Genomic DNA, 115,343 nt, shown 5'->3' with positions numbered 1-115,343 from the left:
AACTTATCTCTCCGTAGAGGTACTGAGATAAGGATTAACCTGTATTAGAGTCTCTCAAATAATTACAACGCAAGTTGTCTGTAAAGACACCTTCGGGTTGTGAGGTTAAGCGACTAAGCGTACACGGTGGATGCCTAGGCAGTCAGAGGCGATGAAGGGCGTGCTAATCTGCGATAAGCGTCGGTAAGGTGATATGAACCGTTACAACCGACGATACCCGAATGGGGAAACCCAGTGCAATTCGTTGCACTATTGCATGGTGAATACATAGCCATGCAAGGCGAACCGGGGGAACTGAAACATCTAAGTACCCCGAGGAAAAGAAATCAACCGAGATTCCCCCAGTAGCGGCGAGCGAACGGGGAGGAGCCCAGAACCTGAATCAGCGTATGTGTTAGTGGAAGCGTCTGGAAAGTCGCACGGTACAGGGTGATAGTCCCGTACACAAAAATGCATATGGTGTGAGTTCGATGAGTAGGGCGGGACACGTGACATCCTGTCTGAATATGGGGGGACCATCCTCCAAGGCTAAATACTCCTGACTGACCGATAGTGAACCAGTACCGTGAGGGAAAGGCGAAAAGAACCCCGGCGAGGGGAGTGAAATAGAACCTGAAACCGTGTACGTACAAGCAGTGGGAGCACCTTCGTGGTGTGACTGCGTACCTTTTGTATAATGGGTCAGCGACTTATATTTTGTAGCAAGGTTAACCGAATAGGGGAGCCGTAGGGAAACCGAGTCTTAACTGGGCGTCTAGTTGCAAGGTATAGACCCGAAACCCGGTGATCTAGCCATGGGCAGGTTGAAGGTTGGGTAACACTAACTGGAGGACCGAACCGACTAATGTTGAAAAATTAGCGGATGACTTGTGGCTGGGGGTGAAAGGCCAATCAAACCGGGAGATAGCTGGTTCTCCCCGAAAGCTATTTAGGTAGCGCCTCGTGAACTCATCTTCGGGGGTAGAGCACTGTTTCGGCTAGGGGGCCACCCCGGCTTACCAAACCGATGCAAACTCCGAATACCGAAGAATGTTATCACGGGAGACACACGGCGGGTGCTAACGTCCGTCGTGAAGAGGGAAACAACCCAGACCGCCAGCTAAGGTCCCAAAGTCATGGTTAAGTGGGAAACGATGTGGGAAGGCATAGACAGCCAGGATGTTGGCTTAGAAGCAGCCATCATTTAAAGAAAGCGTAATAGCTCACTGGTCGAGTCGGCCTGCGCGGAAGATGTAACGGGGCTAAACCATGCACCGAAGCTGCGGCAGCGACACTTAGGTGTTGTTGGGTAGGGGAGCGTTCTGTAAGCCGTTGAAGGTGACCTGTGAGGGTTGCTGGAGGTATCAGAAGTGCGAATGCTGACATAAGTAACGATAATGCGGGTGAAAAACCCGCACGCCGGAAGACCAAGGGTTCCTGTCCAACGTTAATCGGGGCAGGGTGAGTCGACCCCTAAGGCGAGGCTGAAAAGCGTAGTCGATGGGAAACAGGTTAATATTCCTGTACTTGGTGTTACTGCGAAGGGGGGACGGAGAAGGCTAGGCTAGCCGGGCGACGGTTGTCCCGGTTTAAGCATGTAGGCGGAGCGACTTGGTAAATCCGGTTACTTATCAACGCTGAGGTGTGATGACGAGCCACTACGGTGGTGAAGTAGTTGATGCCAAGCTTCCAGGAAAAGCCTCTAAGCATCAGGTAACATTAAATCGTACCCCAAACCGACACAGGTGGTCAGGTAGAGAATACTCAGGCGCTTGAGAGAACTCGGGTGAAGGAACTAGGCAAAATGGTGCCGTAACTTCGGGAGAAGGCACGCTGGCATTAGGTAAAGAGACTTGCTCTCGGCGCCGAAGCCAGTCGCAGATACCAGCTGGCTGCAACTGTTTAATAAAAACACAGCACTGTGCAAACACGAAAGTGGACGTATACGGTGTGACGCCTGCCCGGTGCTGGAAGGTTAATTGATGGGGTCAGCCGCAAGGCGAAGCTCTTGATCGAAGCCCCAGTAAACGGCGGCCGTAACTATAACGGTCCTAAGGTAGCGAAATTCCTTGTCGGGTAAGTTCCGACCTGCACGAATGGCGTAATGATGGCCAGGCTGTCTCCACCCGAGACTCAGTGAAATTGAACTCGCTGTGAAGATGCAGTGTACCCGCGGCAAGACGGAAAGACCCCGTGAACCTTTACTATAGCTTGACACTGAACATTGAGCCTTGATGTGTAGGATAGGTGGGAGGCAACGAAGTGTGGACGCCAGTCTGCATGGAGCCAACCTTGAAATACCACCCTTTAATGTTTGATGTTCTAACTCGGCCCCGTAATCCGGGGTGAGGACAGTGTCTGGTGGGTAGTTTGACTGGGGCGGTCTCCTCCCAAAGAGTAACGGAGGAGCACGAAGGTTAGCTAATCACGGTCGGACATCGTGAGGTTAGTGCAAAGGCATAAGCTAGCTTGACTGCGAGAGTGACGGCTCGAGCAGGTACGAAAGTAGGTCTTAGTGATCCGGTGGTTCTGAATGGAAGGGCCATCGCTCAACGGATAAAAGGTACTCCGGGGATAACAGGCTGATACCGCCCAAGAGTTCATATCGACGGCGGTGTTTGGCACCTCGATGTCGGCTCATCACATCCTGGGGCTGAAGTAGGTCCCAAGGGTATGGCTGTTCGCCATTTAAAGTGGTACGCGAGCTGGGTTTAGAACGTCGTGAGACAGTTCGGTCCCTATCTGCCGTGGGCGTTGGAAGATTGAGAGGGGCTGCTCCTAGTACGAGAGGACCGGAGTGGACGAATCACTGGTGTTCGGGTTGTCATGCCAATGGCATTGCCCGGTAGCTAAATTCGGAAGAGATAACCGCTGAAAGCATCTAAGCGGGAAACTTGCCTCGAGATGAGTCTTCCCTGGGGCTTTAAGCCCCCTGAAGGAACGTTAAAGACTATGACGTTGATAGGCTGGGTGTGTAAGTGCAGCGATGCATTGAGCTAACCAGTACTAATGATCCGTGAGGCTTAACCTTACAACACCGAAGGTGTTTTGGATTTGAGAGAGTGAGATTGATTTTCAGCGAAGTTCCGAGATTGGATTGGCTGGCTGTGCGGGAAACTGTGTAGCGGGTTAATTAAAACAGAATTTGCCTGGCGGCCATAGCGCGGTGGGACCACCTGAACCCATGCCGAACTCAGAAGTGAAACGCCGTAGCGCCGATGGTAGTGTGGGGTCTCCCCATGCGAGAGTAGGACACTGCCAGGCATCAAACACGAGTTATCAGAATGACATCTGGTAACTGACAAAATCGCTATGAGCGGTTTTGCACAGCGAGGAGCGCTGGTCCTGTAAAGGATAGGTATCAGGAAGATACACGTAAAAGAATCGGTGGAGCGGTAGTTCAGTTGGTTAGAATACCTGCCTGTCACGCAGGGGGTCGCGGGTTCGAGCCCCGTCCGTTCCGCCACTTATTTAAATTATGCCTGCTTATTTTAGCAGGCATAATGTTAAGCGTTATTTAGGGGCGTAGCTCAGTTGGTAGAGCACCGGTCTCCAAAACCGGGTGTCGCGAGTTCGAGTCTCTCCGCCCCTGCCATATAAATAACCCTTCGCGAAAGCGAGGGGTTTTTTTATGTCGAAAATAATCGTTTAGTTCGATTTTTATACATATTATTTGACTCTCTTTAGGTATTATCCCCCGTTTTAGCTAGCATCTATTTGAGCTTCACATCAAAAACCTCCATTTATCCTACCAACTCACAAATTGCCACTACTCTGCTAACCACTCTTATTAGCCATATTCTTTATTAAAGTCCTACTGCCCCCTGTAAAGGTAACGTTCCCAATCTATGCCTATTCAGCTGAATTTATGTACAAAATGATTGTTATTCTATGGTGTGACGCTGCTCATTATTACTTTCACAAAATGTACTAAAACTAATTAACATTTTATCTATCAGGAAGCTCACCTTAAAAAACATCATGTATTTTGAGAACAACATTATCCGCAAATTGGCCGAAATTCAGCGCAATCAATGTTCTGAATGATCATATTAACTGTTCTTTAGAATAGTAATGAGTCAGCAACTCGACGATGGCAAGTGAGGAGATAAATATGTACAGGCGTTTACTGTTAGCAGCTGCTGTGACAGCAGCAATGTGTAGTGCAGTCCAGGCAGCTCCGTTAGTCGTGGGTTTTTCTCAAATAGGTTCCGAGTCCGGTTGGCGCTCTGCGGAGACTAAGGTTTCTAAACAAGAAGCGGAGAAACGCGGAATAACATTAAAAATCGCGGATGCTCAGCAAAAACAAGAAAACCAAATCAAAGCAGTCAGATCATTTATTGCTCAGGGTGTTGATGCCATTTTTATTGCTCCTGTGGTGGCAACTGGTTGGACGCCAGTGTTACAGGAAGCAAAAGAAGCCAAAATCCCCGTATTCCTGCTTGATCGTATGATTGAGGTGAATGACCCCTCTTTATATACAGCGGCAGTAGCTTCGGACAGCGTATATGAAGGTAAGGTCGCAGGTGAATGGCTGTTGAAAGATGTGGCAGGCAAACCCTGCAATGTGGTTGAACTCCAAGGCACAGTTGGTTCTAGTGTAGCCATTAACCGCAAAAAAGGTTTTGCTGATGGAATTGCCTCTGCACCAAACGTGAAAATAATTCGCTCTCAATCAGGAGATTTCACACGTAGTAAAGGCAAAGAGGTTATGGAAAGCTTTATAAAAGCAGAGCAAAACGGCAAAAATATCTGCGCCGTTTATGCACATAACGATGATATGGCAATTGGTGCTATTCAAGCCATTAAAGAAGCGGGTTTGAAACCTGGCTCCGAAATCAAAATTGTTTCTATCGATGGTGTTCCAGATATCTTCAAAGCAATGAGCAGTGGTGAAGCAAATGCCACCGTTGAATTAACACCAAATATGGCCGGCCCAGCTTTTGATGCATTAATTGCATTGAAGAAAGATGGCACCCAACCACCTAAGTTTATACAGACCGAATCACGTTTATTACAGCCCGATACGGCTAAACAGGAATATGAATCCAAGAAGAGTTTGGGTTATTGATTTAAAAGGCGGGATTTGTCCCGCCTGCTTTCGTCACCTGTATTTGGGCAATATCTGAGTCGTTTTTGAACATGGGTACATCTGATGGAAACACTGCTAGAAGTCCGTGGCTTGTCAGTTGAATTTCCTGGTGTTAAGGCATTGGATTCTGTGGATTTCTCTTTGCGGCGCGGTGAAGTTGTGGCTTTACTGGGAGAGAATGGCGCAGGAAAATCGACGTTAATTAAAGCATTAACCGGGGTCTATAAGCGAGCCGCCGGCGAAGTCTATTTAGATAGTGTAGCCATTTGTCCTATTGATACAGCAGATGCCCAAAAAATGGGTATTGGTACAGTTTATCAAGAGGTCAATTTACTCCCCAATATATCTATTGCAGCAAATCTCTTTATTGGCCGTGAACCATTGCGTTGGGGATTAATTGATCATCGCGCGATGAATCAACAAGCAACAATATTACTGAAAGGCTATGGTCTGGAGTTAGATGTTCAGCGGCCTTTGGCTGATTTTTCTATTGCAATACAACAGATTGTCGCTATTGCTCGGGCTGTTGATCTATCCGCTAAGGTATTGATTCTGGATGAGCCGACGGCAAGTTTAGATGCTAAAGAAGTCAGTATGTTATTGGATATTTTGCGGCAACTGCGTGATCAAGGTATTGGTATGGTTTTCGTGACTCACTTCCTCGATCAAGTCTATCGTGTCAGTGACCGTATTACTGTTTTGCGTAATGGCAAGCTCGTTGGTACAAAAAACACGACAGAACTTCCTCGCATTGAATTAGTTCAGATGATGCTAGGCCATAGCTTTGATGAACAATTATTAAAACGTAGCGAACATAATATTGCGGTAAATAACCCATTAGTTGAATTTAAAAACTATAGCCGGCGAGGTGTCGTGGAGAATTTCGATTTATCTGTTTCTCCTGGTGAAATTGTCGGCCTGGCCGGGCTACTTGGCTCGGGTCGCACGGAAACTGCGCAGTTAATTTTCGGAGTCACCACACCTGATACTGGCGAAGCCAAAATTCAGGGCAAGCCGGTTAAGATTAGAACGCCACGTAAAGCGTCGAAATATGGTTTTGGTTATTGCCCGGAAGATCGTAAAACTGACGGCATTGTGGGGGCTGCGACGGTACGAGAAAACATTATTTTGGCTCTACAGGCCCAGCGCGGGTGGTTGAGGCCAATTTCCATACGTGAACAAACTCAAATTACAGAAGATTTTATCCAGCAATTGGGTATCCGTACTCCAGGCCCTGAGCAGCAAATTCAATATCTCTCTGGTGGAAACCAGCAAAAAGTATTATTAGCCCGCTGGTTAGCTACAAAACCTCGCTTTCTGATTTTAGATGAACCGACCCGGGGCATTGATGTGGGGGCGCATGCAGAGATTATCCGTTTAATTGAAAAGTTGTGTGATGAGGGGTTGGCGCTACTCATTATCTCTTCCGAATTAGAGGAATTAGCAGGTTACGCCGATCGCGTCATTGTTTTGCGAGATCGCCGCCATATTGCACAACTCGATCACGATGAGATTTCTGTTCCTGCCATCATGCAGGCGATAGCGGTGCAATAAGGAGTTATTTCATGGGAAACAGGAGCCTATCTATGCCGCAAAGGCCGAGCAAAGTGAAATGGGTCTTGCCGAAAGGTGCCACGCAGTTTGGTGCTCTGATAGTTATTTTATTGATTGATAGTTTGGTTGCTCCACACTTTTTCTCAATTCATATCCAGGATGGACGGCTGTTTGGCAGTGTGATTGATATCTTAAACCGAGGTGCACCCGTTGCATTGTTAGCACTCGGAATGACGTTAGTGATCGCAACCGGAGGCATTGATTTATCTGTTGGAGCGGTGATGGCGATTGCCGGTGCCACTGCAGCCACACTCACTAGTGCTGGTCACCCTTTCTTCACTGTGTTGGCTGCCGCACTCGCAGTCGGGGCGCTGTGTGGATTATGGAATGGATTTTTAGTGGCGGTGTTACAGATTCAGCCGATTGTAGCCACCTTGATGTTAATGGTTGCAGGGCGAGGTATAGCTCAACTGATTACCGAAGGCCAGATTGTCACATTTGATAGCGGCGGGTTGGCGGAGTTAGGCAGCAGCACCTTAATGTATATGCCAATGTCTGTGGTCATTGCATTTAGCATGCTGATTATTGTGTGGTTATTGACGCGTAAAACGGCACTAGGGTTGTTTATTGAGTCTGTTGGTATCAACTTACGTTCGGCACGGAATGCGGGGGTCAGTACTCGTTTGGTGCTGATTTCGGTATATGTCATTTGTGGGATCTGTGCGGCAGTTGCAGGCATTATCGTGACCGCTGATATCCGTGGTGCAGATGCTAATAATGCCGGTTTATGGTTGGAGTTGGATGCTATTCTGGCGGTGGTCATTGGCGGTGCATCCTTGATGGGCGGACGTTTTAACCTTTTGCTCTCTGTGATTGGTGCTTTGATTATTCAGGGTATGAATACTGGGATTTTGCTTTCTGGCTACCAACCGGAATTCAATCTGGTGCTTAAAGCCATTGTGGTATTAGCCGTATTGGTGGTGCAGTCACCGATGATCTCATTGAGCCATATCTTCCGGAGGCGAAAATAATGTTAAAGCGTAATATTCCTTTGCTGATTACTATCGCCGTTTTTATTCTGGGATATGCCTTTTGTCTCAGTCAGTTTCCCAGTTTTTCTTCCACCCGCGTTTGGTGTGACTTACTGACTGATAATGCCTTTTTGGGCATTGTTGCTGTAGGCATGACCTTTGTTATTTTGTCTGGCGGCATTGATTTATCTGTCGGTTCAGTCATTGCGTTTACTGGCGTGCTATTGGCAAAACTAATCGGTACTTATGGTATTCACCCAATGTATGCTTTCGCCATTGTTTTAGTGATGGGGTCGATGTTTGGAGCGTTCATGGGATGGATTATTGATTCCCTGAAACTTCCTGCATTTATCATCACTCTTGCCGGGATGTTTTTTGTCCGAGGCATGAGCTTTATTGTGTCTGAAGAGTCAATTCCCATTGATCACCCGATTTATAGCACGCTGGCAAATTATGCCTGGAAAGTTCCCGGTGGTGGGCGATTTACACTGCTTGCCTTGATTATGCTATTGGTTGTGGCGTTTGGTATTTTACTGGCCCATCGTACACGCTTTGGTCATAACGTTTACGCCATTGGGGGTAACAGTGTTTCAGCGGCCCTGATGGGGGTTCCGGTCAGACAAACGACGATAAAAATATACATGCTATCGAGTACTCTGGCTGCTCTCTCAGGGATTGTATTCTCCCTCTACACCTCCGCAGGTTATGCATTAGCAGCCAGTGGTGTTGAGTTGGATGCCATTGCTGCTGTCGTGATTGGTGGCACACTGCTTACCGGCGGGATTGGTACGGTTTTCGGCACTTTGTTCGGTGTTCTGATTCAAGGCCTGATACAGAGTTACATCACTTTTGATGGCACGCTCAGTTCATGGTGGACCAAGATTGTCATCGGAATTCTATTATTTAGCTTTATTGCCATTCAGAAGGCGATGAGTGCTTTTTATTTGAATCGTCGTGCTCGCCCTCAGTCACCCCCTCTTAATCCCGTATAGCGCTTTGGGCTGCGTTATTCATAGGTGTTTTTAATAACTGTCGAATTAATGTTTGCTGGTCACTGTTTTGCAACCAAACGGCATACAGTGGCCGCACGATAGGCGGGATATCGACATTGACGACCAATTTGGGATATTCCTTTTGCCAATGTTCTGGCAGAAAAGCACAAGCACCGGTGGTATCCAACAGCTGCCGGGTTAAATGGGCTGACGTCGTGGTCAGCACCGGCATCTGCTCGCTATTGAGTAAACGGCTTTCTTGTTGATGGAAGTCCGCCCCCCATTCAAGTTTGATATATGGCGCTTCACTTGCATTTTTATGCTCGGATTCATCGTCAGTTTTTTCCGGTAACTCAAAGGGAACTGAGGAGAACAAACGCAATGAAAAATGCCCTAACAGTAGGCTGGCCAACTCATCCATTTTAGGGGGTTCAGTCGTTATCAATAAATCCAATTGCCGTTCGTGCAACTGTTTCACCAATGATTGGCGCAATGCGATACGTGCTTCAAGGCGTAATGCTTCCCGTTGTTTATAGAGTTGTTGCAACCACGGGGTAAGGTAAGCCTCCCAAAGTGACGCAGTTGCACCAATAGATAATTCAGTGTGTTGCAGCGAGTGTGCCACCTCTTTTTTGGCCAACTGCCAAGTCCCCATCAGTGTTTCGGCATAAGGCAGTAGCCGTTCACCTGCCGGGGTCAGACGAATATTATTGCGATGACGAGTGAATAAATTTGCACCTAATTGATTTTCCAACTGACGGATACGAAAACTCACCGCCGACTGCGTTAAGTACAAAGATTCAGCTGCGCGACCAAAGTGACGAGTTCTACTGACCTCCAAAAAGGTTTTCAGTAATTCGGTATCCACACCCATCTCCAATTTTTTTTGTCGTTAAGATTTAAATGTTTTGTTTTACACGATGTCAAGCCTATCTAATACTCCGCGCCATAAACAGCACGACCATGAGAGAATTAGGAGCGTGTCAGATGGCGGATAGCTTCATCACGACCAATCGTTTTTTTGATAATAAACATTATCCTCGCGGGTTCTCGCGTCACGGCGATTTCACCATTAAAGAGGCGCAATTACTAGAGCGCCACGGTTATGCTTTTAACGAACTTGATCTCGGGAAACGCGAGCCTGTAACGGAAGAAGAACAGCTGTTCGTTGCTGTTTGCCGCGGTGAGCGTGAGCCAGCCAGCGCCGAAGAAAAAGTCTGGTCCAAATATGTGACTCGGACGCGTCGCCCTAAACGTTTCCATACGCTGTCCGGCGGCAAGCCACAGATGGACGCAGTAGAAGATTACACCGATAGCGACGACTAGTACTCTGTTCTTAGAGCTGCAGAGAACTGGAATCAGGGGTTTGCAGCTTCAATGACATTGGATATAAGCATCGTGGTTAAAAAGGGGGGCTTTGGTTCCCTTTTTTACATTAGACTTTTGTGCAACTGCGAAAGCAAGCGATCCATACAACGATAGCTCAGAGCTTCTGAAAGATGATTTTTTTGAATATTATCTTCCTGTGCCAGATCTGCAATGGTCCGTGCCACTTTCAAGATATGGTGCCAGGTTCGCACTGATAGCCCGAGTTTCAGTAGAACTTGTTCGAGAAAAGCCGCATCCTCTGGTGCTAAATAGCAATATTCAGCTATCTCTTGGCTATTAAGCTGCTTGTTTGTCTTCCCCGCCCTATCTAATTGTCTTTTTCGGGCTTGTGATACTCGTTGCCTGACAGTTTTGCTATTTTCTCCCTGATGTTTTTGTGTTCCCAGCATCCCTGCGGGGAGTAATGGCACTTCTATCGATAAGTCAAATCGGTCCAAAAACGGGCCAGACAACTTTGCCAGATAGCGCAAAACTTGCTGTGGTGGTGCGCGGTTATGAATGCCTTGATAATGGCCGCTGGGGCTAGGGTTCATTGCGGCAATCAATTGCACTCTGGCAGGGAAACAGACTTTGGCGGCCGCTCGGGAAATGATAATTTCCCCCGATTCCAATGGTTCACGCAATGAATCCAGTACCCGACGCTCAAACTCCGGCAGTTCGTCCAGAAAAAGAACGCCATTGTGTGCCAGTGATATTTCTCCGGGGCGAGGAATTGAACCTCCGCCAATGAGAGCGGCCATTGATGCACTATGATGTGGTGCGCGAAAAGCCCGGCAGCGCCATTGGGCTGGTAATTCATTACTGTGTGACAAGCCATTAATGGCCGCAGCCTCAAGTGCTTCTTGATCGGTCAATGGTGGTAGTAAGCCAGTTAATCGATTTGCCAGCATGGTTTTCCCCGTACCCGGCGGCCCAAGTAGTAGCAGGTTATGTCGACCGGCCGCGGTTATCTCTAGCGCCCGTTTGGCTTGTGATTGGCCGATGATATCTTGTAAATCGAGGCAGTTGTCACAATCTTGAATTGCTTCAAGAGGTTGACCTCGCGGGAGTGTATTTTCGCCTTGTAAAAAACTGCACACTGCTAACAAGTGATCTGCAACCCTGCTGTTGCCTTGTGCAATTAACCCAATCTCAAGACTGTTCTCTGATGGCAAAATTAACTGTCGCTGAGCCTGACTGCTGGCGAGTGCGGCCGGAATTGCGCCGCTAATGCGCCTTAGCACCCCTGATAAGGCGAGTTCACCCAAGAACTCATAGTGCGTTAATTTATCCGCAGGAATCTGTTCTGACGCAGCCAATATCGCCAAAGCGATAGGGAGATCGTAACGGCCTCCTTCTTTGGGCAAATCGGCCGGAGCCAGACTGACGGTGATCCGTTTGGCTGGAAAGGTGAAACCGCTATTGATTAATGCGCTGCGGACTCTGTCTCGGGCCTCTTTTACTGTGGTTTCTGGTAATCCAACCAAAACCAATCCTGGCAGTCCATTGCTGATATGAACCTCAACTGTGACTGAAGGAGCCTGAATACCTAATGTGGCGCGGGTATAAATCGTTGCCAATGACATAGCGCTTTCCTTCGCCGTAATGCGTTCTTGGTGTTGGGGGTCGCAATAGAGTGCCCGAGGATTTTTTTTAATGCCGAAGAAAAGGATTGATTTGCGAAAGTGCACGCGAGGTTTTCATTGCAACGGAAGTATCAAAATCAAAAATTGCGGCATAGCGCGCAGAAAAAAGACCAAAGCATTGATGTGGGTTTTACTGATTGATAAATAATATATTTATTGTGTTTTGTATTCGCGATCACAAAATAATAATTTAAATAAATATTGTCAGGCAACCAATAACTGTGATAACTCTGTAGGTATTCGTTCGACACTAGACAGATGAACAACCAAATTATGAAAGCGATTTTCCAAGTGATTAACCTAGTCCTAATTAGCGTGGTGGTGATTATTATCCCACCGTGCGGGGCTGCACTTGGACGAAGAAAGGCATAAAAATCAAGCCTTAATCTCAAGAGAACCCCCGCACCGAAAGGTCCGGGGGTTTTTTTATTGGTCGGTTAAAAGACGCGAGGAACATAAAATGCACAACAGAATAAAATCCTGTGCCTCCCGCAAAAGGTCGGGGAAATAACTATGAATGGTGCTCAGTGGGTGGTTCAAGCGTTGCGTGCGCAGGGTGTTGATACGGTATTCGGCTATCCGGGTGGGGCGATTATGCCCGTCTATGATGCTTTGTATGATGGGGGTGTTGAGCATCTGCTCTGCCGCCATGAGCAGGGCGCCGCCATTGCCGCAATTGGTTATGCGCGTGCAACCGGTAAAGTCGGGGTGTGTATCGCCACTTCCGGCCCCGGAGCCACTAATCTGATCACTGGTTTGGCTGATGCTTTGCTTGATTCTGTACCGGTTATCGCCATCACCGGTCAGGTTGGATCCGCGTTAATCGGCACCGATGCTTTCCAAGAGATTGATGTCTTGGGCCTCTCTCTGGCCTGTACTAAACACAGCTTTCTGGTTGAATCATTAGATGCGCTGCCAACCATCATGGCTGAAGCCTTTGCTATCGCCACCAGCGGTCGCCCTGGGCCTGTGTTAATCGATATTCCAAAAGATATTCAGTTGGCTGTCGGGGAACTGACCCCGCATTTGATGCCAGTCGAAGAATACCTGATTGATTCCGCCGCTGAATTACAACAAGCTTTGGACATGCTGGCGACGGCTAAAAAACCGATGCTGTATGTCGGTGGTGGCGTGGGTATGGCGCAGGCCGTTCCTGCTTTACGCAAGTTTATCGACGTGACCGGCATTCCTGCGGTGGCTACCTTGAAAGGTTTGGGCGCGCCGGATACCGGGCACCCGTGCTATTTGGGAATGTTGGGGATGCACGGCACCAAAGCGGCAAACTTTGCGGTGCAGGATTGTGATTTATTGATAGCCGTAGGCGCGCGTTTTGATGATCGCGTCACTGGCAAGCTGAATACATTCGCCGCGAAAGCCAAAGTTATCCATATGGATATCGACCCGGCTGAGCTGGGTAAATTGCGTCAGGTGCATGTTGCGTTGCAAGGAGATTTGAAAGTATTGCTGCCTGCTTTGCAGCAACCACTGAATATTCAGCCGTGGCGTGATGAGGTCATCGCCTTAAAACAACAGCATAGCTGGCGTTATGACCACCCCGGTCAGGCGATTTATGCCCCGTTATTGCTCAAGCAGATTTCTGATCGCAAAGCGCCACAGACAGTGGTCACCACTGACGTGGGGCAGCACCAGATGTGGACGGCGCAGCATATGAACTTTACCCGCCCTGAGAATTTCATCACCTCGAGTGGTTTGGGCACCATGGGTTTTGGCGTACCCGCCGCTGTTGGCGCACAAATGGCTCGTCCAGATGATATGGTTATCTGTGTCTCTGGTGACGGCTCGTTTATGATGAATGTTCAGGAGTTGGGCACGATAAAACGAAAACAGTTGCCGCTGAAAATCGTGCTGTTGGATAACCAGCGATTGGGTATGGTTCGACAGTGGCAGCAACTGTTTTTTGATGGACGTTATAGCGAAACCAATCTTTCTGATAACCCCGATTTCATCACACTGGCCAGTGCTTTCAATATCCCCGGCCAGCGTATCACCCGTAAAGACCAAGTCGACGCCGCTCTGGATGCGCTGTTTAACAGCGAAGGCCCTTATCTGCTCCAGGTTTCCATCGACGAACTCGAAAACGTTTGGCCGTTAGTGCCGCCAGGCGCAGGCAATGAAACCATGCTGGAGAAAGTCTCATGATACAACATCAAATCTCAATCCAAGCCCGCTTCCGCCCTGAGATGTTAGAGCGTGTATTGCGGGTTGTGCGGCACCGCGGCTTTCAGGTTTGTGCTATGAATATGTCACCAATGATTAATGCTGAGAATATTAATATTGAATTGACCGTTGCCAGCGGGCGACCTGTCGATTTACTGTCTTCACAGCTGAGTAAGCTTATGGATGTCGCCTGCGTCGAGATCCTACAACCTAATACATTACAGATACGCGCCTGATGCGCCACAAGGAAAGAAAAGAATGACGAAGAAAGCTGATTTTATTTGGTTTAACGGTGAAATGGTTCCGTGGGCAGAGGCGAAAGTTCATGTGATGTCTCACGCGTTACACTATGGCACGTCAGTCTTCGAAGGTGTCCGTTGCTACAACTCCCATAAAGGGCCGGTTGTTTTCCGTCACCGCGAACATATGCAGCGCCTGCATGACTCAGCCAAAATTTACCGCATGCCAGTTTCTCAGTCTGTTGATGAGCTGATGGAAGCTTGTCGCGCAACGTTGCGCAAAAACAATCTGACCAGCGCCTATATTCGCCCGCTAGTGTTTATCGGTGATGTCGGCATGGGTGTGAACCCGCCAGATGGCTATAAAACTGACGTAATTATTGCCGCTTTCCCGTGGGGTGCTTATCTGGGCGCAGAAGCGCTCGAGCAAGGTATTGATGCGATGGTTTCTTCATGGAACCGTGTAGCACCTAACACTATTCCAACTGCGGCTAAAGCCGGTGGTAATTACCTCTCTTCCTTGCTAGTGGGCAGTGAAGCGCGTCGTCACGGTTATCAGGAAGGGATTGCACTGGATATCCATGGTTTCCTGTCTGAAGGGGCGGGTGAGAACCTATTCGAAGTGAAAGATGGCATCCTGTTTACACCACCGTTTACCTCTTCTGCTTTGCCAGGCATTACCCGTGATGCCATTATCAAACTGGCGAAAGATATGGGGTTAGAAGTGCGTGAGCAAGTGCTGTCGCGTGAATCTCTCTATCTGGCGGATGAAGTCTTTATGTCGGGTACTGCGGCAGAAATCACTCCAGTGCGTAGCGTGGACGGTATTCAGGTGGGTATTGGTAAACGTGGCCCGATCACAGCCAAAATTCAACAAGCGTTCTTTGGCCTGTTCACCGGTGAAACCGAGGATAAATGGGGCTGGTTGGACCCGATCAATCCATAATAAATAAAAACTGACAGACAGGATCGGCAGGTGGTTCGTTCGCCACCTGCAACAGGTTATATCTGCAACAACAAATTGATTTGCAATACAAAAATCTGGAGTGAAGAGACAATGCCTAAGTACCGTTCCCATACCACCACTCATGGCCGCAATATGGCTGGCGCCCGCGCATTGTGGCGCGCAACCGGTATGACCGATGATGACTTCGGCAAACCGATTATTGCAGTAGTTAACTCATTTACCCAGTTTGTACCGGGCCACGTTCATTTGCGCGACTTAGGAAAGCTGGTAGCGGAGCAAATTGAAGCGTCTGGCGGTGTGGCTAAAGAGTTCAACACTATTGCGGTGGATGATGGGATCGCGATGGGCCACGGCGGCATGCTCTATTCACTGCCTTCACGTGAATTGATTGCCGACTCCGTTGAATACATGGTTAACGCCCACTGTGCGGATGCCATGGTATGTATCTCTAACTGCGACAAAATTACCCCGGGGATGCTGATGGCATCTCTGCGCCTGAATATTCCGGTGATCTTTGTTTCCGGTGGCCCGATGGAAGCCGGTAAAACCAAATTATCCGATAAAATTATCAAGCTGGACTTGGTCGATGCCATGATTCAGGGGGCAAACCCGAATGTCAGCGATGCCGACAGCGAGCAGATTGAGCGCTCCGCTTGCCCAACCTGCGGTTCCTGTTCCGGGATGTTTACCGCCAACTCGATGAACTGCCTGAATGAGGCGCTGGGACTGGCGTTGCCGGGTAATGGTTCATTACTGGCAACCCATGCTGATCGTAAGCAGCTTTTCCTGGATGCGGGTAAACACATTGTTGAATTGACTAAGCGCTATTACGAACAAGATGATATCAGCGCCTTGCCGCGTAGCATTGCCAACAAAGCGGCGTTTGAAAATGCCATGACGCTGGATATCGCCATGGGCGGTTCTACCAATACCGTGTTGCATTTGCTGGCTGCAGCGCAGGAAGGGGATATTGATTTCGATATCAGCGATATCGATCGTCTGTCCCGTCAAGTGCCGCATTTGTGCAAAGTGGCACCGAGCACTCAGAAATACCATATGGAAGATGTGCATCGCGCCGGTGGTGTGGTGGGAATTTTGGGTGAGTTGGACCGGGCGGGCTTGCTGAACCGCGAAGTGAAAAACGTATTGGGTCTGAACTTGCCGCAAACGCTGGAAGCCTATGATGTGATGCTAACCAAAGACGAAGGGGTCAAGCAGATGTACTCCGCAGGCCCGGCTGGCATCCGTACCACGAAAGCCTTCTCACAGGATTGCCGCTTCCCTTCATTGGATACCGACCGCCAAGAGGGTTGTATTCGTACTCGCGAACATGCTTACAGCCAAGATGGTGGTTTAGCGGTGTTGTATGGCAATCTTTCAGAGAATGGTTCAATCGTCAAAACCGCAGGTGTGGATAAAGACAGCTTAACCTTCCGTGGCCCAGCCAAAGTCTATGAGAGTCAGGATGATGCTGTTGCCGCTATTTTGGGTGGCAAAGTGGTTGCGGGTGATGTGGTTGTTATCCGTTACGAAGGGCCGAAAGGTGGGCCAGGAATGCAGGAAATGCTGTATCCGACCACTTACCTGAAATCGATGGGATTAGGCAAAAGCTGTGCATTGTTAACCGATGGCCGTTTCTCGGGCGGGACTTCAGGCCTATCCATCGGTCATGCTTCGCCAGAAGCCGCCAGCGGTGGGTTGATTGCTTTGGTGCAAGACGGCGATATCATCGATATTGATATTCCAAACCGCGCCATGAAGCTGGACGTCAGTGATACTGAACTGGCTGCACGCCGTGAAGCAGAATTAGCGCGAGGTGATGCGGCATGGACACCGAAAGCACGCGAACGTCAGGTTTCTTATGCGCTACGTGCTTATGCCTTACTGGCAACCAGTGCTGATAAAGGTGCTGTGCGCGACAAAAGTAAGCTGGGAGGCTAATACTCATGGCGGTATCACAACCCTTATCAACTGCCCCTGATGGGGCAGAATATCTGCGGGCGATATTGCGCGCACCGGTGTATGAGGTGGCGCAAGTCACCCCACTACAAGTGATGGAAAAAATCTCTTCGCGCTTGGGTAACACCATTTTGGTTAAGCGCGAAGACAGGCAACCCGTGCACAGTTTTAAACTACGCGGCGCTTACGCGATGCTGGCTGGCCTGACCGCGGAACAGAAAGCCTGTGGTGTGATAACGGCTTCTGCCGGTAATCATGCGCAAGGGGTAGCGCTTTCGGCCAGCAAGCTCGGTATTAAAGCGCTGATCGTTATGCCGGTCGCAACTGCTGACATCAAAGTGGATGCGGTGCGTGGTTTTGGCGGAGAGGTGCTGTTGTTTGGTGCTAATTTCGATGAAGCCAAAGGCAAAGCGATTGAACTGTCTCAGTTGCAGGGCTACACCTTTGTGCCGCCGTTCGACCATCCGGCAGTAATTGCCGGGCAAGGAACGCTGGCGATGGAGTTACTCCAGCAAGATGCACACCTTGATCGGGTGTTTGTTCCGGTCGGTGGTGGTGGGCTGGTGGCTGGTGTGGCGGTGCTTATCAAACAATTGATGCCGCAGATTAAAGTCATTGGTGTCGAAGCGGAAGATTCAGCCTGCTTGCGCGCTGCATTGGATGCAGGCAAGCCGGTCGATCTGGCTCGTGTCGGGTTGTTCGCCGAAGGTGTCGCGGTTAAGCGCATCGGTGATGAGCCATTTCGCCTGTGTCAGGAATATCTGGACGAAGTGATCACCGTCGACAGTGATGCAATTTGTGCGGCAGTAAAAGATTTGTTTGAAGATGTACGCGCTATTGCTGAGCCATCGGGTGCTTTGGCGCTGGCAGGGCTGAAAAAGTACGTACAGCAACATAATATTCAAGGCGAACGCCTGGCTCATGTGCTTTCAGGTGCTAACGTCAACTTCCATGGTTTGCGTTATGTATCAGAGCGCTGTGAACTTGGCGAGCAGCGCGAAGCCTTGCTGGCGGTGACCATCCCAGAGCAAAAAGGCAGTTTCCTGCGTTTTTGTGAGTTACTGGGGGGGCGCTCCGTCACCGAGTTCAACTACCGATATGCTGACGCAGATAACGCCTGTATTTTCGTCGGGGTGCGACTGACCCGTGGTTATGCTGAGCGGGCTGAAATCCTGGCTGAATTGCAGGGTAAAGGTTATCAGGTGGTGGATTTATCTGATGATGAAATGGCCAAGCTGCATGTGCGTTATATGGTCGGCGGGCGTCCTTCCAAACCACTGCGAGAGCGGCTGTTCAGTTTCGAATTCCCAGAATCACCGGGCGCATTACTGAAGTTTCTGCATACCTTAGGTACCCACTGGAATATCTCTCTGTTCCACTATCGTAGTCATGGAACTGATTTTGGTCGGGTGTTGGCAGGGTTTGAGTTATCGGACTCTGAACCACAATTTGAACAGCATCTAACGGCATTGGGTTACGATTGCCATGATGAAACCAATAACCCGGCGTTTAAGTTCTTCCTGGCAGGTTGATTTTCAGTCAGTAAATACTTAGTCGTACGAATAAAAAATCCAGAGACAATAATCTCTGGTTTTTTTATTCGTATTTTCTGCCTTTTATCTTCTTATCTATCTTTGCTAAATAAGTATTATAAATAAAACTCTATGTTATTACCGCGTAATATAATTATTGCCGTTAGCTTATTAGAGCTAATGCTACTTTTATTAAAGTTTATTTGTCAGTGATTATGGTTATTGAGCTATTTAATCTAACGATAATATAATGGAGTTTTATATGAGTGAATTATTAGCATCGATTAAGTCATCAGTTATACCATCGCTACCTGATTATATGCCTGCCACGTTGTTGAATCGTCGTTCGGAACCATTGCAATATTCAGTAGAGTCTTACGCAAAGAAAGGATTTAGTAAGACGATTGAAACAACGATGAATAGAGATAAAGTCGTTAGAGAAATTGTCACAACAGAACGAGTAGATGCGGTAAATAATAAAATTATCAAGATAAAAACATTTGATTCAGCTACGAATACAATTAATAACGTTATCCAGAAATTTGACTCTGCGAATAATAAGAATATGAGTGTTGTGGTAACTTATGACTATGATCCTATAAACAAAAAAGTAAATTTGACCGGGACAGTTAAAATACTACAGAAATTTGACGCTAAAAATAATGTGATTGAGCGAGTTGAGCAAAAGTTTAATGCTGCTGACGAAATGATTAGTGAGTCTTTTAGTGCAGCTATTTTGAATCACTCCGTGAGTGATATCAATCAACTAGCCGATTCGATAAACAGTTTCCCAGCAAAAGAGATCAATCCTGCTCCTGGAGACACAATTATTAGTAGTCATTTAAATATAGGGCCGAGGAATCTGGTTCCTGTGATGAATTATGCTTCTCGACTGTAAACTACAACAATGCCCAGAACGCTTCAATTAGCGGCTCATTGAGCCGCTTTTTCTGCACGCAAACCCCTAATTCAAATGGCTCGACCAACGAAACATCATCCAACAGAGAAATACGATTGCGCACCGGTTCTGGGCTGTTATCTACCACCACCGATGGAATCAGTGCCACACCACAGCCTAGAGCCACCATAGATACAATAGCTTCATGACCGGAAACTGTGGCATAAATTAATGGGTTAGTGATGCGCTGGCGGCGAAACCACAAATCAATGCGTTTTCGCGACGGGCCATGCTCCGGCAGAATAAACGGAATCGTGGCCCAATCTGGCTGATCAACTGATATCTGCGACCGCACGGCACATGGTAGCGCCGGGGCAATTAACACCAACGGGATCTCACCAATTTGGGTAAAAGCCACACTGGTGGGTAAGACTTCAGGGCGACCGGCAATCCCCAGATCCGCTTCATTTGATTGCACTTTATCTACCGCATCGGCGGCATCACCGGTGGTAAGTTTAATTTCAACCAGTGGGTGGCGTGCACGAAAGCGGTCGAGAATTGGCGGCAAATGGCTGTAGGCTGCGGTAACGGAACAAAATAGCCGTAGCTCACCACTTAGAGATGGCCCGTGCTGGCCTAATGCATGGCGCAATTGTTGATATTGCAGCAATGTTTGCTGAGCGAAGGCTTTCAATTGAGTGCCGGCATCCGTCAGCTGTACTGTGCGATTATCGCGTAAAAACAGCGGTTGGCCGATGGTCTCTTCCAGGCGCTGGATCTGGCGCGACAGGGTGGATGGGCTGACATGCATCGCTTTGGCGGTGCGGCCAAAATGGCGGCTTTCAGCTAAATGCAGAAATAATTTCAGGTCGCGTAAGTCCATCACAGAGTGCCTCTGGGGTGAGAAGATGCAGTGTATTGCTCGAAAAATAGCCCACATTGCAGAATTTGCAATATCACATTGTTAATATATCAATTTCAGCAATGAGTTTCCTGTCATATAGTGAGTTCAAGACAATCCCCGATACAGACAGGGGATGTGAAAAAAACTGTATCAGCACACAAACACCACATTCGTTTGCAGTCGCTAAAAAAATAGCTGCACCCACAAAACAGAACCCGAACGGAGCAATAACATGGCTAACTATTTCAACACATTGAACCTGCGTCAGCAGTTGGCGCAATTAGGTAAGTGTCGCTTTATGGCACGAGATGAATTCGCCGATGAAGCAGGCTACCTGAAAGGTAAACAAGTGGTGATTGTCGGCTGTGGCGCACAAGGCCTGAACCAGGGTTTGAACATGCGCGATTCCGGTCTGAATGTTGCTTACGCCCTGCGTAAAGAAGCGATTGCTGAAAAGCGTGCTTCATGGCGTAAAGCGACCGAAAACGGTTTCAAAGTAGGTACTTACGAAGAACTGATCCCACAGGCTGATTTGGTTGTTAACTTGACGCCAGACAAGCAGCACTCCGCAGTGGTTCAGGCAGTTCAACCACTGATGAAAGATGGTGCCGCTCTGGGTTATTCTCATGGTTTCAACATCGTAGAAGTGGGTGAGCAAGTCCGTAAAGATATCACCGTGGTGATGGTTGCACCGAAATGCCCTGGCACAGAAGTTCGTGAAGAATATAAACGTGGTTTTGGTGTGCCGACATTGATCGCGGTTCACCCAGAAAACGACCCTAAAGGCGAAGGCATGGCGATTGCCAAGGCTTGGGCGGCGGCTACCGGCGGTCACCGTGCTGGTGTGTTGGAATCCTCATTTGTTGCTGAAGTTAAATCAGACCTGATGGGCGAGCAAACTATCCTGTGCGGTATGTTGCAGGCCGGTTCACTGTTGTGCTTCGATAAGCTGGTTTCTGAAGGCACTGACGTCGCTTATGCTGAAAAACTGGTTCAATTTGGTTGGGAAACTATCACCGAAGCATTGAAACAAGGCGGGATTACGCTGATGATGGACCGTTTGTCCAATCCGGCTAAACTGCGTGCTTATGCACTGTCTGAGCAACTGAAAGAGATCATGGCCCCACTGTTCCAGAAACATATGGATGACATTATCTCTGGTGAATTCTCCAGCGGTATGATGGCTGATTGGGCCAATGACGATAAGAAATTGCTGAACTGGCGTGAAGAGACCGGCAAAACTGCATTTGAGAATGCGCCACAGTTTGAAGGTAAAATCTCTGAACAAGAATATTTCGACTACGGCGTGTTGATGATTGCCATGGTGAAAGCCGGTGTTGAGTTGGCATTCGAAACTATGGTTGATTCTGGCATTATTGAAGAATCTGCTTATTACGAATCTCTGCATGAATTGCCACTGATTGCCAACACTATTGCACGTAAACGTTTATATGAAATGAACGTGGTTATCTCTGATACCGCAGAATACGGTAACTATCTGTTCGCTAATGCAGCTGTGCCATTGCTGAAAGGCAAGTTTATGGATTCTCTGCAAGCGGGCGATTTAGGCAAAAGTGTTGCCGGAACTGCGGTAGATAATGCTCAGCTGCGTGATGTCAACGAAGCTATTCGTAATCACCCAATCGAAGCTGTAGGCCATAAGCTGCGTGGCTATATGACCGATATGAAACGTATCGCAGTTGCCGGTTAATAACCGACTGTAGTGTGTTATTTGATATTAAGCCTCCCAGTAACGGGGGGCTTTTTTATTTCAGATTAACTGCATTTAGGTCAGGAGAATATTTCGTAAATTAATACTATCACGGCCCGATAAAACTCTTGTAAGGTGTTAATCGTGGTTAAACACCTCACCAACAATGTCTGCTTTTTGATTTTCTAAATCACAAAATTATTTCGTTGATAATAAATAGGCCTCGCTAATTAGTGAGGCCTTTTTGTTTTATGAAATTACTCTGGCTGATGTTAATTACATCATAAGAAGGATTTTAAATATAAAAAGGAGAAAAGCGATGAGTGATATTCAAACTATTCTGGCCCGATGGGGTGTTTGGGCTAGAGAGCATTCCCATCTTGATTATCCGCATGTTGCCAATGGATTTAAAGGCTTAGTAGCAGGAGATAAGGTAGCAGCATCCTGTTGTGATAATGACGGGTTAGCGCTTGATAATATCATTGGTAATTTACAACGAGCTTCAAGAGAAAAAGAGCTGGAGCTTATTGTGCGCCATTATGTTTATGGTCAGTCAAAGTCTTCAATTGCCCGGTTAAAAAAATATAACGAACGTGAAATTAGGCGTCAATTACAGATGGCTGAGAGTTTTATTGAAGGATGCATAACACAATCTGATATTTCACTGGAAATGTATAAAGAGTGATTGTGATAACAGATAAATATCTGGAGGTATAAGCAGTCAATATATTCGTCGAAAATACGTATTCATTATGGAAATTAAAAACAAATAAGGAAATAAGATATGGGAGAAGGACACAGTAATACCACCGGCCACGGTGCTCGTGGCCCAACGGGTGGGGTTAAAGGAGGGCCGGCAGGGCCAGGTGGACCAGGCTCTAACCGTGGTCAAGGATGGGGGACGTCACAAACGCCCTATGGTGCTATCCATCATTACAGCCCAAGCCAATTCGGCCATAGTAGTCAACGAGGTGGGGGGCGTGGTGGCGATCGTAGTAGTCAGGCAACTCCTGCAAATCTGGCGCAAAACCCGGAACTACAAACCTATATGGCTGTGGGAGGGATGCCAGCCGTTATCACCTTAATTGATGGGCATTGGGGGGTGACTTTAAGCCGTCTTCCAGCAGTGGCTGCGTTTATCGAAGGTCATTTAGCCAGAGTGGGATCGTGGGCCATGCGCACCAGCCCGGTCGGTGTAGCAGTTATGGGCATGATACCGTCAAAAATAGCGTCTGACCCGCTGATAGGGCAGTTCTTCACCACTTCGACACTTCCCGCCAACAGAGTTACGGATATACCGAAAGAAACATTAAAAGTAGTGGCTGATACTGCGGTTAATATTCGGATCAGTGATGTGACGGAAGAGGGAGTACAGAAAGCGGTGCTGATTAAAGCACCGATAGCCATACAACGAGTACCTGTCATTAAGGCCGTTACGACGACAAGGCCAGATGTCTTTACCGCAGCCATTCCGGGTATCACACCGATACATATCAGTGTAGTTGATACGATGCCTATTAATATCCCTGCGCCAACACAGCCAGCAGCAAGGCCCGCAGTGACGCTGATTGAGAATGCGGCTCCCAAAGAATTTAGCCTTCCAGTTGGCCGCCATAGTCGCGATGCCATTATCGTTTTCCCCGACAGCACGGGTATTGAACCGCTGTATCTCTCTGTCATCCGAATAACCAATGCTGATGAGCTGATGCAGGAAGCGCGCAATACCTATGATATAGCGCGGAATGAACTGGAAGTGGCTGAAAGGGCGATGACACAGTCGTTTAGCTCTGCGCTAGATGAATTAAAGCTGAAAAAAACACTGACGGATAAGCAAGTTACAGAAATAGCCGCACATATCATATTACTTGAAAGCCATATTCCTTTATTGAAACAGGAAGAGGCTAATATATGGCAACAATATAACGCTTTTGGAGGGCGTGATAATAAATGGGCATTTAAATACCGCTATGAACGGCGTGACTTAAGGGCACTGGCTCTTGTGAAACAAGAGGAGGTCAATGCGATAAATTATCGGCTCGTAGAGCTAAGAGCCAAATATGAAACACAGTTAGTACTGCAACAATCTGTTAATGCTGAACTTGGAATCGCAGAACAGCAACGTATTGAAAATGAACGGTTGGCCGCAGAGGCAGCACAACTGGCAGTAGAGGTTGCAGAGCGACAGCGTATAGAGAATCTACGACTGGCAGCAGAGGAGGTCGAAAGGCAACGTATTTTGAATGCAAGGTGGGCTGCAGAGTGGGCAGAACGGGAACGCATCAGGAACGAGCGACAGGTAGCAGAGATTGCAGCCTGGCAGCAGCGAGTTACCAACCCACGACTGACGACAGATACCGCAGAACAGTGGCGTATTAAGGACGAGCAATTAACTTTCGAAGAAGCAAAATGGCAATTTTATGAAAGTAAAAGATTAATTGCAGAAGAGGCGAAACTACAGCAGCTTGAAGAGCGGCGAATAACTGCAGAGTTAGAATGGCAATTGGTTAAAACCGAAATATTTTCTGCAGACGGAGACACTAAACAACAAGCTCAGGCGGCATTACATAGCTGGCAGGTATTTATTCGACGCAATACATTCTCTTTACCTGTGCTTCATCGGTGGCAGTTACCGCAACACGGCTTTGTGGCAGGGGGAAAGGTCTCTGTGACTTTAGCACCAGAAGTAGCCTCTGGATTGAACGAGTCATATCAGAAGGCGCAGCAGCAGCTTAACCGCCTCGCTACTCAGTCGGTGGTCGAGCCACTGGCGGTAATTCTTGCCACAGGGTTCTATCAGCGGGAGTCTGGAGAAGATGCTGAACATTCAAAGCAATGGGATAGCCCGCTGGCGTTAGCAGGCAGTGTTAACCTAGCGCGTATTGGATACTCGTCCAGAATCCGTTTGCCGCGACAGGGCGAAATTGATCTGCCTGTGCGGATTTTGATGAGGGATCATGACGGTAGGCTGGATATTTATGTGGTAAAAACCGGCGTTGCCCATGTGCCTGCTAAAGTAAAAATCGGTGCAGCGGAGTTCGATAAATCGAAAGGTGTTTATACCTTCATCACCGACAGCACACCGCCACGAACATTTATTTTTACTCCAGCAGAGCCACCGGGGGCGGAAGTCAGCTCAGTATTATCGCCACCCGACAGTGCTCCGATCAGCCCACAGCATACGGGTGAGATAGAAATTCAGCCTGTGGCCACGCCGACCATTTTGCCGTTGCCGCAGTTGGACGAGGGGGATTTCCACGATTATATCATCTGGTTCCCGGCAGAGTCGGGGCTGGAGCCGGTGTATGTTTATTTTAACAGCCCTTATGGTAAAACTACGGCTAAAGGTAAATATAGCGGTCGTGATTTTAATCCGGATAAAGCTGGCGGTTCTATTCAAAACCTGAACTGGAAGGACATAAAAATTAATCAAGCTGGAGTGGATAAGATAAAACTACACACAAAGCGTTTTGGTGAGTTAGAGGATAATAAGTTGATGATCGATCGGTTGGAGCTAATCTTGACGGGTGAACTCGAGGCCACCGATATTGATAAACGTTTCTATACTCATGAAATCAGAGAGCTAGAACGATATCGTACGCTAGGTGTGTCGGATGGCATTAATGATAATTCTGTTTGGAATGATGCTCATACCGCGACTCTGGAAGACTATAAGGTTAATGAAAAAACGCATCCTTTATATACGCCTGAAGCTGAGGACGCATATATCAAAGCAGAGTTAAAAAATTATTTAGGAGATAAATGATGTCAAGTATGGAAAAAATAATTCAAAATGAAACAGTTGAAGATGTTCTATTAGCGTTCACTCCTAATACAGCATATCAAGGCATTGATCGGATGTATGTAAGATATCGTTTTGATGTGGTAGCTGACCGGGAACTCTTATTTACATATCAGAGGCTAATAAAAGAAGGTAAGCTGGCTGAGGATGAGAAAGGACATACCCTCAAAGGGCCTAACTGGAAAGAGCCGAAATTCGTAACCGATAAAAAATACGATACTGAATAATATTTAACATTACTAATGATTTGTCATAATTAATTCCCAGTGAACAAGGATGTTACTGGGTTTTTTGACGATTGTTTATTCTGATATTAATATAAAAGTATTTTTTGAGGTGCATCATGGGGCTAAAACTGCATTTAGACTGGTTTGATAAAAAACTGAGTTATGTAAGAGCGAAGAATATTCGGCAGATCTTCAATCTGATGGCTCAGTTACTGAACAATTAGGTTTGCAGATTGAAAATAATATTAATAATGGAGGGTTTGATATTGAAGAATATTGGATGTCTATCATTCAGAAGTATTTTTCTCATCGAATTAATACTTCATGATATGACTATCAAACTTCATTTTATTATCGAGATGAGTAGTGATCTCAGGATTAAATAGTTAATTACACTACCAGTAATAACATAAGCCAATATTCTGATGGCTTATATCCATTAGTTAATTAAATATTAACATTCTCTTTATTGCATCATCTGGTTCCCGGCAGAGTCGGGGCTGGAGCCGGTGTATGTTTATTTTAATAAGCCAAGGAAAGGGGGCGCTGGTCGGCGTACCCGTTGGTATGGCGATAAAGGCCAAAAGATCTATGAGTGGGACTCACAGCATGGCGAACTTGAAGGATACCGTACCAGTGATGGCAAACACTTAGGGTCATTCGACCCAAAAACTGGAAAACAACTGAAAGGTCCTGATCCAAAAGGGCGTAATATTAAAGACTATCTATGAGGTAATTTATGGGACTCAAATTACGATTAACTTGGTTTGATAAGACAACTAATGTATTTGTTGGTACGGAATACTCTAAGGATTTTGGGGATGATGACACTATCATCGAGCGATTAGAGCTTCCTTTGGATGATACGATGAACAATGGGGAGTTTGATGTGGCACCGAGCTGGATAACATCTATTCAACCATATTTTAAAAACATCATTGCAATAGATAACTACGATTACTTTATTGCATTTGATTATCGAGATGCATGGTAATCTCAGACTAAAATAGTTTATTGCATTACCAGTAATAACATAAGCTGCCTTTCTGCTGGCTTATATCCCTTTATTAATTAAATATTAATAACCTCGCTATTATCTCATTTGGTTTCCAGATGTGGGTTTTGTCGCGAGGTTTCTAGAGCATCTTGAAATACCTGGGAAATTTAGGCTCAGGAATCAAGATACCCTGAAAAATGGAGAAGTATAAATGGAAAATAAAAATCTATCTGATTATACAGAGCAGGAATTCTTACGTTTTTTGAAAGATATTTATTATGATGCATATCCATCCGAGGCTGAACATGATGAGGCTATTCTTAGATTTGAAGAGTTGACCGAGCATCCAGATGGTTCTGATTTGATTTATTACCCTAATGATGATCGGGAAGATAGCCCTGAGGGTATTTTAGCTGAGATAAAAAGATGGCGAGCCGAAAATGGTAAGCTGGGGTTTAAGAAATAAATTATATCGCGAGTAATCATATAGACCGTCTCTCTGGGCGGTCTATATTGATAAGTTTTTTATTTCAGCTCGCGACTAAAAGGTTTACGGTTACCTAAATCATCAATTAAGACAAAATTGGCCGTTTTACTGTCTGCTGAAGGGATGCGATTGAGGGGAAAGTCGAGTGTGGAAAATGGGGCGACCATATCGGGCAATCCTTCGGCCAATCCCAATGTTAAAGAAGCGAGTGATGCATAATAAGGGGTTGGATTATCAACTTTAACTGCGGCGGTATTACCATTGCGTTCTAAGACAAAAGTTAATGCCTTGCTGACGGTATCCGCCGGTGCGGGCAAACTTTTCGGGCGATAAAAGACTTTGTATTGCATACGCAAAGCCAGTGTAACGGAAGACTCATCATCAACTTTAGGTGTGGCTTTAGGTGGGATTTCGTAAACATTAAGCCAAAATGCAGATTCTCTATCCAACGGTAATTTACTGGCACCAGATAAAATCAAACGCAGGCTGCGTTGAGCTTGTGGTTGTAATCGAAACAATGGTGGCAACACTAATACCGGGGAAATTGCTTTCTCTGGTGTTGCCATTAAATCGCCATCATCCACCCACACCTGCACTGCCACCGGGTAGTCATTGCTATTGACCAGTTGCAGTGACTCTTCCGTGCTACCCTCACTGAAAATAATACGCGTTCTTTCTGCCACGACACTCGCCATCGCCGGAACACTACAGGCGAGGAGAAGTGAGAACAGTAAGCCATTAAAACTACTATTGAAACGCATATTATTGGACACGGATAACAACTTGCGCATGTGCATTTACTGCTCCTGCCGTCACAGTTTGTCCGCTGATTTTGCTTAACTCAGCCCGGAAATTCTCAGTGTAACTATTACCCCCGCTCACCGTACCGGTTATTTCTTGCGCGCCCTGGAATATGCCATACCAGCCACCGTTATTACCGGTTTGAGTCACATTCTTTGAGAGTAGGTACATCGGATTATTATTACGGTAGATACGGATCCCCACACCATTTGCCATTCCGGCTGCACCATAATTATCTGATACCAAATGGCTAATGCCACCGCTACCATTTATTAAGCCCAAAGCCTGTGCTTTAGCGGCGTTTGCCGCTGGCACCAAAAAGCCCATCGCTACTGCACCGGCATTGACGCCGGAGGTAATACCGGTCTGGCACTGGAAATCCACACTGAACTCAGCTGAGCTACTACTGCCACTGTTCAGTTCGGCCACAGAAATTCTGGGTAAAATCACCGTTGGAGTAAAATTAGTGACCGCACAAATGGTGGTACGGCGAAAAGTCACGTAATTGTATAGCCCGATAGAGGCAGGCCAGGTCGAATACCAACCGGGCCAGTTTGATACCGAGTCGGTTCCTTCAATAGGGCCGCTAATGCCAGGGCCTTTAAAGGCGATATAGGCATTGGGCTGAGTATAGGCATAGGCATAAGATGCTGCGTTGTTAGTACCCGCGCGGGCATAATCAATACGAAACAGCTCGGTATATAGATTACTGAAATTCTTGGCTTTGACCAAAATACGGCCAGTGCTGTCAGTATCCAATCCGGTTAAACGGCGTCCTTTCCATAAACGTGAGTAATACTCGCCCGTGGATAGATTTGTAAGCCGAATAACCACATTACGGACATAAGTCGCAAAGCCGGAGGGAACATTGCCAGCAATCGCGCCATCTTCATTTTTGCCACCATAGTCATTATCCCCATTAGTGGCATACATCTCGAAGAGTTGGTCAACATCAGCTGCAGCACAGCGGAATAGCACACGATCAGGGTCATAGCTGGTATTCAGGGCAAAAGTGGTAAAGTCGGATGTTGCTGCGGCTAATAATGTTCCGTCAGGTTGAAAGTTGGCTGCAGTGCTGAGGTCAATAACACCCGGCAAGCCGAGTGAGCCATTATTGTAATCTAGGGAGCCAGACCATGCGCTGGCCGTGCCATCACCGGCACTCAGCTGACTTTGCGCGGTAATTCGCGTACAAGCTGACCATGCTGAGGTGCTAAATAATCCTATTAGTAACATCGTTCCTGCCACAATATAAGGGCGACGGGAATGAACAGACAGTGTTGGCCGTGAGACTTTGCAAGATATTAACTGCTCTGTTGGTCTTAACATTATTTTTCTCATAATGATTAACGGCGGCAACTGCCTGTTAAATGGATAATATCTTGCTCAGTATCTTGGTTAGCAAAATCATAAGGTAATTCACATTGCTCGTTGCTGTTTTCACCCCAGCGTACATAAAGTGAACCCTTATTCTCTTGCACCCGAGCATAGATCTGATTCCCCTGACCTACCATACCGACCAGTTCATCTTTATTGTTATAGACATCTGAACCCAGTGGTAATCCTTCGCCATCAGCGGTTTGGGTTTGAATTAATACCGCATAGCCAGTCAATGTGTCGAATTTCACTCTTACTGCGGCCCCAGCATAAGGAACAACACGTCCCTGATTTTCTTTCAACTCGGTATTACGATTAATGCCTTTAGTATCTAAACCGACGGTATTGTAATTATAAGGTGTTAATGAAGGCACCAGTGCAAAGCCATTCTTATCAATCCTGGCACCTTGTGCATTTCGTACTGTCGCGCCCTGAGCGCCATCGGCTTCAATTAAACCGAAAGTGTCGCCTAAATAAGGCCCAAGAGTGACACCTTTGCTGTGTATTACAGCGGCTCCACGCGCACTAGCCCCATATTGGGTATAGTTATTGCCACGAGAATAGCTGCCATTGACGGTCGCATTAGGGAATTGCTTCTGCACATTCGCGCCCCAACTATTTGAACTCCCGCTAATATTACTGTCGTCATAACCCGCATTGACTGAATAATTTAAAGTATTACGTTCACCGGCTGTGCCGGATAATGATGTTTGATAGTTGTTACCACTTTTCGGATTACGGTTGGCAGACATGGATAGATATTGATTCCTACCCCCCATATTCAGTGGAATAGATACAGTTAAGGACGCGATATTTTCGGTATTACCGTAGCGCGTTGTTGTCATCGTTTCGTCCGTATCATCAATATCCCAACCAAACTGGGTTGAGGTATAAATTGTGCGCTGGCGGCTCAGTGCTACGTTATAGCTAATATCTTTATAACTATTTGAATAGTTTAGCTGTAACTGTGTATCTCTCTGCGTATCGTTATAATAATCACTGGTCGATGCTGAGGCTGAAAGCTGCCCATAGCCAGCCAGAGTTTGGTTTATTGTGGTGGTAAATTGGCTACGCTGTTTATACGTAGATGAATCCCAAGTACCGCCATTCTTTTGCACTGAACGTACACCAAATACATCATTTAAATCACGATACCCTTTGGTTGAATAGCGATATCCAGCCAGTGAGAATGAGGTACCCGTTTCATTAAATGTTTGACTATAGGTTGCCTGCATCCGCCAACCATTTTGAGTTTGATTATCTTCAACTTTGGCATGGGAATAGGTGGTATTAAGGCCAAACGCGCCGACTGATGTACCTATTACCCCTCCCACAAGTAATGCCGCATAGTCTTGCGCTAAACGCATACCACTGTTGGCAGTTAACTGATTGGTAAGACCACGCTCATAGGTAAAATCAGTGAAATAGCTGTCAATATTAGTGAAGTCACGTGATTCCCCAACCACCGCATTATAACGACTCACACCCGGGCGCATTGAATCCGGCACGGCACTGAAGGGCACAGTAAAAGTCGAACGGCTACCATTCGCTTCTATAACTTCAACATTAAGATCACCCTGACTGGTGGTGCTGTATAAATCGTTAATAACAAATGGGCCGGGGGCGACGTTAGTTTCATAAATTTCACGTCCGTTCTGGCTAATAATCACTCGCGCGTTGCTGGTGGCCACACCACGTACTTCAGGTGCAAAACCCCGCATCGACTGTGGCCACATACGTTGGTCTGTTGCCATTTTTACACCGCGAAATGACATGGTGCCGAATAAGGTACTGTCGGTGAAGGTTTCACCCAGCGTTAATTCACTGTCTAATTGTGAAATAGGACGCTGCACATAAGTGCGGATATTATTCCATTGTGTATTGCTGTTATTATTGTTGCTGGAGTAACTCAGGTTTGATTGTTGGCGTAATTGCCATAACCCTAAGTTGAGACCACTTTTTAGGCCAACGAAACCGTAATCAGAAGTGCTGTTTTGCTGAGTTTGTGTATCACTACGATAAAAGTTTGCGCTGTAGTTAACGAAGGCGAGCTTTTCACCTTCTTCCCATTCGCTGCGCTCAATATAACCTCGAGGGCGTTGTTGCAATAATGCTTGGGGAATAGAAAGCTCCAGGCGCAGTTTGGCCTGATCAAAACGAAAAGACGCGCCTTTTACTCGCTCCGCCAACGGTAAACATTTCTCGGTGGTAGAGGGGGGGACCGCCGCAGATTCTGAAGGTATTGACTCTCCCTCCGCGGTATTAGGCTCTTTAGGCGTGGTATTATTTTTATTGGAGAGTTCAATGCCAGCCGCAGTTAAGAATTGGTCACTTAGGCAGGGGAAAACCTCGGGTGAATCGGCATTTTTAATAAATTGAATTGTAGTGCGTTTATATAATTTGTTATTAATCAGGACATCTACAGCGTCAAAATTTCCCGGTGTAACAGAATCCTCTTTATTGAGTTGATTCAAGCCGGAGGCAAACTTTGTGCCTAAAAAGAGTGATTCATCAAATTCCAGATTTTGTGGATCTTCCTGAGCTAAAACAGTATCGATATGTAAAACTAAAGTCATACAAAGTGTTAAAGCTTTCTTACGGCCAGAGAATTTTTTTTTCAGAACGACTTGTGAAAGCCCCATAAATATTCCTTCGCCGGAAAGCTACTACTGAATTTTATAGCTACCGGTATCTTGCCCGCCGAAATCATTAACTAACAGGAAATTAACAATAGCATTTGAAGGTACAGATGAATTTGGGATAACCCACTGAGCTTGAGACATTGGTGGGATCATCTCAGATTTCATTTTGAGTTTTTTACCTCCCCCAACGACTTCACCACTGGCAATGGTGGCATAGAACCCTGTTGGGTTTTTGCCCGTAACAACAACATCTTTACCTTGTTGGCGTACACTAAATGTCAAAGCGTTGGAGACTTGATCAGCTCTGCCAGTAATATTTTCAGGCCGATAAAACACTTTAATCCGGTTACGCATCAACACTAACATTTTATTATTCTTTTCTGCTTTATTAACGGGAGGAACCTGTAAAAAATTAAGGTAGAACACAGATTCTCTATCCGTTGGCAAACCACTACCGGTATATTTTAGCCGTAATGTTTGGCCCGCATTCGCTTCAATACGGAAGAACGGAGGGGTGACAATGAAAGGCGCTTTACCTGTCTCCGGTGTTGATTGGGCATCGCCACTATCTAACCAGACCTGGACAGCATTAGGAAAGTTATCGTTGTTCGTTAATTGGATACTATGCTCTTTTTCACTAGCCGAATATATAATACGGCTGCCGTTCATCACTACGCTGGCATTGGCAAAAGATATCCCCATAAGAATTAATAAAGTAATAAGCAGGAAACGGTAGCTATTTATATTGAGCATGATGGGGATATCCTCTAAAGGAAACTGGTTGAATAGTTAAGCCTCTGTTAATTGAAGTTGTGGGGGGGGGGGGCAATATCTTCACCCAAGTGACTTATTGGTATAAGCCCATTGAGATCTGTTTATCTTGTGCCTGTCCACAACTCCAATTACTTAGAGTATATCCTATCCTACGATACTGATATTACAGGTAGGAAACTGCATATTGTACAGAAGCAATCACAGAACCAGGGCCAGCTTGACCAGTTGCGAAATACTGGACCGCAAAATCATGCTCTGCTGATGTATCGCCAGCTTTCAATACGATACCATCTTGTGCTACGCCACTATTCAGATTGATGCCGGTTGTTGTCACTGCATCTTTCAGTAATTGCAGCTCAACGTTTGTTGCCGTGCCACTATTCTTTAAGTTACCAGAAGTTGTTACCTGGTTACCCACGAAAACAGTTTTGATATCAATATCAGCAGCACCTGTTGCACAACCTGATACACCCAGAGTAAAGGTTGTTTTCCCGGCGGTTTTACCTGAAGCATTTAAATCGCCACTTGATACTGTTGGCAATAATACCATTGGGTTAGCATCAAGGCCGTTGACGGTAACAGAGCAAGTTTGAGCTGTGACTTCGCCTTGGAAGGTAATTGTATTATTGCTTGCTGCCATTGCTACAGTTGTCGATGCTGCGAATAACGCCATAGCTAAAGTAATCTTATTCATTTTAAACTCCAATATAGTAATTAGAAATAGGCGAAATACTCGTTTCATTCAAATTATAATGAGTATTCAACTTATTAAGTATGATGTGGGTTAATGACTATATGTACGAGTTTTATTTGATTGTACTCGCCAGCTATCCACATGTTATTTCATTAAAGTATTTGGGCGGGCATTATTTCAGCTACGTCCATTACTTGATGATGAGATAATATAGAAAGCAGGTTTGGCTGCACATAGGATAAACAAACCAATGTTTGTAGGAAAAATCCCACAAACTCTCTTTTTTAAGTAAAGACAGCATAACTGATTGTATCTTAATGTTTTTTATTTTATATAAAAGTAGATTAATGAGATCTTTCTTGTTGTTTTTATTGAAAAGTTAATTTACGCCCCCTATTGGGGCACATTTTAATAGGAGTTGTTAATATAGTTGATGTGTTATTTGTAAAGTTAAGTAGGTATATTGTATAGATGTAATTGATAACAGGTTGAGTGTTGAAAATATTCATATTGTTCTTTCAATATTAATTATTTTCAAGACGCTTTATATTAATGATAAATAGAAAGGTATAAGAGGATACTTGCGCCGCCGGCAGAGGTGGCGCATGACTAACTTAATTACGGTATAAGACTTTGATAATGTGGTAGCCAATTGAGTTTTTACCGGACCATAAGGTTGCAGTAATTCGCAGCTAAATACGGCTTTATCGAACGCCGGAACCATATCCCCTTTATTGAACTCACCCAGATCACCGCCACTACGTTTTGACGGGCAGTTAGAGAACTTTTTCGCTAACTCTTGGAAATTTGCGCCGTTGTTCAACTGCGCCAGAATATCGTTTGCCTGCTTTTCATCATCAACCAAGATGTGCAGTGCAGAAGCTTTGTTTGCCATAGTAACAATCACCATCAATTTATTGGGTAGGGTTATTTGAACGAAGATTATCTTCAAGTGAGCCCTGAAGCGCGCCAGTGTAACGTATTTTAGTCGTGATGGGGCCACACTGGTCAGCGTTTTACAAATCAAAAGATGCCAGCTGGTTTTTTGTCATCAGCCGCTTTCTGCTACAATCCTGTTCCCCCGTCTACCTACTGAGCTTTCGAGTGTTATGCGATTAAATCCCAGCCAACAACAAGCCGTCGAATTTGTCACCGGACCCTGCCTGGTGTTGGCCGGTGCGGGATCGGGTAAAACCCGAGTCATCACCAATAAGATTGCGCATCTGATTCGCCAATGCGGCTATCAGCCAAAACATATTGCTGCGGTAACCTTTACCAATAAAGCCGCGCGGGAGATGAAAGAACGTGTAGCTCAAACGTTAGGGCGCAAAGAAGCACGGGGTTTGATGATTGCGACGTTCCATACTCTGGGGCTGGAAATCATCAAAAAAGAGTACAAAGCGCTAGGAATGAAATCCAATTTCTCCTTGTTTGATGCGCAAGACCAACTGGGTCTGTTGAAAGACCTGACCCATAAGTGGTTGGAAGACGATAAAACCTTACTGCAACAGTTGATATCCCAGATCTCAAACTGGAAAAATGATCTTCTCGATCCTGCCGCCGCAGCGACGTTGGCTCGATCCGAGCGAGATAAGTTATTCGTCCATTGCTATGGCTTATATGACGCACATTTAAAAGCGTGCAATGTATTGGATTTCGATGATCTCATTTCATTGCCCACCTTATTGCTGCAAAACGATCTGGAAGTGCGCGAACGCTGGCAAAACCGGCTGCGTTACCTATTAGTGGATGAATACCAAGACACCAATACCAGTCAGTACCAAATGGTTAAATTGCTGGTGGGCAGCCGGGCGCGTTTTACTGTGGTGGGCGATGATGATCAATCCATCTATTCATGGCGTGGTGCACGACCACAGAATTTAGTCTTGTTGAATGAAGATTTCCCTCAGTTACAAGTGATCAAGCTGGAGCAAAACTACCGTTCCTCGGGCCGTATTTTGAAAGCGGCCAATATCTTGATTGCCAATAATCCGCATGTTTTTGAAAAAAAGCTCTTTTCTGAGTTGGAGTATGGCGATGAGCTAAAAGTGATTACCGCCAATAATGAAGATCATGAAGCTGAAAGGGTGGTCGGTGAGCTTATCGCCCACCATTTTGTGAAAAAAACGCAATACAGCGACTATGCCATTTTGTATCGCGGTAATCACCAGTCACGTCTATTTGAAAAGCTATTGATGCAAAACCGTATCCCTTATCGTATTTCCGGCGGGGATTCGTTTTTCTCTCGTCCGGAGATCAAAGACTTACTGGCTTATTTGCGAGTATTGACCAATCAGGATGATGACAGCGCATTCTTACGTATCGTGAATACCCCAAAGCGCGAGATAGGTTCTGCGACGATTCAAAAATTGGGTGAATGGGCTAATGTGCGTAATAAAAGTCTGTTTCGTGCCAGTTTTGATTTAGGGCTGGGCGAGCATCTGAAGGGGCGCGGTTTGGAGTCATTACAGCGTTTCACTCATTGGATGGAAGGCATTATTCGCTTAGTGGAACGCGAACCGATAGCCGCAGTGCGGGATTTAATTCACGGCATCGATTATGAAAGCTGGCTATTCGAAACCTCTCCTAGCCCGAAAGCGGCAGAAATGCGGATGAAGAACGTCAATTTATTATTCAGCTGGATGACCGAAATGTTGGAAGGGTCAGAACTGAATGAGCCGATGACACTGACTCAGGTTGTTACACGTTTTACCCTGCGCGATATGATGGAGCGCGGGGAAAGTGATGAAGAGTTGGATCAGGTACAGCTGATGACACTGCATGCTTCAAAGGGGCTGGAATTTCCGTATGTGTTTTTGGTTGGTATGGAAGAAGGTTTATTGCCACACCAAAGCAGTATTGATGAAGACAATGTAGATGAAGAGCGGCGGCTGGCTTATGTGGGCATCACCCGCGCTCAGCGCGAACTGTTTTTCACCTTATGCAAAGAGCGGCGGCAATATGGTGAGCTGATGCGACCCGAACCCAGCCGTTTCCTGATGGAGCTCCCGCAGGATGACTTGAAATGGGAAAATGAGCGCAAAGCCGTTAGCCCGGAAGAACGAATGCAAAAAGGGCAGAGTCACCTTGCCAATATTCGAGCGCAATTAGCGAATGCTAAAAAGCCACAGTGAATACTCAAAACCAATAGTGGGCAGGTGATAACAGAACCTGCCCATCTGTTATTGATTAAGGCGCGACAGGTTTACCATCAACCTTGACGTTTTTCACATCGCTAAAATGCCACGGCGTATCTCCTTGCAATTCAGTGAAAGTGACTTTATTAAATTCACTGTCACGTATGTCACTGATTGCAGTGGGTGTGACATTGTTAAGTTGCACATTGTTAACGTGAACTGAACGGTGCCAGGCGTTGTTCGCTGTATCCCCTTTAATTTCAATAGACGCATTTTTGCCAGTGATATTATCTACAGTCACATTTTTTAATGTGAAATCATAGAATTGGGCCGGGATCTTGGCTGGCGGGTAATCAATGTTGGCATTGCTATCAGCATAATCCAATGTCATCACCATGACTTGCTTCGCCAGATCGCGCATTGCATTATTACGGAAAGTGACATGACGGGCACCACCACCGATGGTGCTGGTACTTTTAGCACGAAGACCGATATCAGTCAGGTACATCACATTATTTTCGGCCAGAATATCTTCAATCCACGCCCCTGTGTGGCTACCAGTGACTATCGCGCCGTGTCCCATCCGGAAATAGTTATTAAATAACCATGCACCTTTCATGGACTCTTGTTCCAGGGCTTTATCTCCTGTTCCTGCCGCGAAGTTGATGCAGTCATCGCCGGTATCAAAGAAGTTATTAAATACCATGACATTCTGACTGTTACCGAACTCGATACCATCGCCGTTATTCGCATCATATGTTTGGTGAATCAATCCGTTGGCAACCACATTGTGGTTTTCCAGATTCATAATGCCGTGGAAGGCAGGGTTACGTACCGTAAACCCCGCCAGATATACGTTTTCTACTCCGCGTAATGTCATTAGGCTGGAGCGACGTTGGCCATAGGCATTTTTCAAATCCATACCATCGGAAACAGCCTTTTCAACCTGATTTTTAGCCAGAATGCCGTCTTCATGCACTTTACTATTCTTACTCGCCACATATTGCGGCAGTGGTCGGCCTAATTCATCAGTAATTTCAGCAGTTTTTGCGCGTAGCCAACCATTGCCATCAATTACCCCGGAGCCGGTAATACGAATATTGCGGAATGTGCCCGGCTTGCTGTTATTAGGATCGATGGCATTGATCAGTGATGCTGGGCGCTCAATAGTGGAGTAAGGATACAAACGGTAGCCCGCGGGGTAATCATCTGGATTTTCTGAACCCAATAACGTAGCGCCGGCCTGTAGATTAAGGGTCATGTCACTTTTCAGCCAAAGTGCACCACTTTTGTAAGTACCCGCAGGGATTTCGACACGGCAGCCGGGCTTACAGCTATCAATTGCTTGCTGTATGGCTTTGGTATTCAATGTTTTACCGTCATCGATGGCCCCAAAATCACGCACATTCACAATCTGCGGCTTGGCACTGGTTTTTGCTGTGATGGGCTTGCTGGCTACAGATAAAGATCCATCGGCGTATTGTGCTTTCACCGTAAATTGATAGCGGGTTTCCGGTTTTAGGCCCATAACCGTAAAGTTTTGCATCACAATTTTATGTTGGAAATTATCTTTATCATTGGCATAGAAATGATCGATATAAGGCTTGGCTGGTGAGAATTTATCATTATTATCGCTGGCCTTACCGAGCAATTTCCCTGCAGAGAAAATCTGATAATCAACTATTTTGCGAGTATCTTCCGGCGCTTTCCATACCAGAACAATACTGCTCTCATCATAGGCGAGAGTGGGAACTTGTAGCTGCTGGGGAGCATCGAGACTACTTGATTTTGCTGCTATTGCCATCGGAGTACCCACCATCAGACTGGCCATGATCACCAGCATGCCTGTAGTTCGTGGGCGTTGAAGCTGTGCTTGCATTGTTATCCCTTTCCAATAAAGAAACAGTGTTTTATAAAAATACATACAATGTTTCTTTTTTAAACTGAGGGTGATCACAATCTGACAGTTTTATAGGTTTTTACACCAAGAATATAAGCGAAGGGAAGGCGACCGAGGCCGCCAACAACAAAGAATTTAGTTAAATTCTTCTAATAGCAGTGGCCACTGAACATAGCTCTGCCAATGACTTTCTTGCTCTAATGCCTCTGCACGGTAAGGATGTTGCTGCAACCAGCCATGAGGCAATAGCACATAAAGTGTTTCACCATTGGCTCGCAGACGGACAGCTGGAAGAGTGTCATCGCGGCGACGGCTGGAGAATATAATGGCCAGACGCAATAAACGGCATAGGTGTTGAGCCATATCTACTGGTAATGCATTCTGTTGATTCAACAGCGAGAGATCGAGAGTATCACTCTGATTTTGCAATAAAGCTGCAAGTAAGAGCTTTTGAGCGGGGGTAAAACCGGGCAGATCCAGATTGCGTATCAGGTAAGCGGCATGTTGCGGAGCACGTTTAAAATCGATGCTTAGGCCAATTTCGTGAATCAAGCAGGCATTTTGCAATAACTCACGACATCGACCATCGAGACGCCACTCTTTTTCTACCTGAAGCAAAAAGTTATCGGCCAATTTACTGACGCGCTTGGCTTGCTCAGTATCCAGCAAGTAACGGCGTTGGATATTTCGCACCGTTCGGCTACGAATATCCTGTTCAACCGGCAAATGAAGCATGCCATAGACCAGCCCTTCACGTAGCGCACCGCCTGCCAACGTCATACTTTCAATCGCCAGTTCCTGAAATATGGCAATCAGGATAGACAGGCCGCTGGGGAAAACCAGTGCTCGTTCCAGTGTTAATCCGGGGATTTCCAGTTCTTCCAACTTGCCGCATTGAATCGCCCGCTGTTTGAGCTGCTGCAATTTTGCCAGCGTGATCAGTTCATCCATGCCCTGAGCGACCATAATTTCTTGCAGCGCCTGAACGGTACCCGAGGCACCGACACAGATTTGCCAGCCATGTTCACGAAAACGTTGTGCGACAGGTTTAAGCATTTCACGTGCGGCTGACTCCGCGCGGTCAAAATTGTCTTTTGCCAGATTGCGGTCACTAAAGTAACGCTCCAGCCAGGTGACACAACCCATTGATAAACTGACCAGAATATTGGCCTGAGCGCCATTGCCAGTCACAAGCTCTGTGCTGCCACCACCAATATCGACGACTAAACGCTGCTCTGGCCCACCGGTAGTATGTGCAACGCCGTGATAAATCAGACGTGCTTCTTCTTCACCACTGATGACCTGAATCGGGCAACCGAGGATTTCGGTCGCAGTTTGCAGGAATTCTTCAGCATTTGAAGCCAGACGCAGGGTTGCTGTTGCCACCACGCGGATCTGATCCAAAGGAATATCCTGCAAACGCTCAGAAAAAAGCTTTAGGCATTGCCAGCCGCGTTCCATCGCTTCTTGCGATAGGTGGTTTTGGGTATCCAGACCCGCAGCCAGGCGGACTTTCCGCTTGATTCGGGCCAGCGTTTGGATACTGCCAGCCACCTCACGTACTACCAACATATGAAAACTGTTGGAGCCAAGATCGATGGCAGCATAAAGTGAGGTGGAACTTAGCATCATTTATCAGCTCGGTCGCTTACGGTTATTCCGTGGTGCACCACTGCGACGTGGGGCAGAGTTACGGCGTGGGCCATTCCCGGTGCGGGTACGGGCCAGACGTTTTGGCGCCGGTAAATCAGTTAATAGCGCATCGCTATTATATTTGCTTACCGGAATGCTATGACCGGTATAGGTCTCGATAGCCGGTAAGTTTAATGCGTATTCTTCACATGCCAGGCTAATGGAATGACCACTTTCGCCAGCACGGCCGGTACGACCAATGCGGTGAACATAGTCTTCACAATCATCAGGTAGGTCATAGTTAAAGACGTGGGTTACCAGTGGAATATGCAAACCACGAGCAGCAACATCAGTTGCAACCAGGATATCCAAATCACCTTTGGTGAAATCTTCTAAAATCCGCAGGCGTTTTTTCTGCGCGACATCACCGGTCAATAGACCGACACGATGACCATCGGCAGCCAGGTGGCCCCAGATTTCTTCACAACGATGTTTGGTATTAGCAAAAATAATGCAGCGATCTGGCCACTCTTCTTCAATCAAAGTCTGAAGCAGACGCATTTTTTCTTCATTTGAAGGGTAGAACAGCTCTTCCTGAATGCGGTGGCCGGTTTTCTGTAACGGTTCCACTTCAACATATTCGGCGTTGTTCATTTGTTCGAAGGCCAATTCACGTACACGGTACGAAAGTGTGGCAGAGAACAGCATGTTTAAACGCTTATCAACGGAAGGCATACGGCGGAACAGCCAGCGGATATCTTTTATAAAGCCTAAATCGTACATCCGATCAGCTTCATCCAACACCACAACCTGAATCGCACCAAGATTAATATAATTTTGTTTTGCGTAATCGATTAAACGGCCAGTAGTCCCGATAAGAATATCTACGCCACTTTCCAGCACTTTAAGCTGTTTGTCGTAGCCGTCACCACCATAAGCCAAACCTAATTTCAGGCCGGTTATCTGGGAAAGTGACTCTGCATCGGAGTGAATTTGCACAGCTAATTCACGCGTTGGTGCCATAATCAATGCGCGCGGTTGATTAGTCTGACGACCCTCTTCTGCGGGGTGAGAAAGCAAATAATGGAAAGTAGACGCTAAGAATGCCAGCGTCTTGCCGGTTCCTGTTTGCGCCTGACCCGCTACATCACGCCCAGATAGGGTGAGTGGCAATGCTAACGCCTGGATCGGCGTACAATACTGAAATCCTTTGTTTTCAAGGGCTTCAATAACTAGCGGGTGCAGGGCGAAGTCGGAAAACTTCTTTTCGGTCAAGTGTGTTTTGCTCATAGTGTGGTAGAATATCAGCTAACTATTGCTTTACGAAAGCGTATCCGGTGAAATAAAGTCATCCTATTGTTGGTTAATGCTACACCAACGAGGTAGACACAATCCTTTGGAGTAGAACATGAGCGATAAAATTATTCACCTGAGTGACGACAGCTTCGACACTGACGTGCTGAAAGCCAGCGGCCTGGTTCTGGTCGATTTCTGGGCTGAATGGTGTGGTCCGTGCAAGATGATTGCTCCGATTTTGGATGAAATTGCTGAAGAGTATGAAGGCAGACTTACTATCACTAAATTGAATATTGATGACAACCAGGGCACGGCACCAAAATACGGTATCCGCGGCATCCCTACGCTATTGTTATTCCGTGATGGTGAAGTCGTGGCAACCAAGGTTGGTGCCTTGTCTAAAGGACAGCTTAAAGAATTCTTGGATGCGAATCTGTAAGCGGCGTTAGCCGTCGATACCCTTTGAAGATGATGGGTTAAGCTGGGTGTTTAGCGGCAGTTGTGATTTCTCACACTGACCGCTAGACGCCTGCAAAGAAGCGTGTTAAGTTTACTCCACTGCATATAGAACATTCCTGTGTATTGAGACCGGGTTTGTAGCATCTAGCTTAATTCTTTAGTACCTAATAAATAGTCTGTAGTATCTAAATAGTTTGAATCTAAAGCTTTACTCTATGTCGAAATAATTTGTGTTGAGAATATGTATGAACTCAATCGGTTTTTGACAGTCTAGTGTTTTACTAAATCAGTCTAAGGCACCTTCAATCTTTATACCGTTGTGTCGCGCAACCTCGCGTAAGTCTTACTTGCGTAGTTTGGCCAAGGCCGGTGATTGAATGTCCCATTAAACAGGCACGGATGACGCTGCCATACCATTCACGACCATAGTTCGAGACATACCCCGAGTTTAAGAACCCACCATTATGAATCTTACCGAATTAAAGAACACGCCGGTTTCTGATCTGATAACACTTGGCGAAAATATGGGGCTGGAAAACCTGGCCCGGATGCGTAAACAAGATATTATTTTCTCTATCCTTAAGCAGCACGCGAAAAGTGGAGAAGATATCTTCGGTGACGGTGTGTTGGAGATATTGCAAGATGGATTTGGTTTCCTCCGTTCTGCAGACAGCTCCTACCTCGCCGGTCCTGACGACATCTACGTATCCCCAAGCCAAATTCGCCGTTTCAACCTCCGCACTGGTGACACCGTTGCCGGTAAGATTCGTCCACCTAAAGAAGGTGAGCGTTACTTTGCCTTGTTGAAAGTTAACGAAGTTAACTATGACAAACCGGAAAATGCTCGTAACAAAATCCTCTTCGAAAACTTAACTCCATTACATGCCAACTCTCGTCTGCGCATGGAACGTGGTAACGGTTCGACTGAAGATTTAACTGCTCGCGTCCTTGATTTGGCATCGCCAATCGGTCGTGGTCAGCGTGGGCTGATTGTTGCTCCGCCAAAAGCGGGTAAAACCATGCTGTTGCAGAATATTGCTACCAGCATTGCCTACAATCACCCTGATTGCGTATTGATGGTACTGCTGATTGACGAGCGCCCAGAAGAAGTGACCGAGATGCAACGTCTGGTTAAAGGTGAAGTTATTGCTTCCACCTTCGACGAGCCAGCATCTCGCCACGTTCAAGTCGCTGAAATGGTTATCGAGAAAGCTAAGCGCCTGGTTGAGCATAAAAAAGACGTTATCATCTTACTGGATTCCATTACCCGTTTGGCCCGCGCATATAACACCGTGGTACCCGCTTCCGGTAAAGTGCTGACTGGTGGTGTGGATGCTAACGCCTTACATCGTCCAAAACGCTTCTTTGGTGCCGCACGTAATGTTGAAGAGGGCGGTAGCCTGACTATCATTGCCACCGCTTTGGTTGATACCGGTTCTAAAATGGATGAAGTTATCTATGAAGAATTTAAAGGTACCGGTAACATGGAACTACATTTGTCGCGCAAAATTGCAGAGAAACGTGTGTTCCCAGCCATTGATTTCAACCGCTCTGGTACGCGTAAAGAAGAGCTGCTGACAACCACCGAAGAGTTGCAGAAAATGTGGATTTTACGTCGTATCCTACATCCAATGGGTGAGATCGATGCAATGGAGTTCCTCATCAGCAAATTGGCAACAGCGAAAACCAACGATCAGTTCTTCGATAACATGAGACGTTCGTAGTTTTAGCATGATCAATCAAAACGCCACGCTCAGTCGTGGCGTTTTTTGCTTTTGGAATATACGATAGTTGGGTTTGTTATCCATTAAGTTGATAGAAATCTCTAACCTTTGTCTTTTTGGGTATATATTCTCATTACCAATAAGAAAATAGCGAAAATAGAGTTGGGAATAACTGACAAGACTGTCATCATATTCAGAAATAACTGAAAGCGTGGGGAAGGTATAGTTTATGCCATGCCACATGCTAAGCTGTTGTATCTTTTTGCAGAGAGCGGTTAAACGTGAACTTACTCACCATGAGTACTGAAATATTTGTTATTTTCCTGTTTTCTCTGGCATTTTTATTTGTTGCTCGCAAGGTTGCCAAGAAAATTGGATTAGTTGATAAGCCTAATTATCGCAAACGGCACCAAGGGTTGATCCCATTAGTGGGCGGAATATCTGTGTTTGCGGGTATTTGTTTTACCTTTCTGATTACCAACCAGCATATTCCCCATTTTCGTTTATACCTCGGCTGCGCTGGTTTATTGGTGTTCGTTGGTGCTTTAGATGATCGTTTCGATATCAGTGTAAAAATTCGAGCCTTTGTACAAGCATTAGTCGGTATTGCTATGATGGCGGTCGCCGGGCTTTATTTACGCAGCTTGGGACATGCTTTTGGCCCGTGGGAAATGATATTAGGGCCGTTCGGCTATGTCGTCACATTATTCGCAGTATGGGCGGCGATAAACGCTTTCAATATGGTAGATGGCATTGATGGCTTACTGGGGGGATTATCTTGTGTCTCTTTCGGTGCCATGGGTATTTTGCTCTACCAAAGTGGACAAATGGCATTAGCACTTTGGTGTTTTGCGATGATCGCCGCCATCTTGCCTTATATCTTGCTAAATCTCGGGTTATTAGGCCGCCGCTATAAAGTCTTTATGGGGGATGCGGGCAGTACGCTAATCGGTTTCACCGCCATTTGGATACTGCTACAAACCACCCAAGGCAATGCTCACCCGATTAATCCCGTTACCGCGTTGTGGATTATTGCCATTCCGTTGATGGATATGATTGCCATCATGTATCGGCGCTTACGTAAAGGGATGAGCCCTTTCTCACCCGACCGCCAGCATATCCATCATTTGATCATGCGTGCCGGTTTTACATCACGGCAAGCTTTTGTCCTGATCACTCTGGCAGCGGCTTTGTTAGCTGCAGTAGGTGTTATCGGCGAGCGACTGACATTCGTACCTGAATGGGTCATGTTGGCACTATTCTTGCTTGCATTTATATTGTATGGCTATTGCATTAAACGAGCATGGCGAGTGGCACGTTTTATCAAGCGTACCAAGCGTAGGATGCGCCGTGCATCGCAAAATAAGCATGAATCTTAACCAGAGGTTTTTAGGCAGTGATGAAACCAGAATCTATGTCGACTGATAAAACAGAGTCTACCCATAATGAGCTTCCTGTGGATAACGAGTTAGATATCCGCAGCCTGTGCCGTACTCTTTGGCGCGGTAAAGTGTGGATTATCGGTATGGCCATTCTTTTTGCTGCCATTGCGCTGGGGGTTTCCTATCTGGTGAAACAACAGTGGAGCGCAACAGCCATTACAGACCGACCAACCGTCAATAATTTGGGTGGCTATTATTCCCAGCAGCAATTCTTACGCAACCTGGATACTCGAATCAATAGCACTGCAAGCAGTGAGCAGCCCGGTATTTCCGACGAAGCTTACGGTGAGTTCATCACTCAGTTAGCTGCTTACGATACCCGTCGTGACTTTTGGCTACAAACCGATTACTACAAACAACGGGTGGAAGGTGATGCTAAGGCAGATGCCGCATTACTGGATGAGCTGGTGAATAATATTGTTTTCACGCCGCGTGATGATAAAAAAATACTGAATGACAGTATCAAATTGACGGCAGAAACAGCCTCTGACTCTAATAAATTACTGCGCAGTTATATTGATTTTGCCAGTCAACGTGCGGCCAGCCATTTGAATGATGAAATTCAAGGTGCATGGGCTGCCAGAACCCAATCTATGAAAGCGCAGGTCAAGCGGCAGGAAGCGGTGGCTAAAGCCGTATTTGACCGTGAAGTTGCAGCAGTGACTCAAGCATTGAAAGTGGCTAGCCAGCAAGGGATTAACCGTACTCAAACGGACACTCCAGCTGAGCAATTGCCTGACTCAAAAATGTTTATGTTGGGTAAGCCGATGCTTGAAGCCCGTTTAGAGACATTGCAGGTTACCGGACCAAGTTTTGATATTGATTACGATCAGAACCGCGCCATGCTGGCCACTTTGAACGTCGGCCCGACACTGGATAAAACATTCCAGACTTACCGCTACTTACGTACGCCAGAAGATCCAGTGACTCGTGATAGCCCACGTCGTGTATTCCTGCTGATTATGTGGGGTGCGATTGGGGCATTGGTGGGTGCTGGCGTGGTGTTGGCTCGTCGCACCAGTCGTACTGAGTAGTAGACTTAAAGTAATGGGCGCATTGTGCGTCCAACTTGCAGGCATTGTCTGCGGTTAACTGACCTTAAAGAGATTCACTGTGAAAGTGTTAACTGTTTTCGGCACTCGGCCTGAAGCCATTAAAATGGCTCCTCTGGTGCATGCCTTGGCTCAGGATGAAGCCTTTGAATCAAGAGTCTGTGTCACTGCCCAACATCGTGAGATGTTGGATCAGGTGCTGCGTTTATTTGAGATTCAACCGGATTATGATTTGAATATCATGAAGCCGGGACAGGGATTAACGGAAATAACCTGTCGTATTTTGGAAGGGCTAAAGCCGGTGCTGGCTGAGTTTAAGCCGGACGTTATTCTAGTACATGGTGATACCACCACGACGTTATCGACCAGTCTTGCTGCATTCTATCATCGCATCCCTGTCGGCCATGTTGAAGCGGGGTTGCGAACTGGGAACCTCTATTCTCCGTGGCCAGAAGAAGCCAACCGTCAACTGACGGGGCATCTGGCCATGTATCACTTTGCACCTACGGAAAACTCGCGACAAAATCTGTTACGTGAAATGGTGCCGGACAATCGCATCTTTGTGACCGGTAATACCGTGATTGATGCGCTGTTTTGGGTGCGGGATCGGGTGATGAATAGTCCCGAGTTACGTGCCAGTCTGGCGGAGCGCTATCCGTTCCTCGATACCAATAAAAAGATGATTCTGGTTACCGGCCATCGTCGTGAGAGTTTTGGTGGCGGTTTTGAGCGGATTTGCAGCGCATTAGCTGAAATTGCACTTAAACATCCTGAGGTGCAAGTGGTTTATCCAGTGCATCTCAACCCGAATGTCAGCGAGCCGGTCAACCGTATTTTGAAAGGGATTGATAATATCATCCTGATCGATCCACAAGATTATCTACCGTTTGTTTATCTCATGAACCATGCTTATCTGATCCTGACGGATTCCGGCGGTATTCAGGAAGAAGCACCTTCATTAGGTAAACCGGTATTAGTCATGCGGGACACCACTGAGCGCCCGGAGGCTGTCGATTCCGGTACGGTTTTGTTGGTTGGCACAAATATTAATAAAATTGTCGATGCAGTGACCCGGTTGCTGGCTGATGAAACTGCCTATCATCAAATGACACGGGCGCATAATCCTTACGGTGACGGGCATGCCTGTCAACGCATCCTTGAAGCTTTAAAGAATCATCAGGTGACGCTATGAGTTTTGAAACTATTTCTGTTATCGGTCTTGGTTATATTGGCCTGCCAACTGCTGCTGCTTTCGCGTCGCGCAAGAAGAAAGTGATTGGTGTGGATGTCAACGCCCATGCGGTTGAAACCATTAATCGCGGTGCTATCCATATCGTGGAGCCGGATTTAGATAAAGTGGTGAAGATTGCTGTCGAAGGCGGTTACCTACAAGCCGTAACCAAACCACTGGCAGCAGATGCGTTTCTTATTGCCGTACCGACACCGTTTAAAGGCGACCATGAGCCGGATATGGTTTATGTCGAATCAGCCGCTAAATCTATCGCTCCGGTGTTGAAAAAAGGTGACTTGGTCATTCTGGAATCCACCTCTCCCGTCGGTGCGACTGAACAAATGGCGCAATGGTTAGCTGAAGCTCGCCCTGATTTAAGCTACCCACAGCATGCCGGTGAAGAGGCTGATATTAACATTGCTTATTGCCCTGAGCGCGTATTGCCAGGCCAGGTGATGGTAGAACTGATTCAAAATGATCGCGTTATTGGCGGAATGACACCGAAGTGTTCTGCACGCGCGAGTGAATTGTACAAAATCTTCCTGGAAGGCGAATGTGTGGTGACTAATTCCCGCACCGCAGAAATGTGCAAGCTGACCGAAAATAGCTTCCGCGACGTTAACATTGCTTTTGCCAACGAACTGTCGCTGATTTGTGATGAGCAGGGAATCAATGTATGGGAGCTGATTCGCCTGGCGAATCGCCATCCACGCGTAAATATCTTGCAGCCAGGCCCAGGTGTCGGTGGCCACTGTATCGCGGTTGACCCTTGGTTTATCGTTTCGCAAAATCCACAACTGGCCCGCCTGATTCACACCGCTCGTTTGGTGAATGATGGTAAACCGCTGTGGGTTGTTGACCGTGTTAAAGCGGCAGTTGCTGATTGTTTGGCAGCTACCGATAAACGTGCTTCTGAAGTGAAAATTGCCTGTTTCGGCTTGGCATTTAAGCCCAATATTGATGACCTGCGTGAAAGCCCAGCAGTTGAAATCGCCCATCTCATCGCACAATGGCATACCGGTGAAACGCTGGTAGTTGAGCCGAATGTTGAGCAATTACCGAAATCGCTGGCGGGTCACGTGACCTTGAAAGACACCGCAACTGCATTGCAGCAAGCGGATGTACTGGTGATGCTGGTAGACCACAGCCAATTCAAGGCAATCAAACCTGAAGATGTGAAGCAATCGTGGATTGTTGACACCAAAGGAGTATGGCGTTGAGACGTATTCTGGTCACCGGTGGGGCCGGTTTTATCGGCTCCGCAGTGGTAAGACATATCATCGATGGCACCTCAGACAGTGTGGTGGTGGTGGATAAACTCACCTATGCCGGCAATTTGGAGTCGTTGGCGGTTGTCGCTCAGAGTGAGCGCTACGCTTTTGAACAGGTTGATATTTGCGATCGTGCTGAGTTGGATCGTGTTTTTGCACAATATCAGCCAGATGTGGTAATGCATCTGGCAGCAGAAAGTCATGTTGACCGATCTATAGATGGCCCCGCTGCTTTTATCGAAACCAACGTTGTGGGCACTTACCAGATGTTGGAGGCCGCGCGCCATTATTGGCAATCGCTGGATGCTGAGAAAAAATTGGCATTTCGCTTCCATCATATCTCCACTGATGAAGTGTATGGCGACCTGCACGGAACCGACGATTTATTCACCGAAACCACGCCTTATGCGCCAAGTAGCCCTTATTCAGCATCCAAGGCCTCCAGCGATCATCTAGTCCGCGCCTGGTTGCGGACCTACGGTTTACCGACCTTGGTGACCAATTGCTCTAATAACTACGGCCCGTATCATTTCCCTGAGAAATTGATCCCGCTGGTTATTTTGAATGCGCTGGCGGGTAAGCCGCTGCCAGTGTATGGCAATGGCGCACAGGTTCGTGATTGGCTGTATGTCGAAGATCACGCTCGGGCCTTGTATCAAGTGGTGACTGAAGGTGTAGTGGGCGAAACTTACAATATTGGCGGCCATAACGAGCGCAAGAATATTGAAGTGGTTGAGACCATCTGCACACTTTTGGATGAACTGGTTCCAGAAAAACCGGCGGGCATTGCTCACTATCGTGACCTGATTACCTATGTCAAAGACCGCCCAGGCCACGATATGCGCTATGCCATCGATGCCAGCAAAATTGAGCGCGAACTGGGCTGGCGACCACAGGAAACCTTCGAAAGTGGTATCCGCAAGACCGTATTATGGTATTTGAATAATAAATCTTGGTGGCAGCGAGTTCAGGATGGTTCTTACGCTGGTGAGCGTCTGGGCTTGAGTGACTGATACTCTTCATCTTTCAAGTTGCAGATGTGTTGGCTGCGCTCGGTCACCCGAATCACTGACTTATGTCAGCTCATCGGAATTTCCTGGCTTGTCGCCTTCCTGCACCTTGAAATCTATAGAGTATTTCGTTGGGTGACTGACGATAGGTTCGAACTTTATTAATCATTGGGATGACATCATTCAATATTTTGCATGATGTTTTCAAAACTATGATGTTTTCAAGACAATGATGTTTTCAAGACATTGTATGTCTCAGGAGATCGTATGAAAGGCATAATTCTGGCTGGCGGTTCCGGCACGAGGTTGCACCCCATCACCCGTGGCGTTTCTAAGCAACTGCTTCCGGTCTACGATAAACCGATGATTTACTATCCGCTGTCAGTGCTGATGCTGGCCGGGATCCGTGACATTCTGATTATCTCTACTCCTGAAGATTTGCCGTCTTTCCAGCGCTTGCTCGGCAATGGTGACGAGTTTGGTATCAATCTGAGTTATGCCGCGCAGCCTCGCCCCGATGGGCTGGCACAAGCATTTATCATCGGCGAAGAGTTTATCGGCAATGAACCTTGCTGTTTGGTACTCGGCGATAATATCTACTTCGGCCAGGGCTTTAGCCCGAAATTGAAAGCCGTTGCGGCGCGTGAGCACGGGGCGACTGTTTTTGGCTATCAAGTCATGGACCCAGAGCGTTTTGGCGTGGTGGAGTTTGATGACAACTTCCGCGCGTTGTCGATTGAAGAGAAACCAAGCCAGCCGAAATCTAATTGGGCGGTGACCGGGCTTTATTTTTATGACAATCAAGTGGTTGATTTTGCTAAACAAGTTAAGCCATCGGAACGCGGTGAGCTGGAAATAACCAGCATCAACCAAATGTATTTAGAGCGCGGTGAACTGACGGTTGAATTATTGGGCCGTGGTTTTGCCTGGCTCGATACTGGCACCCATGACAGCTTGATTGAAGCCAGTACCTTTGTACAAACCGTTGAAAAACGGCAAGGTTTCAAAATTGCCTGTTTGGAAGAAATCTCCTGGCGCAATGGCTGGTTGGATGACGATGGTGTCAAACGCGCAGCTACGGCGTTAGCCAAAACCGGTTATGGCAAATATCTGTTGGACTTGCTCCATGCCCGTCCGCGCCAGTATTGAGCCACTGGCCTGGGAAAGTGAATTTTTCCAGCGCCACAGTGCAAAACTGAACTTCTCCGACTCAGCCCCGCAACTTAACCCGGCTGAGTTGGATGTTTTTACCCTGATCCAAGCCAAAGTACCGACTCATCGCCTTGACCTCATTGACTCCCTCGGCCAGCTTGGTTTCAAGTTAGTCGAAGGTGAGGTTGATCTGGCTCTGTTAGTTGAGGAAAAAGATGAGGTTGGCACGGAAAATGCTTCATCTGCGACAGATACTGGAGCCTATCAACAGCGGCTTGCAACAACCGCCGATATCCCGCTATTGCGCAGTGTCGCAGCCCGAGCTTTTGCATTGAGCCGTTTTCGCGCTCCGTGGTATGACCCACAGGACAGCGGGCGATTTTATGCATTATGGGCTGAAAAGGCCGTGCTTGGTACTTTTGACCATCAATGTTTGTTGGTGATGGATACATTTGGCCAGCCAGCGGGTTTTGTGACATTACGCGATTTGCAAGATGGCAGCGCGCGTATTGGCCTGTTAGCGGTATTTCCAGATGCGCAGGGTAAAGGTATAGGTTCATTATTAATGTCGGCGGCAAAGCAGTGGTGCCAGAGCCATGGGTTACACCGGTTACGAGTAGCCACGCAGATGAGCAATGTTGCTGCTTTACGTCTTTATATTCGCAGTGGTGCCTCGATTGAGAGCACCGCGTATTGGTTATGTAGGGGATGAAATGATTCCATTTAACGCTCCACCGGTAGTCGGCACTGAACTGGGTTACATGCAGGCAGCAATCACCAGCGGCAAATTATGTGGCGATGGTGGCTTTACCCATCGCTGCCAGCAGTGGATGGAAAAACACTTCGATTGCCCGAAAGTCTTGTTGACGCCTTCTTGTACCGCCTCACTGGAAATGGCCGCGTTGCTGCTCGATATCAAGCCAGGCGATGAAGTTATCATGCCAAGCTTCACTTTCGTGTCTACCGCCAATGCTTTTGTACTGCGCGGTGCGAAAATGGTGTTTGTCGATATTCGTCCAGATACCATGAATATTGATGAAACTAAAATTGAAGCCGCCATCACCGACAAAACCAAGGTTATTGTGCCGGTTCATTATGCAGGCGTAGCTTGTGAGATGGACACCATCATGGCGCTGGCGAAAAAGCATAATTTATTTGTGGTAGAAGATGCCGCACAGGGCGTGATGTCAACTTACAAAGGCAAAGCTCTGGGCACTATCGGCCATATTGGTTGCTTTAGCTTCCATGAAACTAAAAATTACACCGCGGGTGGTGAAGGGGGGGCAACACTTATCAATGACCCCTCACTGATTGATCGTGCAGAAATTATCCGCGAGAAAGGCACTAACCGTAGCCAGTTCTTCCGTGGTCAGGTCGACAAATACACCTGGCGTGATATTGGCTCCAGCTATTTAATGTCTGATTTACAAGCCGCCTATCTATGGGGCCAGTTGGAAGCAGCAGATCAAATCAACCAACGTCGTCTGGCGCTGTGGAATACCTATTATAATGCGTTCAAGCCGTTAGCTGATGCTGGGCGCATTGATTTGCCGGTGATTCCCGACAATCTGGTACAAAACGCGCACATGTTTTATATCAAACTTCGTGATATCGAAGAGCGCTCAGCTTTCATCAGTTACTTAAAAGAAGCTGAGATCATGGCGGTCTTCCACTATATTCCATTGCATGCTTGCCCGGCGGGTGAAGAGTTTGGGCGTATGGCCGGTGAAGACCGCTTCACCACCAAAGAAAGTGAACGTCTGGTGCGCTTGCCTATCTTCTATAACCTGACTGATGTGAATCAGAGCACGGTCATTAATACTGTTCTGAGTTTCTTCGCCTGATATGTCTCTGGCAAAAGCATCGATTTGGACTGCTGGCTCTACGCTGATTAAGATCGGCGTAGGGCTGTTAGTGGTTAAACTGCTGGCGGTGACCTTTGGCCCTAGCGGTGTAGGGCAGGCGGGTAACTTCCGCCAGCTAATTACGGTATTGGGCGTGCTCTCCGGCGCAGGTATCTTTAACGGCATTACTAAATATGTTGCTGAATACCATCAGCAACCTGAACGTTTGCGGGCCGTGCTGGGGACTTCATCGGCGATTGTGTTGGGTTTCTCAACCTTGCTGGCACTGATTTTCCTGCTGGCGGCCAAGCCGGTCAGCATCGCATTACTTGGCCATGCTGATTACCAGAATGTGGTGCGGGCAGTGGCGTTTATCCAAATGGGGATTGCCTACGCCAATCTGTTCCTGGCTATTCTCAAAGGTTATCGCGATGCGATGGGGAATGCGCTGGCGGTGATTGGCGGTAGCCTGATTGGTGTGGTCGCGTACTATATTTGTTTCCGCATAGGGGGTTATCCCGGCGCGCTGGTAGGCCTGGCATTAGTTCCTGCGCTGGTGGTTATCCCTGCGGCTGCGATGCTCATTCGACGCAAAACCATTCCGTTAAGCTATCTTAAACTTAGCTGGGACAAAGCATTAGCGAGCCATTTGGGTAAATTTACCATCATGGCGTTGATTACCTCAGTGACCTTACCGGTTGCTTATGTGATGATGCGTAACCTGCTGGCTGACCGCTATGGTTGGGATGCCGTTGGGATCTGGCAAGGGGTAAGCAGTATTTCAGATGCTTATCTACAATTTATCACAGCGTCATTTACGGTTTATTTACTGCCGACACTCTCAAGGCTCAAAGCAAAAGCAGATATTTCGCGTGAAATTCTGCGCTCATTGAAATTTGTGTTACCGGCAGTGGCGACCGCCAGTTTGATGGTCTGGTTATTACGTGATTTTGCTATTTGGCTGTTGTTTTCTCATCAGTTTACGGCCATGCGCGACCTTTTCGCCTGGCAGTTGGTCGGTGATGTATTGAAGGTCGGGTCTTACGTGTTCGGCTATCTGGTGATTGCCAAAGCGTCTTTACGTTTTTACATTCTGACGGAAGTCAGCCAGTTCTTACTGTTGACCGGGTTTGCCCATTGGTTAATCCCAATGAATGGCTCTTTGGGCGCAGCACAGGCTTATATGGCGACTTATATCGTCTATTTTGCACTCTGTAGCTGCGTGTTCCTTATGTATCGTAGACATTCATCACCGTAAACACTCTTTACAGTAGAAAAAAATGACAACCCTGATTCATGTACTGGGATCTGATATCCCGCACCATAATCTGACTGTATTGCGCTTCTTTAATGATGTGCTGAGCACTCGTGTACCTGCCGAGCAGGCCAGGCACTTTATGGTGGCGGCAAAAGAGACCGCCCCTTTCTCATCATTTCCTCAATTGGAAATCGAGACGCACTGCAATAAAAAAGCCCTGGCTGAAGCAGTTATTGCCCGCGCCCAGGCCTCCCGCGATACGCGCTTTTTCTGGCATGGACAGTTTAATACTACTTTATGGCTGGCGTTGCTGAGTGGGAAAATCAAACCGCATCAGGTCTATTGGCATATTTGGGGCGCAGACTTATACGAAGATGCCAAGAGCTTGAAGTTCCGTCTGTTTTATCTACTGCGCCGTATTGCGCAAGGGCGAGTAGGGCATGTTTTTGCTACTCGTGGCGATTTAATTCATTTCCAACAGCGCCATCCGCGCGTACCCGCGTCACTGCTCTATTTCCCAACCCGCATGGATCCGGCGTTAACAGGTGTCAATATTGATAAGCCGCTGGCAGGTCCAATGACTATTCTGGTAGGGAATTCAGGTGATACGACTAATCGGCATATTGAGGCGCTAAAGGCTATTCATCAACAATTTGGCCCTGATGCCAGAGTGATTCTACCGATGGGGTATCCAGCCAATAATGAGCTTTATATTGAGCAGGTTAGGCAGGCGGGTCTGGCGTTGTTTGCCCGCGATAACTTGCGCATTCTGACGGAACAGATCCCGTTCGACGATTATCTGAATATCTTACGCGAATGCGATTTAGGCTATTTTATTTTTAATCGTCAGCAAGGTATTGGCACCCTGTGTTTATTGACTCAGTTTGGCGTGCCCTTTGTTTTGAGCCGTAAGAATCCGTTCTGGCAGGATTTAGCCGAGCAGCATATTCCGGTGCTTTTCTACGGTGATTCACTGGACGAACCATTGATTCGCGAGGCACAGCGCCAATTAGCAGGGCTGGATAAGCACGCTATCGCGTTCTTTAATCCTAATTATATTGAAGGTTGGCAACAGGCGCTGGCGCTTGCCGCAGGAGAACACCCATGACGCTGGGGCAATTTGGTGGTCTTTTCAGCGTCTATTTGATAGCCGTTATTTTTATCCTGACATTGACGTATCAGGAGTTTAGGCGGGTGCGCTTTAACTTCAACGTTTTGTTTTCAATGCTCTATTTGTTGACGTTCTATTTTGGCTTCCCACTGACCTGCATGCTGGTATTCCAGTTTGGTGTTGCGGTGGTGCCTGTTGAATACCTGCTGTATGCCATGCTGTCAGCCACGGCCTTTTATGGCATTTACTATGTGAGCTATAAGACGCGGTTACGTAAGCCACGCAGCCAGCCCCAGGCACCGATATTTACGATGAATCGGGTAGAAACCAATCTGACTTGGATACTGCTGGCGCTGGTGGCTATCGGCACGGTGGGAATCTTCTTTATGCAGAATGGTTTTCTGCTATTTAAACTCGATTCTTACAGTAAAATCTTCTCCAGCGATGTCTCTGGTGTGGCGCTGAAGCGCTTTTTCTACTTCTTTATCCCGGCGATGTTGGTGGTCTACTTCCTCAAGCAGGATATGCGTGCCTGGTTCTTCTTCCTGGCAAGCACGGTGGCGTTTGGCATCCTGACTTATGTGATTGTCGGCGGCACCCGTGCGAATATCATTATTGCATTCTCATTATTCCTATTTATCGGTATTGTCCGCGGCTGGATAACACTGTGGATGCTAGCAGCGGCGGGCGTCTTTGGCATTGTCGGCATGTTCTGGTTGGCCTTGAAGCGCTACGGTTTGGATGTCAACGGCGCAGAGGCGTTTTATACATTCCTTTATCTGACGCGCGATACTTTCTCGCCGTGGGAAAATCTTGGGTTGTTACTCCAGAATTACGACAAAATAGATTTTCAGGGATTGGCACCGATTATTCGTGATTTCTACGTATTTATTCCCAGTTCCTTATGGCCAGCTCGACCAGACCTGGTATTGAATACTGCTAATTACTTTACCTGGGACGTGCTTGATAACCACTCAGGGCTGGCAATCTCCCCAACGTTGATAGGCTCTCTGGTAGTGATGGGTGGGGTGCTGTTTATTCCGCTGGGTGCCATTGTTGTGGGATTAATCATTAAATGGTTCGACTGGCTGTATGAACAAGGTAAGGCTGAGAAGAATCGCTACAAAGCCGCCATCCTGCAAAGCTTCTGTTTTGGCGCTGTGTTTAACATCATCGTGTTAGCGCGGGAAGGGTTAGATTCCTTTGTCTCGCGAGTGGTATTTTTCTGTGTGATTTTTGGTGCCTGTTTAATACTGGCGAAATTGTTGTATTGGTTGTTCGATACGGCGGGTTTAATCAAGCAACGGGTGCAGCGCCATATTGGTAAGCCGAAGCCGTTATCCGTACCGCACGAGAGCAGCCAACTGTAAGGATTATGATGGAACAGAACACTGAGATTCCAAAATCTATTGATATTCCGAAATATAGTGTTCGTGGCTTCGACATCTGGGGTTTTCGAGACATGGAGCAGACGCTGGATCATCTGCTGAGCAGTGGCCCGGTGAAAACGGGCACGTTGGTGGCAATGAATGCTGAGAAACTACTAAAAGCGGAAGACGATGCGGCATTACGTCAGTTGATTACTGAGGCTGAGTATCTGTACGCTGACGGTATCAGTATGGTCCGCGCTATTCGCCGTAAATATCCACAGGCGAAACTGTCACGAGTGGCAGGGGCTGACTTGTGGGAAGCACTGATGCAGCGCGCGGGTCAGCAAGGGATACCGGTATTTTTAGTCGGTGGTAAACCTGAGGTGTTGGCAGAAACTGAAGCTAAATTGCGTGCGCAATGGAATGTGAATCTGGTCGGGAGCCAGGACGGCTATTTCACACCGGAGCAACGCGAAGCGCTGTTTGCCCGGATTGCTGCCAGTGGTGCAGCAATTGTCACTGTTGCCATGGGGTCGCCTAAACAGGAAATGTTTATGCGTGATTGTCGCAAGGTCTACCCTAATGCGCTCTATATGGGGGTTGGCGGGACTTACGACGTCTTTACCGGCCATGTTAAACGTGCGCCTAAGATATGGCAGAATATGGGGTTAGAGTGGCTCTATCGCCTTCTGGCTCAACCCAGCCGTATTCGCCGTCAGTTCAAATTGCTGAAATTTGTTGGTTATTATTATAGCGGTCGCTTGTAATAATCTTCTCTACCCGTCGCCCTTCAAGATGGAGGGGTGTTGGCTGCCCTTGCTCACCCCAGTCACTTAGTTATCTAAGCTCCGGGGGATTAATGAGCCTCATCCTTGAGGCTCACCCTTGAGGCTCACCCTTGAGGCTCACCCTGCGGGCTAGCATAAATGCTGTTCAAATCGGTTGCCGCCTACCTGTATCTCGAAGCAACTTGGGTATACATCAGGGGCAAGTCGGCCCTGATACTATGAAACCTTTCCTATCCATTCTCTTGATTGATATCCCCTCTCTTAATTCCATTCTGGAATCAATTTAATTATATTTATTCCATAAAGTTTTAGTTTCTTGTTTGCTTATCTGACTCAGATACGGAACGATACCGGCCGGTTACGGTTCTGTGGTGAGCGCAGGGGTTTTCTATGGTCCGTTTTCCTATTCTTTAATCTGTATTAATAATTAAGCTAAATATTTCATTTGGTCGTTAATCTTATATTGAATAACAACAAGAACCGGGACATCCGGAGCAGACACACCAGTCAGTTTATAGAGGATATATGGCAGACAACGAAGAGAAAAAAGGATTACACCGTGGGCTGGAAGCCCGGCATATCGAACTGATAGCGTTGGGCGGTACCATTGGTGTTGGGTTATTTATGGGCTCCGCCAGTACATTAAAATGGGCTGGGCCGTCGGTATTACTGGCTTATATCATTGCCGGTTTGTTTGTATTTTTCATTATGCGATCCATGGGCGAAATGCTCTATCTGGAGCCAGTTGCAGGCTCTTTTGCTGTTTATGCACATAAATATCTTAGCCCCTATTTTGGTTACCTGACGGCTTGGGGTTATTGGTTTATGTGGATAGCGGTGGGGATATCTGAAATTACTGCGATTGGTGTGTATGTCCAGTTTTGGTTCCCGGAAATCCCCCAATGGTTACCGGCCATTGCTGGGGTGGCGATAGTCGCACTTGCTAATCTCGCGGCGGTCAGGTTGTATGGTGAGCTGGAGTTTTGGTTTGCGATGATCAAAGTGACCACCATCATTGTGATGATTTTGGTGGGGTTAGGGGTTATTTTCTTCGGTTTTGGCAATCATGGCCAACCTATCGGTTTTGATAACCTGACGGTACACGGCGGTTTCTTCGCCGGGGGATGGAAAGGCTTCATGTTTGCGTTGTGTATTGTGGTGGCATCTTATCAGGGGGTCGAACTGGTCGGAATTACGGCTGGCGAAGCCAGAAATCCTCAGGTCACACTAAAACGTGCTATCAATAACATCCTCTGGCGTATCCTCATTTTCTATGTTGGGGCGATTTTCGTGATTGTCACTATCTTCCCGTGGGACGGTATTGGCACTGGGGGCAGCCCGTTTGTACTAACCTTCGCCAAGATAGGAATAGTTTCAGCCGCAGGGATTATCAACTTTGTGGTGCTCACGGCAGCGCTGTCGGGTTGTAATAGTGGCATGTATAGCGGCGGACGTATGCTATATGCTTTGGCGAAGAACCGTCAGTTACCCGCTTGCCTGACCAAGCTGTCTGCCAGTGGTGTTCCGGTTTATTGCATTGCAGTCACTATTTTATGTTTGATGGTGGGTTCTAGCCTTAACTACATCATTCCCAATCCACAGCAGGTGTTTGTGTATGTTTACAGTGCCAGTGTGCTGCCGGGCATGGTGCCATGGTTCGTGGTGTTGGTGAGCCAACTCCGTTTTCGCCAGGCGCATGTTGAGGCACTGAAACAACATCCGTTTAAATCCATCATGTTCCCCTATGTAAACTACCTCACAATCGCTTTCCTGATTTGTGTGCTGGTGGGGATGGGACTTAACCCGGATACCCGGCTATCTTTGTTGGTTGGGGTGATTTTCCTTGGCTTGGTGACAGCCTGCTATTTTTGCCTGGGAATGCACAAAAAGGTACCCGTCGAAATTAAACGGCTATAAAACCAGCGAATAAGGCGGAGTGAGGGCTATCCATGGCTGACTTTTGCGGCAGAGTGTGCAAAGCGTAAGCAAACACACCATTTCTTCTAAAAAAGCACTAGACAGCCAAGTATTAAAACCGTAGTATCCTCACCCGCAACGGCGCTAAGCGCCCGTAGCTCAGCTGGATAGAGCGCTGCCCTCCGGAGGCAGAGGTCTCAGGTTCGAATCCTGTCGGGCGCACCATTAATTTTGTGTGCAAGAGCTGCGGTGGTAAGATTGCCGCGTACGACGAAGTCGAAGTAGGCTGTAAGTAGTAGGAAGTTATGGTGGCTATAGCTCAGTTGGTAGAGCCCTGGATTGTGATTCCAGTTGTCGTGGGTTCGAGCCCCATTAGCCACCCCAAATTTTGTGGAACATGCGATGGTGGCGGAATTGGTAGACGCGCTAGCTTCAGGTGTTAGTGTCCTTACGGACGTGAGGGTTCAAGTCCCTCCCTTCGCACCACACAAAACATGTAGATTTTATTAAGATTTACATGGACATAGGTCGAGAGACCATGTAGAGTAAGCAGTAAGAAATCGGCGAGTAGCGCAGCTTGGTAGCGCAACTGGTTTGGGACCAGTGGGTCGGAGGTTCGAATCCTCTCTCGCCGACCAATTTCAGAAGAAACCCCGCAATGCGGGTTTTTTTTCGTCTGTACTTTGTTCCCAACTTGCTCGTATCAAATCGATTTCCATATTATCTCTCCTCCTGTTTTTCATTCTGCTATCCATCGTTGTATCCGTTCCACTTGCATAAGAAACCGCTGTTGGCGCTCTTTGATCAAATTTGCCTGATGGCAGGAGCCGATCTTCTTTTTATGAGATGAAGTGCAGGGTGTTGGTTTTCTGCGACAAAAGATGAATGTTTTGTCTCTAAATGGAGACGTATAAAAGCATGATAAATATAAATAAAATAATTGATGGCTTATATCGTCGTTTTGTAGCGACAGATCACATTGGTAGGATTAAACCTAGGATAGTGGAAGTGAGATTTTGCACTACGAGTTAGCAAGAAAATAAAATTATTAATTATCAGTTAATTATGAGTTTATTTAAGGATGGGGGAGTAAAAAATTGACCTGCTGTCAAACTTGGCACGCTAACTGCATTATCTACTGTGTAGATGCTCATCCCACTTATTATGATAGCCTGGTTTTTATAGCCAATTTAGCTTCATAAACCCAGGGATGACGCAGAGCCGATTTTAGGGTGCCTATTGTCCATGTAAACGATGTTGAATATCTTCATCACATACCGGGCATAACGTTGAGTGAGGCACCGACATTGTTGTCTGTAGACCTGAAAATTTCAGACGCTTGCCCTTATCGGCAAGCGTTTTTTTTGCCTACCCGTCGTCCTTGAAGCTGCAGGGTCGTTAGCTGCACGCACTTAGCCGAACCAGGGGTAAAGAAAAGGCTCCCAAAGGAGCCTCAGACTGCTGACTAACCCCAACGACTCGTGAGGACAGGTAGAAAAGTAAAGCGTCCACTGCAGGGATGGCGCGGCTCGAGCCTACAAGGATGTATTTACGGCGTCTTTACGATCTGCCTGTTTTCACTACTACGGACACTTTGTCATTAACCTCATCCTTCCAAAAGAGCCTTTAGATGACGATTAAAGCTGAACCAAGGGGGCACTTTTAGTTTCAAACCAAAGTACGTAAGTCGCTGGAGCGCCCCTAGGTGCGGTAAACCCTTCACTCACTAGTTGCTCGCGTACCATCAAAGTGACTCGCCATTCTGCCGGAGTGTGAGCAATAACCCCTCGCGGCGAGCCTGAGCGGCATCTTCAGGGCGGTGTAACTTATCCAGAGCATCAGCCAGCCATGCATAATCATAGCCGTCTGGGCGCTGTGCGAGCGCAGCCTTAAAGGCCTCACTGGCTTTCTCCCATTCGCCATGTTTCAGCATCAACTGACCCAAAGTGCTATTGAGCAACGGTGTGGCTCCGTGCTGTTTGATGTGCTGACGTAATGATTTCTCTATTGGCTCTGGATTGCCGGACTTCAACCGCGGGATCAACAACACCAACCGTTCATCATACTGGCGTTTCAGACCATCCAAAATGATCTGCTGGGCCACATCACTATCATCACATTCAATCAGATGCTCCGCCAAGGCTACTTGCAGTGGGATCTCATTACGTACCTTGCGGCTTTGATCTTTCCACCAGCGTTTCAGGCCATCACTTCCTTCTTCTGCCATACACTGATTCATCATGCCAATATAAGCTTGCTGTTCCAGCGCGGCGATTTCCTCGGCGGTGTGTACCTGCACTTTGCTCATTGCAGGTAAAATTTCCAGTAATGAGCTGTAAGCACCGGAACGGAGGTAAGCCTGCTCAGCCAGACGCAGCACCTCCGGATGACGTGGTGCTTGATCCAGTAGCCGATCAACACCATGGCGTGCGGCATGAACATGCCCCTGTGCCAGTTGAATCCGCACCCGGGTAATATCGACCGGTAACTGGTCGGTGTCAGCCACTTCAGCTGCCCGTTCCAGATACTGATTGGTACGGAATTCATCACCGCGTTGTTGAGCGGCTTCTGCTGCTAGTAGATAGTTCACCATTGGTTGTTCGGCGTGATCGGCATTGCGAGTCAATAACTTCTCAACTTGCTTGAAATCACCTTCTGCCAATTTGATGAGCGCCGCTTTGGTTTGCTTACGGGCACGGGTACGTTTGCGGCCGAGGAACCAGCCACGGGTACGTGCACCGGTGCGGAAAATACGGCGCAATATCCATTCCACTATCAGGAACGCCACCAATACCAAGACCAACATAATGACTAAACCGGTCACACTGGTTTCGACGTTATAGTTATCAGTTTGGATCAGTACATAACCTTGATGACCGGCCAGCATGGGGCCAAGGACGATCCCGGCGGTCAGAATGAGGAATAACAGTAACACTCGCAGCATACTTATTCCCCCTGAGCGGCAACTGGCGCTTGTGCCAGTAAGTTACGAACCCGGGTTTGCATCAATTTTTCCAGCATTGGCTGGCTCTTCAATTGATCAGGTACGTCCATTGAAATTGACTGCTGACTCAGGCTCTCTAATTCATCCAGAAACGCCTTAGTATTCGGATCATTCACATCAAAATAGGCGCGAACCCAGGTAGAAATTGTCTCTAGCGACTGCTTATACACTTCATCCTGATGGCGAGGCACGGCCTGAGCCGCAACCAGTAAGCGGGAGCGGATATTCTCACGTAAATAAACGTCCTGATTGGGTGCTAACAGTGGCTCCGCGCTGCTATCGCGGCGGCGGATAGTGATAAAATCTGACATAAAGCTGTGCCAGCTTTTGGTGAGATTCTGACGCCACTCGGCTAATGAACTGGACAGTTCATCGCTATTGGCATCCATCGGGGAATCATCAATATTGTTATCAGCGAGACGCAGGTTATCGACCTGATTCGACAATTGATTCAGTTTGAGAATAATCCCGTCGAAATCGACCTGCGTAACTGCCGAAAGGGTGCTGATATCTTGGGTTAAGGCCCGACGCACGTCGATAAGGCTTGGGTCATTCATATCAGCCAGGCTGGCATCGGCACTTTTCAGTAATGTGGCAGCAGTGGTGACATCCTGATCACTCCAGAGTTTACGCCCTGCCATTTTCACCAGAAAATCAGCTTGTGCCAGTAACCAGGTTTTGGCATCACTTCCTGAAATAGTCGCGACTTTTTCTTGTAACTCATTTAATTGGCGCGTCAGCGATGTTTGTTGGCGGTCAGCCACCTCCAGCGCTTTGCCTTGCTGTTGCAACAATGACTCAAGCTGCTGTTTTTCCTGCAACTGACTCTGTTTTAATTCGGCTAACTGTTCTTGCAGCGCAATATTTGCCGCTTCTTGTAACTGAGCCTGCTGGTGTCCGTAATAATAAAGCCCGGCACCTAGCGCGATGGCCAGTGCAATAGCAATGGCGCCCAGAATTGGCCCGGTTTTTTTCTCCCGGCGGATTTCTGGTTCTGGCTGTTGGTGCCTCTCCGCCGCGGTGGTTGTCTCTTCCACTGGTGCGGATGGGGTATTTTGTTCCGTCATATTGGGCATCCCATAGTCAGGTTTCAGGTTTATTAAAAATCTTGTAGTGCGCGGATCAGCGCATCATTATCAGCATTCTCTGCGACCCGGATCTTGCTCCAGCCCATTTGAGCTGCTAAGGCCGCTAAACGATCGCTCACGACCACTAACCTGCAGCGGAGCAACCAGGAAGAACGATAATAATCAGGAACTAAAGTATAGATCTGTTGTAGCATTTCGCCGCTGGTAACGACCAGAATATCGACTCCGGAACGCTGCCAGTGCGCACTTTGTTCACTGCCATCATAAAAAATAGGGCTGCGTTGATAACATTCGCAAAAAGTCACCGTTGCACCCCGCTCCGCCAGGCTTTCACCAAGAAGCTCTCGCCCACCATTACCGCGCAATAGCAGTGCTTTCTTACCTGTCAGCTGTTGCAGGTCGGGTAATGATAATAGCATCTCGCTGGTTTCTCCCGTTGGGGGGAAGGTGACGTGCAAGCGGCTGGCAGTATGTAATGCTAATGCCGTGTTACGGCCAATAGCATAATAAGATAACTGTGCGGGCCATGACAGGTTATTTCTTTTTAACAGCGGGTTAGCATAGCGAATTGCGTTTTGTGATAAAGCAAAAACTAAATCACCCGCCTGCATATCTTGCAGTAATGCGGGCAGTTTGGGTAGGTCATCGCCGGGTGAGAAATCAATCAACGGTGCATGATAGGCAACCCGGCCCAGCGCACGCAGGCGGCTGACTAACTGCTCCCCGGCAGGGGATGGGCGGGTGACCAGAATCGTCATAGCGGTGTGTTATCCTGATAAACCTCAGCCAGTATCTCTCTGGCACCCCGTGATAGTAGCTCATCGGCCAGCTCAACACCCATTTGCTCTGCATTTTCAGCTGGCCCTCGGCGTTCACCGCGAATAATTTCACTGCCATCTGGGGCTCCGACCAACGCGCGAAGCCACATCGTATCGCCGTCCAATTCGGCATAACTGCCGATAGGCACCTGACAACCTCCTTCAAGGCGGGTATTCATAGCGCGTTCTGCACATACGCGCAATTCAGTCTCGCGATGATTCAATGGTGCCAGTAGTTGGCGGGTAAAATCATCATCGAGACGGCATTCAATACCGACAGCACCCTGACCGACAGCAGGCAATGACTCCTCAGCAGGCATGGCATAACGAATTCGCGTTTCTAGCCCAAGGCGCTTGAGGCCAGCAACGGCTAAAATAATGGCGTGGTATTCACCTTTATCTAACTTGGCAAGACGCGTGCCGACGTTACCGCGTAGATCACGGATAATCAGATCAGGGCGGCGTTCACGCAATTGACACTGGCGGCGCAAACTTGACGTGCCTACAATGCTACCAGCGGGCAGTTCATCCAAATGAGCATAATTTATTGATACGAAAGCATCGCGAGGGTCATCCCGTTCGCAAATGGTGACCAGACCCAACCCTTCAGGGAAGGCAATCGGGACATCTTTCATAGAATGAACGGCAATATCTGCCCGGCCTTCCAATAGGGCTAGCTCTAATTCTTTAACAAACAAACCTTTACCACCAACCTTTGCCAGTGGCGTGTCCAGAATGATGTCCCCACGGGTCACCATTGGCACCAATTCGACTTGCAGGTCAGGGTGATTGGCTTGCAGTAAATGTTGAACATAATGTGCTTGCCATAAGGCGAGCGGGCTTTGTCGCGTGGCAATTCGAATAATTTTGTCTAACATTGCTTGTTACCGTTTTTATATTTTACGGCCCATCCTACCATTGACCGGTGAAGGCTGTCAGTGTGATAGCCACAGGCCATCAAGGTTTTTTACCTAATACCGAGCCATTGCGATCATGACTTTGGCAAGAGATAGGCATTATAATTGTTGGGATAGCTTTACTTTCTTTACGGTCAATCGGCAAGGTGTTAGATTGATCACGTTTCCAGCAATAATTCGTTAACTGTTATTCAAACAATATGTCTTCAAACAAAATGTTTTTTGGTCAGTTCAACAAAAACCACATTTTCGCTGAAAGTCAAAAAAAGCCATAAGCGAATCTGGAACACGGTTTTTTTTATAAGCACCGGAACAATTCTAAGCACCGGAACAACCAGGCGAGACGTCTTGTACCTCTACATCGAGACACTGAAACAGCGACTGGATGCGATCAACCAATTACGAGTCGATCGCGCCTTGGCGGCCATGGGGCCAGCCTTCCAAAAGGTCTACAGTCTGCTACCGACCCTATTACATTGCCATCATCCACTGATGCCGGGATACCTTGATGGTAACGTTCCCCATGGTATCTGTCTTTTCACGCCCAATGAAACGCAACAGGATTATCTTTCTGAGGTTGAAGCCAAATGGGGCCAACCTTTGCAGCAGAGTGTGGGCGGTGAACTGCCGATTACTGGCGTCTACTCAATGGGAAGCACTTCATCTATTGGCCAGTGCCATACGTCCGATCTGGATATCTGGGTGTGTCACCAAGCATGGCTTGATGCTGAAGAGCGCAACCGTCTGCAAAAGAAATGTAGTTTGCTGGAAAAATGGGCGGCATCAATGGGTGTTGAAGTCAGCTTCTTCCTGATTGATGAAAACCGTTTCCGCCATAATGCCAGTGGTAGTCTGGGGGGGGAGGATTGTGGCTCAACCCAGCATATTTTATTGCTGGATGAATTTTACCGCAGCGCGGTTCGCCTGGCTGGGAAACGTATTCTATGGAATATGGTCCCGGTTGAAGAAGAAGATAATTATGATGATTACGTGCTGTCGCTTTACGCGCAGGGCGTATTAACCCCGAATGAATGGCTGGATCTGGGCGGTTTGAGCACCCTGTCAGCGGAAGAGTATTTTGGGGCCAGTTTATGGCAATTGTACAAGAGTATCGATTCGCCTTATAAAGCGGTGCTGAAAACGGTTCTGCTCGAAGCTTATTCTTGGGAATACCCTAATTCTCAACTTTTGGCGATGGAAATCAAGCAGCGCCTGCATGCCGGTGAAATAGTAGCATTTGGCCTTGATGCTTACTGCATGATGCTCGATCGTGTCACCCGTTATCTGACCCAAATTAATGACACCACCCGTTTGAACCTGGTGCGCCGTTGTTTCTATCTGAAAGTGTGTGAGAAATTATCCCGTACCCCCGCAAGTGTGGGCTGGCGGCGTGAAATTCTCAGCCAACTGGTCAGTGAATGGGGCTGGAGTGACGAGAGTCTGGCGGTGTTGGATAACCGCGCGAATTGGAAGATTGAACGGGTGCGTGAAGCACATAACGAGCTGTTAGATGCCATGATGCAAAGCTATCGTAATTTGATTCGCTTTGCGCGGCGCAACAACTTGAGTGTTAGCGCCAGCCCGCAGGATATCGGCGTTCTGACCCGTAAACTGTATGCGGCATTTGAAGCCCTGCCGGGTAAAGTGACTCTGGTTAACCCACAAATTTCACCGGATCTTTCCGAAGAACACCTGACCTTTATTCATGTGCCAGCTGGCCGTGCTAACCGTCCGGGCTGGTACCTGTATAACCAAGCGCCGTCAATGGAGACGATTGTCAGCCATCAGCCGCTGGAATATAACCGTTATCTGAATAAATTGGTGTCATGGGCCTATTTCAACGGCTTGTTGACCAGCAAAACGCACCTGCATATTAAAAGCGCTAATCTGTGCGATACCGTCAAACTGCAAGAGTTGGTGACAGATATCTCTCATCACTTCCCATTGCGTCTGCCAGCACCGACACCTAAAGCGCTGTATAGCCCGTGCGAGATTCGTCACTTAGCAATTATCGTCAATCTGGAACATGATCCAACGGCCGCTTTCCGTAATCAAGTGGTGCATTTTGATTTCCGTAAACTGGATGTTTTCAGTTTTGGTGAGCAGCAGCAGTGCCTGGTTGGCAGTATCGATTTGTTGTATCGCAATTCATGGAATGAAGTGCGGACGCTGCATTTCAGCGGCGAACAGGCGGTATTGGAAGCACTGAAAACTATTTTAGGCAAAATGCATCAGGATGCGGCTCCGCCCGAATCCGTGGATGTGTTCTGTTATAGCCAACATTTACGTGGCTTGATTCGTACCCGGATCCAGCAATTGGTATCTGAATGTATTGAACTGCGTTTGTCCAGTACCCGTCAGGAACCGGGCCGTTTCAAAGCGGTGCGCGTTTCCGGCCAGACATGGGGGCTATTCTTTGAGCGCCTGAGTGTCTCGGTGCAGAAACTGGAAAATGCTGTCGAATTCTATGGTGCGATATCTAATAACAAGCTGCATGGGTTATCGATTCAGGTCGAAACCGATCAAATTCATCTGCCACCTGTTGTGGACGGTTTTGCCAGCGAAGGGATTATTCAGTTCTTTTTCGAAGGCACCGCAGATGAGAAAGGATTTAATATTTATATCTTGGATGAGACAAACCGCGTTGAGGTTTATCATCATTGCGAGGGCAGTAAAGAGGAGTTAGTGCGGGATGTTAGCCGGTTCTATTCATCTTCTCACGACCGTTTTACTTACGGCTCCAGCTTTATCAACTTCAACTTGCCGCAGTTCTATCAAATTGTGCAGTTAGATGGCCGAACTCAGGTAATCCCTTTCCGTAGCAATGCGTTGTCTCATCTGCATATTGCTGATAAAGAGCCAAGCCAGCCAGCGCAGCAGTTTCAGCTACATTAATTTGATAAGAAAAAAGACACGCCAAAGTGTGTCCTTTTCTTAGATTATTGGCCACGCCAAATGAAGGGAAATCGTGTCGTTGGGGCAGTAACGGCGTGAGCCGTCGGAGTGGCCCCTCGGTGCGGTTAACGCTTCACTCACTGAACTCTCAAATAAGTTCGGTTAACCAAAACTCACGTCTTCACCTGCTTGCGCGCTCGCGGCTTCGGATAGCTTGGTAAAGAACTCTTCGCCGCTGCGCGAGCAATACCAGTGCCCTTCGCGGTAATCGAAATGATAACCGCCCGCTTTAGTTGCCAACCATACCTGATGTAATGGCTCCTGGCGGTTGATAACAATCTTGCTGCCATTCTCAAAAGTCAGGGTCATCACCCCGCTATTGGTTTCATAATCGATATCGCTATCGCCACTAAAACCATCCAGTGTTTCTTCAATGCAAAGCATCAATTGATCGGCTAACTGATGAAACTCGCTGTCGTTCATATTCAATTCCTATTGCTTTTCATGATCCACCTGCGATTATAGAGGCCTTGGACGCGTGAATCACAGGCAATAACACATTTACCGGCGTCAAAACAATTTACAGGCGTTAAAAAATGAAAAAGAAACTATGTTGGCCACTGACTGCGATGATGGTGTTCGCGTTGAGCGGTTGTGGTCTGAAAGGCCCGTTATATTTCCCTCCGGCAGATAAACCCAAGGTCGAAACGACAAAACAAGACAGCGGCCAGGTCGATAAAAATCAGCAGGGTTTACCGGGCGATTCAAAGCCAACCCAAAGTATCGCTGGGCCACAGTGACAATCCTTTACGCCGCCAGATTGAGTCAGTACCGAATGTAGCCAGTACCGAAAATTTAGCCGGTCAATAAAAGTCAGCGGAGTATGAAATGCAGTTCTCCAAAATGCACGGTCTTGGCAACGACTTTATGGTTGTCGATGCAGTTACCCAAAATGTTTACTTTTCGCCGGAGTTGATCCGCCGATTAGCAGACCGGCACACTGGCGTGGGCTTTGATCAAATGTTGGTGGTTGAGCCACCTTATGATCCTGAGCTGGATTTTCACTACCGTATTTTTAATGCTGATGGCAGCGAAGTCTCCCAATGTGGCAATGGCGCGCGCTGTTTTGCCCGTTTTGTCCGACTGAAAGGGTTAACCAATAAACGCGATATCAGTGTCAGCACCCAAACCGGCCGCATGATATTGAGTGTGACTGAAGACGAACTGGTGTGCGTCAATATGGGCGAACCCAATTTCGAACCGCAGAGTGTTCCTTTCCGTGCCGCTAAAGCTGAAAAAACTTATATTCTGCGTGCCGCCGAGCACACCGTGTTATGTGGTGTTGTTTCGATGGGCAATCCTCATTGCGTGATGCAGGTTGATGATGTTTCAGTTGCCAATGTTGCCTTGCTAGGCCCAGTATTAGAAAGTCATGAGCGCTTTCCTGAACGGGCTAATATTGGTTTTATGCAGGTTGTGAGCCGTGAGCATATCCGCTTGCGGGTGTATGAGCGCGGAGCCGGTGAAACCCAGGCTTGTGGTAGCGGGGCTTGTGCAGCAGTAGCGATTGGTATTCAGCAAGAATTGTTGGCTGAAGAGGTACATGTTGAATTGCCGGGAGGCAGTTTGCATATCAGCTGGAAAGGGCCGGGTCACCCGCTGTATATGACCGGGCCAGCCACTCATGTGTATGATGGATTTATCCATTTATAATATACCCGTCATACTTCAAGCTGCATGTGTTGGCCGCCTTCGTTACTCGGCCCGTCCATGGGCCTCGCCTCTGCGAGGCCGCTGCAAGCAGCGTTCAAATCTGCTCCGGGCAGATTTGTCACCCCAGTCACTTACTTATGTAAGCTCCTGGGGACTCGCTCAGTTGCCGCCTTCATGCAACTTGAATTATTTAGGGTATAAAGGTTCATTATGACGGGTGTGACATGAAAAGTTCTGAGGAGCAGGCGTTAGCGGGTATCGAGTTAGACGACGATGCTGTTATGCAGTATTTATTGCAAAATCCCGATTTCTTTATCCGCAATGCTCGTTTGGTTGAACAGATGCATATTCCCCATCCGGTTAGAGGCACCGTCTCGCTGGTGGAGTGGCAACTGGGGCGTCAGCGTAACCAGATAGGTCAGTTGGAAGAAGAGATTACGTTATTGATGGAGCAGGCGGGTCTGAATGAAGTGTTATTCAACCGGTTACTGCAACTGCAAGGCAATCTTGCTGCCGCCAGTAGCTTGCAGGATATGCTCAATCGTTTGCAGCGCTGGGCCAGAGATTTCGGGCTGTCCGGTGCAAATGTCAGATTGTTTACTGACCGTTGGCAAATCGGTGCGCCATCTGACTTCACCCATTTGGGTCTATCTCGCCATGCGTTTGAGCCAATGCGCATTCAGCGGCTGGGGAATGAGCGCCATTATCTTGGTAGCCTGAATGGACCGGAGCTATTGCTATTATTGCCGCAAGCTAAGCAAGTCGGGTCGGTGGCATTGTCGTTGCTGGGCAAAGAGGGCGATCTGGGGGTTATCATCTTCAGTAGTCGTGATATCCAGCATTATCAGCAGGGCATGGGCACTGTGATGCTGAATCAATTATCCCTGCTATTGCCGAGCTTGTTGGAGCGCTGGATAGAGCCGGTATGACTGAGTTCAGTACTTCGCTTGCCCCGCAGGTAGAGGCTTTTCTGCGTTACCTCAAAGTTGAGCGCCAACTTAGCCCGCTCACTATCACCAGCTATCGGCGTCAGCTGCAAGCGCTGATGGAAATGGGCGAACAGATGGGGTTGGCACACTGGCAAACACTGGATGCCGCACAAGTGCGCTCGTTGGTTTCACGGAGCAAACGCGCCGGTTTGCACTCTTCCAGCCTGGCTTTGCGACTCTCGGCTTTGCGCAGTTTCCTCAACTGGTTGGTCAGTCAGGGCGTATTGCAAGCCAACCCGGCTAAAGGGGTAAGTACCCCGCGTTCTGGCCGCCATCTGCCAAAAAATATTGATGTCGATGAGGTCGATAAACTGCTGGATATCGACCTGAATGACCCACTGGCAGTGCGTGATCGGGCGATGCTGGAAGTTATGTATGGCGCGGGCTTGCGCTTATCTGAACTGGTCGGAATGAACGGCAAACATGTCGATCTGGCGAGTGGTGAAGTGTGGGTGATGGGTAAGGGTAGCAAAGAGCGCAAAGTCCCTATCGGCAAAACGGCAGTCAAGTGGCTTGAGCATTGGCTGGAACTGCGTGAGTTGTTTGAACCGCAGGATGACGCCATCTTTTTAGCCAATACCGGGAAGCGGATTTCTGCGCGAAATGTGCAAAAACGCTTCGCTGAATGGGGTATCAAGCAAGGGGTCAGCAGTCATATTCACCCGCATAAACTACGCCACTCTTTCGCCACCCATATGCTGGAATCCAGCGGCGACCTGCGTGCAGTGCAGGAGTTACTCGGCCACGCCAATCTGACCACTACACAAATTTATACTCATCTAGACTTTCAACATCTGGCAACAGTGTATGATGCTGCTCATCCACGGGCCAAACGAGGCAAATCCTGATGCATTTTTATCGTCCACTTGAACGTATTTCCGCCATTACCTTCGATTTGGATGACACCTTGTATGACAATCGGCCGGTGATATCGCGTACAGAACAAGAGTCTGTAGCATTTTTACAGCAGTACCACCCCAATTTGACGCAGTTGCAAGCCGCAGATTTACACCGCTTTCGCCGTGAATTGCTGGAGCAAGACCCGGACATTTATCATGATGTCACTCAGTGGCGCTGGCATGCTATTGAACTGGGGTTGATGCGTCATGGCTTGAGCAAGTCAGAAGCGCAATGTGGGGCTGATGCTGCAATGGAAAATTTTGCCCTATGGCGTAGCCGTATTTATGTGCCGCCGGCTACACACGACACCTTAAGCGCGCTGGCTGAGCATTATCCGTTGGTGGCTATCACCAATGGCAATGCGGATCCTAAAGCCTGTGGTCTGGATAATTATTTTCAGTTTGTCTTGCGCTCCGGCCCGCATGGCCGCGCCAAGCCCTTTCGCGATATGTACCATAAAGCGGCTAATCATCTGGATATTCCGCTGAAAAATATTTTACATGTCGGTGATGACCTGACTACAGATGTCGCCGGTTCGCTACGTTGTGGCATGCAAGCATGTTGGATTAATGACCGCCAACAGAGCCTGATGACGGCCAGTGACAGCCGGTTATTGCCACATATTGAGATTTCGCAGTTGGCTTCCCTGACAGCATTGCTATAATCCTCTGCAATAACTCTGTATAAATTCACAGTGAAATGATGTTAAAATCGCCGGATAGCTGGCGATTTAGCTATTTTCCCTTACCCGATAAACGGTGCCTATGGACGTTTCTGATCTGCTCGACAGCCTAAATGAAAAACAACGTGAAGCCGTGGCCGCGCCACGCTGCAACCTGTTGGTACTGGCCGGTGCGGGCAGTGGCAAAACACGGGTGCTGGTTCATCGTATTGCCTGGCTGTTGTCGGTAGAAAATGCTTCTCCGTATTCGATTATCGCGGTCACCTTTACCAATAAAGCGGCGGCCGAAATGCGCCACCGTATTGAGCATTTGATTGGTACCAGTCAGGGCGGCATGTGGATTGGCACTTTCCACGGGTTGGCGCACCGGTTGCTGCGTGCTCACCATATGGATGCCAATCTGCCGCAAGATTTCCAAATCCTCGACAGCGACGACCAACTGCGGTTATTGAAACGCTTGGTTAAGGCCTTGAATTTAGATGAAAAACAATGGCCTCCACGTCAGGCAATGTGGTACATCAACGGCAAAAAAGACGAAGGTCTACGTCCGCAGCATATTGAGAGCTACGGTAACCCGGTTGAAGCCACTTGGTTGCGTATCTATCAGGCCTATCAGGAAGCCTGTGACCGCGCGGGCCTGGTGGATTTTGCCGAACTATTATTGCGTGCGCATGAGCTGTGGCTGAATAAGCCGCACATTCTGAATCACTATCGCGAGCGCTTTACCAACATTCTGGTGGATGAGTTCCAGGATACCAACAACATTCAATATGCCTGGATTCGCCTATTGGCAGGAGATCGCTCCAATGTGATGATTGTCGGCGACGATGACCAGTCAATTTATGGCTGGCGCGGGGCACAGGTGGAGAATATCCAGCGCTTCCTGAAGGATTTCCCTGGCGCTGAAACCATCCGATTGGAGCAGAATTATCGCTCAACCAGCAATATTCTGACGGCGGCAAACACCCTGATTGCCAATAATGATGGCCGCATGGGTAAGAACTTGTGGACTGACGGGGCGCAAGGCGAGCCTATCTCGCTCTATTGTGCTTTTAACGAGTTGGATGAAGCTCGGTTTGTGGTGAATCGCATCAAAGCCTGGCAAGACAACGGCGGTGCGCTGAATGATTGCGCCATCTTGTATCGTAGTAACGCCCAATCGCGTGTTTTGGAAGAGGCCTTGTTACAAACGGCGATGCCGTACCGTATTTATGGTGGTCAGCGCTTCTTCGAACGTCAGGAAATTAAAGACGCACTGGCTTATCTGCGCCTGATTTCCAATCGTAACGATGATGCTGCTTTTGAGCGGGTGGTGAATACGCCGACTCGTGGGATTGGTGATCGTACATTAGATGTTATTCGCCAAACCGCGCGTGACCGCCAGTTAACCTTGTGGCAGTCAACCCGTGCCATGTTGCAGGAAAAAGTGCTGGCGGGCCGCGCGGCTTCTGCGCTACAACGTTTTGCCGAACTGGTGGATTCACTGGCGCATGAAACAGCTGATATGCCGCTGCATGTCCAAACTGATCGTGTGATTCGCGATTCTGGCTTGTGGTCGATGTATGAGCAGGAAAAGGGCGAGAAAGGTCAGGCGCGTGTTGAAAACCTTGAAGAACTGGTCAACGCGACTCGCCAATACAGCTATCAGGATGAAGATCAGGATCTGATGCCACTGCAGGCATTTCTTTCTCATGCGGCGCTGGAGGCTGGTGAGGGGCAAGCAGATGCCTATCAAGATGCGGTTCAACTGATGACTCTCCATTCAGCAAAAGGGCTGGAGTTCCCGCAGGTATTTATCGTGGGTATGGAAGAGGGCATGTTCCCGAGTCAGATGTCACTGGATGAAGGTGGGCGTTTGGAAGAGGAGCGGCGGCTGGCCTATGTTGGGGTCACCCGGGCGATGCAGAAGCTGACACTCTGTTATGCCGAGAGCCGTCGTCTGTATGGCAAAGAAGTGAATCATCGGCCATCACGTTTTATCGGCGAATTGCCGCAAGAATGTGTCGAAGAAGTGCGGCTACGCGCGACAGTCTCTCGCCCGGTAAACCACCGTAGAATGGGGACGCCAATGAACGAAAATGACAGCGGCTTCTCGCTGGGCCAGCGGGTGCGACATCCTAAGTTTGGTGAAGGCACTATCGTCAATTTGGAAGGCAGCGGTGAGCACAGTCGATTGCAAGTAGCCTTCCCTGGTGAAGGGATTAAGTGGTTGGTAGCGGCTTATGCACGGCTGGAAGCCGTCTAAATTTACCCTGCGGCCTTGACGCTGCAGCGGTGTTAGCGGCGTTCACTTACCCGAATCACTGACTCATGTCAGCTCATCGGGACGCGTTCATTTGCTGCCTTGCTGCAACGCCAATGACTTTGGGTAAAGTCTGGGGTCTTGACGCTGCAGCGGTGTTAGCGGCATTCACTTACCCGAATCACTGACTCATGTCAGCTCATCGGGACGCGTTCATTTGCTGCCTTGCTGCAACGCCAATGACTTTGGGTAAAGTCTGGGGGCTTGACGCTGCAGCGGTGTTAGCGGCGTTCACTTACCCGAATCACTGACTCATGCGGCTCTCATCCTGGGCCGCCTGCTTTGCATCGGTTTCCGCTTGTAGCAGAATGGCTTTGCCCATCCACTGGGTTACATCCTGAATTCCGGCGTCATCCAAATGCCAAATATCTTTCAGCACCATAAACACTTCTGACCCATAAATTAACGAGAAAGCATGGATCACTCGTTGCAGTGCTTCTGGCGCTAACTTTCCTTCCAACGGCTCAACTGCCAGTTTTAACAACCGTTTACGGTTACCACGAACCAACTTTTCTTCATTATTTGGATGACTACGGTTATCGGCCCATTGTTGTAACGATAAATGCAGCGCGGCTCGTAGCACACCTTCGTGTCGCAACATTTGCGGATAAGCAAAAGACAATAATTCAGCAATTCGCTGACGGGCATCAGGTTGAGTAGGTTGCCACGCCAATATCGGTCCGAGGCTCTCATCAACCATGGCAGAAACCAAGGCACTTTGCGTTGGGAAATAGCGGTAAGGCGTTGCACGAGAAAGCTGGGCAGCGTTTGCCACTTCGGTTATTGATGGAAACGCACCTTGTTCATACATCGACATCGCGGTATCGATAAGTAACCGCCGGGTTCTGGCCCTAATAGTGGTTAGTGATGGAGAGTCGTGCTCTGGTTTATCTTGATGGCTCACGGTCACTCCATAGTCTTGAGATCGTATTTGCGCCCACTATAACAAACCGCTCGCACAAATCGCCATGAATGCCCTTCACATTAAGATTGTTTTTGAGACGATAGTCTCACATTTAAACAATCTCCTTTGCGATAATGATACTGCAGTCTCAATATGATTCTATCTTAACCAACGCGCTTCATTTTTTGTGACATTCCGCATTCACAGAAGGATGTTCAGATGCCCCGTCATATTTTTATCGCGACTACGACAGATACCAAAGGCGATGAGCTGACCTATGTCAGTGAATTGATTAAAGCAACCGGCCTGAAGACCGTTACGGTTGATTTGTCGACCAAAGAGACTCAGCGCGCGGGTGGCGCTGATGTCACGGCTGAAACGGTGGCAAGCTACCATCCCGATGGGCGTCTGGCGGTGTTCTGTGGTGACAGGGGGCGGGCGATAAGTGCGATGGCAGTGGCTTTTAAACGTTTTATTGCCAGCCGTGATGATGTGGCTGCACTGTTAGGTTTGGGAGGCTCCGGTGGTACGGCACTGATAACACCCGCGATGCAAAGCTTACCAATCGGTATTCCTAAACTGATGGTGTCAACTATGGCTTCTGGTGATGTTTCCGGTTACATCGGCGCCAGTGATATTGCCATGATGTATTCAGTTACGGATATTGCCGGGCTTAATCGTATTTCCCGCCGGGTACTGAGTAATGCGGCTCATCAAATTGCCGGTGCGGTTTATTTTGCCAAAGAAGCATTTGCCCAAGAAGAGTTAGCCACCGATGACAAACCTGCACTGGGTTTGACCATGTTTGGTGTGACGACCCCGTGTATTCAGGCTGTCAGTGCTGCGTTATCAGCAGAATATGATTGCCTGGTGTTCCACGCAACCGGCAGTGGCGGCAAAGCTATGGAGAAATTAGCGGAAAGTGGCTTGCTGGCAGGGGCGTTGGATCTGACCACCACCGAAGTCTGCGATCTGCTATTTGATGGTGTCTTAGCCTGTGGGCCAGAAAGGTTCGATGCCATTGCTCACAGCCAAATCCCTTATGTTGGCTCTTGTGGTGCATTAGATATGGTCAATTTTGGCAGCCCTGCCACCATTCCGGCGAAATACGCTGACCGCTTATTCTATGAGCACAATGCGCAAGTCACGCTGATGCGCACCACCGTGCAAGAGAACATTGAGATGGCACACTGGATTGGCGAGAAGCTCAATCGCTGTGAAGGAGAAGTGCGTTTCTTGATTCCGGAGGGGGGATTTTCAGCGCTGGATGCTCCGGGCCAGCCCTTCTGGGACGAAAAAGCACTGCAAGCCTTTATCCATACGCTGCAAGAAACCGTGATTCAAACAGACAAACGCCGTCTGGTGCATTATCCGTTTAATATTAATGATCCACAGTTTGCCCAGGCCGCAGTCGAAAACTTTAAAGAAATAGCAAAGAGCCCATCCCATTAGGGCCATTTTATTCGTGGAGAAGCGACATGCCAAAATTTCAACGCCAGGCCATATTAGCTAAATTTCGGGAAATGATTGCCCGCCGTGAGCCGATTATCGGAGGCGGTGCGGGTACGGGTCTATCGGCCAAATGTGAAGAGGCGGGTGGAATCGACCTCATCGTTATCTATAATTCGGGCCGCTATCGCATGGCCGGTCGTGGTTCGCTGGCAGGTCTGTTGGCCTACGGCAATGCCAATGAAATTGTGGTTGATATGGCAAAAGAAGTGCTGCCAGTAGTCAAGCACACACCGGTGCTGGCGGGGGTGAATGGTACGGATCCATTCTGTCAGTTCGACCAATTCCTGGATCAACTGAAAGCATTGGGCTTTTCTGGCGTGCAGAACTTCCCAACAGTTGGGTTAATCGATGGGAACTTCCGTGCCAACCTTGAAGAGACCGGCATGGGTTATGGTTTGGAAGTGGACATGATCCGCCTTGCCCACGAGAAAGATTTACTCACCACACCTTATGTTTTCAGTGCTGAAGATGCTGCCGCTATGACCCAAGCGGGGGCCGATATTATTGTCCCTCATATGGGGCTGACCACCGGCGGTAATATTGGCGCTGACACTGCATTGAAGCTGGCAGATTGCGTTCCTCTGATTAATGAATGGGCCGCCGCCGCAAAAGCAGTCCGCGAAGATGTGATTGTGTTGTGTCACGGTGGGCCGATTTCTACCCCACAAGATGCGCAATACATCATGGATAATTGCCCGCAATGCGATGGTTTCTACGGTGCCAGCTCAATGGAAAGGCTGCCGACAGAAATTGCGCTAACGGACACGACTAAGCAGTTTAAAAATATAAAGCGTTGATTATTCTTGCCAATACCAAGGGAAAACCTGTTTGTAAGTGTTGCTGAGTCATCGGCTTAATAAGCATTCAGGATACACAAAACCGAAGTCGAAGCTGGCTTCGGTTTTTCACTAATATTATTACCGATAGTTATTATTTCTGACTGATCTTATTGCTGATAGTGCGCCCCAATATCCGCCGTTGCGTACCACGCCAATAGGTTGCTGACTTCCACCTCACCCTCAGCTGGTGACCAGTTGGCGAAATCATCAGCCGCAATAGGTTGATAAGGGCCGTGTTTAACTTCAAAAATAACCGCCCCTTTCTCCAGTGAGAGCACGGCGTGCCACACATTGGCGGGGATTTCCAGAATAGCGGTTTCCCGGCCCAACAGCGCGCGGTGGGTGACTTTTCCGGCGTCATCAAACAGCAGCACAATAAAGTTGCCGTGCAATGCCGTCAGTAATTCCCAAGTGTGGGGATGGCGATGAGGGCGGACATAAGTCTCTGGCTCCATCGCAATCGCCAGGCGCTGTATGGGGTCGTCGAGCTGTGGGTGGAAGTTAAGATTGGCTCTCTGACGCGGTGACTGCTGCGCTTCTTGGCTCAACTGCAGCAGAGTTTGTTGGGTGATTTGCTTCATTCTGGTCAAATATCCTTAAGAGTGGCTGACTGTAATCTAACGTAAACAGAGTAATGTTATAAGGGGGCCGTCGCGGTAGTTTGTGAGATAAAAAATCTTGCCGCTCAGAACTGAAATTTGTGCTCACCAATTAACATCTTTTAACCGGTTGACAGCCTTTTTCTTCTCGGCGTAACATGCGCGCACTATTCTTGATGAGGACATTCGCCTTGGACACACCCAGTAGATACTGGCTCAATAACCTGTTCATATGGTGCAACTTCTAAGGCTATCCTCTTATTTGCTGATAGCCTTCGTGGTTGTCAGTGGCCCCGCTAAAACGCCGCTGTGAGTCAGATCTCCTTATGGTCTGAAACAAACGGTATTTCAATACTGACCTGTTTCTGTGCTTCAATGCGTTTTCCCTATCCATCACCGCAAGGGAGTTTTGGCACATGCTGAGCGCATTTAAATTAAGTAACAATCGCTTATCCCGTTTGGAGCTGGATGAATCAGATGACCTGACAACCTCACTGTGGGTCGATTTAGTCGAGCCAGAAGAGGGGGAGCGGGAACGCGTCCAGAATGAGTTAGGGCAAAGCCTGGCGACCCGGCCAGAATTGGACGACATCGAGGCTTCCGCACGATTCTTTGAAGATGAGGATGGTCTGCATATCCACTCCTTCTTCTATTATGAAGATGCTGAAGACCACGCGGGCAACTCAACTGTGGCATTCACTATCCGGGATGGTCGCCTGTATACCCTGCGCGAACGTGAATTACCGGCATTCCGTTTATATCGTATGCGCGCGCGTAACCAGACACTGGTTGATGGTAATGCCTATGAGTTGCTGCTGGACTTGTTTGAAACCAAAATCGAACAGCTGGCAGATGAAATCGAGAATATATACAGTGATTTAGAGGCCTTGAGCCGCGTTATCATGGAAGGCCAACAGGGCGATGAATATGATGCTGCGCTTTCCACATTGGCGGAACAGGAAGATATTGGCTGGAAAGTTCGGTTATGTTTGATGGATACTCAGCGGGCACTGAATTTCCTGGTACGTAAAGCGCGTTTGCCAAGTGGCCAATTGGAACAAGCTCGTGAGGTGCTGCGCGATATCGAATCCCTGTTGCCGCACAATGAATCCTTGTTCCAGAAAGTTAACTTCCTGATGCAAGCGGCGATGGGTTTTATCAACATCGAACAGAACCGCATCATCAAGATCTTCTCGGTGGTATCGGTTGTCTTCCTGCCGCCTACGCTGGTCGCATCCAGCTACGGGATGAACTTTGAGTTTATGCCGGAGCTACGTTGGTCATTTGGTTATCCGGCGGCGATTGGTTTAATGATTGTTGCTGGTTTGGCGCCATATCTCTATTTCAAACGCAAAAACTGGCTCTAACCTTTATACCCGTCATACTTCAAGCTGCATGTGCGTTGACTGCTTTCGTGCACCCCAGTCACTTACTTGAGTAAATTCCTGGGGATTAATGAGCCTCATTCTTGAGGCTCACCCTGCGGGCTAGCATAAATGCTGTTCAAATCGGTTCCCGACCGATTTGTTACTCAATGGCCGCCTTCCTGCAACTCGAATTATTTAGGGTATGGATGCATAAAAAAGCCCGGTAACTCAATGTCACCGGGCTTTTTTTATCATTTTAACTGTTAAGCGCGCAGCTTGCGTTGGGTATAGAGTGCATCCAGTGTGAATAACAATAGTGCTGCCCAGATAAAGACGAAAGTGACCATCTTATCGTTGCCGATAGTCTCACCATAGAAAGTGACCGCCAGAATAAACATCAGCGTTGGCCCCAGATACTGGAAGAAGCCCAGCGTCGACAGCCGTAAACGTGTGGCAGCAGCGGTGAAGAACAGCAGTGGGATAGTAGTAATCACCCCAGCGGCGGCTAATAGAACATTCAGCGACCAGGTATTGGCACCCATGTGGCTGGTTGGGCTATCGGCAATAAAGAACAAATAAACTGCCGCGATCGGTAATAGCCACATTGTTTCAACTAACATGCCGGTTTGGGCATCAATCCCCAGTTTTTTGCGAATCAAGCCATATAACGCAAAGGTAATTGCCAGTCCCAAACCAATCACCGGCAGCGAGCCAAATTGCCACAGCTGAATGAGCACACCGCCGAACGCCAGTGCCACGGCAACCCATTGCATACGGCGAAAACGCTCGCCGAGAAATAGCATGCCAAATAACACGTTGACCAGCGGGTTAATAAAGTAGCCCAGACTGGCTTCCAGCATGTGGTTGTGGTTGACCGCCCAAATAAATAATAGCCAGTTGCTGGCAATCAACACCGCGGTCACCGCCAGTAATAGCAGACGCTTGCGGTTTTTAATGGCGCTGCGGACCTGTGGCCAATTACGGCTAACAGTCAGCAAAATCAGCATAAAGAAAAATGACCAAATAATCCGATGAGTCAAAATTTCATCAGCCGGCACCTGTTGGATGAGCTTGAAATAAGCAGGGGCGATACCCCAAATAAAATAGGCAGCCAGAGCAAAGAAAATGCCCTGACGGGTTCGTTGTTTATCCATGGTGTGGCTCAGAACAAGAAAGGAGATGCGGTGAGTGTACTTAACTTCACGTTATTATTCATCACCGCAATAGGTCGCATTAGCCAACCAGATAGGTCGCAATCGCGCTGGCAATATGCATTTGGTTTTCATTATGCAACTCAACTCTGGCAACAGACACTTTGTTGCCACTGCGCAAAATGCGGCTGCTGGCAATAAAATGCTCGCCGCGGCCAGGGCGCAAATAATCGACACGCAGGTCGATGGTTCCCATTTTGGCCAGCTTCATTTGCAGCTGTTCCTGAATTAGCGGTTCATGGCGAACCAGGCTGTTCCCAACACACACCAGACCCGCCGCAACATCCAGCACCGCAGCAATAACTCCACCGTGTAAAATTCGCTGCGCAATATTACCGACCAGTTTGTCATTATTATCAAAAGTAATTTCGGCGAAATCTTGCTCGAAACGAATTAATTTTAATCCTAACTCGCGGTTAAATGGCATGTGGTAGACAAAGATTTCACCGATGAGGTTGCGGGCACTCTCCAGAGTTAAAGGTGTTACAGGCATTTATTTTCTCTTAGAAGACAATTTCTCATGTTATTAGTTTGTTTATTTTATGCTCCTATTTTGTTGTTTTCCAGTCGTTAAATCATAAATATAAACAACACTAATCTCAGATAACATTTGTGTGTAGAATGAGCTGTTTTCATTACAAATAGAAATAATTCGTAAGGTGATGGGGGAATGATGGGTAGATTTTGGCAGATTTTAATCGCTTTATTACTGGTGCCAACGTTGGCGCAGGCAGAAGAAGCAACGGTTGAGAAGATTCATGACGCACCGACAGTTCGTGGCAGCATTATTGCGGCAATGTTGCAAGATCACGATAATCCGTTCTTGCTTTATCCGTATGAAACCAACTACTTACTCTATACTTATACCAGCGATATCAATAAAGATGCGATAAGCTCTTATGATTGGGCGCAGAATGCCAATAAGGATGAAGTGAAATTCCAATTGAGCTTGGGCTTCCCTATCTGGCGCGGTATTGCGGGTGATAACTCGTTGCTGGGTGCTTCGTATACTCAACGTTCTTGGTGGCAAGCATCGAACAAAGATGAATCCTCACCCTTCCGTGAAACCAACTACGAACCACAACTATTCCTGGCTTGGGCTACCGATTATGAGCTGGCTGGCTGGACATTCCGCGAAGTAGAATTTGGTTATAATCACCAGTCTAACGGTAAAGCTGATCCTACCTCACGTAGCTGGGATCGCGTTTATACCCGCCTAATGGCTCAACGCGGCAACTTGGAAATCGACCTGAAGCCTTGGTATCGTATTCCTGAAAGCGACAGCAAAGATGACAACCCGGATATCAATAAATACATGGGTTATTATCGGTTGAAAGTAGGCTATGCCTTGGGTGAAAGTGTGTTCAGTCTGGATGGCCGTTATAACTGGAATACCGGTTATGGTGGTGCTGAAATGGGCTGGAGCTACCCAATCACCAAGCATGTTCGTTTCTATACCCAAGTGTTTAGTGGTTATGGTGAGTCAATGATTGACTATAACTTTAGGCAAACACGGGTGGGTGTGGGTATCATGTTGAATGATGTCCTTTAACGTCATCCGGCGTTAGAAAAGTTTCAGACACAGGCCGGTTAACCGGCCTGTGCAGATCTCATAGTTGGGGAATAGTGTGTCAACCGCAGCAGTGATAAATAGGGAGTTACTGGCAGAGCAGGTATTGCGAGATACTTTCGGCTACCAGCAATTCCGGCCCGGGCAACAAGAAATTATCAACGCCACTCTATCAGGGCAAGATTGTCTGGTAGTGATGCCAACGGGCGGTGGTAAATCCTTGTGTTATCAGATCCCGGCACTGGTGACGGATGGCTTAACGCTGGTAGTCTCCCCCTTAATTTCTCTGATGAAAGATCAGGTTGACCAACTGCTGGCCTATGGCGTGGGCGCGGGGTGCTTAAACTCATCACAAACACGCGAGCAGCAATTGGCGGTGATGGACGGCTGCCGTAGCGGTCAGATTAAGCTGCTGTATATCGCACCTGAACGGCTGGTGATGGAGAGCTTTCTTGATCAGCTACACCAGTGGCGTCCTGCTCTGTTGGCGGTGGATGAAGCACATTGTATCTCCCAATGGGGTCATGATTTCCGCCCAGAATACCGTGCCCTTGGTCAGTTAAAGCAGCGTTTCCCTAATTTACCGGTGATTGCACTGACTGCTACGGCTGATGAAGCCACGCGCGGTGATATCGTGCGGTTACTCAATCTGGATCAGCCATTAATTCAGGTCAGTAGTTTTGATCGCCCTAATATTCGCTATACCTTGGTTGAGAAGTTCAAACCGCTTGATCAACTGTGGCGTTTTGTTCAAGACCAGCGTGGCAAAAGTGGCATTATTTACTGCAATAGCCGGGCTAAGGTAGAAGACACCACCGCGCGCCTACAAAGCCGTGGCTTAAGTGTGGCGGCTTACCATGCCGGTCTGGACAATGAGCGCCGCGCACAGGTGCAGGAAGCTTTTCAGCGCGATGATTTGCAAGTGGTGGTCGCCACCGTGGCTTTCGGTATGGGGATTAACAAACCTAACGTTCGTTTTGTGGTGCATTTTGATATTCCGCGCACTATCGAATCTTACTATCAGGAAACGGGTCGTGCTGGGCGTGATGGTTTGCCCGCCGAGGCGATGTTGCTGTATGACCCGGCTGATATGGCGTGGTTGCGGCGTTGTCTGGAAGAGAAACCGGCGGGTGCGCAACAAGATATTGAGCGGCATAAACTCAATGCGATGGGGGCTTTTGCTGAAGCGCAAACCTGTCGCCGATTAGTCTTGCTGAACTATTTTGGTGAAGGCAAACAGCAGTCATGTGGTAACTGTGATATCTGTCTCGACCCACCTAAGCGCTACGATGGGCTGGCCGATGCGCAAAAAGCGCTGTCATGTGTGTATCGGGTTGGACAGCGATTTGGTTTGGGGTATATCGTCGAGGTGTTGCGCGGGGCCAATAACCAGCGTATTCGTGAGTCTGGTCATGACAAACTGTCAGTGTATGGCATTGGTCGTGAACAGAGCCATGAGCATTGGGTCAGTGTCCTACGCCAACTGATTCATCTCGGATTACTGAGCCAGAATATTGCCATGTTCTCCGCCTTGCAGTTGACCGAGGCTGCACGCCCGGTGTTACGTGCCGAATTGCCACTACAACTGGCAGTGCCGCGAATCCAAAGTTTGAAAGTGCGCAGCAGCGCGAATCAAAAATCCTATGGCGGCAATTACGATCGCAAGCTGTTCGCCAAATTGCGCAAATTACGTAAATCTATCGCCGACGAAGGTAATATTCCGCCTTATGTGGTGTTTAACGATGCCACCTTGCTGGAGATGGCGGAGCAGATGCCAATTACTGCCAGTGAACTGTTGAGTGTCAATGGCGTCGGGCAACGTAAGCTGGAGCGCTTTGGCGCGCCGTTTATGGCGATGATCCGCGACCATGTAGATAACAACGACGATTAATACGCCCTTTATTTATTAAAGACTTATTTATTGAAGAGAATTGCCTCATGCTAATGCTATTTCTGACCGTCGCGCTGGTGCACTTGGTTGCTTTGATGAGCCCAGGGCCTGATTTCTTTTTTGTGTCGCAAACCGCGGCCAGCCGCTCACGCCGTGAAGCGATGATGGGAGTGACCGGTATTTCTTTGGGGATCGTCGTCTGGGCTGGCGTCGCTCTGATGGGGCTAAATCTCATCTTGCAGAAAATGGCGTGGTTGCATCAGATTATTATGGTCGGCGGTGGGTTATACCTGTGCTGGATGGGTTGGCAATTGCTGAAATCGGCCCGTTCCAAACGAGATACTTCAGAGGCTGAGGTACAAGTCGCGCTTCCTGCGCGTGGCCGGACTTTCTTGCGTGGCTTTCTAACTAATTTATCAAACCCCAAAGCGGTTATTTATTTTGGCAGCGTATTTTCATTGTTTGTTGGTGATAATGTGACTGCTGGTGCGCGCTGGGGATTGTTTGTGCTGATTGTGGCGGAAACTTTTGTATGGTTTAGCATTGTGGCCTGTGTCTTTGCTTTGCCGGTGATGCGCCGTGGTTATCAACGATTATCAAAATGGATTGATGGGCTGGCCGGGGTACTCTTCGCTGGTTTTGGTATCCATCTGATTTTGTCTCGCTAACGAGTTCCCCAACCGGTGAGTTACCCGGTCGGGGCATATCAATGTGTTTTATACTTTGCGCGCGGTGGCCAATAATGCGCCTACCAGCATGAATAAACCGCCAAATATCCGATTCAATAATTTCATTTGCTGTGGTGATTTAATCCAGCCAGCAATTCGTGTGGCAAGAGTCGCGTAACCAATCATCACGATAATATCGACTATCACACTGGTGCTGCCGAGAATCAGATATTGCGCCACCTGCGGTTGGTGCGGTAGAACAAATTGTGGGAACAATGCGGCCAGGAAAACAATGCTTTTCGGATTGGTCAGATTAACAAATACCGCGCGTTTAAACAGTTTTCGCCGTGGCATACTGTTGGCTAACGCATGCAGATCCAGCGCACCGGCCGCACGCCATTGTTGAATACCAAGCCAGATTAAATAAGCCGCCCCGAGCCATTTTAATAGTTCAAATGCCAGTAGCGATTGTGAAATCAGTGCGCCCAGGCCGACACCGACCAGTACAATGTGCACGGCCAGCCCTAATTGTAATCCACAAATGGAGGCAATCACCCCGCGCGTACCGTGGCTGATGGCTGTGCTCATAGTATTAATCGCACCCGAACCGGGGGACAAACTGAGGATAAGTGTCGTCAGCAGATAAGTTAACCACCAGTTTAAAGTCATCGGCAAAATTCCCTGAATGTGTAAATTTATGCCACAATACTCCATTGATAATAGTTGTGCTACGGCTCACAGAATACCGAGTAATTCAGGCCAGAAGCTGCAATCAGCTCCATTTTATAACACCATGATTTACAACGTCATGATTTATAAGCTCATGATTTACAATTTACGTTATATCGAGCCACGCTATGCCGTTAGATAATCATATGAATAACTGGTTGACCCGAGAAGAGCAGTTTGCTGCTTTTGTTAACGGCCCATTGTTAGATTTCTGGCAGCAGCGGGATGAAGATGAGTTTATGGGGGTTGATAATATCCCCATTCGCTATGTCCGTTTTTGTTCACCGCAACATACCCGCGTGGTGGTGGTAGTGCCAGGCCGCATTGAAAGTTACGTTAAATATCCCGAAGTGGCTTATGATCTATTCCAGCAAGGCTATGATGTTATCGTATTGGATCATCGTGGGCAGGGCCGATCAGGGCGAATACTTGACGATCGTAACCGCGGACATGTGATCAAGTTTGATGATTACATTGAAGATTTTTCTCAACTGGTGCAGCGCGAGATAACCGGAAGTCATTATCAGCAGCGTTTTGCATTGGCCCACTCTATGGGGGGGGCGATTCTGACCCGTTATCTGGCGAGAGAACCAACAGTGTTTGATGCTGTAGCGCTCTGTGCGCCGATGTTTGGCATCCATTTGCCGATGCCGGGCTGGTTGGCTCACCGGATTGTCGATTGGACTGAGAAACATCAAAAGCTGCGGGATTACTATGCAATAGGTACCGGGCAGTGGCGGCCATTACCCTATGTGGTCAATATGCTGACTCACAGCCGCGAGCGCTATCGCCGCTACTTGCGTCAATATGCTGACAGTCCAGAAATCCGCGTCGGCGGGCCAACCTATCATTGGGTTCGTGAAAGCTTGCTGGTGGGGGAGCAAATTATTGCTCAAGCAGACAAAATTACTACACCGGTTCTGTTGCTACAGGCCAGTGAGGATCGGGTAGTACATAACCCGGCCCATAATGCATTTACTCAGGCAATGACTCTGGCGGGGCACCCTTGCGAAGGGGGGCAGCCTAAGTTAATTAAAGGCGCACGCCATGAGATCCTGTTCGAACGGGACACCCTGCGTGCCGAGGCGTTAAGCGCCATATTGCGCTTTTTTGCGCAACATCAATCATCAGTCGGCCCTCAAGACTCCGACTCCACCAGAGGTTAGAACATACCGCTATGTATCATGTTGTTGCTTCCGATTTAGATGGCACCCTGTTGTCACCTGACCACATACTGACGCCTTATACCAAAGAGACACTTAAGTTGCTGACGCAGCGTGATGTGCACTTTGTGTTTGCGACTGGCCGCCACCATATTGATGTGGCGCAAATCCGCGACAATCTGGAGATCAGTGCCTTTATGATAACCTCCAATGGCGCGCGCGTGCACAATACGGCAGGGGAGCTGATTTTCAGCCATAATCTCGATGAGGACATCGCCCGTGACTTGTATAATATTGAACACCACAATCCAGATATTCTGACCAACGTCTATTTGAATGACGAATGGTACATGAACCGCGAAAGCCCGGCACAGGAAGAGTTCTTCCAAGAGTCGGTGTTCAAATATCAAGTGTTCGAACCGGCTTTATTGCCGACCGACGGGGTATGTAAGGTCTACTTTACCTGCGAGGATCACGATAAGTTATTGATTTTGGAAGAAGCCATCAACGCACGTTGGGGCGATAGGGTGAATGCCAGCTTCTCTTTCCCAACCTGTCTGGAAGTCATGGGTGGTGGTGTTTCCAAAGGCCACGCACTTGAGCAAGTCGCTAAAATCATTGGTTATTCATTGAAAGAATGTATCGCGTTTGGCGATGGAATGAATGATTTGGAAATGCTCTCTATGTCGGGTAAGGGCTGCATTATGCGCGATGCTCATCAGCGCCTAAAAGATATGTTGCCTAATCTGGAAGTGATTGGCTCTAATGCCGATGACGCAGTGCCGCATTATTTGCGAAAGATGTTCTTAGGGTCTGATAAGTAACAGGAAATTATTGGCAAAGGGCTGATAGATCAGTGAGTGAAGGGGTTACCGTACCTAGGGGCACTCCGGTGGCTTACGCCACGACGATCCCAACGGCACGATTCCCCTTCATTTAACTTTATAATCAATCTGAGGGGGGTGATAACCCTTATCGTCCCCCCTTTTTGATTTCAGTTTTTAACCTCTGATTTTTAACTGATGGCAGCTACCTTATTGGTGTTGTCCCTGTTTTTGCAGGAATTGCACACCCTTATCTGGGAAATCGGTAAATACCCCGTCAACCCCGGCCTGATTGTAGATAATATCAAACAGCTGGTTCACGTCAGTGGCGTATTTAGGCAACTTATCAGCACGGATGGTGTAAGGGTGAACCATCATATTGTTGGCATGGGCATCTTTCACCATACCGGTCAGCTTGATGTTATTTGGCGTAGAAGTTTCAACCACCAACATGTGATAGTCAGGGCCGATACCGTCGGCATATTGCGCGACTTGCTTCATTGCTCCCGGCTTGAACATCCAGTCATAGCTGTAATTAACCCACTTGCCATCAGGTTTCTGTTCGTAGGTCTCATTCCAGTCAGTATAAGCCACCAGTTGAACCAGTTTCAGGTCCATGCCCATCTTCGGTTCTAGCTCATTCTTGATGCGTTTTAATTCGTTGGCATCAAAGCATTGCAGATAGACTTTATCGGCTTTGGTGGTGTAACCATACTGCTTCAACACTTCCAACACCTTGGTGGAAATGTCTTTCCCTTCCTGTTTATGGAACCACGGTGCCTTGATTTCAGGATAGATGCCGATGTTCTTGCCGGTCGAATGATTCAGCCCCTGAACAAATTCAATCTCTTCCTGGAAAGTATGCACACGGAAGTCAGACTTGCCCATCGGGAAGCGGCCCGGATAGCTCTGTACTTTTTTACCCTCTTTATCAATATCAAAGCCTTCGGTAAATTTCAGTGACTTGATTTCCGGTAGCGTGAAGTCAATGGCGTAATAGCGGCCATCTTTACGTGCCCGATCAGGGAAGCGCTCAGCGACATCGGTCACGCGATCCAGATAATGGTCGTGGAGAACCACCAACTCATTATCTTTAGTCATCACCAAGTCTTGTTCAAGATAATCAGCACCTTGTGCATACGCCATGGCTTTGGCTGGCAGTGAGTGCTCAGGCAAGTAGCCACTGGCACCACGGTGTGCGATAACCACTTTATCGGCTGATTTATCTTTGGCTCCGGGTTCTGCTGCATGCGCCATACCGGCGACTGAGGATGCCAGAATCATACTTGCTACCAGGGTTTTGATATGGGTTTTCATTGATATTGCTCCATTTATACCCGTCATCTTTCAAGCCGCAGATGTGTTGGCTACGCTCGTTAACCCGAATCACTGACTGGTGTCAGCTCATCGGGATTATCTTGCTTGCCGCCTTCCTGCAACTTGAAATCTATTGGGTATATTAGGGTAGGGGTAAAAAAGGCTGTGTCGCTATTAATCCATAGATAACGGCACAGCCTGTAAGCGACTTAATTATTAGGATACAAATTTATTGATCCTATTTTTTATCCATCTCGGCCTGTCTTGCCAGTTCTTCATGATGTTTTTTCTCACTGAACATCACCACGATCAATAACAGAACCGCCAGGATGCTACCGCCAATCATGACCATAAAGCCGCCGTCCCAACCGAAGTAGTCAACGGTGTAACCGACGATGGCACTGGCCGCGACCGAACCGCCCAGATAGCCGAACAAGCCGGTGAAGCCTGCTGCGGTACCTGCTGCTTTTTTCGGTGCTAATTCAAGGGCATGCAAACCAATTAACATCACCGGACCGTAAATCAGGAAGCCGATGGTGATCATACAGGCCATATCGATGCCAGGGTTACCCACTGGGTTTAGCCAGTAAATGATGGTTGCAATCGTCACCAGAGTCATAAAGAACACGCCGGTAGCACCACGGTTACCTTTAAACACTTTGTCGGACATCCAACCACACAGCAGCGTCCCTGGAATACCAGCGTATTCATACAGGAAATAAGCCCAAGAGGATTTATCTAGCGCGAAGTGTTTTACTTCTTTTAGGTAGGTTGGTGACCAGTCGAGGATGCCGTAACGCAGCAAATAAACAAAAACGTTAGCAATCGCGATATACCATAACAGCTTGTTTGGCAAAATGTATTGCATGAAGATTTGCTTCGCTGTCAGCTCTTCTTCCGCTTCTTCGCTATAGTCATCCGGATAGTCGTTTTTGTACTCTTCAATCGGAGGTAAGCCCACAGATTGTGGCGTGTCACGCATTAAACCAAAGACAATCAATGCCACCAAAATGGCACCGAACGCTGGCATATAGAGCGCGGCTTTCCAGTCGTTAAACCATGCCATACCCAGCAGGAACAGCAATGGCGGCAAGCCACCACCCACGTTATGGGCACAGTTCCAGACAGAAACGATACTGCCGCGTTCTTTTTTTGACCACCAGTGCACCATGGTACGGCCACATGGCGGCCACCCCATGCCCTGGAACCAGCCGCATAAGAACAACAGCACGAACATGACTGCGATACTGGATGTCGCCCAAGGCACAAAGCCCATAAACAGCATCACGGCAGCGGCGAGAATCAAACCGGCAGAAAGGAACACCCGTGGGTTAGACCGGTCAGAAACCGAACCCATGATGAATTTTGAGAAGCCGTAAGCAATAGAAATACCGGATAACGCGAAGCCCAGATCCCCACGCGAGAATCCTTGTTCGATCAAATACGGCATGGCCAGAGTAAAGTTTTTACGCACCAGATAGTAGGCTGCGTAACCGAAAAATATGCCCATGAAGATTTGCCAGCGTAAGCGGCGGTAAGTGGGGTCGACCTGGTCTGTGGGAAGCCGTGCCACATGTGGCGCGGGCTTAAAAATACTCAACATGAGTGCCTCCGATGGCTTTTTGTTGTTTTTGACTCCGGTATAGCCTGATATCTATCCGTTTGTTAAGGGCTTCCGGTAGTTAAACGGTGAAGCTAGAGTCGTTTATGTTCCATAACGAGCACCATGCTAGATAAATTCGCAAAAATTATCTGTGAGTAATGGCGCATTTGTTACAGTTATATGAAAGCGGCGGCAATTTTGAGCGATTGGTTAACATTTTGAAACTGGTAATGACAAATTACCTGTGACTTTGATCACAATCATGGTTTTTAAACACCATATTGTTTTCGTTTTTCGTTCGTTTTTGTTCCTTATCAAACAATAACCATAAAGACTGTGGCTCAATAGATTCATAATTAGCCGCCAGGCGGCTGTCTGATAATGTGGGGTCTTTCATGACGAACAGTTCTCCTTACACAGAAACGGATGTCATCATCATTGGCGGTGGTGCGACCGGTGCCGGGATTGCCCGAGACTGCGCCCGGCGGGGTTTGGCTTGTACTCTCCTGGAGAGGCATGACATCGCTACCGGTGCTACAGGCCGCAATCATGGCTTATTACACAGTGGCGCGCGTTATGCTGTGACTGACGGTGAGTCCGCACGTGAATGTATTGAAGAAAACCGGATTCTGAAACGCATTGCCCGCCATTGTATTGAGCAAACTGATGGCTTATTTATCACCTTGCCGGAAGACTCCCTGGACTATCAGGAACAATTTATTGCTCGCTGTCAGGAGGCGGGGATCGAGGCTGAAGCCATTGATCCCAAACAAGCATTACGGCTCGAACCAGCCGCTAACCCGGCGCTGATTGCGGCCGTGCGGGTACCTGATGGCACTGTTGACCCCTTCCGTTTAACCGCCGGCAATATGTTGGATGCCCGTGAGCACGGTGCCAATGTACTGACTTATCACGAAGTTATCGGCTTATTGCGCCACGGTGACCGGGTAACTGGCGTGCGCGTTTTCGATCATAAAAATCAGCGTCAGTATGATATTCATGCGCAAATTGTCGTGAATGCGGCGGGGATTTGGGGTCAGCACATTGCTGAATACGCCGATCTTCGTATTCGTATGTTCCCTGCCAAAGGTGCGCTGTTGATCCTGGGACATCGGATCAACAACATGGTGATCAATCGCTGCCGTAAACCCGCAGATGCTGACATTCTGGTGCCGGGCGATACCATTTCACTGATTGGCACCACCTCCACTCATATTGAATACGACCAGATAGACAATATGGTCGTAACTGCACAAGAGGTGGATACCTTAATTCGCGAAGGCTCCAAACTGTCGCCGCAACTGGCGCAAACGCGCATTTTGCGTGCTTACGCCGGGGTTCGACCGCTGGTTGCCAGTGATGATGATCCTTCAGGACGCAATGTGAGTCGCGGCATTGTCTTACTCGATCACGCCAGCCGCGATGGGCTGGAAGGCTTTATCACCATCACTGGCGGCAAGTTGATGACCTACCGGCTGATGGCAGAATGGGCAACAGATAAAGTGTGTGAAAAGCTCGGCGTGACAGCGGCTTGCACTACGGCCCAAGAGCCACTTCCTGGTTCACAGCAATCAGCGGAGCAAACGCTCAGCAAAGTGATTTCTTTACCTGCCAGTATCCGTGGCTCGGCCGTTTATCGTCATGGTGACCGTGCGACACAGTTATTGGCTGGGAACCGTCTGGACAACAGTTTGGTGTGTGAATGTGAAGCGGTAACTGCTGGCGAAGTGCGCTATGCCATTGAATCATTGTCTGTTAATAACCTGCTGGATTTACGTCGTCGCACCCGGGTTGGCATGGGAACTTGTCAGGGCGAGCTTTGTGCTTGCCGGGCTGCGGGTTTACTCAGCCGTTTTAAAGTGACCACACCGCAACAATCTCGTGAACAGCTTAGGCAGTTTTTGAATGAGCGCTGGAAAGGTGTGCGCCCGATAGCATGGGGCGACGCCTTGCGGGAAAGCGAGTTTACTCATTGGGTTTATCAAGGGCTTTGTGGCTTGGATGAAAGCCCAAATACGGCCCATGTTCAGGAGAAACCAGATGAAATTTGATGTGATTATCATCGGTGGTGGATTAGCTGGGCTGGTGTGTGGTATCCGCCTCGCCGAACAAGGTAAATATTGCGCGATTGTCAGCGCCGGTCAAAATGCATTGCATTTCTCCTCTGGCTCTTTGGATCTATTGGCGAAATTACCTAATGGCCAAGCGGTCAGCCAGCCACTCTCAGCACTTGAAACGCTGGCGGAGTTAGCGCCGGAGCATCCTTACAGCAAAATGGGGCAAACAGGTCAGGTGGGTGAGTTGGCGCAACAAGCCGAGTCTCTGCTAAGCCGCTGCGGCCTGAATCTGATTGGCAGTGCGGCCAAGAATCACTTGCGTCTGACACCGCTGGGTAACTGTCGGCCCACATGGCTCAGCCCATCGGATATTCCAGTCGCGCCCTTAGAAGGCCCACTACCCTGGCAAAAAGTAGCGGTGATTGGTATTGAAGGATTCCTCGATTTTCAGCCGCAGATGGTCGCCAGTGCCTTACAGGAACAGGGCGTTGAAGTCACAGCGGATTATCTGCATTTACCGGCACTGGATCGTTTACGCGATAACCCGAGCGAATTCCGCGCGGTGAATATTGCGCGTGTATTGGACCTACCCGAAAACTTGCAACCGCTGGCTGATGAGCTGACTCGTTTGTCATCCAGCGCAGAAATGATTTTACTGCCAGCTTGCATCGGGCTGGATGAATCTGCGCCATTGGACGCACTACGCGCGGCCGTGGGTAAACCGATTAAATTGTTACCCACACTGCCGCCGTCATTGCTCGGTATGCGCTTACATCAAGCTCTACGCCACCGCTTCCAGCAATTAGGCGGCATTGTTATGCCGGGTGATGTGGTATTGCGTGCCGAACTGGTGGGGAATCGAATTACTGGGCTGTATAGCCGTAATCATGGTGATATTCCCTTGCGTGCGGCTCAGATGGTGCTGGCGAGTGGCAGTTTCTTCAGTAATGGGCTGGTAGCAACCTTTGAGCATGTCTATGAGCCAATACTGGATCTGGATATTTTATCACTACCCAACCGCGCAGATTGGAGCAACAGCAATATGTTTGCGCCGCAACCTTATCTGCAATTTGGCGTCAACACTGATAACCGGCTACGGGCGCTGCGCGGGGGAGTTCCACTGGATAACCTGCATGTTATTGGCGCGGTTCTCGGAGGATACGATCCGCTGCAACAGGGTTGTGGCGCAGGCGTTTCTCTCACCAGTGCTTTGTTTGTTGCAGAGCAGATTGTCAGCGCTATGGAGGTGACATTATGACGTGGTTACCACAGCACGAAGACACTCAGGATAAACATTTGGCGCGGGATAATAGTTTCGAAAGTTGTATCAAATGCACGGTATGTACCACTTATTGCCCGGTAGCGAAAGTTAATCCACTTTATCCGGGGCCAAAACAAGCTGGCCCTGATGGTGAGCGGCTGCGCCTAAAAGATCCGGCATTATATGATGACGCACTGAAGTATTGTACTAACTGTAAACGTTGCGAAGTGGCTTGCCCGTCAGATGTCAAAATTGGCGATATCATCCAGCGCGCGAAAGCCAGTTACAGCAGCAATAAGCCCAAGCTGCGCGATGCTATCCTCAGTCACACTGATATCATGGGGACTTTATCAACGCCATTTGCTCCGGTCATCAATGCGGTCACGGGGTTAAAACCGGTGCGGGTCTTGCTGGATAAAGCGCTGAAAATTGACCATCGACGCGAGTTACCAAAATACTCGTTTGGCACATTCCGCCGCTGGTATCGCAAACAAGCTGAGAAACAGCAGCAATATGCTGAGCAGGTGGCGTTTTTCCATGGTTGTTTTGTTAACTACAACCATCCGCAATTGGGCAAAGACTTAGTCAGTGTATTCAATGCGATGAATATCGGCGTTCAATTACTTAAACGCGAGAAATGCTGCGGTGTACCGCTGATTGTGAATGGATTTATCGAACAGGCGAAAAAACAGGCGCGAGTGAATTTGGAGTCCCTGACTGATGCTGTGATTGATCGAGATATTCCGGTGGTCGCCACCTCATCAAGCTGTACTTTTACATTGCGCGATGAGTATCCGCATTTGCTGGATGTCGATACCGCACCCGTTCGCGACAGAGTAGAACTGGCGACTCGCTACCTTTACCGATTATTGGATCAAGGGCGCGAATTACCGTTAAAACCGTTGCTCTCAAACCAAAACAAACCGCTGCGCATTGCCTATCACACACCTTGTCATATGGAAAAAATGGGCTGGACAGCTTATACCCTGGCGTTATTACAGCGCATTCCGGGTATTGAGCTGGTGGTATTGGATTCTCAATGTTGCGGGATTGCCGGAACATATGGTTTTAAATCAGAGAACTACGCGACATCACAAGGAATTGGGGCATCGTTATTCCAACAAATCGAAGAAAGCGGTGTTGATTTGGTGATTACCGACTGCGAAACCTGTAAATGGCAGATAGAAATGTCGACCAGCAAGAAGTGCGAGCATCCGATTACCTTATTAGCACAAGCACTAAATCCCCTTTGTCCTTGACGCCACAGGGGTGTTAGCTGCGCGTACTCACCCGAATCACTGACTGGTGTCAGCTCATCGGGATTAATGAGCCTCATCCTTGAGGCTCACCCTACGGGCTAGCATAAATGCTGTTCAAATCGGTTCCCGACCGATTTGTTGTTTGCTGGCTGCCTACCTGTGGTTCCAATGACCTTGTGGATTTTCTTTTGTCCTTGAAGGGGTTACCAATAACCTCCTTCAAGGAATTCTATTTCAGCTTCAAGGTACTGATAATAGATTCAGCTTCTGTTTGTGCTTGCTGCTGATTGTCGGCTGGCAGAGTAATTTGTATTGTCATCAGATGGTTATCAACATGCCCCATCAACACGGATGAATAGGCTTTCTGACCACCGCTGGTAATAATACTATCCAATTGCTGGAAAGGATGCCCATCGACCTTAATCGCTTTATTTGTTACGACTTGTAGATTGGCATCGCGGGCACGCTGTTGCTCGGCCAGGCGATCAGTCAACACATTCAAAGCTTCATTAGTATCATCACCTAAAATCACGATAACCGCTTTATCGCCAGTTTTGTTGGCGTAAACGTGCATGTTGTTAGCCTGACTACCCATTTTCCCGCTTTGGTCAGATAAATCCGCTGGCAAACTGAATGCGACTTTACCTTCTAACAAGCTGACTGGTTGGCCCACATTGTTATCGCTGCCGCTATCGCAGGCACTTAATCCTACAACCAGCAGGCCAACAGCAAGAAACTTGGTTATTTTATGCATGGGAATCCCTTATCAATGATGAATAGCATTATCGCACCTTATTCAGACGCTAAAAGCAATCTATTGTTCAGCGGTGTTCGTCTGCATTAGCGTTTGCTGCTCGGTCTTCCGGGCAAAGTATTTCAGCAATACATTGAGCATAACACCATAAGCAGGTAAGAAAAATAACATGCAAATCAGTAGCTTAAAGCTATAATCTACCAAGGCGATTTCCACCCAGTTTGCTGCCATGAAAGGATCAGAACTGCGATAGAAAGCAATAAAGAAGAACGCCATAGTGTCGCTGATATTGCCAAAAAACATGGCAGCGGTTGGAGCAACCCACCATGCACTGCGCTGACGAAGGCGGTTAAAGACTTGAACATCAAGAATTTGACCAAGTACATAGGCCATAAAGCTGGCAGCGGCGATGCGCGCAACAAACAGATTAAAGCTACTCAATGCCGGGAATCCTTGCCAACTTCCCTGATAGAACAGGGCTGAAATCAGATACGAAATAAGCAAAGCAGGCACCATGACGGAAAGAATAATCCGGCGCGCCAGAGGAGCACCAAAAATCCGCACGGTCAGGTCGGTAGCTAAAAAGATAAATGGAAAGGTAAAAGCCCCCCATGTAGTGTGAAAACCGAAGATAGATATCGGTAATTGCACCAGATAGTTGCTGGAGGTGATGATGACAATATGGAATAGCGACAGCCATACCAAAGCGGTCATCCGCTGTTGGGCAGTAAACGAAAACATAAATGTGACCTTTTTGGTTATTGGGGTGAGGGAACCCAAACATAATGTGTCGCGATTTCTGCGACGCGCGGCATAATACGCGTTTGCGCAACGAATGCAATGGTTAATTTTAGCGCAAACGATGGCCTTTTCACGAAAGCGATTGTGCCACTTGCACCTAAAAACCGGCGGAGTAAACTATCTCGCTTCGTAAGCCTGCTTACATTTTTGCTATTAGCCTGTTGACTGACACACAAGAGAACCGCAATGACCGATATTTTTGCCAATCCGGATAAAACACTTGATGCACTGGGTTTGCGCTGCCCCGAGCCAGTGATGATGGTGCGTAAAACCGTCCGGCATATGGAGGACGGTCAAACTCTGCTTATTATTGCTGACGATCCCGCCACAACCCGTGACATTCCCGGTTTTTGCCGCTTTATGGACCATCAGTTGCTGGCACAAGATACCGGGCAGACGCCTTATCGCTATCTGGTCAAAAAAGGGGCAAAGGCGGAGTAAAAAGCCGCTTCGCCCTTGTCGTCAAATATCCCGCTTGCGTAATAATCTCAGCGCGTTTGCTGTTACCAAGGCGGTTGCGCCGGAGTCGGCTAATACGGCTAGCCATAAACCTGTCAAACCCAGCAATGTGGTCACCAGGAAAATACCTTTTAGCCCTAATGCGATAGTAATGTTCTGGCGAATATTGGCGTTGGCAGCTCGTGATAACAAAATGATTTCCGCCAGCCCGGTCAGCCGATTATGAGTCAATGCCGCATCGGCTGTCTCCAGGGCCACATCAGTGCCGCTGCCCATCGCAATGCCTATGCTGGCCGCTTTCATGGCGGGAGCATCATTAATACCATCGCCAACCATCACTGTTGGGTGTGTTGCATTCAGTGCCATAACAGCCTGCACTTTATCTGCCGGTAATAATCCAGCGCGGTAATCAATTCCCAGTTCACCGGCAATGGCCGCCGCTGCACGAGGGTTATCACCGGTTAGCATCACACCTTGAATTCCCAACTTTTTCAGTGCATCAATGGCTTGTTTGGCATCGGTACGTAAAGTGTCTCGCAGCGCCACGGCACCCATAAATTTCTCATTTTCCAGCACGGCGACAGCTGTTTTTCCACTACTTTCCAGCTCATCGAACTGCGCGAGCCACTCGGTGGTTAATAACTCTGGCGATATTTTACTGGGTGCGCTGACACGAACTACCAACCCGTTAACTATGCCTTCAACGCCAATGCCAGCCAGCGCACGTCGTTCTTCGGCGAGTGGCAGCATCTGAGTATTCTGTTGCGCTCGCTGCATGATAGCGACAGCCAGAGGATGATGCGAACCTGCTTCGACTGCTGCGGCCAGTGACAACAGACGAGCTTCACTCTCACCGGAAACAGGTAGGATATCAGTGACTTGTGGCTTACCTTCAGTCAGCGTGCCAGTTTTATCAAAAGCGACAGTTTGAATTCGACCAAGCTGCTCAAGCGCCGCACCACCTTTAATCAACGCTCCGCGCCGCGTTGCCGCAGCCAGTGCTGAGGTGATGGCTGCTGGAGTAGAAATGACTAATGCACATGGGCAACCGATCAACAGTAATGTCAGGCCACGGTATATCCAGGTTTCCCAAGGCGCGGCGAAAGCCAAAGGCGGAACGAGTATTACCAATGCTGAGAGAAACATAATGGCAGGTGTATAGATACGGCTGAAACGGTCAATATAACGCTCAATAGGCGCACGGCGTTCTTCTGCTAATTCAATGAGTTGTAAAATACGGTCAATGGCATTATTACCCGGCTCAGAGATAACCCGCATTTCGGTCGCGCGATCGACTGACAAGCTTCCTGCAGCAACTTTTTCACCTTGCACGCGTTCAACCGGAACAGATTCGCCAGTGAGAGCACTTTCATCGAAACTGGCAAATGGAGTCATTAATTCCGCATCTGCGGGCAAACGGCCCCCAGGTGAGATTTCAATAGTATCGCCAGGGCGCAAGCTGGCAACCGGAACCCGCCTGCGCTCACCGTCCTTAAGTAGTAATGCTTCTTCAGGTACCAGTGCCATCAGGGCGCTCACGCCACGGCGCGCGCGGTTTGCTGCATAAGATTCGAGTAACTCGCCGACCATAAACAGCAGCAATACCATAGCCGCTTCAGCGGTTGCGCCAATAAACATCGCGCCAATAGCCGCGACGCTCATCAAGGTTTCAATCGCAAATGGTGTGCCGGAGCGAATAAGTTTCCAGGCTTTAGTGACAATCGGAATCAAGCCGACAATTGTGGTCACGGTAAAGGCTAATTCGCTCAGCTCTACGCTGAATAAAGAGATTCCCCAACTGAGGAGCATTAGCGTGGTTAATAATGCAATTGGTAGATATTCGCGAAAACGTGACTCTGACCCAGTGTTTTTGCCCGCGGTAGGGGTCTGAGTATCGACCAAATTGAACCCTGCCTGTATGACGGCCTGCTGAACTTGGGGGCGAATGTCTGAACGGGCATCGACTACCAGTTTTTCAGTAGCAAACAGAACTTTTACATTTTCAATTCCGACCAGGTTACTGACTGCATTTTCAATTTTACGTGCGCAGCTTGGGCAATCCATCCCTTTCACTTGCCAACTAAAACGCTGGCTACCCGCGGGTGTTGCGTTAGCTAGCCTGTCGCTTTCCTCATCGCCGTCATCGGTATGGCTACTCTGACTACAGCATCCTCCCTCTTGGTGTGAATGCTCACTCACTGAATTCGAGCTGTCATGACTAATATTGGCAGCGGGCTGGCTGCTGCAACCTGTTTGTTTTTTCGCATGTTCATGACCACAGCCACAGTGATTATGTGTATCTGTTGAGTGTCGATGTTCGGAATGTGAATGCATGGTACCTCCTGGACAGAATGTAAAAGGTATACAGGATTTTGCCGGTATGGATGCACTCTACACCTTGGAGTCAACTCCAGAGTCAAGAGAGTAAATGAGAATAATTACTAAACGGGGTTGATGCCAAAATAAAGGTATAACGGAAAGGAACGCATGCCGCGTTTGATATTCAGGCTCCATCCTTGGAACCCTATGGTTGCATTACTATTGCAAAAGATAACTTGGTTAAATAGCATTTAGAAAAAGAGAAATTATAAAATTATGTTGTGCAGCAATAGGTTAGTTACAAGTATAGCGACCTGACAATCAGGAAATGCCCGACAAAATAGCATCCAGCAACGATGGCATCTGAAGCTCGGAAAGAAAAACGATAGCGGTTTAGCAGCCAGATGGTGTGGGATACCAACAATAGCACCGTCCCGGTCAGCAATGAGAAGCTCATGTCCGTGCTGCGTGCAAAGTATTGTTCGCCTGCCATCCATACCATAAGCAATGTCATTCCGACGAAAGCAACGACAGGCCAGCGCATTTCATCCAGCCGAGTCCAGATAGTGGCTAACAGCAATGCGCCCACAATAATGAGAACCACGGGTAGCGGCCAGAATAGGGTGAATGTCATCTGGCTGGCAAAACTAATGGTATACAGTAAATGGGAGAGGAAGAATGCACCTAGAGCATAAAGTAAGCGCTCACTGGGTAGTAGCAATAAGGCGTCAGCAACCAACGTTGCCAATAGACCTAAAACAATCAGATAGCCCGCAGGGCCAAGAATAGGTGCTTGCCATGCAAGTAACAGCAACAGTAACAGAGTGACGGGTTTGAATACCCAGCGTTGCCAGCGTGGGCCTCGGTAAGTTGCATCAACAAACAACCAACCAGAAAAAAATACGGCAAGGAATGGCCAGCTCATTATTTATCCTTTTTTCTATACAGGTTTCAGTGAAAATACCTGTGTTGTAATGATAATCCGCAATGCCAACAACTCTGATAATACATTAATTAAGTGTAAGGGATGGAAGACAAGAGTGATAGCAACACTACAGTGAATTGCATGATTTGTGCCACTTAATGCGTAGTAGTGCGCATAATCAGGCTTAGTGGAGAGGTCGGCCAGGTGAACTCTTGGTCTTGTCCAGCCCACATGTTATGTTAACGCCGATTTCCGTTCGCTAAATCAAGGGATAGAGGCAATAGCACATGGCCAATGAACAATTGCTTTATCGCATTCAGTTTATAAATAACGGCAAGAATTATCAGCTCTATGTCCGAGAAGTCGGCCCAAGTACTTTGTTTGGGTTTATTGAAATTGCTGATTTTGTCTTTGATAGTCAATCGACCTTGCTGGTTGACCCCTCCACAGAAAAATTAAAGACGGAATTTTCCGGTGTCAACCGTAGCTATATCCCCCTTCATTCAGTGATTCGCATTGATGCAGTAACTGAAAAGGGCAGCGCCCGAATCTCAGAACTGGGCAGTAACGTGATGAGCTTCCCTTATCTACCGGGTAATAAACCTTAAATCCCTCTTCAGAGTGAGATTTAGTGGCAAGATTATGATGAATAAACCTCCATTATTATTTATTGCTGTGGTGGTACTGATTGTGGTGTTGGCAACACGTCAGTACTGGCAGAAGAAAAGACAAGACGCAGAAAATGACCGCTCACCTGTACGCAGTTTACAAGTTGAAGTCATCGATAAACGTGAAGTCTTAGCTCCCAATCGACGTTCACGGCAGCGAGAAGAGATTGTGGCGGAAGAAAAACGCTATGAAGTCTATTTTCAACCGTTGCTGAGCGGCATAGAAGTAAAAAAGAGCAATGAAATCAAAATAGTACTTCCACAGCAGGAATATAATCGTATCGAGCAAGGCGCAAAGGGTACTCTACGCCTTCAAGGGACTCGCTATATTAGCTTTACCCCAAATTCAGCCGCTAAATAAATAGTTTGTCGCCATAACAGAAATATATATAGCGACAGTGGGTATTATTTTTTAGGGAGTGGCGGTTGTTTCTTTTGCCAGGCCAACAGTTCGAAAACTCCGAAGACAAAAATTTTAAATTGTTGTAATCCACTGATTGGCTGGTCTTTGGGTTGGGTGGATTTAAGTAATATCAGTTGTAAGCCATGCATCAAGACCATGAAGATCATAGCGACATTAATAAAGTATCTCAAAGGCTTAGGGAACGGCTGGAATAGATTCAGCAGTAGGAAAAACCATACTCCTAACATCAATAATCGGCCAATATTAATCCACATGATGTTGCTCCTGTTCTTCAATTGATACCCGGTCTTGGGGAACATCTTTGTTACGAATATAGAGGCGGTAGGCAACCTGCCCGGCCATTTTCTCTCGATGTAACTGCCAACTAGCAGGGACATCAGCGGCGGCACTTTCGGCCTCTGCTTCAACATAAATCCAGGCATCAGCCGTCAACCAGTTGAATTTCTCTAATAAATTGACGGTTTCTGCCAGCAAACCTTTACGAAAAGGAGGGTCGAGGAAAACCAGATCAAAAGGCTGGCCTGGCTGGGCTAACCATTGTAAAGAGTTGGTATTGACCACTTGGCCATTGTCGGCACTCAATAATGTCAGGTTGCTGCTCAATTGCTTAGCGACATGCCTATCGGCTTCTAACAGGACAGTAAAGCCTGCATAGCGGGATAGTGCCTCCAGTCCTAAGGCACCGCTGCCCGCAAAACAATCCAGGCACCGGGCACCTTGAATCATGGGGGCGAGCCAGTTGAATAATGTTTCTCTGACACGGTCGGTGGTGGGGCGCAGCCCTGGACTAACTGGCACAGGTAATTTTCGCCCGCGCCATTTACCACCAATGATGCGGATTTGGCCCGCCGCCTGTTGTGACGCTTGTTTTACCGTTGTTATAGATCGGTTGGTTATAGGTCGCTTTGCCATAAATCACTTTGTTTGAAAGTTGGCCAGTATTGCAGCACTGAATATAAAAGTTAGCTCTTATTCTACCTATGTGTGCAGTGTGGGGGAAACGTTAAACCTTTGTTGATTGAATTCACAATAGAAAGCAGCATCGTGCGCGTGTTGCTGTTCAGGGGAAAGTGATAGACTTGCGAACTATTATCTTATTTATGCAAACCCAAAGTAATTAGAGTCCAAAAATGGCAAAAGAAAAAAAACGTGGATTTTTTTCCTGGCTGGGCTTAGGCCGCCAGAATGAAGAACACACCGCAGAGCCATTGGCTACTGAGAAAGAAGAAGCGGTTGAGCAAGTTGTTGAAAATCGGGCTACTGAAGAGAAGGCTCTCAGCGAAAAACAGGCTGAAATAGTATCTGCAAACACCTCTGTCGAGGCCCAAGTACGCGAGTCTGTGGTTGAACCCTCTACACTGGCTCCTGGTGAATGGGATAGTACTTCGATCAGTGAAGCCGCGGCTGAAACCTTGCCGGAAGTCGGGGAGGAACCGGCTGCGCAGACAGTTGAAGAGCCTATAAATTTCGCTGAAGATCCGCAGTATTTACAGCATCATTTCTCACAAAATCACAATGAGACAGATAATGTTGATTCATGGGATGAAGGCACCGTCAGTGCGCCAGAATTACCGTTAACGGAACACCATGTCGTCATTGATACATCAGCCCCGCAAGCGAGTGTGGAAGAGTCTCAGGCTGAGGTTATTGAAGAACCGGTTGTTCTTGAAGAAGAAACTGACGCTGAAGAGGAAGTCGTAGCGGTTGTGGCTCAAGAACAAGAGCGGCCAACCAAAGAAGGCTTTTTTGCCCGTTTAAAACGCAGCTTAATCAAAACCAAGCAGAATCTTGGCTCCGGTTTTATGGGGTTGTTCAGCGGTAAGAAAATCGACGATGATCTGTTTGAAGAACTGGAAGAACAGCTCCTGATCGCCGACGTTGGCGTCGAAACTACCCGCAAAATCATTACCTCTTTGACAGAGCATGCTAGCCGTAAGCAGCTAAAAGATGCCGAAGCTCTGTATGGCAAACTCAAAGAGGAAATGTCTGAAATTTTGTCCAAAGTAGACAAACCATTGGATGTTAGTGGTAAAAATCCGTTTGTCATCTTAATGGTTGGCGTCAATGGGGTGGGTAAAACAACCACCATCGGAAAGTTGGCTCGCCAATTCCAGGCTGAAGGGAAATCCGTCATGCTGGCTGCGGGTGATACTTTCCGGGCTGCGGCAGTAGAACAGCTACAAGTCTGGGGTGATCGCAACAAGATTGCTGTCGTCGCACAGCATACTGGTGCAGACTCTGCGTCAGTTATTTTCGATGCTATTCAGGCTGCTAAAGCACGTGGTATCGACGTATTGTTGGCTGATACTGCCGGGCGTTTGCAAAATAAAGCCCATTTGATGGAAGAGCTGAAGAAGATTGTCCGCGTGATGAAAAAGCTGGACGGCGATGCCCCTCATGAGGTTATGCTGACGTTGGATGCCAGTACCGGACAAAATGCGGTTAGTCAGGCAAAGCTGTTTAATGAAGCAGTGGGTCTGACCGGAATCACGCTGACTAAACTTGATGGTACCGCTAAGGGTGGGGTGATTTTTGCCATTGCAGATCAGTTCGGTATCCCAATCCGTTATATCGGTGTTGGGGAAGGTATAGAGGATTTACGGCCATTTAAGGCTGACGATTTTATTGAGGCTCTTTTTGCCCGAGAGGATTAATACGGATGATTCGCTTTGAACAGGTCAGTAAAGCTTATCTGGGCGGACGACAGGCGCTGCAAGGGGTAGATTTTCATCTGCGTCCGGCGGAAATGGCGTTTTTGACCGGCCATTCCGGTGCAGGGAAAAGTACTCTGCTGAAACTGATTTGTGGCATCGAGCGCCCCAGTGCTGGTCATATCTGGTTTGGTGGCCATGACATCAGCCGCCTGAAAAACCGCGAAGTGCCTTTTTTGCGCCGCCAGATCGGAATGATCTTCCAAGATCACCATTTGCTGTTGGACAGAACGGTATATGACAATGTCGCTATGCCATTGATTATTGCGGGTGCCAGTACCGAAGATATTCGTCGCAGGGTGTCAGCCGCGCTGGATAAAGTCGGATTATTGGATAAGGCAAAGAATTTCCCAATTCAACTTTCTGGTGGTGAGCAACAGCGTGTCGGTATTGCTCGCGCGGTGGTAAACAAGCCGGCGGTATTACTGGCAGATGAGCCAACTGGTAACCTGGATGATGCATTATCAGAAGGTATTTTGCGTCTGTTTGAAGAATTTAACCGTGTGGGCGTTACCGTATTGATGGCAACCCACGATACGTCGTTAATTGCCCGGCGTCGCTATCCGATTCTGACATTAAGTCAGGGGCGGATGTCAGGAGCGCATCATGGCGAATAATAGTGCGCAGAAAGCAAAAACTAAGGCACTGAAAGGCGGCTGGCGCGAGCAGTGGCGCTATTCGTGGGTCAATGCTATTGCCGATATGATGCGCCAACCATTGGCGACATTATTAACCGTGATGGTGATTGCCATCTCACTGACCCTGCCAAGCGTGTGTTATATCGTGTGGAAGAATGTCAGTCAGGCGGCGGATCAATGGTATCCAACCCCGCAATTGACAGTCTATCTGGATAAAGCGCTGGATGATAACGCGGCTGAAAATGTCGTGACTACGCTGAAAGCAGAAGCCGGTGTGGAGAAAGTTAATTATCTGTCGCGGGAAGAAGCGATGGGTGAGTTCCGTAACTGGTCTGGCTTTGGTGGTGCTCTGGATATGTTGGAGGAAAACCCGTTGCCGGCAGTAGCCATTATCACGCCTAAGCTGGATTTCCAAAGCTCTGGCACGCTTGATACTTTGCGTGATCGGGTCAGTAAGGTTGAAGGGGTCGCGGAAGTTCGTATGGATGACAGCTGGTTTGCTCGTTTAGCGGCATTAACCGGCTTGGTTGGACAAGTTGCGGCCATGATTGGTGTATTGATGGTGGTTGCCGTATTCCTGGTTATTGGTAACAGTGTACGTCTGAGTATCTTTAGCCGCCGCGATACAATCAATGTTATGAAGCTGATCGGCGCAACTGATGGGTTTATTCTGCGGCCATTCTTGAATGGTGGCGCGATGCTGGGCTTTGGTGGTGCGGTGCTATCACTGATACTCTCAGAAGCGCTGGTATGGAAGCTCGGCTCCGTCGTGACACAGGTAGCGACAGTATTTGGCACCAGCTTTACTCTACATGGTTTGAGTTGGGATGAGTGCCTATTGTTGGTGTTAATCTCGGCGATGATCGGTTGGATCGCCGCCTGGTTGGCAACGGTTCAACATTTACGCCGATTTACACCGCAATAAAAAATGTTTGTTATACTCTTTCTCTGCAGTGTTCATTTGAGGCAGGGAAAGGGGCGTTGTAGGCCGCTTGATCCCGTTAATCTGCCTGAAACGCATAATAGATAATCTGCTAAGATCAGCGGTAGAATATGTGATCCAGTTTGAACTTTTATGGCAATAATCGGTCTCACAACACAGTGAAATGATAAGGTGCCCAGCGCTTGAATCTGCTTAAGCAGATGATAAAATATCTGCGCTGAGAGAAATTTGCACTATTTAATATACTCAATAGATTTCAAGTTTCAGGAAGGCGGCAAGTAAGAGAATCGCGATGAGCTTACATCAGTAAGTGATTCGGGTGAACGCAAGCAGCCAACAAACCTGCAGTTTGAAATATGACGGGTATAAACATGCAATGAGAGGGTTTTGAATGACCAAAGAAATGCAAACTTTAGCCTTAGTACCCCAAGGTAGCCTGGAAGCCTATATTCGGGCGGCCAATGCCTATCCAATGCTGACAGCAGAGGAAGAGCGGGAACTGGCTGAACGGCTGCATTACCAGGGCGATCTGGAGGCGGCTAAACAGCTAATCCTGTCTCACCTGCGCTTTGTTGCTCATGTTGCCCGTAACTATTCCGGGTATGGTTTGCCACAGGCTGACCTTATTCAGGAAGGTAATATTGGCTTGATGAAAGCAGTTCGCCGTTTTAACCCTGAAGTCGGGGTGCGTCTGGTGTCCTTCGCGGTACACTGGATCAAAGCAGAAATTCATGAGTATGTTCTGCGTAACTGGCGGATTGTTAAAGTTGCGACCACTAAAGCTCAGCGTAAGTTATTCTTTAACCTGCGGAAAACTAAGCAGCGTCTGGGCTGGTTCAATCAGGATGAAGTCGAGCTGGTTGCCAAAGAACTGGGTGTGACCAGTAAAGATGTTCGCGAGATGGAGTCACGCATGTCTGCGCAAGACATGACTTTTGATCCAACTCCTGATGATGACGTACGTGATGGCCAATCTATGGCTCCTGTCCTGTATTTGCAGGATAAAACCTCAGACTTTGCCGATGGCATCGAAGAGGACAACTGGGATAACCATGCGGCAGACAAATTGACATATGCTCTTGAAGGACTGGACGAGCGGAGTCAGCATATTATTCGTGCTCGTTGGCTGGACGATGACAATAAGTCTACGTTGCAGGAGCTGGCTGATCAGTATGGCGTATCTGCTGAGCGTGTTCGTCAGCTTGAAAAGAATGCGATGAAAAAATTACGTATGGCGATTGAAGCCTAATACAGCGACATAACGCTGTGTGATACAAAGAAAGGGCGATACTTATATCGCCCTTTTGCTTTTCCAGCATTTACTGCAAAAAAACCTACCGTTGCCAGCCTTGTTTATTGCGGCTAAAACCACAGGCCAGCATAAAACCATCCATTGCTTCGTGGTTTGCGGCCATCACTTGCTTATCACTCAAATTCCACTGTTGAATGGTGGGTAACTGACGCAACGTTTCTTCAATAAGATAAAGCCCTACCCCTCGCCGGCGCGTCACTTCCCTGATACATAAATCCTCAAGCTTGGCCTGTTTGCCATCCACCATGACTTTCACTGCGCCGAGCAAACGCTCATTAAATCGCGCCGCGAAAAGTGGTTTGCCGTCATTAACCCATTGCAACCAAGTGGTTGGTGGCTGTTCGGGCCAAATTTTAGCTAAATCGATAAGATCCTGATGAGTAAGGTTTGTTAAACGTTCAATAGTCAGTTTCATCGTCAATTGACCATAAATATATAAGGGTTATAGGGCTGTGGTTTATTGTACTAGATCACAGGTCAGAGCGTTGTGTAAGTTTTTCTGTACGTTCATGGGGGAAAATGTTTTTTCGTTACTGCATTTTCCGAGTTTTAACAGAGTAAACGATCACATAACCAGCACAACTCACTAGCATTTGTGCAAAACCCATTCAATTTAATCCTAATTTTATGCTGTTTACACCGCTTGTTTCTGCTTGTCTCAGTTGATTTGCAGCATAAAAATCCTGTTTAATGGCATGAAAAATAAAGTCTTATTAGAAAATCGCATCACTTTTGAGACTAAATCATTATTACTTATGAATAAAACGTTACGGCGCTATAAAACGTTAAGACCAACACAACAAGCACGTTCACAATGACAGATGGGGAATTCGCGGATGAAATTAACAAAAGGTAAAGTGTTCCTGGCTGGGTGTATAGCAATGGCGATGAGCCACTCTGTGCTGGCGAAAGACATTAAAGTTGCCATCGTTGGCGCGATGTCCGGCCCGGTTGCCCAATATGGTGACATGGAATTTACCGGTGCACGTCAGGCTATTGCTGATATCAATGCCAAAGGTGGAATTAAAGGCGATAAACTGGTCGGCGTGGAATACGATGATGCCTGCGACCCGAAGCAAGCCGTAGCTGTTGCTAACAAAGTGATTAACGATGGTATTCGTTATGTTATCGGCCACCTGTGCTCTTCTTCAACTCAGCCTGCTTCAGATATTTATGAAGATGAAGGCGTGATTATGATCACTCCTGCTGCGACCAATGCTGATCTAACCACTCGTGGTTACAAAATGATTATGCGAACCACCGGTCTGGACTCGGATCAAGGCCCAACTGCGGCTAAATATATTCTTGAAACCATCAAGCCAAAACGCATTGCTGTGGTACATGATAAGCAGCAATACGGTGAAGGTTTGGCGCGCTCTGTACGTGACAGTTTGAAAAAACAAGGTACAGAGCCTGTGCTATTTGAAGGCGTAACCGCAGGCGATAAAGATTTCTCTACCTTGGTAGCTCGCCTCAAGAAAGAGAACGTCGATTTTGTTTATTTCGGCGGTTACTATCCAGAGATGGGGCAAATCCTACGTCAGGCTAAGCAAGCTGGCCTGACAGCACGCTTTATGGGCCCAGAGGGTGTTGGTAACTCCTCACTGTCTAATATCGCAGGTGATGCTTCTGAAGGCATGCTGGTGACTTTGCCAAAACGTTATGATCAGGTTCCCGCTAACCAACCTATCGTTGATGCGCTGAAAGCGAAGAAACTAGATCCAACTGGCCCGTTCGTTTGGACAACCTATGCCGCACTGCAATCGCTGACCACTGCGATGGAGCGTAGTGGCAGCCAGGAACCTGCCGATTTGGTCAAAGATCTGAAAACCGGTAAGCCGGTGGAAACAGTGATGGGGCCGTTGAGCTGGGATGAAAAAGGCGATCTGAAAGGGTTTGAATTCGGTATTTTTGAATGGCATGCAGATGGTTCGTCTACCGCAGTAAAATAATATTAAAATCAATGAATTATAGGGTTGTTGTTGCAGCAATCCGGCCCCTTTTACCAACTGTATCCCCCCACGTTCCGGGGGGATTTTTCCTTACTGCGCACAGTAGATTAGGTGCAGTTGGCTAGGGCAGCCTGGCAAGTGAATCAAAGGGTTAGGGTATGTCAGAGCAGTTTCTTTATTTCCTGCAACAGATGTTCAACGGAGTGACGTTGGGCAGCACTTATGCGCTGATCGCCATTGGTTACACCATGGTGTATGGCATTATCGGCATGATCAACTTCGCTCACGGCGAAGTGTATATGATCAGCAGCTATGTCTCCTTTATTGTGATCGCCGCATTGATGATGGTGGGGATTGATGCAAGTTGGTTATTGATAGGTTCTGCTTTTCTCGTCTCAATTGTCATTGCCAGTACTTATGGTTGGAGTATTGAGCGGGTTGCGTATAAACCGGTTCGCAGCTCTAAGCGCTTGATCGCGCTGATCTCGGCGATCGGGATGTCTATCTTTCTGCAAAACTACGTCAGCCTTAACCAAGGTTCGCGAGATCTGGCGCTACCGAGTTTGGTGACCGGCCAGTGGACACTGGCAGAAGCCAATGGTTTTGCCGCAACCATTAGCACCATGCAATTGACCATTTGGATAGTGACCTTCTTGGCCATGTTGGCGCTGACACTCTTTATCCGCTACTCCCGCATGGGGCGCGCTTGTCGTGCCTGTGCCGAAGATTTAAAAATGGCCAGTTTGCTAGGCATTAATACTGACCGGGTTATCTCGCTGACTTTTGTTATCGGTGCGCTGATGGCAGCTGTCGCTGGGGTCTTGTTAGGGCAGTTTTATGGTGTCATTAACCCATACATCGGCTTTATGGCTGGCATGAAAGCGTTCACCGCCGCTGTACTCGGTGGTATCGGCAGTATTCCGGGCGCGATGATCGGTGGCTTGATTCTGGGGATCGCGGAAGCATTAACTTCTGCTTATCTCAGCACCGAATACAAAGATGCAGTTTCATTCGCACTGTTGATTGTTGTGCTGTTAGTGATGCCTACCGGGATCTTAGGCCGTCCGGAGGTTGAAAAAGTATGAAACAACTCAATTTCCTCAACGCCATTATTTCCAGTTTTGTTTTGCTCGTCCTCGCTTCGTTTGTGATGGGGTTGCAGTTGCAGCTAGACGGCACCAAACTCATCGTGCAAGGGGCGTCCGAAGTGCGCTGGCTGTGGATCGGAGCGGCTTGCATTGTGGTATTTTTCTTCCAATTGGTGCGCCCGTTCATCCAGCAAGGGATTAAAAAAGTCTCTGGCCCGGCATGGGTTTTGCCCAGCTTTGATGGCACCACCCCACGCCAGAAACTATTAGCGGCTGCGATTATTATCGCCGCAGTAGCCTGGCCATTTTTGGTTTCTCGAGGTTCCGTTGATATCGCGACCCTGACACTGATTTACGTCATGTTGGGTCTGGGATTAAACGTCGTGGTTGGTCTATCAGGCCTGTTGGTACTGGGTTATGGTGGTTTTTATGCTATCGGCGCTTATACCTATGCGCTGCTAAATCACTACTACGGTCTGGGTTTCTGGGAGAGTTTACCGCTGGCGGGGATTGTCGCGGCACTGTCGGGTTTCCTGTTGGGCTTCCCTGTTTTACGTCTACGAGGAGATTATTTAGCGATTGTGACATTGGGCTTCGGTGAGATTGTGCGTATTTTGCTGCTCAATAATACGGAAATTACTGGTGGGCCGAATGGGATTAGCCAAATTCCTAAACCGACGCTGTTTGGCCTGGAGTTCAGCCGCACGGCAAAAGACGGTGGCTGGGATACTTTCCATAACTTCTTTGGCCTGACTTATGACCCAAGCGACCGCATCATTTTCCTATATATGGTGGCGCTGTTGCTGGTGATCCTGACCTTGTTTGTGATTAACCGATTGCTGCGTATGCCGCTGGGGCGGGCTTGGGAGGCACTGCGCGAAGACGAAATTGCCTGTCGTTCATTAGGTTTAAGCCCAACAAAAATCAAGCTGACCGCATTCACCATCAGTGCTGCTTTTGCCGGTTTTGCAGGAACGTTATTTGCTGCTCGGCAGGGGTTTGTTAGCCCAGAGTCCTTCACCTTTGTAGAGTCGGCTTTTGTATTGGCGATTGTGGTACTAGGTGGGATGGGGTCGCAGTTCGCCGTTATTCTGGCGGCCATATTGCTGGTGGTGTCGCGCGAATTAATGCGCGATCTCAATGCGTACAGTATGTTGCTATTGGGTGCATTGATGGTCTTGATGATGATTTGGCGTCCACAGGGCTTATTACCGATGAAACGGCCTCAGTTGAAGCTGAAAGTCGCCGATATTAAAGCTAAACAGGGGGAGCAAGCATGAGTACGCAAGCTTTGTTAGCGGTTGAAGGGCTGTCGATGCGCTTTGGTGGGTTATTGGCAGTGAACAATGTTGGCTTGAATCTCAGTCAAGGGGAGATTGTCTCACTGATTGGCCCTAATGGCGCGGGTAAAACGACAATTTTTAACTGTCTGACCGGTTTCTATCGCCCGACGGGCGGCACAATTAAATTACGTGATCGCCATATCGAAGGGTTACCTGGGCAAGTTATCGCGCGTATGGGGGTGATTCGTACTTTCCAGCATGTGCGCTTGTTCCGCGAGATGACAGTGGTCGAGAACCTGTTGGTAGCACAGCATCAGCATCTTAAAAGTGGTGTGTTTGCCGGTTTGCTGAAAACGCCGGGCTTTCGGCGGGCAGAGGCCGATGCATTAGAACGAGCAGCAACCTGGCTAGAGCGTGTCGGATTGCTGGAACTGGCCAATCGGCAAGCAGGGAATCTGGCTTATGGTCAGCAACGGCGTTTGGAAATAGCCCGCTGCATGGTGACCCGGCCTGAGCTATTGATGCTAGATGAACCGGCTGCTGGCCTGAACCCGAAAGAAACTGATGAACTGAATCAGTTGATTATGGAATTACGCGACCAACACCAAGTCTCGGTCTTATTAATTGAACATGATATGAAACTGGTAATGGGGATTTCTGATCGTATTTATGTGGTGAATCAGGGAACGCCGTTGGCACAAGGTTCACCAATAGAAATTCGTAATAATCCAGATGTGATCCGAGCCTATTTGGGTGAATAACTTATTATTAGGCCAATAAAAACGGGCGAGGCATTAACCTAACATGTTGTCATTTAATCAAGTTTCAGCCCATTACGGCAAAATTCAGGCATTACATCAGGTTAGTTTGCACATCCAACAAGGTGAAATTGTCACATTGATTGGTGCTAATGGTGCGGGTAAAACCACTCTGTTGGGCACATTATGTGGCGAACCGCGAGCCACCGAAGGCAGTATTATTTTCGGCGAGCAGGATATTACCGATTGGCAGACGGCACGCATTATGCGGGAGGCGATTGCCATTGTGCCGGAAGGGCGCAGGGTGTTTTCTCGTATGACGGTGGAAGAGAACCTGGCGATGGGGGGATTTTTTGCTGATCGCCAGCAATATCAACAGCGTATCGAGCGGGTTTACGACTTATTCCCTCGGTTGTTCGAACGCCGCGTTCAACGTGCTGGCACCATGTCAGGTGGCGAACAACAAATGTTGGCAATTGGCCGTGCTTTGATGAGCCAGCCTAAATTATTGCTGCTGGATGAGCCATCTCTGGGGCTGGCACCGATTATTATTTTACAAATATTCGATACTATTCAACAATTAAGGGAAGAAGGGATGACTATCTTCTTGGTTGAGCAAAACGCGAATCAGGCACTCAAATTGGCTGACCGTGGTTATGTGCTGGAAAATGGTCGTATTGTTCTGGAGGATACGGGCGCAGCTTTACTGGCAAATGAAGCGGTACGTTCAGCTTATTTGGGTGGTTAGGTGTTCAACTATTTGGTGTTGTTATTTTTTAAGGCCCAAGTCTGGGCCTTATTAATTTCGTTATGCTAAAGGTGTGATAGTGAAATTCAGTATATCGCTATAGCTGCCTTTATCAGTGGTGTCAGTGCCGAAAAGTATTATATTAGGTTCCCAACACATTTTTGACCTTACCTGATTATTATCACTTTTCAACTGAATGTTTTTTTTGTCTTTGGGAAGTTCAAAATTTGCGCCAGCATTCTCATCACTGTTCAGCTCTACCTTGTAGTTAATAAAGTTATTCCCTTCTTGTTCTTTTAATTGAAAATGTTGATTGTTTGCTGCCAGTCCATTGATATTTGTGGCACTAATCCTATAACTATTATTTCGCGTTGCGATTGAGCGATAATTGAGACAAAAACGATTCTTTGCTGCATTGATAATTTGAGTGGGTAAACCACTATTGTTGACAGTATTATCGAGTAGTTCATCCAGATCGAGAGTTTTTAATTGCCAAACGGCTGAATCCATCCGAAATTTAGGCTCGATTTTCAGCGCTTCTGGGACGATATCTGCTTGAGGATCGAAGGCTGCACAACTCTTACCATCTGAGCTAAAAGAAACACCTTCTGCGGACAGCAATGAGTATGCTTGTCCATTATAACTAAATTCAGCACCCACCGTAGCCGCGATTCTAATATTTGCTAGAGTATTGGCGGCAATATTGAATGATGCAGTATAATAGTCGCTCGGAAATAGTGACTTACGATTAAACTGAATTTCCTGAATATTCTCCTTCGAACCTGAGGGGGTAATTCCATTGAGCGAAATATCGCTGATATTATTTAATTGAGTAACTAAATCTCGAGTGCCATCAGCGTGATAGAAATAGAGTGAGAGCAGTGCACGATTAGGATTGAATTTAATATGTTTGGTCTCACTTTGTGGGATTTTTAGGAATCTCGCTAATTCTTCCATATGGCGCGAATGTAACCATTCATAGATAGTAGGGGCCAGAGACATATTAAAAGAGACTTCTACGCTATTATCATCTAATAACTTTACTGAGCACCGCTCGTATTGCATCACGTAATTATATGTATAGATTGTACTTCCACTATTTGCAATTGCAGTTGAGAATTGCGCTAACAACAATAGTCCAATTATTAATTTCTTATAGTTAACATTCACTTGATTATCTCTCCATGACTGTCCGTTATTAATCTCAGCTATTTGTTTCAAACAATAATGTCAGCTGTCCGTGATATTTACCCGCTATGTCTGGCCCATTGGGTGCCTGAGCGGTAACTTGTAATAGATAATCCGTACTGGTCTGGTTTGATGTACTTTTTGCTACGTTAAAAGTTTCTGGATCTATTGATAGCAGGCGCATATTGGCACGATCCGTACCCCAGCGGATTTCAGCAGCAGAAAACTCTTGAACTGGGATGTACATAGCACCTGAATGACGGGCGAGTATCAGCGGTTGTTTGACTGAAATACGGTAGCTTTCTTGTCGACGCAGTTTTACAGTTATTGGCACCTCTGCCTGATAAAACGCAGGATTATCTGGGTCACTAGTGAGCTTTATACTGTTGTACCAATCCCCTTGTGGTTTTTCAATTTCAATTCTGGGTTGTGCTGTCACTTCTAATGTAATGTCAATTTCCCCCAGAGGAATAGCACCAGCTCTGGCCTGTAATGGAAGTAAGAGCAATATCAGCGCAATTTTTAGTGTGTTCATAGTGTTCCTTATTTTAGCCCGCAGGGCAGTGCAAGTTGAAAGTTTCATCCTCGACCATTCCCTTCACTTCACTGACCGCCAATTGCCGTTGCTTACCGGGATAAAGATTAAAATCGTCAATAACGTGCCCATGAGCGTCTAATTGATACCACTGCAGGCGGGTATTGCCGGTATTGTGTAATTCCACTGCATCCTTGATACAGTGGTGTGACCATTGGAGTTGTTGGGATGCCGGCAGGTGCCGGATCAACCCCATATAACTGAGTTGCACACCCAGTACGACACCATCCCCAGTCACTTTTCGGCTATTTAC

At 47.8% G+C, this 115,343-nt stretch carries 98 protein-coding genes, 6 tRNA genes, 2 rRNA genes and 4 pseudogenes (1 of these 110 cut by a window edge); 75 read left to right on the top strand and 35 right to left on the bottom strand.

The window, feature by feature from the left end:
• Positions 1-103: 103 nt before the first annotated feature.
• From ACF3VQ_RS20380 to yjfF, 8 genes are all read left to right on the top strand, one after another.
• Positions 104-3,010: ribosomal RNA gene (locus ACF3VQ_RS20380) — 23S ribosomal RNA — on the top strand.
• A 117-nt stretch (positions 3,011-3,127) separates the two neighbouring features.
• Positions 3,128-3,243: ribosomal RNA gene (gene rrf, locus ACF3VQ_RS20375) — 5S ribosomal RNA — on the top strand.
• Positions 3,244-3,368: 125 nt separating this feature from the next.
• Positions 3,369-3,445 (top strand) — tRNA-Asp (locus tag ACF3VQ_RS20370).
• 53 nt (positions 3,446-3,498) lie between these two features.
• Positions 3,499-3,574: transfer RNA gene (locus tag ACF3VQ_RS20365), tRNA-Trp, on the top strand.
• Positions 3,575-4,093: 519 nt separating this feature from the next.
• On the top strand, positions 4,094-5,050 hold the full coding sequence (gene ytfQ, locus ACF3VQ_RS20360) for a galactofuranose ABC transporter, galactofuranose-binding protein YtfQ (RefSeq protein ID WP_005162730.1): 957 nt from the start codon (positions 4,094-4,096) through the stop codon (positions 5,048-5,050).
• Between the two features lie 84 nt (positions 5,051-5,134).
• Positions 5,135-6,625, top strand: a complete 1,491-nt coding sequence (ytfR, locus tag ACF3VQ_RS20355) for a galactofuranose ABC transporter, ATP-binding protein YtfR (RefSeq protein WP_392432735.1) — start codon at positions 5,135-5,137, stop codon at positions 6,623-6,625.
• Positions 6,626-6,657: 32 nt separating this feature from the next.
• Entirely contained in the window at positions 6,658-7,656 is a 999-nt protein-coding gene (gene ytfT / locus ACF3VQ_RS20350) for a galactofuranose ABC transporter, ATP-binding protein YtfT (RefSeq protein ID WP_392432734.1), read from the top strand.
• Complete coding sequence (gene yjfF / locus ACF3VQ_RS20345; protein WP_392432733.1) at positions 7,656-8,648, top strand: galactofuranose ABC transporter, permease protein YjfF; 993 nt, start codon at positions 7,656-7,658, stop codon at positions 8,646-8,648. Before ytfT ends, yjfF begins: the two co-directional genes overlap by 1 nt.
• On the opposite strand, the gene hdfR is transcribed toward yjfF, so the two are convergent.
• On the bottom strand, positions 8,635-9,516 hold the full coding sequence (gene hdfR / locus ACF3VQ_RS20340; protein ID WP_392432732.1) for an HTH-type transcriptional regulator HdfR: 882 nt from the start codon (positions 9,514-9,516) through the stop codon (positions 8,635-8,637). The two genes, yjfF and hdfR, sit on opposite strands and share 14 nt — an antisense overlap.
• Positions 9,517-9,635: 119 nt before the next feature.
• On the opposite strand from hdfR, the gene ACF3VQ_RS20335 reads away from it, so the two are divergent.
• Positions 9,636-9,974: a DUF413 domain-containing protein gene (locus ACF3VQ_RS20335; RefSeq protein ID WP_392435736.1), complete on the top strand. Its 339-nt coding sequence runs from the start codon at positions 9,636-9,638 to the stop codon at positions 9,972-9,974.
• 104 nt (positions 9,975-10,078) lie between these two features.
• On the opposite strand, the gene ACF3VQ_RS20330 is transcribed toward ACF3VQ_RS20335, so the two are convergent.
• Positions 10,079-11,602, bottom strand: a complete 1,524-nt coding sequence (locus ACF3VQ_RS20330) for a YifB family Mg chelatase-like AAA ATPase (protein WP_392432731.1) — start codon at positions 11,600-11,602, stop codon at positions 10,079-10,081.
• Between the two features lie 333 nt (positions 11,603-11,935).
• Between ACF3VQ_RS20330 and ilvL the strand changes: the two genes are divergently transcribed.
• The 7 genes from ilvL to ACF3VQ_RS20295 all read left to right on the top strand — a co-directional run bounded on the left by ilvL (position 11,936) and on the right by ACF3VQ_RS20295 (position 19,435).
• A complete protein-coding gene (gene ilvL / locus ACF3VQ_RS20325; RefSeq protein WP_071530659.1) occupies positions 11,936-12,034 on the top strand; it encodes an ilv operon leader peptide in 99 nt (32 codons plus the stop codon).
• Between the two features lie 141 nt (positions 12,035-12,175).
• Positions 12,176-13,822: an acetolactate synthase 2 catalytic subunit gene (gene ilvG / locus ACF3VQ_RS20320; RefSeq protein ID WP_392432730.1), complete on the top strand. Its 1,647-nt coding sequence runs from the start codon at positions 12,176-12,178 to the stop codon at positions 13,820-13,822.
• Positions 13,819-14,076: an acetolactate synthase 2 small subunit gene (gene ilvM, locus ACF3VQ_RS20315; protein WP_005176090.1), complete on the top strand. Its 258-nt coding sequence runs from the start codon at positions 13,819-13,821 to the stop codon at positions 14,074-14,076. Before ilvG ends, ilvM begins: the two co-directional genes overlap by 4 nt.
• 22 nt (positions 14,077-14,098) lie before the next feature.
• On the top strand, positions 14,099-15,025 hold the full coding sequence (locus ACF3VQ_RS20310) for a branched-chain amino acid transaminase (RefSeq protein WP_392432729.1): 927 nt from the start codon (positions 14,099-14,101) through the stop codon (positions 15,023-15,025).
• Between the two features lie 111 nt (positions 15,026-15,136).
• Positions 15,137-16,987, top strand: a complete 1,851-nt coding sequence (ilvD, locus tag ACF3VQ_RS20305; protein ID WP_392432728.1) for a dihydroxy-acid dehydratase — start codon at positions 15,137-15,139, stop codon at positions 16,985-16,987.
• Between the two features lie 5 nt (positions 16,988-16,992).
• Positions 16,993-18,537 carry a threonine ammonia-lyase, biosynthetic gene (ilvA, locus tag ACF3VQ_RS20300; protein ID WP_050160537.1) on the top strand — a complete coding sequence of 515 codons (1,545 nt, stop codon included), beginning with the start codon at positions 16,993-16,995 and terminating at the stop codon, positions 18,535-18,537.
• Positions 18,538-18,799: 262 nt separating this feature from the next.
• Positions 18,800-19,435, top strand: coding sequence for a hypothetical protein (locus tag ACF3VQ_RS20295; RefSeq protein WP_392432727.1), 636 nt, complete (start codon positions 18,800-18,802; stop codon positions 19,433-19,435).
• A gap of 1 nt (position 19,436) precedes the next feature.
• Here ACF3VQ_RS20295 and ilvY read toward each other — a convergent pair whose 3' ends face one another.
• Positions 19,437-20,318 carry an HTH-type transcriptional activator IlvY gene (gene ilvY / locus ACF3VQ_RS20290; protein WP_392432726.1) on the bottom strand — a complete coding sequence of 294 codons (882 nt, stop codon included), beginning with the start codon at positions 20,316-20,318 and terminating at the stop codon, positions 19,437-19,439.
• 253 nt (positions 20,319-20,571) lie between these two features.
• Between ilvY and ilvC the strand changes: the two genes are divergently transcribed.
• The 8 genes and pseudogenes from ilvC to ACF3VQ_RS20250 all read left to right on the top strand — a co-directional run bounded on the left by ilvC (position 20,572) and on the right by ACF3VQ_RS20250 (position 27,539).
• On the top strand, positions 20,572-22,050 hold the full coding sequence (ilvC, locus tag ACF3VQ_RS20285) for a ketol-acid reductoisomerase (protein WP_392432725.1): 1,479 nt from the start codon (positions 20,572-20,574) through the stop codon (positions 22,048-22,050).
• A gap of 319 nt (positions 22,051-22,369) precedes the next feature.
• Positions 22,370-22,735: an antiterminator Q family protein gene (locus ACF3VQ_RS20280; protein ID WP_392432724.1), complete on the top strand. Its 366-nt coding sequence runs from the start codon at positions 22,370-22,372 to the stop codon at positions 22,733-22,735.
• Between the two features lie 99 nt (positions 22,736-22,834).
• Positions 22,835-25,813: an S-type pyocin domain-containing protein gene (locus ACF3VQ_RS20275; RefSeq protein WP_392432723.1), complete on the top strand. Its 2,979-nt coding sequence runs from the start codon at positions 22,835-22,837 to the stop codon at positions 25,811-25,813.
• Positions 25,813-26,076, top strand: a complete 264-nt coding sequence (locus ACF3VQ_RS20270) for an immunity protein (RefSeq protein WP_392435733.1) — start codon at positions 25,813-25,815, stop codon at positions 26,074-26,076. Before ACF3VQ_RS20275 ends, ACF3VQ_RS20270 begins: the two co-directional genes overlap by 1 nt.
• Positions 26,077-26,287: 211 nt before the next feature.
• Positions 26,288-26,404, top strand: a pseudogene (locus ACF3VQ_RS20265) (colicin E3-like toxin immunity protein); the annotation flags it as partial.
• A gap of 157 nt (positions 26,405-26,561) precedes the next feature.
• Positions 26,562-26,807: pseudogene (locus ACF3VQ_RS20260) on the top strand (colicin E3/pyocin S6 family cytotoxin); the annotation flags it as partial.
• 8 nt (positions 26,808-26,815) lie between these two features.
• A complete protein-coding gene (locus ACF3VQ_RS20255; RefSeq protein ID WP_392432722.1) occupies positions 26,816-27,070 on the top strand; it encodes a colicin E3-like toxin immunity protein in 255 nt (84 codons plus the stop codon).
• Positions 27,071-27,284: 214 nt separating this feature from the next.
• On the top strand, positions 27,285-27,539 hold the full coding sequence (locus tag ACF3VQ_RS20250; protein WP_392432721.1) for a bacteriocin immunity protein: 255 nt from the start codon (positions 27,285-27,287) through the stop codon (positions 27,537-27,539).
• Positions 27,540-27,598: 59 nt separating this feature from the next.
• Here the strand turns inward: ACF3VQ_RS20250 and ACF3VQ_RS20245 are convergent, their stop codons facing one another.
• From ACF3VQ_RS20245 to ppiC, 6 genes and pseudogenes are all read right to left on the bottom strand, one after another.
• Positions 27,599-28,357, bottom strand: a complete 759-nt coding sequence (locus tag ACF3VQ_RS20245) for a molecular chaperone (RefSeq protein ID WP_392432720.1) — start codon at positions 28,355-28,357, stop codon at positions 27,599-27,601.
• Positions 28,323-29,597, bottom strand: coding sequence for a fimbrial usher protein StbD (stbD, locus tag ACF3VQ_RS20240; RefSeq protein WP_392435731.1), 1,275 nt, complete (start codon positions 29,595-29,597; stop codon positions 28,323-28,325). The genes ACF3VQ_RS20245 and stbD overlap by 35 nt, the downstream gene beginning before the upstream one ends.
• 110 nt (positions 29,598-29,707) lie before the next feature.
• A complete protein-coding gene (locus ACF3VQ_RS20235; RefSeq protein ID WP_392432719.1) occupies positions 29,708-32,380 on the bottom strand; it encodes a fimbria/pilus outer membrane usher protein in 2,673 nt (890 codons plus the stop codon).
• A gap of 24 nt (positions 32,381-32,404) precedes the next feature.
• Entirely contained in the window at positions 32,405-33,133 is a 729-nt protein-coding gene (locus tag ACF3VQ_RS20230; protein WP_392432718.1) for a molecular chaperone, read from the bottom strand.
• Between the two features lie 184 nt (positions 33,134-33,317).
• On the bottom strand, positions 33,318-33,848 hold the full coding sequence (locus ACF3VQ_RS20225; RefSeq protein WP_392432717.1) for a fimbrial protein: 531 nt from the start codon (positions 33,846-33,848) through the stop codon (positions 33,318-33,320).
• A gap of 614 nt (positions 33,849-34,462) precedes the next feature.
• Positions 34,463-34,743, bottom strand: a pseudogene (gene ppiC / locus ACF3VQ_RS20220) (peptidylprolyl isomerase PpiC).
• Positions 34,744-34,957: 214 nt separating this feature from the next.
• Between ppiC and rep the strand changes: the two are divergent.
• Positions 34,958-36,982, top strand: coding sequence for a DNA helicase Rep (rep, locus tag ACF3VQ_RS20215; RefSeq protein ID WP_392432716.1), 2,025 nt, complete (start codon positions 34,958-34,960; stop codon positions 36,980-36,982).
• 55 nt (positions 36,983-37,037) lie between these two features.
• On the opposite strand, the gene ACF3VQ_RS20210 is transcribed toward rep, so the two are convergent.
• The 3 genes from ACF3VQ_RS20210 to rhlB all read right to left on the bottom strand — a co-directional run bounded on the left by ACF3VQ_RS20210 (position 37,038) and on the right by rhlB (position 41,807).
• On the bottom strand, positions 37,038-38,864 hold the full coding sequence (locus ACF3VQ_RS20210) for a glycosyl hydrolase family 28 protein (protein ID WP_392432715.1): 1,827 nt from the start codon (positions 38,862-38,864) through the stop codon (positions 37,038-37,040).
• A 156-nt stretch (positions 38,865-39,020) separates the two neighbouring features.
• Positions 39,021-40,514 (bottom strand): exopolyphosphatase, encoded by a 1,494-nt coding sequence (gene ppx, locus ACF3VQ_RS20205; protein ID WP_392435729.1) that lies wholly within the window; start codon positions 40,512-40,514, stop codon positions 39,021-39,023.
• A 6-nt stretch (positions 40,515-40,520) separates the two neighbouring features.
• A complete protein-coding gene (gene rhlB, locus ACF3VQ_RS20200; RefSeq protein ID WP_392432714.1) occupies positions 40,521-41,807 on the bottom strand; it encodes an ATP-dependent RNA helicase RhlB in 1,287 nt (428 codons plus the stop codon).
• Between the two features lie 118 nt (positions 41,808-41,925).
• On the opposite strand from rhlB, the gene trxA reads away from it, so the two are divergent.
• The 20 genes and pseudogenes from trxA to ACF3VQ_RS20100 form a co-directional block, all read left to right on the top strand.
• The gene (gene trxA, locus ACF3VQ_RS20195) at positions 41,926-42,252 is read left to right on the top strand and encodes a thioredoxin TrxA (protein ID WP_005162627.1); all 327 of its coding nucleotides are present in this window, start codon (positions 41,926-41,928) and stop codon (positions 42,250-42,252) included.
• A 484-nt stretch (positions 42,253-42,736) separates the two neighbouring features.
• The gene (gene rho, locus ACF3VQ_RS20190; RefSeq protein ID WP_004704159.1) at positions 42,737-43,996 is read left to right on the top strand and encodes a transcription termination factor Rho; all 1,260 of its coding nucleotides are present in this window, start codon (positions 42,737-42,739) and stop codon (positions 43,994-43,996) included.
• Between the two features lie 281 nt (positions 43,997-44,277).
• Positions 44,278-45,375: a UDP-N-acetylglucosamine--undecaprenyl-phosphate N-acetylglucosaminephosphotransferase gene (gene wecA, locus ACF3VQ_RS20185; protein WP_392432713.1), complete on the top strand. Its 1,098-nt coding sequence runs from the start codon at positions 44,278-44,280 to the stop codon at positions 45,373-45,375.
• A 20-nt stretch (positions 45,376-45,395) separates the two neighbouring features.
• Positions 45,396-46,472: an ECA polysaccharide chain length modulation protein gene (gene wzzE, locus ACF3VQ_RS20180; RefSeq protein ID WP_392432712.1), complete on the top strand. Its 1,077-nt coding sequence runs from the start codon at positions 45,396-45,398 to the stop codon at positions 46,470-46,472.
• A gap of 79 nt (positions 46,473-46,551) precedes the next feature.
• Positions 46,552-47,682, top strand: a complete 1,131-nt coding sequence (wecB, locus tag ACF3VQ_RS20175; RefSeq protein WP_392432711.1) for a non-hydrolyzing UDP-N-acetylglucosamine 2-epimerase — start codon at positions 46,552-46,554, stop codon at positions 47,680-47,682.
• The gene (gene wecC, locus ACF3VQ_RS20170; protein WP_392432710.1) at positions 47,679-48,941 is read left to right on the top strand and encodes a UDP-N-acetyl-D-mannosamine dehydrogenase; all 1,263 of its coding nucleotides are present in this window, start codon (positions 47,679-47,681) and stop codon (positions 48,939-48,941) included. Before wecB ends, wecC begins: the two co-directional genes overlap by 4 nt.
• Positions 48,932-50,005 (top strand): dTDP-glucose 4,6-dehydratase, encoded by a 1,074-nt coding sequence (gene rffG / locus ACF3VQ_RS20165; RefSeq protein ID WP_392432709.1) that lies wholly within the window; start codon positions 48,932-48,934, stop codon positions 50,003-50,005. Before wecC ends, rffG begins: the two co-directional genes overlap by 10 nt.
• Positions 50,006-50,269: 264 nt before the next feature.
• Positions 50,270-51,151, top strand: coding sequence for a glucose-1-phosphate thymidylyltransferase RfbA (gene rfbA, locus ACF3VQ_RS20160; RefSeq protein WP_392432708.1), 882 nt, complete (start codon positions 50,270-50,272; stop codon positions 51,149-51,151).
• On the top strand, positions 51,129-51,866 hold the full coding sequence (gene rffC / locus ACF3VQ_RS20155; protein WP_392432707.1) for a dTDP-4-amino-4,6-dideoxy-D-galactose acyltransferase: 738 nt from the start codon (positions 51,129-51,131) through the stop codon (positions 51,864-51,866). Before rfbA ends, rffC begins: the two co-directional genes overlap by 23 nt.
• Before the next feature lies 1 nt (position 51,867).
• Positions 51,868-52,998, top strand: a complete 1,131-nt coding sequence (gene rffA / locus ACF3VQ_RS20150) for a dTDP-4-amino-4,6-dideoxygalactose transaminase (protein WP_392432706.1) — start codon at positions 51,868-51,870, stop codon at positions 52,996-52,998.
• Position 52,999: 1 nt separating this feature from the next.
• Positions 53,000-54,256, top strand: a complete 1,257-nt coding sequence (wzxE, locus tag ACF3VQ_RS20145; RefSeq protein ID WP_392432705.1) for a lipid III flippase WzxE — start codon at positions 53,000-53,002, stop codon at positions 54,254-54,256.
• Between the two features lie 22 nt (positions 54,257-54,278).
• On the top strand, positions 54,279-55,364 hold the full coding sequence (locus ACF3VQ_RS20140; protein ID WP_392432704.1) for a TDP-N-acetylfucosamine:lipid II N-acetylfucosaminyltransferase: 1,086 nt from the start codon (positions 54,279-54,281) through the stop codon (positions 55,362-55,364).
• On the top strand, positions 55,361-56,737 hold the full coding sequence (gene wzyE, locus ACF3VQ_RS20135; RefSeq protein WP_392432703.1) for an ECA oligosaccharide polymerase: 1,377 nt from the start codon (positions 55,361-55,363) through the stop codon (positions 56,735-56,737). Before ACF3VQ_RS20140 ends, wzyE begins: the two co-directional genes overlap by 4 nt.
• An 8-nt stretch (positions 56,738-56,745) precedes the next feature.
• Complete coding sequence (gene wecG / locus ACF3VQ_RS20130; RefSeq protein ID WP_392432702.1) at positions 56,746-57,504, top strand: lipopolysaccharide N-acetylmannosaminouronosyltransferase; 759 nt, start codon at positions 56,746-56,748, stop codon at positions 57,502-57,504.
• Between the two features lie 546 nt (positions 57,505-58,050).
• Positions 58,051-59,442 (top strand): amino acid permease, encoded by a 1,392-nt coding sequence (locus tag ACF3VQ_RS20125; protein WP_392432701.1) that lies wholly within the window; start codon positions 58,051-58,053, stop codon positions 59,440-59,442.
• Between the two features lie 148 nt (positions 59,443-59,590).
• A tRNA-Arg gene (locus ACF3VQ_RS20120) sits at positions 59,591-59,667 on the top strand.
• Between the two features lie 83 nt (positions 59,668-59,750).
• Positions 59,751-59,826, top strand: a tRNA-His gene (locus ACF3VQ_RS20115).
• Between the two features lie 15 nt (positions 59,827-59,841).
• Positions 59,842-59,928: transfer RNA gene (locus ACF3VQ_RS20110), tRNA-Leu, on the top strand.
• Positions 59,929-60,003: 75 nt separating this feature from the next.
• Positions 60,004-60,080: transfer RNA gene (locus ACF3VQ_RS20105), tRNA-Pro, on the top strand.
• Between the two features lie 904 nt (positions 60,081-60,984).
• Positions 60,985-61,083: pseudogene (locus ACF3VQ_RS20100) on the top strand (gluconate 5-dehydrogenase); the annotation flags it as partial.
• A 103-nt stretch (positions 61,084-61,186) separates the two neighbouring features.
• On the opposite strand, the gene hemY reads toward ACF3VQ_RS20100, so the two are convergent.
• From hemY to hemC, 4 genes are read right to left on the bottom strand one after another with little or no spacing between them, the layout of a single operon-like run.
• On the bottom strand, positions 61,187-62,386 hold the full coding sequence (gene hemY, locus ACF3VQ_RS20095) for a protoheme IX biogenesis protein HemY (RefSeq protein WP_011815337.1): 1,200 nt from the start codon (positions 62,384-62,386) through the stop codon (positions 61,187-61,189).
• A 2-nt stretch (positions 62,387-62,388) separates the two neighbouring features.
• Positions 62,389-63,513, bottom strand: coding sequence for a uroporphyrinogen-III C-methyltransferase (hemX, locus tag ACF3VQ_RS20090; protein WP_392432700.1), 1,125 nt, complete (start codon positions 63,511-63,513; stop codon positions 62,389-62,391).
• Between the two features lie 32 nt (positions 63,514-63,545).
• Positions 63,546-64,292, bottom strand: a complete 747-nt coding sequence (gene hemD / locus ACF3VQ_RS20085) for a uroporphyrinogen-III synthase (RefSeq protein ID WP_392432699.1) — start codon at positions 64,290-64,292, stop codon at positions 63,546-63,548.
• Complete coding sequence (hemC, locus tag ACF3VQ_RS20080; protein WP_392432698.1) at positions 64,289-65,230, bottom strand: hydroxymethylbilane synthase; 942 nt, start codon at positions 65,228-65,230, stop codon at positions 64,289-64,291. The genes hemD and hemC overlap by 4 nt, the downstream gene beginning before the upstream one ends.
• A gap of 387 nt (positions 65,231-65,617) precedes the next feature.
• On the opposite strand from hemC, the gene ACF3VQ_RS20075 reads away from it, so the two are divergent.
• Positions 65,618-68,164, top strand: a complete 2,547-nt coding sequence (locus ACF3VQ_RS20075) for a class I adenylate cyclase (protein ID WP_392432697.1) — start codon at positions 65,618-65,620, stop codon at positions 68,162-68,164.
• A gap of 162 nt (positions 68,165-68,326) precedes the next feature.
• Here the strand turns inward: ACF3VQ_RS20075 and cyaY are convergent, their stop codons facing one another.
• Complete coding sequence (cyaY, locus tag ACF3VQ_RS20070) at positions 68,327-68,647, bottom strand: iron donor protein CyaY (RefSeq protein WP_392432696.1); 321 nt, start codon at positions 68,645-68,647, stop codon at positions 68,327-68,329.
• 113 nt (positions 68,648-68,760) lie between these two features.
• On the opposite strand from cyaY, the gene ACF3VQ_RS20065 reads away from it, so the two are divergent.
• From ACF3VQ_RS20065 to uvrD, 6 genes are all read left to right on the top strand, one after another.
• On the top strand, positions 68,761-68,964 hold the full coding sequence (locus ACF3VQ_RS20065) for a lipoprotein (RefSeq protein WP_019080195.1): 204 nt from the start codon (positions 68,761-68,763) through the stop codon (positions 68,962-68,964).
• Positions 68,965-69,052: 88 nt separating this feature from the next.
• Positions 69,053-69,877 (top strand): diaminopimelate epimerase, encoded by an 825-nt coding sequence (dapF, locus tag ACF3VQ_RS20060; protein WP_392432695.1) that lies wholly within the window; start codon positions 69,053-69,055, stop codon positions 69,875-69,877.
• A 224-nt stretch (positions 69,878-70,101) separates the two neighbouring features.
• Complete coding sequence (locus ACF3VQ_RS20055) at positions 70,102-70,806, top strand: DUF484 domain-containing protein (RefSeq protein ID WP_392432694.1); 705 nt, start codon at positions 70,102-70,104, stop codon at positions 70,804-70,806.
• Positions 70,803-71,714 (top strand): tyrosine recombinase XerC, encoded by a 912-nt coding sequence (xerC, locus tag ACF3VQ_RS20050; RefSeq protein WP_392432693.1) that lies wholly within the window; start codon positions 70,803-70,805, stop codon positions 71,712-71,714. Before ACF3VQ_RS20055 ends, xerC begins: the two co-directional genes overlap by 4 nt.
• A complete protein-coding gene (gene yigB / locus ACF3VQ_RS20045) occupies positions 71,714-72,430 on the top strand; it encodes a 5-amino-6-(5-phospho-D-ribitylamino)uracil phosphatase YigB (RefSeq protein WP_077175534.1) in 717 nt (238 codons plus the stop codon). Before xerC ends, yigB begins: the two co-directional genes overlap by 1 nt.
• Before the next feature lie 100 nt (positions 72,431-72,530).
• Positions 72,531-74,693 carry a DNA helicase II gene (gene uvrD / locus ACF3VQ_RS20040; protein WP_392432692.1) on the top strand — a complete coding sequence of 721 codons (2,163 nt, stop codon included), beginning with the start codon at positions 72,531-72,533 and terminating at the stop codon, positions 74,691-74,693.
• 301 nt (positions 74,694-74,994) lie between these two features.
• Here uvrD and ACF3VQ_RS20035 read toward each other — a convergent pair whose 3' ends face one another.
• Positions 74,995-75,654 (bottom strand): TetR/AcrR family transcriptional regulator, encoded by a 660-nt coding sequence (locus ACF3VQ_RS20035; protein ID WP_392432691.1) that lies wholly within the window; start codon positions 75,652-75,654, stop codon positions 74,995-74,997.
• A 219-nt stretch (positions 75,655-75,873) separates the two neighbouring features.
• Between ACF3VQ_RS20035 and ACF3VQ_RS20030 the strand changes: the two genes are divergently transcribed.
• Together ACF3VQ_RS20030 and ACF3VQ_RS20025 are read left to right on the top strand one after the other, a co-directional pair.
• Positions 75,874-77,106 (top strand): Tm-1-like ATP-binding domain-containing protein, encoded by a 1,233-nt coding sequence (locus tag ACF3VQ_RS20030; protein ID WP_392432690.1) that lies wholly within the window; start codon positions 75,874-75,876, stop codon positions 77,104-77,106.
• Between the two features lie 26 nt (positions 77,107-77,132).
• The gene (locus tag ACF3VQ_RS20025) at positions 77,133-77,963 is read left to right on the top strand and encodes a phosphoenolpyruvate hydrolase family protein (protein ID WP_392432689.1); all 831 of its coding nucleotides are present in this window, start codon (positions 77,133-77,135) and stop codon (positions 77,961-77,963) included.
• Between the two features lie 149 nt (positions 77,964-78,112).
• Here ACF3VQ_RS20025 and ACF3VQ_RS20020 read toward each other — a convergent pair whose 3' ends face one another.
• Positions 78,113-78,586, bottom strand: a complete 474-nt coding sequence (locus tag ACF3VQ_RS20020) for a WbuC family cupin fold metalloprotein (protein ID WP_392432688.1) — start codon at positions 78,584-78,586, stop codon at positions 78,113-78,115.
• A gap of 434 nt (positions 78,587-79,020) precedes the next feature.
• On the opposite strand from ACF3VQ_RS20020, the gene corA reads away from it, so the two are divergent.
• On the top strand, positions 79,021-79,971 hold the full coding sequence (gene corA / locus ACF3VQ_RS20015) for a magnesium/cobalt transporter CorA (RefSeq protein ID WP_392432687.1): 951 nt from the start codon (positions 79,021-79,023) through the stop codon (positions 79,969-79,971).
• A gap of 263 nt (positions 79,972-80,234) precedes the next feature.
• On the opposite strand, the gene rarD is transcribed toward corA, so the two are convergent.
• Positions 80,235-81,125, bottom strand: a complete 891-nt coding sequence (rarD, locus tag ACF3VQ_RS20010) for an EamA family transporter RarD (RefSeq protein ID WP_004391304.1) — start codon at positions 81,123-81,125, stop codon at positions 80,235-80,237.
• A gap of 79 nt (positions 81,126-81,204) precedes the next feature.
• Positions 81,205-81,675 (bottom strand): thioesterase family protein, encoded by a 471-nt coding sequence (locus ACF3VQ_RS20005; RefSeq protein WP_392432686.1) that lies wholly within the window; start codon positions 81,673-81,675, stop codon positions 81,205-81,207.
• 180 nt (positions 81,676-81,855) lie between these two features.
• On the opposite strand from ACF3VQ_RS20005, the gene pldA reads away from it, so the two are divergent.
• The 3 genes from pldA (at position 81,856) to rhtC (ending at position 85,311) form a co-directional block, all read left to right on the top strand.
• The gene (gene pldA, locus ACF3VQ_RS20000; protein ID WP_026017922.1) at positions 81,856-82,734 is read left to right on the top strand and encodes a phospholipase A; all 879 of its coding nucleotides are present in this window, start codon (positions 81,856-81,858) and stop codon (positions 82,732-82,734) included.
• Positions 82,735-82,810: 76 nt separating this feature from the next.
• Positions 82,811-84,643, top strand: coding sequence for an ATP-dependent DNA helicase RecQ (recQ, locus tag ACF3VQ_RS19995; protein ID WP_392432685.1), 1,833 nt, complete (start codon positions 82,811-82,813; stop codon positions 84,641-84,643).
• Positions 84,644-84,690: 47 nt separating this feature from the next.
• Positions 84,691-85,311, top strand: coding sequence for a threonine export protein RhtC (gene rhtC, locus ACF3VQ_RS19990; RefSeq protein WP_077295559.1), 621 nt, complete (start codon positions 84,691-84,693; stop codon positions 85,309-85,311).
• A gap of 48 nt (positions 85,312-85,359) precedes the next feature.
• Here rhtC and rhtB read toward each other — a convergent pair whose 3' ends face one another.
• The gene (rhtB, locus tag ACF3VQ_RS19985; protein WP_392432684.1) at positions 85,360-85,980 is read right to left on the bottom strand and encodes a homoserine/homoserine lactone efflux protein; all 621 of its coding nucleotides are present in this window, start codon (positions 85,978-85,980) and stop codon (positions 85,360-85,362) included.
• A 188-nt stretch (positions 85,981-86,168) separates the two neighbouring features.
• On the opposite strand from rhtB, the gene pldB reads away from it, so the two are divergent.
• Together pldB and yigL are read left to right on the top strand one after the other, a co-directional pair.
• On the top strand, positions 86,169-87,206 hold the full coding sequence (pldB, locus tag ACF3VQ_RS19980) for a lysophospholipase L2 (protein WP_392432683.1): 1,038 nt from the start codon (positions 86,169-86,171) through the stop codon (positions 87,204-87,206).
• Between the two features lie 11 nt (positions 87,207-87,217).
• Positions 87,218-88,027: a sugar/pyridoxal phosphate phosphatase YigL gene (gene yigL, locus ACF3VQ_RS19975; RefSeq protein WP_392432682.1), complete on the top strand. Its 810-nt coding sequence runs from the start codon at positions 87,218-87,220 to the stop codon at positions 88,025-88,027.
• A 210-nt stretch (positions 88,028-88,237) separates the two neighbouring features.
• On the opposite strand, the gene glpQ is transcribed toward yigL, so the two are convergent.
• The 3 genes from glpQ to ACF3VQ_RS19960 all read right to left on the bottom strand — a co-directional run bounded on the left by glpQ (position 88,238) and on the right by ACF3VQ_RS19960 (position 91,344).
• Positions 88,238-89,344, bottom strand: a complete 1,107-nt coding sequence (gene glpQ / locus ACF3VQ_RS19970) for a glycerophosphodiester phosphodiesterase (RefSeq protein ID WP_392432681.1) — start codon at positions 89,342-89,344, stop codon at positions 88,238-88,240.
• Positions 89,345-89,582: 238 nt separating this feature from the next.
• Positions 89,583-90,947 (bottom strand): glycerol-3-phosphate transporter, encoded by a 1,365-nt coding sequence (gene glpT, locus ACF3VQ_RS19965; protein ID WP_046050022.1) that lies wholly within the window; start codon positions 90,945-90,947, stop codon positions 89,583-89,585.
• Between the two features lie 238 nt (positions 90,948-91,185).
• Positions 91,186-91,344 carry a hypothetical protein gene (locus tag ACF3VQ_RS19960; protein WP_175576814.1) on the bottom strand — a complete coding sequence of 53 codons (159 nt, stop codon included), beginning with the start codon at positions 91,342-91,344 and terminating at the stop codon, positions 91,186-91,188.
• On the opposite strand from ACF3VQ_RS19960, the gene glpA reads away from it, so the two are divergent.
• From glpA to glpC, 3 genes are read left to right on the top strand one after another with little or no spacing between them, the layout of a single operon-like run.
• A complete protein-coding gene (gene glpA / locus ACF3VQ_RS19955) occupies positions 91,343-92,998 on the top strand; it encodes an anaerobic glycerol-3-phosphate dehydrogenase subunit A (protein WP_392432680.1) in 1,656 nt (551 codons plus the stop codon). The genes ACF3VQ_RS19960 and glpA overlap by 2 nt on opposite strands.
• On the top strand, positions 92,988-94,262 hold the full coding sequence (gene glpB, locus ACF3VQ_RS19950; RefSeq protein WP_392432679.1) for a glycerol-3-phosphate dehydrogenase subunit GlpB: 1,275 nt from the start codon (positions 92,988-92,990) through the stop codon (positions 94,260-94,262). The genes glpA and glpB overlap by 11 nt, the downstream gene beginning before the upstream one ends.
• Positions 94,259-95,524, top strand: coding sequence for an anaerobic glycerol-3-phosphate dehydrogenase subunit GlpC (gene glpC / locus ACF3VQ_RS19945; RefSeq protein WP_392432678.1), 1,266 nt, complete (start codon positions 94,259-94,261; stop codon positions 95,522-95,524). Before glpB ends, glpC begins: the two co-directional genes overlap by 4 nt.
• A gap of 229 nt (positions 95,525-95,753) precedes the next feature.
• On the opposite strand, the gene ACF3VQ_RS19940 is transcribed toward glpC, so the two are convergent.
• Both ACF3VQ_RS19940 and ACF3VQ_RS19935 read right to left on the bottom strand, forming a co-directional pair.
• Positions 95,754-96,278 carry a DcrB family lipoprotein gene (locus ACF3VQ_RS19940; RefSeq protein ID WP_392432677.1) on the bottom strand — a complete coding sequence of 175 codons (525 nt, stop codon included), beginning with the start codon at positions 96,276-96,278 and terminating at the stop codon, positions 95,754-95,756.
• Between the two features lie 60 nt (positions 96,279-96,338).
• On the bottom strand, positions 96,339-97,019 hold the full coding sequence (locus ACF3VQ_RS19935) for a 7-cyano-7-deazaguanine/7-aminomethyl-7-deazaguanine transporter (protein ID WP_392432676.1): 681 nt from the start codon (positions 97,017-97,019) through the stop codon (positions 96,339-96,341).
• Positions 97,020-97,265: 246 nt separating this feature from the next.
• On the opposite strand from ACF3VQ_RS19935, the gene tusA reads away from it, so the two are divergent.
• A complete protein-coding gene (gene tusA, locus ACF3VQ_RS19930; RefSeq protein ID WP_005176396.1) occupies positions 97,266-97,520 on the top strand; it encodes a sulfurtransferase TusA in 255 nt (84 codons plus the stop codon).
• Between the two features lie 21 nt (positions 97,521-97,541).
• Here the strand turns inward: tusA and ACF3VQ_RS19925 are convergent, their stop codons facing one another.
• Complete coding sequence (locus ACF3VQ_RS19925; protein ID WP_392432675.1) at positions 97,542-99,872, bottom strand: zinc/cadmium/mercury/lead-transporting ATPase; 2,331 nt, start codon at positions 99,870-99,872, stop codon at positions 97,542-97,544.
• Positions 99,873-100,155: 283 nt separating this feature from the next.
• Entirely contained in the window at positions 100,156-100,782 is a 627-nt protein-coding gene (locus ACF3VQ_RS19920; RefSeq protein WP_392432674.1) for a lysoplasmalogenase, read from the bottom strand.
• 287 nt (positions 100,783-101,069) lie between these two features.
• Between ACF3VQ_RS19920 and ACF3VQ_RS19915 the strand changes: the two genes are divergently transcribed.
• Positions 101,070-101,390 carry a DUF1820 family protein gene (locus ACF3VQ_RS19915; protein WP_004710182.1) on the top strand — a complete coding sequence of 107 codons (321 nt, stop codon included), beginning with the start codon at positions 101,070-101,072 and terminating at the stop codon, positions 101,388-101,390.
• A 37-nt stretch (positions 101,391-101,427) separates the two neighbouring features.
• Positions 101,428-101,811, top strand: coding sequence for a DUF2500 domain-containing protein (locus ACF3VQ_RS19910; protein WP_392435727.1), 384 nt, complete (start codon positions 101,428-101,430; stop codon positions 101,809-101,811).
• A gap of 44 nt (positions 101,812-101,855) precedes the next feature.
• Here ACF3VQ_RS19910 and ACF3VQ_RS19905 read toward each other — a convergent pair whose 3' ends face one another.
• Entirely contained in the window at positions 101,856-102,128 is a 273-nt protein-coding gene (locus ACF3VQ_RS19905; protein WP_392432673.1) for a DUF1145 family protein, read from the bottom strand.
• Positions 102,118-102,786 (bottom strand): 16S rRNA (guanine(966)-N(2))-methyltransferase, encoded by a 669-nt coding sequence (rsmD, locus tag ACF3VQ_RS19900; protein WP_392432672.1) that lies wholly within the window; start codon positions 102,784-102,786, stop codon positions 102,118-102,120. The genes ACF3VQ_RS19905 and rsmD overlap by 11 nt, the downstream gene beginning before the upstream one ends.
• A 218-nt stretch (positions 102,787-103,004) precedes the next feature.
• On the opposite strand from rsmD, the gene ftsY reads away from it, so the two are divergent.
• The 4 genes from ftsY (at position 103,005) to rpoH (ending at position 107,415) form a co-directional block, all read left to right on the top strand.
• On the top strand, positions 103,005-104,528 hold the full coding sequence (gene ftsY, locus ACF3VQ_RS19895) for a signal recognition particle-docking protein FtsY (RefSeq protein ID WP_392432671.1): 1,524 nt from the start codon (positions 103,005-103,007) through the stop codon (positions 104,526-104,528).
• Positions 104,529-104,533: 5 nt separating this feature from the next.
• Complete coding sequence (gene ftsE / locus ACF3VQ_RS19890; protein ID WP_004391337.1) at positions 104,534-105,202, top strand: cell division ATP-binding protein FtsE; 669 nt, start codon at positions 104,534-104,536, stop codon at positions 105,200-105,202.
• The gene (ftsX, locus tag ACF3VQ_RS19885; RefSeq protein ID WP_077175518.1) at positions 105,192-106,148 is read left to right on the top strand and encodes a permease-like cell division protein FtsX; all 957 of its coding nucleotides are present in this window, start codon (positions 105,192-105,194) and stop codon (positions 106,146-106,148) included. The genes ftsE and ftsX overlap by 11 nt, the downstream gene beginning before the upstream one ends.
• Before the next feature lie 409 nt (positions 106,149-106,557).
• Entirely contained in the window at positions 106,558-107,415 is an 858-nt protein-coding gene (rpoH, locus tag ACF3VQ_RS19880) for an RNA polymerase sigma factor RpoH (RefSeq protein ID WP_392432670.1), read from the top strand.
• Positions 107,416-107,500: 85 nt separating this feature from the next.
• Here rpoH and panM read toward each other — a convergent pair whose 3' ends face one another.
• On the bottom strand, positions 107,501-107,893 hold the full coding sequence (gene panM / locus ACF3VQ_RS19875; RefSeq protein ID WP_392432669.1) for an aspartate 1-decarboxylase autocleavage activator PanM: 393 nt from the start codon (positions 107,891-107,893) through the stop codon (positions 107,501-107,503).
• Positions 107,894-108,314: 421 nt separating this feature from the next.
• On the opposite strand from panM, the gene ACF3VQ_RS19870 reads away from it, so the two are divergent.
• From ACF3VQ_RS19870 to livF, 5 genes are all read left to right on the top strand, one after another.
• The gene (locus tag ACF3VQ_RS19870; RefSeq protein WP_392432668.1) at positions 108,315-109,430 is read left to right on the top strand and encodes a branched-chain amino acid ABC transporter substrate-binding protein; all 1,116 of its coding nucleotides are present in this window, start codon (positions 108,315-108,317) and stop codon (positions 109,428-109,430) included.
• 158 nt (positions 109,431-109,588) lie between these two features.
• Positions 109,589-110,515: a high-affinity branched-chain amino acid ABC transporter permease LivH gene (gene livH, locus ACF3VQ_RS19865; protein ID WP_174848153.1), complete on the top strand. Its 927-nt coding sequence runs from the start codon at positions 109,589-109,591 to the stop codon at positions 110,513-110,515.
• On the top strand, positions 110,512-111,798 hold the full coding sequence (locus ACF3VQ_RS19860; RefSeq protein ID WP_392432667.1) for a high-affinity branched-chain amino acid ABC transporter permease LivM: 1,287 nt from the start codon (positions 110,512-110,514) through the stop codon (positions 111,796-111,798). The genes livH and ACF3VQ_RS19860 overlap by 4 nt, the downstream gene beginning before the upstream one ends.
• Entirely contained in the window at positions 111,795-112,562 is a 768-nt protein-coding gene (gene livG, locus ACF3VQ_RS19855; protein ID WP_392432666.1) for a high-affinity branched-chain amino acid ABC transporter ATP-binding protein LivG, read from the top strand. Before ACF3VQ_RS19860 ends, livG begins: the two co-directional genes overlap by 4 nt.
• A gap of 43 nt (positions 112,563-112,605) precedes the next feature.
• Positions 112,606-113,307 carry a high-affinity branched-chain amino acid ABC transporter ATP-binding protein LivF gene (livF, locus tag ACF3VQ_RS19850; protein WP_392432665.1) on the top strand — a complete coding sequence of 234 codons (702 nt, stop codon included), beginning with the start codon at positions 112,606-112,608 and terminating at the stop codon, positions 113,305-113,307.
• A 60-nt stretch (positions 113,308-113,367) separates the two neighbouring features.
• Here the strand turns inward: livF and ACF3VQ_RS19845 are convergent, their stop codons facing one another.
• The 3 genes in view from ACF3VQ_RS19845 to ACF3VQ_RS19835 are tightly spaced (at most 34 nt apart) and all read right to left on the bottom strand, a layout consistent with a single transcriptional unit that may run on beyond the window.
• Positions 113,368-114,477 (bottom strand): hypothetical protein, encoded by a 1,110-nt coding sequence (locus ACF3VQ_RS19845; protein ID WP_392432664.1) that lies wholly within the window; start codon positions 114,475-114,477, stop codon positions 113,368-113,370.
• A gap of 34 nt (positions 114,478-114,511) precedes the next feature.
• A complete protein-coding gene (locus ACF3VQ_RS19840; RefSeq protein WP_392432663.1) occupies positions 114,512-115,030 on the bottom strand; it encodes a fimbrial protein in 519 nt (172 codons plus the stop codon).
• Positions 115,031-115,043: 13 nt separating this feature from the next.
• Positions 115,044-115,343 carry the 3' portion of a hypothetical protein gene (locus ACF3VQ_RS19835; RefSeq protein ID WP_392432662.1) on the bottom strand. Its footprint extends 345 nt past the window's final position, so only the last 300 of its 645 coding nucleotides appear in the window; the start codon falls outside the window, past its right edge; it ends in the stop codon at positions 115,044-115,046.

The organism is Yersinia fenwicki (genome assembly GCF_043099325.1).
GTDB lineage: Bacteria > Pseudomonadota > Gammaproteobacteria > Enterobacterales > Enterobacteriaceae > Yersinia.
The sequence above is the reverse complement of the archived record's forward strand: the minus strand, read 5'-3'. Positions and strand labels throughout refer to the sequence as shown.

Excerpts from the sequence above, each read along its gene's own strand:
- ytfQ (WP_005162730.1), top strand. The coding sequence starts at position 4,094 with ATGTACAGGCGTTTACTGTTAGCAGCTGCTGTGACAGCAGCAATGTGT.
- ytfR (WP_392432735.1), top strand. The coding sequence starts at position 5,135 with ATGGAAACACTGCTAGAAGTCCGTGGCTTGTCAGTTGAATTTCCTGGT.
- ytfT (WP_392432734.1), top strand. The coding sequence starts at position 6,658 with ATGCCGCAAAGGCCGAGCAAAGTGAAATGGGTCTTGCCGAAAGGTGCC.
- yjfF (WP_392432733.1), top strand. The coding sequence starts at position 7,656 with ATGTTAAAGCGTAATATTCCTTTGCTGATTACTATCGCCGTTTTTATT.
- ACF3VQ_RS20335 (WP_392435736.1), top strand. The coding sequence starts at position 9,636 with ATGGCGGATAGCTTCATCACGACCAATCGTTTTTTTGATAATAAACAT.
- ACF3VQ_RS20330 (WP_392432731.1), bottom strand. The coding sequence starts at position 11,602 with ATGTCATTGGCAACGATTTATACCCGCGCCACATTAGGTATTCAGGCT.
- ilvL (WP_071530659.1), top strand. The coding sequence starts at position 11,936 with ATGAAAGCGATTTTCCAAGTGATTAACCTAGTCCTAATTAGCGTGGTG.
- ilvG (WP_392432730.1), top strand. The coding sequence starts at position 12,176 with ATGAATGGTGCTCAGTGGGTGGTTCAAGCGTTGCGTGCGCAGGGTGTT.
- ilvM (WP_005176090.1), top strand. The coding sequence starts at position 13,819 with ATGATACAACATCAAATCTCAATCCAAGCCCGCTTCCGCCCTGAGATG.
- ACF3VQ_RS20310 (WP_392432729.1), top strand. The coding sequence starts at position 14,099 with ATGACGAAGAAAGCTGATTTTATTTGGTTTAACGGTGAAATGGTTCCG.
- ilvD (WP_392432728.1), top strand. The coding sequence starts at position 15,137 with ATGCCTAAGTACCGTTCCCATACCACCACTCATGGCCGCAATATGGCT.
- ilvA (WP_050160537.1), top strand. The coding sequence starts at position 16,993 with ATGGCGGTATCACAACCCTTATCAACTGCCCCTGATGGGGCAGAATAT.
- ACF3VQ_RS20295 (WP_392432727.1), top strand. The coding sequence starts at position 18,800 with ATGAGTGAATTATTAGCATCGATTAAGTCATCAGTTATACCATCGCTA.
- ilvY (WP_392432726.1), bottom strand. The coding sequence starts at position 20,318 with ATGGACTTACGCGACCTGAAATTATTTCTGCATTTAGCTGAAAGCCGC.
- ilvC (WP_392432725.1), top strand. The coding sequence starts at position 20,572 with ATGGCTAACTATTTCAACACATTGAACCTGCGTCAGCAGTTGGCGCAA.
- ACF3VQ_RS20280 (WP_392432724.1), top strand. The coding sequence starts at position 22,370 with ATGAGTGATATTCAAACTATTCTGGCCCGATGGGGTGTTTGGGCTAGA.
- ACF3VQ_RS20275 (WP_392432723.1), top strand. The coding sequence starts at position 22,835 with ATGGGAGAAGGACACAGTAATACCACCGGCCACGGTGCTCGTGGCCCA.
- ACF3VQ_RS20270 (WP_392435733.1), top strand. The coding sequence starts at position 25,813 with ATGTCAAGTATGGAAAAAATAATTCAAAATGAAACAGTTGAAGATGTT.
- ACF3VQ_RS20255 (WP_392432722.1), top strand. The coding sequence starts at position 26,816 with ATGGGACTCAAATTACGATTAACTTGGTTTGATAAGACAACTAATGTA.
- ACF3VQ_RS20250 (WP_392432721.1), top strand. The coding sequence starts at position 27,285 with ATGGAAAATAAAAATCTATCTGATTATACAGAGCAGGAATTCTTACGT.
- ACF3VQ_RS20245 (WP_392432720.1), bottom strand. The coding sequence starts at position 28,357 with ATGCACATGCGCAAGTTGTTATCCGTGTCCAATAATATGCGTTTCAAT.
- stbD (WP_392435731.1), bottom strand. The coding sequence starts at position 29,597 with ATGTTACTAATAGGATTATTTAGCACCTCAGCATGGTCAGCTTGTACG.
- ACF3VQ_RS20235 (WP_392432719.1), bottom strand. The coding sequence starts at position 32,380 with ATGGGGCTTTCACAAGTCGTTCTGAAAAAAAAATTCTCTGGCCGTAAG.
- ACF3VQ_RS20230 (WP_392432718.1), bottom strand. The coding sequence starts at position 33,133 with ATGCTCAATATAAATAGCTACCGTTTCCTGCTTATTACTTTATTAATT.
- ACF3VQ_RS20225 (WP_392432717.1), bottom strand. The coding sequence starts at position 33,848 with ATGAATAAGATTACTTTAGCTATGGCGTTATTCGCAGCATCGACAACT.
- rep (WP_392432716.1), top strand. The coding sequence starts at position 34,958 with ATGCGATTAAATCCCAGCCAACAACAAGCCGTCGAATTTGTCACCGGA.
- ACF3VQ_RS20210 (WP_392432715.1), bottom strand. The coding sequence starts at position 38,864 with ATGCAAGCACAGCTTCAACGCCCACGAACTACAGGCATGCTGGTGATC.
- ppx (WP_392435729.1), bottom strand. The coding sequence starts at position 40,514 with ATGCTAAGTTCCACCTCACTTTATGCTGCCATCGATCTTGGCTCCAAC.
- rhlB (WP_392432714.1), bottom strand. The coding sequence starts at position 41,807 with ATGAGCAAAACACACTTGACCGAAAAGAAGTTTTCCGACTTCGCCCTG.
- trxA (WP_005162627.1), top strand. The coding sequence starts at position 41,926 with ATGAGCGATAAAATTATTCACCTGAGTGACGACAGCTTCGACACTGAC.
- rho (WP_004704159.1), top strand. The coding sequence starts at position 42,737 with ATGAATCTTACCGAATTAAAGAACACGCCGGTTTCTGATCTGATAACA.
- wzzE (WP_392432712.1), top strand. The coding sequence starts at position 45,396 with ATGAAACCAGAATCTATGTCGACTGATAAAACAGAGTCTACCCATAAT.
- wecC (WP_392432710.1), top strand. The coding sequence starts at position 47,679 with ATGAGTTTTGAAACTATTTCTGTTATCGGTCTTGGTTATATTGGCCTG.
- rffG (WP_392432709.1), top strand. The coding sequence starts at position 48,932 with ATGGCGTTGAGACGTATTCTGGTCACCGGTGGGGCCGGTTTTATCGGC.
- rfbA (WP_392432708.1), top strand. The coding sequence starts at position 50,270 with ATGAAAGGCATAATTCTGGCTGGCGGTTCCGGCACGAGGTTGCACCCC.
- rffC (WP_392432707.1), top strand. The coding sequence starts at position 51,129 with ATGCCCGTCCGCGCCAGTATTGAGCCACTGGCCTGGGAAAGTGAATTT.
- rffA (WP_392432706.1), top strand. The coding sequence starts at position 51,868 with ATGATTCCATTTAACGCTCCACCGGTAGTCGGCACTGAACTGGGTTAC.
- wzxE (WP_392432705.1), top strand. The coding sequence starts at position 53,000 with ATGTCTCTGGCAAAAGCATCGATTTGGACTGCTGGCTCTACGCTGATT.
- ACF3VQ_RS20140 (WP_392432704.1), top strand. The coding sequence starts at position 54,279 with ATGACAACCCTGATTCATGTACTGGGATCTGATATCCCGCACCATAAT.
- wzyE (WP_392432703.1), top strand. The coding sequence starts at position 55,361 with ATGACGCTGGGGCAATTTGGTGGTCTTTTCAGCGTCTATTTGATAGCC.
- wecG (WP_392432702.1), top strand. The coding sequence starts at position 56,746 with ATGGAACAGAACACTGAGATTCCAAAATCTATTGATATTCCGAAATAT.
- ACF3VQ_RS20125 (WP_392432701.1), top strand. The coding sequence starts at position 58,051 with ATGGCAGACAACGAAGAGAAAAAAGGATTACACCGTGGGCTGGAAGCC.
- hemY (WP_011815337.1), bottom strand. The coding sequence starts at position 62,386 with ATGCTGCGAGTGTTACTGTTATTCCTCATTCTGACCGCCGGGATCGTC.
- hemX (WP_392432700.1), bottom strand. The coding sequence starts at position 63,513 with ATGACGGAACAAAATACCCCATCCGCACCAGTGGAAGAGACAACCACC.
- hemD (WP_392432699.1), bottom strand. The coding sequence starts at position 64,292 with ATGACGATTCTGGTCACCCGCCCATCCCCTGCCGGGGAGCAGTTAGTC.
- hemC (WP_392432698.1), bottom strand. The coding sequence starts at position 65,230 with ATGTTAGACAAAATTATTCGAATTGCCACGCGACAAAGCCCGCTCGCC.
- cyaY (WP_392432696.1), bottom strand. The coding sequence starts at position 68,647 with ATGAACGACAGCGAGTTTCATCAGTTAGCCGATCAATTGATGCTTTGC.
- ACF3VQ_RS20065 (WP_019080195.1), top strand. The coding sequence starts at position 68,761 with ATGAAAAAGAAACTATGTTGGCCACTGACTGCGATGATGGTGTTCGCG.
- dapF (WP_392432695.1), top strand. The coding sequence starts at position 69,053 with ATGCAGTTCTCCAAAATGCACGGTCTTGGCAACGACTTTATGGTTGTC.
- ACF3VQ_RS20055 (WP_392432694.1), top strand. The coding sequence starts at position 70,102 with ATGAAAAGTTCTGAGGAGCAGGCGTTAGCGGGTATCGAGTTAGACGAC.
- xerC (WP_392432693.1), top strand. The coding sequence starts at position 70,803 with ATGACTGAGTTCAGTACTTCGCTTGCCCCGCAGGTAGAGGCTTTTCTG.
- yigB (WP_077175534.1), top strand. The coding sequence starts at position 71,714 with ATGCATTTTTATCGTCCACTTGAACGTATTTCCGCCATTACCTTCGAT.
- uvrD (WP_392432692.1), top strand. The coding sequence starts at position 72,531 with ATGGACGTTTCTGATCTGCTCGACAGCCTAAATGAAAAACAACGTGAA.
- ACF3VQ_RS20030 (WP_392432690.1), top strand. The coding sequence starts at position 75,874 with ATGCCCCGTCATATTTTTATCGCGACTACGACAGATACCAAAGGCGAT.
- ACF3VQ_RS20025 (WP_392432689.1), top strand. The coding sequence starts at position 77,133 with ATGCCAAAATTTCAACGCCAGGCCATATTAGCTAAATTTCGGGAAATG.
- ACF3VQ_RS20020 (WP_392432688.1), bottom strand. The coding sequence starts at position 78,586 with ATGAAGCAAATCACCCAACAAACTCTGCTGCAGTTGAGCCAAGAAGCG.
- corA (WP_392432687.1), top strand. The coding sequence starts at position 79,021 with ATGCTGAGCGCATTTAAATTAAGTAACAATCGCTTATCCCGTTTGGAG.
- rarD (WP_004391304.1), bottom strand. The coding sequence starts at position 81,125 with ATGGATAAACAACGAACCCGTCAGGGCATTTTCTTTGCTCTGGCTGCC.
- ACF3VQ_RS20005 (WP_392432686.1), bottom strand. The coding sequence starts at position 81,675 with ATGCCTGTAACACCTTTAACTCTGGAGAGTGCCCGCAACCTCATCGGT.
- pldA (WP_026017922.1), top strand. The coding sequence starts at position 81,856 with ATGGGTAGATTTTGGCAGATTTTAATCGCTTTATTACTGGTGCCAACG.
- rhtC (WP_077295559.1), top strand. The coding sequence starts at position 84,691 with ATGCTAATGCTATTTCTGACCGTCGCGCTGGTGCACTTGGTTGCTTTG.
- rhtB (WP_392432684.1), bottom strand. The coding sequence starts at position 85,980 with ATGACTTTAAACTGGTGGTTAACTTATCTGCTGACGACACTTATCCTC.
- pldB (WP_392432683.1), top strand. The coding sequence starts at position 86,169 with ATGCCGTTAGATAATCATATGAATAACTGGTTGACCCGAGAAGAGCAG.
- yigL (WP_392432682.1), top strand. The coding sequence starts at position 87,218 with ATGTATCATGTTGTTGCTTCCGATTTAGATGGCACCCTGTTGTCACCT.
- glpQ (WP_392432681.1), bottom strand. The coding sequence starts at position 89,344 with ATGAAAACCCATATCAAAACCCTGGTAGCAAGTATGATTCTGGCATCC.
- glpT (WP_046050022.1), bottom strand. The coding sequence starts at position 90,947 with ATGTTGAGTATTTTTAAGCCCGCGCCACATGTGGCACGGCTTCCCACA.
- glpA (WP_392432680.1), top strand. The coding sequence starts at position 91,343 with ATGACGAACAGTTCTCCTTACACAGAAACGGATGTCATCATCATTGGC.
- ACF3VQ_RS19960 (WP_175576814.1), bottom strand. The coding sequence starts at position 91,344 with ATGAAAGACCCCACATTATCAGACAGCCGCCTGGCGGCTAATTATGAA.
- glpB (WP_392432679.1), top strand. The coding sequence starts at position 92,988 with ATGAAATTTGATGTGATTATCATCGGTGGTGGATTAGCTGGGCTGGTG.
- glpC (WP_392432678.1), top strand. The coding sequence starts at position 94,259 with ATGACGTGGTTACCACAGCACGAAGACACTCAGGATAAACATTTGGCG.
- ACF3VQ_RS19940 (WP_392432677.1), bottom strand. The coding sequence starts at position 96,278 with ATGCATAAAATAACCAAGTTTCTTGCTGTTGGCCTGCTGGTTGTAGGA.
- ACF3VQ_RS19935 (WP_392432676.1), bottom strand. The coding sequence starts at position 97,019 with ATGTTTTCGTTTACTGCCCAACAGCGGATGACCGCTTTGGTATGGCTG.
- tusA (WP_005176396.1), top strand. The coding sequence starts at position 97,266 with ATGACCGATATTTTTGCCAATCCGGATAAAACACTTGATGCACTGGGT.
- ACF3VQ_RS19925 (WP_392432675.1), bottom strand. The coding sequence starts at position 99,872 with ATGCATTCACATTCCGAACATCGACACTCAACAGATACACATAATCAC.
- ACF3VQ_RS19920 (WP_392432674.1), bottom strand. The coding sequence starts at position 100,782 with ATGAGCTGGCCATTCCTTGCCGTATTTTTTTCTGGTTGGTTGTTTGTT.
- ACF3VQ_RS19915 (WP_004710182.1), top strand. The coding sequence starts at position 101,070 with ATGGCCAATGAACAATTGCTTTATCGCATTCAGTTTATAAATAACGGC.
- ACF3VQ_RS19910 (WP_392435727.1), top strand. The coding sequence starts at position 101,428 with ATGAATAAACCTCCATTATTATTTATTGCTGTGGTGGTACTGATTGTG.
- ACF3VQ_RS19905 (WP_392432673.1), bottom strand. The coding sequence starts at position 102,128 with ATGTGGATTAATATTGGCCGATTATTGATGTTAGGAGTATGGTTTTTC.
- rsmD (WP_392432672.1), bottom strand. The coding sequence starts at position 102,786 with ATGGCAAAGCGACCTATAACCAACCGATCTATAACAACGGTAAAACAA.
- ftsY (WP_392432671.1), top strand. The coding sequence starts at position 103,005 with ATGGCAAAAGAAAAAAAACGTGGATTTTTTTCCTGGCTGGGCTTAGGC.
- ftsE (WP_004391337.1), top strand. The coding sequence starts at position 104,534 with ATGATTCGCTTTGAACAGGTCAGTAAAGCTTATCTGGGCGGACGACAG.
- ftsX (WP_077175518.1), top strand. The coding sequence starts at position 105,192 with ATGGCGAATAATAGTGCGCAGAAAGCAAAAACTAAGGCACTGAAAGGC.
- rpoH (WP_392432670.1), top strand. The coding sequence starts at position 106,558 with ATGACCAAAGAAATGCAAACTTTAGCCTTAGTACCCCAAGGTAGCCTG.
- panM (WP_392432669.1), bottom strand. The coding sequence starts at position 107,893 with ATGAAACTGACTATTGAACGTTTAACAAACCTTACTCATCAGGATCTT.
- ACF3VQ_RS19870 (WP_392432668.1), top strand. The coding sequence starts at position 108,315 with ATGAAATTAACAAAAGGTAAAGTGTTCCTGGCTGGGTGTATAGCAATG.
- livH (WP_174848153.1), top strand. The coding sequence starts at position 109,589 with ATGTCAGAGCAGTTTCTTTATTTCCTGCAACAGATGTTCAACGGAGTG.
- ACF3VQ_RS19860 (WP_392432667.1), top strand. The coding sequence starts at position 110,512 with ATGAAACAACTCAATTTCCTCAACGCCATTATTTCCAGTTTTGTTTTG.
- livG (WP_392432666.1), top strand. The coding sequence starts at position 111,795 with ATGAGTACGCAAGCTTTGTTAGCGGTTGAAGGGCTGTCGATGCGCTTT.
- livF (WP_392432665.1), top strand. The coding sequence starts at position 112,606 with ATGTTGTCATTTAATCAAGTTTCAGCCCATTACGGCAAAATTCAGGCA.
- ACF3VQ_RS19840 (WP_392432663.1), bottom strand. The coding sequence starts at position 115,030 with ATGAACACACTAAAAATTGCGCTGATATTGCTCTTACTTCCATTACAG.